Origin of the sequence: Mixta sp. Marseille-Q2659 (assembly GCF_940807255.1) — a bacterium.
Taxonomy (GTDB): Bacteria; Pseudomonadota; Gammaproteobacteria; order Enterobacterales; family Enterobacteriaceae; genus Mixta.
The window spans coordinates 1-85517 of the sequence record NZ_CALNWY010000016.1; the positions used below are offsets into that span (position 1 = coordinate 1).

At 55.2% G+C, this 85517-nt stretch carries 81 protein-coding genes, 1 other RNA gene and 2 pseudogenes; 37 read left to right on the forward strand and 47 right to left on the reverse strand.

The window, feature by feature from the left end; translation table 11 throughout:
• Window positions 1-375 (reverse strand): annotated as a pseudogene (locus P3C52_RS12575) (transposase); the annotation flags it as partial.
• A gap of 75 nt (window positions 376-450) precedes the next feature.
• Here P3C52_RS12575 and P3C52_RS12580 point away from each other — a divergent pair.
• Both P3C52_RS12580 and P3C52_RS12585 read left to right on the forward strand, forming a co-directional pair.
• Window positions 451-522, forward strand: a pseudogene (locus P3C52_RS12580) (helix-turn-helix domain-containing protein); the annotation flags it as partial.
• Between the two features lie 45 nt (window positions 523-567).
• Window positions 568-885, forward strand: a complete 318-nt coding sequence (locus P3C52_RS12585; protein ID WP_275555409.1) for a Repressor protein CI — start codon at window positions 568-570, stop codon at window positions 883-885.
• A gap of 216 nt (window positions 886-1101) precedes the next feature.
• Here the strand turns inward: P3C52_RS12585 and P3C52_RS12590 are convergent, their stop codons facing one another.
• A complete protein-coding gene (locus P3C52_RS12590; RefSeq protein ID WP_275555334.1) occupies window positions 1102-2010 on the reverse strand; it encodes a LysR family transcriptional regulator in 909 nt (302 codons plus the stop codon).
• 96 nt (window positions 2011-2106) lie between these two features.
• Between P3C52_RS12590 and P3C52_RS12595 the strand changes: the two genes are divergently transcribed.
• The 3 genes from P3C52_RS12595 to P3C52_RS12605 all read left to right on the forward strand — a co-directional run bounded on the left by P3C52_RS12595 (window position 2107) and on the right by P3C52_RS12605 (window position 4859).
• Complete coding sequence (locus P3C52_RS12595; protein WP_275555335.1) at window positions 2107-3048, forward strand: 2-hydroxyacid dehydrogenase; 942 nt, start codon at window positions 2107-2109, stop codon at window positions 3046-3048.
• 45 nt (window positions 3049-3093) lie between these two features.
• Window positions 3094-4449 (forward strand): MFS transporter, encoded by a 1356-nt coding sequence (locus P3C52_RS12600; RefSeq protein ID WP_275555336.1) that lies wholly within the window; start codon window positions 3094-3096, stop codon window positions 4447-4449.
• 197 nt (window positions 4450-4646) lie between these two features.
• Window positions 4647-4859 (forward strand): hypothetical protein, encoded by a 213-nt coding sequence (locus P3C52_RS12605; RefSeq protein ID WP_275555337.1) that lies wholly within the window; start codon window positions 4647-4649, stop codon window positions 4857-4859.
• Between the two features lie 75 nt (window positions 4860-4934).
• On the opposite strand, the gene P3C52_RS12610 is transcribed toward P3C52_RS12605, so the two are convergent.
• From P3C52_RS12610 to P3C52_RS12620, 3 genes are all read right to left on the reverse strand, one after another.
• Window positions 4935-6368, reverse strand: a complete 1434-nt coding sequence (locus P3C52_RS12610) for a sensor domain-containing diguanylate cyclase (RefSeq protein WP_275555338.1) — start codon at window positions 6366-6368, stop codon at window positions 4935-4937.
• Window positions 6369-6576: 208 nt separating this feature from the next.
• Window positions 6577-8052, reverse strand: coding sequence for a SulP family inorganic anion transporter (locus P3C52_RS12615; RefSeq protein WP_275555339.1), 1476 nt, complete (start codon window positions 8050-8052; stop codon window positions 6577-6579).
• Window positions 8049-8678 carry a carbonic anhydrase gene (locus tag P3C52_RS12620; protein WP_275555340.1) on the reverse strand — a complete coding sequence of 210 codons (630 nt, stop codon included), beginning with the start codon at window positions 8676-8678 and terminating at the stop codon, window positions 8049-8051. Before P3C52_RS12620 ends, P3C52_RS12615 begins: the two co-directional genes overlap by 4 nt.
• Before the next feature lie 737 nt (window positions 8679-9415).
• On the opposite strand from P3C52_RS12620, the gene P3C52_RS12625 reads away from it, so the two are divergent.
• Entirely contained in the window at window positions 9416-10132 is a 717-nt protein-coding gene (locus tag P3C52_RS12625; RefSeq protein WP_275555341.1) for a polyphenol oxidase family protein, read from the forward strand.
• 85 nt (window positions 10133-10217) lie between these two features.
• Here P3C52_RS12625 and P3C52_RS12630 read toward each other — a convergent pair whose 3' ends face one another.
• Entirely contained in the window at window positions 10218-10919 is a 702-nt protein-coding gene (locus P3C52_RS12630; protein ID WP_275555343.1) for a response regulator transcription factor, read from the reverse strand.
• A gap of 512 nt (window positions 10920-11431) precedes the next feature.
• Between P3C52_RS12630 and P3C52_RS12635 the strand changes: the two genes are divergently transcribed.
• Complete coding sequence (locus P3C52_RS12635; RefSeq protein WP_275555344.1) at window positions 11432-14986, forward strand: transporter substrate-binding domain-containing protein; 3555 nt, start codon at window positions 11432-11434, stop codon at window positions 14984-14986.
• 180 nt (window positions 14987-15166) lie between these two features.
• Complete coding sequence (locus P3C52_RS12640; protein ID WP_275555345.1) at window positions 15167-17182, forward strand: NADPH-dependent 2,4-dienoyl-CoA reductase; 2016 nt, start codon at window positions 15167-15169, stop codon at window positions 17180-17182.
• On the opposite strand, the gene rlmG is transcribed toward P3C52_RS12640, so the two are convergent.
• A complete protein-coding gene (gene rlmG, locus P3C52_RS12645; RefSeq protein WP_275555346.1) occupies window positions 17183-18301 on the reverse strand; it encodes a 23S rRNA (guanine(1835)-N(2))-methyltransferase RlmG in 1119 nt (372 codons plus the stop codon). It abuts the gene before it with no gap.
• Window positions 18302-18385: 84 nt separating this feature from the next.
• On the opposite strand from rlmG, the gene P3C52_RS12650 reads away from it, so the two are divergent.
• Complete coding sequence (locus P3C52_RS12650) at window positions 18386-18889, forward strand: M48 family metallopeptidase (protein WP_275555347.1); 504 nt, start codon at window positions 18386-18388, stop codon at window positions 18887-18889.
• On the opposite strand, the gene P3C52_RS12655 is transcribed toward P3C52_RS12650, so the two are convergent.
• Window positions 18886-20574 (reverse strand): chloride channel protein, encoded by a 1689-nt coding sequence (locus tag P3C52_RS12655; RefSeq protein WP_275555348.1) that lies wholly within the window; start codon window positions 20572-20574, stop codon window positions 18886-18888. The genes P3C52_RS12650 and P3C52_RS12655 overlap by 4 nt on opposite strands.
• A gap of 151 nt (window positions 20575-20725) precedes the next feature.
• Between P3C52_RS12655 and P3C52_RS12660 the strand changes: the two genes are divergently transcribed.
• From P3C52_RS12660 to sstT, 4 genes are all read left to right on the forward strand, one after another.
• Window positions 20726-21709, forward strand: coding sequence for a Gfo/Idh/MocA family oxidoreductase (locus P3C52_RS12660; RefSeq protein ID WP_275555349.1), 984 nt, complete (start codon window positions 20726-20728; stop codon window positions 21707-21709).
• Between the two features lie 155 nt (window positions 21710-21864).
• Entirely contained in the window at window positions 21865-22146 is a 282-nt protein-coding gene (locus tag P3C52_RS12665; protein WP_275555350.1) for a hypothetical protein, read from the forward strand.
• Between the two features lie 13 nt (window positions 22147-22159).
• Complete coding sequence (locus P3C52_RS12670) at window positions 22160-23137, forward strand: TerC family protein (protein WP_275555351.1); 978 nt, start codon at window positions 22160-22162, stop codon at window positions 23135-23137.
• A 242-nt stretch (window positions 23138-23379) separates the two neighbouring features.
• Window positions 23380-24618, forward strand: coding sequence for a serine/threonine transporter SstT (gene sstT / locus P3C52_RS12675; protein ID WP_275555410.1), 1239 nt, complete (start codon window positions 23380-23382; stop codon window positions 24616-24618).
• Window positions 24619-24820: 202 nt separating this feature from the next.
• Here sstT and P3C52_RS12680 read toward each other — a convergent pair whose 3' ends face one another.
• The 6 genes from P3C52_RS12680 to uxaC all read right to left on the reverse strand — a co-directional run bounded on the left by P3C52_RS12680 (window position 24821) and on the right by uxaC (window position 30914).
• The gene (locus tag P3C52_RS12680; protein WP_275555352.1) at window positions 24821-25288 is read right to left on the reverse strand and encodes a hypothetical protein; all 468 of its coding nucleotides are present in this window, start codon (window positions 25286-25288) and stop codon (window positions 24821-24823) included.
• A complete protein-coding gene (locus P3C52_RS12685; RefSeq protein WP_275555354.1) occupies window positions 25285-25647 on the reverse strand; it encodes a tlde1 domain-containing protein in 363 nt (120 codons plus the stop codon). The genes P3C52_RS12680 and P3C52_RS12685 overlap by 4 nt, the downstream gene beginning before the upstream one ends.
• Window positions 25648-25659: 12 nt before the next feature.
• Window positions 25660-26151 carry a type VI secretion system tube protein TssD gene (gene tssD, locus P3C52_RS12690; RefSeq protein WP_275555355.1) on the reverse strand — a complete coding sequence of 164 codons (492 nt, stop codon included), beginning with the start codon at window positions 26149-26151 and terminating at the stop codon, window positions 25660-25662.
• A gap of 390 nt (window positions 26152-26541) precedes the next feature.
• On the reverse strand, window positions 26542-28032 hold the full coding sequence (locus P3C52_RS12695; RefSeq protein WP_275555356.1) for an altronate dehydratase family protein: 1491 nt from the start codon (window positions 28030-28032) through the stop codon (window positions 26542-26544).
• A 12-nt stretch (window positions 28033-28044) separates the two neighbouring features.
• On the reverse strand, window positions 28045-29490 hold the full coding sequence (locus P3C52_RS12700; RefSeq protein ID WP_275555357.1) for a tagaturonate reductase: 1446 nt from the start codon (window positions 29488-29490) through the stop codon (window positions 28045-28047).
• Between the two features lie 14 nt (window positions 29491-29504).
• Window positions 29505-30914: a glucuronate isomerase gene (uxaC, locus tag P3C52_RS12705; protein ID WP_275555358.1), complete on the reverse strand. Its 1410-nt coding sequence runs from the start codon at window positions 30912-30914 to the stop codon at window positions 29505-29507.
• A 422-nt stretch (window positions 30915-31336) separates the two neighbouring features.
• On the opposite strand from uxaC, the gene P3C52_RS12710 reads away from it, so the two are divergent.
• From P3C52_RS12710 to P3C52_RS12755, 10 genes are all read left to right on the forward strand, one after another.
• Window positions 31337-32638, forward strand: a complete 1302-nt coding sequence (locus P3C52_RS12710; protein ID WP_275555359.1) for an MFS transporter — start codon at window positions 31337-31339, stop codon at window positions 32636-32638.
• 138 nt (window positions 32639-32776) lie between these two features.
• Complete coding sequence (gene exuR / locus P3C52_RS12715; protein WP_275555360.1) at window positions 32777-33547, forward strand: transcriptional regulator ExuR; 771 nt, start codon at window positions 32777-32779, stop codon at window positions 33545-33547.
• Between the two features lie 330 nt (window positions 33548-33877).
• Window positions 33878-34555 carry a DedA family protein gene (locus tag P3C52_RS12720; protein WP_275555361.1) on the forward strand — a complete coding sequence of 226 codons (678 nt, stop codon included), beginning with the start codon at window positions 33878-33880 and terminating at the stop codon, window positions 34553-34555.
• On the forward strand, window positions 34555-34932 hold the full coding sequence (mzrA, locus tag P3C52_RS12725) for an EnvZ/OmpR regulon moderator MzrA (RefSeq protein WP_275555411.1): 378 nt from the start codon (window positions 34555-34557) through the stop codon (window positions 34930-34932). Before P3C52_RS12720 ends, mzrA begins: the two co-directional genes overlap by 1 nt.
• A gap of 186 nt (window positions 34933-35118) precedes the next feature.
• A complete protein-coding gene (locus tag P3C52_RS12730) occupies window positions 35119-35490 on the forward strand; it encodes a DUF1090 domain-containing protein (protein WP_275555362.1) in 372 nt (123 codons plus the stop codon).
• A gap of 42 nt (window positions 35491-35532) precedes the next feature.
• The gene (locus P3C52_RS12735; protein WP_275555363.1) at window positions 35533-35838 is read left to right on the forward strand and encodes a YqjD family protein; all 306 of its coding nucleotides are present in this window, start codon (window positions 35533-35535) and stop codon (window positions 35836-35838) included.
• Between the two features lie 2 nt (window positions 35839-35840).
• Entirely contained in the window at window positions 35841-36239 is a 399-nt protein-coding gene (locus P3C52_RS12740; protein ID WP_275555364.1) for a phage holin family protein, read from the forward strand.
• Window positions 36236-36523: a YqjK-like family protein gene (locus P3C52_RS12745; RefSeq protein WP_275555365.1), complete on the forward strand. Its 288-nt coding sequence runs from the start codon at window positions 36236-36238 to the stop codon at window positions 36521-36523. The genes P3C52_RS12740 and P3C52_RS12745 overlap by 4 nt, the downstream gene beginning before the upstream one ends.
• Window positions 36524-36728: 205 nt before the next feature.
• A complete protein-coding gene (locus tag P3C52_RS12750) occupies window positions 36729-37121 on the forward strand; it encodes a DoxX family protein (RefSeq protein ID WP_275555366.1) in 393 nt (130 codons plus the stop codon).
• Window positions 37122-37191: 70 nt separating this feature from the next.
• On the forward strand, window positions 37192-38187 hold the full coding sequence (locus P3C52_RS12755; RefSeq protein WP_275555367.1) for a glutathione S-transferase family protein: 996 nt from the start codon (window positions 37192-37194) through the stop codon (window positions 38185-38187).
• A gap of 162 nt (window positions 38188-38349) precedes the next feature.
• Here P3C52_RS12755 and P3C52_RS12760 read toward each other — a convergent pair whose 3' ends face one another.
• The gene (locus P3C52_RS12760) at window positions 38350-39249 is read right to left on the reverse strand and encodes a LysR family transcriptional regulator (protein WP_275555368.1); all 900 of its coding nucleotides are present in this window, start codon (window positions 39247-39249) and stop codon (window positions 38350-38352) included.
• Between the two features lie 134 nt (window positions 39250-39383).
• Between P3C52_RS12760 and P3C52_RS12765 the strand changes: the two genes are divergently transcribed.
• Window positions 39384-40088 (forward strand): pirin family protein, encoded by a 705-nt coding sequence (locus P3C52_RS12765; RefSeq protein ID WP_275555369.1) that lies wholly within the window; start codon window positions 39384-39386, stop codon window positions 40086-40088.
• A gap of 124 nt (window positions 40089-40212) precedes the next feature.
• On the opposite strand, the gene dolP is transcribed toward P3C52_RS12765, so the two are convergent.
• Genes dolP through P3C52_RS12785 form a run of 4 tightly spaced genes read right to left on the reverse strand, consistent with a single transcriptional unit; the run spans window position 40213 to window position 43823 of the window.
• Window positions 40213-40785, reverse strand: a complete 573-nt coding sequence (gene dolP / locus P3C52_RS12770) for a division/outer membrane stress-associated lipid-binding lipoprotein (protein ID WP_275555370.1) — start codon at window positions 40783-40785, stop codon at window positions 40213-40215.
• A 13-nt stretch (window positions 40786-40798) separates the two neighbouring features.
• Window positions 40799-41386, reverse strand: a complete 588-nt coding sequence (gene diaA / locus P3C52_RS12775) for a DnaA initiator-associating protein DiaA (protein WP_275555371.1) — start codon at window positions 41384-41386, stop codon at window positions 40799-40801.
• 14 nt (window positions 41387-41400) lie between these two features.
• Window positions 41401-41796, reverse strand: a complete 396-nt coding sequence (locus P3C52_RS12780) for a YraN family protein (protein WP_275555372.1) — start codon at window positions 41794-41796, stop codon at window positions 41401-41403.
• Window positions 41754-43823, reverse strand: coding sequence for a penicillin-binding protein activator (locus P3C52_RS12785; protein WP_275555373.1), 2070 nt, complete (start codon window positions 43821-43823; stop codon window positions 41754-41756). Before P3C52_RS12785 ends, P3C52_RS12780 begins: the two co-directional genes overlap by 43 nt.
• Before the next feature lie 61 nt (window positions 43824-43884).
• Between P3C52_RS12785 and rsmI the strand changes: the two genes are divergently transcribed.
• The gene (gene rsmI, locus P3C52_RS12790; RefSeq protein ID WP_275555374.1) at window positions 43885-44748 is read left to right on the forward strand and encodes a 16S rRNA (cytidine(1402)-2'-O)-methyltransferase; all 864 of its coding nucleotides are present in this window, start codon (window positions 43885-43887) and stop codon (window positions 44746-44748) included.
• 32 nt (window positions 44749-44780) lie between these two features.
• An RNA gene (gene rnpB, locus P3C52_RS12795) (RNase P RNA component class A) lies at window positions 44781-45158 on the forward strand.
• A 98-nt stretch (window positions 45159-45256) separates the two neighbouring features.
• Here rnpB and P3C52_RS12800 read toward each other — a convergent pair.
• From P3C52_RS12800 to P3C52_RS12845, 10 genes are all read right to left on the reverse strand, one after another.
• Window positions 45257-47167, reverse strand: coding sequence for a PRD domain-containing protein (locus P3C52_RS12800; protein WP_275555376.1), 1911 nt, complete (start codon window positions 47165-47167; stop codon window positions 45257-45259).
• Between the two features lie 58 nt (window positions 47168-47225).
• Complete coding sequence (locus P3C52_RS12805; protein WP_275555412.1) at window positions 47226-48335, reverse strand: lactonase family protein; 1110 nt, start codon at window positions 48333-48335, stop codon at window positions 47226-47228.
• Between the two features lie 68 nt (window positions 48336-48403).
• Window positions 48404-49144, reverse strand: a complete 741-nt coding sequence (locus P3C52_RS12810; protein ID WP_275555377.1) for a KDGP aldolase family protein — start codon at window positions 49142-49144, stop codon at window positions 48404-48406.
• Window positions 49141-50262, reverse strand: coding sequence for a DgaE family pyridoxal phosphate-dependent ammonia lyase (locus tag P3C52_RS12815; RefSeq protein ID WP_275555378.1), 1122 nt, complete (start codon window positions 50260-50262; stop codon window positions 49141-49143). The genes P3C52_RS12810 and P3C52_RS12815 overlap by 4 nt, the downstream gene beginning before the upstream one ends.
• Entirely contained in the window at window positions 50246-51379 is a 1134-nt protein-coding gene (locus tag P3C52_RS12820) for an amidohydrolase/deacetylase family metallohydrolase (RefSeq protein WP_275555380.1), read from the reverse strand. The genes P3C52_RS12815 and P3C52_RS12820 overlap by 17 nt, the downstream gene beginning before the upstream one ends.
• A gap of 47 nt (window positions 51380-51426) precedes the next feature.
• On the reverse strand, window positions 51427-52071 hold the full coding sequence (locus P3C52_RS12825; protein WP_275555381.1) for a DUF4310 family protein: 645 nt from the start codon (window positions 52069-52071) through the stop codon (window positions 51427-51429).
• Window positions 52072-52085: 14 nt separating this feature from the next.
• On the reverse strand, window positions 52086-52862 hold the full coding sequence (locus tag P3C52_RS12830) for a DUF4311 domain-containing protein (RefSeq protein WP_275555382.1): 777 nt from the start codon (window positions 52860-52862) through the stop codon (window positions 52086-52088).
• A gap of 33 nt (window positions 52863-52895) precedes the next feature.
• Window positions 52896-53195, reverse strand: coding sequence for a DUF4312 family protein (locus P3C52_RS12835; RefSeq protein ID WP_275555383.1), 300 nt, complete (start codon window positions 53193-53195; stop codon window positions 52896-52898).
• 2 nt (window positions 53196-53197) lie between these two features.
• Window positions 53198-53554, reverse strand: a complete 357-nt coding sequence (locus tag P3C52_RS12840; protein WP_275555384.1) for an SFCGS family glycine-rich protein — start codon at window positions 53552-53554, stop codon at window positions 53198-53200.
• Between the two features lie 55 nt (window positions 53555-53609).
• Window positions 53610-53939: a glycine dehydrogenase gene (locus P3C52_RS12845; protein ID WP_275555385.1), complete on the reverse strand. Its 330-nt coding sequence runs from the start codon at window positions 53937-53939 to the stop codon at window positions 53610-53612.
• A gap of 61 nt (window positions 53940-54000) precedes the next feature.
• On the opposite strand from P3C52_RS12845, the gene P3C52_RS12850 reads away from it, so the two are divergent.
• Window positions 54001-54698 (forward strand): IS1 family transposase gene (locus P3C52_RS12850; RefSeq protein ID WP_275553408.1). Its coding sequence is split into 2 segments (ribosomal slippage): window positions 54001-54250 and window positions 54250-54698, totalling 699 coding nucleotides; the frame shifts between segments, so codons are not numbered across the junction.
• A gap of 449 nt (window positions 54699-55147) precedes the next feature.
• On the opposite strand, the gene pmbA is transcribed toward P3C52_RS12850, so the two are convergent.
• Window positions 55148-56488, reverse strand: a complete 1341-nt coding sequence (gene pmbA, locus P3C52_RS12855; protein ID WP_275555386.1) for a metalloprotease PmbA — start codon at window positions 56486-56488, stop codon at window positions 55148-55150.
• 177 nt (window positions 56489-56665) lie between these two features.
• Between pmbA and yjgA the strand changes: the two genes are divergently transcribed.
• Window positions 56666-57211: a ribosome biogenesis factor YjgA gene (gene yjgA / locus P3C52_RS12860; protein WP_275555387.1), complete on the forward strand. Its 546-nt coding sequence runs from the start codon at window positions 56666-56668 to the stop codon at window positions 57209-57211.
• A gap of 96 nt (window positions 57212-57307) precedes the next feature.
• On the opposite strand, the gene mpl is transcribed toward yjgA, so the two are convergent.
• Window positions 57308-58663 (reverse strand): UDP-N-acetylmuramate:L-alanyl-gamma-D-glutamyl-meso-diaminopimelate ligase, encoded by a 1356-nt coding sequence (mpl, locus tag P3C52_RS12865; RefSeq protein WP_275555388.1) that lies wholly within the window; start codon window positions 58661-58663, stop codon window positions 57308-57310.
• A gap of 168 nt (window positions 58664-58831) precedes the next feature.
• Between mpl and fbp the strand changes: the two genes are divergently transcribed.
• From fbp to ppa, 3 genes are all read left to right on the forward strand, one after another.
• Window positions 58832-59839, forward strand: a complete 1008-nt coding sequence (gene fbp / locus P3C52_RS12870) for a class 1 fructose-bisphosphatase (RefSeq protein ID WP_275555389.1) — start codon at window positions 58832-58834, stop codon at window positions 59837-59839.
• A gap of 309 nt (window positions 59840-60148) precedes the next feature.
• Complete coding sequence (locus P3C52_RS12875; RefSeq protein WP_275555390.1) at window positions 60149-60598, forward strand: DUF441 domain-containing protein; 450 nt, start codon at window positions 60149-60151, stop codon at window positions 60596-60598.
• Window positions 60599-60700: 102 nt separating this feature from the next.
• A complete protein-coding gene (gene ppa / locus P3C52_RS12880) occupies window positions 60701-61231 on the forward strand; it encodes an inorganic diphosphatase (protein WP_103059194.1) in 531 nt (176 codons plus the stop codon).
• A 56-nt stretch (window positions 61232-61287) separates the two neighbouring features.
• On the opposite strand, the gene P3C52_RS12885 is transcribed toward ppa, so the two are convergent.
• From P3C52_RS12885 to P3C52_RS12895, 3 genes are read right to left on the reverse strand one after another with little or no spacing between them, the layout of a single operon-like run.
• Complete coding sequence (locus tag P3C52_RS12885; RefSeq protein WP_275555391.1) at window positions 61288-61644, reverse strand: gamma-glutamylcyclotransferase; 357 nt, start codon at window positions 61642-61644, stop codon at window positions 61288-61290.
• Window position 61645: 1 nt separating this feature from the next.
• Window positions 61646-65416 carry a translocation/assembly module TamB domain-containing protein gene (locus P3C52_RS12890; protein WP_275555392.1) on the reverse strand — a complete coding sequence of 1257 codons (3771 nt, stop codon included), beginning with the start codon at window positions 65414-65416 and terminating at the stop codon, window positions 61646-61648.
• Window positions 65413-67152, reverse strand: a complete 1740-nt coding sequence (locus tag P3C52_RS12895) for an autotransporter assembly complex family protein (RefSeq protein WP_275555393.1) — start codon at window positions 67150-67152, stop codon at window positions 65413-65415. The genes P3C52_RS12890 and P3C52_RS12895 overlap by 4 nt, the downstream gene beginning before the upstream one ends.
• Before the next feature lie 507 nt (window positions 67153-67659).
• Here P3C52_RS12895 and P3C52_RS12900 point away from each other — a divergent pair.
• Window positions 67660-68982 (forward strand): hemolysin family protein, encoded by a 1323-nt coding sequence (locus tag P3C52_RS12900; protein ID WP_275555394.1) that lies wholly within the window; start codon window positions 67660-67662, stop codon window positions 68980-68982.
• A gap of 78 nt (window positions 68983-69060) precedes the next feature.
• Here P3C52_RS12900 and P3C52_RS12905 read toward each other — a convergent pair whose 3' ends face one another.
• The gene (locus tag P3C52_RS12905; RefSeq protein ID WP_085069893.1) at window positions 69061-69267 is read right to left on the reverse strand and encodes a DUF1107 domain-containing protein; all 207 of its coding nucleotides are present in this window, start codon (window positions 69265-69267) and stop codon (window positions 69061-69063) included.
• A 318-nt stretch (window positions 69268-69585) separates the two neighbouring features.
• On the opposite strand from P3C52_RS12905, the gene P3C52_RS12910 reads away from it, so the two are divergent.
• On the forward strand, window positions 69586-70140 hold the full coding sequence (locus tag P3C52_RS12910) for a YtfJ family protein (RefSeq protein WP_275555395.1): 555 nt from the start codon (window positions 69586-69588) through the stop codon (window positions 70138-70140).
• Window positions 70141-70142: 2 nt separating this feature from the next.
• Here P3C52_RS12910 and cysQ read toward each other — a convergent pair whose 3' ends face one another.
• Window positions 70143-70886 (reverse strand): 3'(2'),5'-bisphosphate nucleotidase CysQ, encoded by a 744-nt coding sequence (gene cysQ / locus P3C52_RS12915; RefSeq protein ID WP_275555396.1) that lies wholly within the window; start codon window positions 70884-70886, stop codon window positions 70143-70145.
• Window positions 70887-71221: 335 nt separating this feature from the next.
• Here cysQ and P3C52_RS12920 point away from each other — a divergent pair, with 335 nt between their 5' ends.
• Window positions 71222-73162, forward strand: coding sequence for a bifunctional 2',3'-cyclic-nucleotide 2'-phosphodiesterase/3'-nucleotidase (locus P3C52_RS12920; protein WP_275555397.1), 1941 nt, complete (start codon window positions 71222-71224; stop codon window positions 73160-73162).
• A gap of 101 nt (window positions 73163-73263) precedes the next feature.
• Here the strand turns inward: P3C52_RS12920 and P3C52_RS12925 are convergent, their stop codons facing one another.
• Both P3C52_RS12925 and fklB read right to left on the reverse strand, forming a co-directional pair.
• The gene (locus P3C52_RS12925) at window positions 73264-73596 is read right to left on the reverse strand and encodes a hypothetical protein (RefSeq protein ID WP_275555398.1); all 333 of its coding nucleotides are present in this window, start codon (window positions 73594-73596) and stop codon (window positions 73264-73266) included.
• A 254-nt stretch (window positions 73597-73850) separates the two neighbouring features.
• Complete coding sequence (fklB, locus tag P3C52_RS12930; protein ID WP_275555399.1) at window positions 73851-74471, reverse strand: FKBP-type peptidyl-prolyl cis-trans isomerase; 621 nt, start codon at window positions 74469-74471, stop codon at window positions 73851-73853.
• A gap of 215 nt (window positions 74472-74686) precedes the next feature.
• Between fklB and P3C52_RS12935 the strand changes: the two genes are divergently transcribed.
• A complete protein-coding gene (locus tag P3C52_RS12935) occupies window positions 74687-75229 on the forward strand; it encodes a LysM-like peptidoglycan-binding domain-containing protein (RefSeq protein ID WP_275555400.1) in 543 nt (180 codons plus the stop codon).
• 81 nt (window positions 75230-75310) lie between these two features.
• Here P3C52_RS12935 and rplI read toward each other — a convergent pair whose 3' ends face one another.
• The 5 genes from rplI to yjfP all read right to left on the reverse strand — a co-directional run bounded on the left by rplI (window position 75311) and on the right by yjfP (window position 77734).
• Window positions 75311-75760, reverse strand: a complete 450-nt coding sequence (gene rplI / locus P3C52_RS12940; RefSeq protein ID WP_275555401.1) for a 50S ribosomal protein L9 — start codon at window positions 75758-75760, stop codon at window positions 75311-75313.
• 40 nt (window positions 75761-75800) lie between these two features.
• The gene (rpsR, locus tag P3C52_RS12945) at window positions 75801-76028 is read right to left on the reverse strand and encodes a 30S ribosomal protein S18 (protein WP_000135199.1); all 228 of its coding nucleotides are present in this window, start codon (window positions 76026-76028) and stop codon (window positions 75801-75803) included.
• Window positions 76029-76032: 4 nt separating this feature from the next.
• Complete coding sequence (gene priB / locus P3C52_RS12950; protein ID WP_275555402.1) at window positions 76033-76350, reverse strand: primosomal replication protein N; 318 nt, start codon at window positions 76348-76350, stop codon at window positions 76033-76035.
• Window positions 76351-76356: 6 nt separating this feature from the next.
• A complete protein-coding gene (gene rpsF, locus P3C52_RS12955) occupies window positions 76357-76752 on the reverse strand; it encodes a 30S ribosomal protein S6 (RefSeq protein WP_038623908.1) in 396 nt (131 codons plus the stop codon).
• A gap of 208 nt (window positions 76753-76960) precedes the next feature.
• On the reverse strand, window positions 76961-77734 hold the full coding sequence (gene yjfP / locus P3C52_RS12960) for an esterase (RefSeq protein ID WP_275555403.1): 774 nt from the start codon (window positions 77732-77734) through the stop codon (window positions 76961-76963).
• Between the two features lie 176 nt (window positions 77735-77910).
• Between yjfP and P3C52_RS12965 the strand changes: the two genes are divergently transcribed.
• Window positions 77911-79842, forward strand: coding sequence for a methyl-accepting chemotaxis protein (locus P3C52_RS12965; protein ID WP_275555404.1), 1932 nt, complete (start codon window positions 77911-77913; stop codon window positions 79840-79842).
• Window positions 79843-79896: 54 nt separating this feature from the next.
• Entirely contained in the window at window positions 79897-80220 is a 324-nt protein-coding gene (gene bsmA / locus P3C52_RS12970; protein WP_275555405.1) for a biofilm peroxide resistance protein BsmA, read from the forward strand.
• Window positions 80221-80241: 21 nt separating this feature from the next.
• Here bsmA and P3C52_RS12975 read toward each other — a convergent pair whose 3' ends face one another.
• From P3C52_RS12975 to P3C52_RS12990, 4 genes are all read right to left on the reverse strand, one after another.
• Entirely contained in the window at window positions 80242-81876 is a 1635-nt protein-coding gene (locus P3C52_RS12975) for an isovaleryl-CoA dehydrogenase (protein WP_275555413.1), read from the reverse strand.
• Between the two features lie 126 nt (window positions 81877-82002).
• A complete protein-coding gene (gene rlmB / locus P3C52_RS12980; RefSeq protein ID WP_275555406.1) occupies window positions 82003-82737 on the reverse strand; it encodes a 23S rRNA (guanosine(2251)-2'-O)-methyltransferase RlmB in 735 nt (244 codons plus the stop codon).
• Window positions 82738-82812: 75 nt separating this feature from the next.
• A complete protein-coding gene (rnr, locus tag P3C52_RS12985) occupies window positions 82813-85245 on the reverse strand; it encodes a ribonuclease R (protein WP_275555407.1) in 2433 nt (810 codons plus the stop codon).
• Window positions 85246-85273: 28 nt separating this feature from the next.
• The coding region (locus P3C52_RS12990; protein WP_275555408.1) for an Rrf2 family transcriptional regulator at window positions 85274-85517 on the reverse strand (244 nt) is incomplete at its 5' end.

Here is an 85517-nt window from a genome sequence, read left to right on the forward strand (position 1 = left end):
TGAAGCCAGGCGTAAAAGCCACTGGGATGAACATCCCGCACCCGACAGAGCAGGCGAACAGGCCAGCAACAGGTGTTGTCGCGGATAAAGGCGTACCTCAGTCGGACAGTTTTGCGAAGTACGCCGCAGATTTTTTAATATGTCCCGTTCGTCAGTAACCCACTTCAGCTCCTTCTGGAGTCGGCGGATCTCGGCATGAGCATCTGACTGTTCTTTATTAGTCGATGAGTCCGGACCGTACTTCTTTATCCAGGCGTAAAGGCTGTGGGTGGTAATATCAAGACGTGTTGCAACGCTGGCAACAGAATAACTGCGATCAACAACCTGTTTGACTGCTTCAGCTTTAAACTCTTCGGGGTAACGCTTACCGCTCATGGGCACCTCTCTTCAAGTCATCTTAAATGACTCTGAGGTGTCTGTTAAACCCGTGGCGATTCATACAGCCGCGACTCGATTTCTTATGACTTTATCGTGCATTGCGAGTTAGAAACCGGCGCCAGTATTGCCTGGCTGCTTACCGGCAATGGCTCACAGTTCGAGGCGAAAGGCGCCGACGATCGCCAGAAAATCGAGACATTCACATTAAGTGAAGAATCGCTGGTCAGTACGGACACGATCACCATCTCAGGTCATTTTTTCAGCAAACCTTTTACCAGGCCGATCGCCGTACAGGCTGAGGGCAAACTGCATTTTATTGAGCAGGATGCTTCACTGTCCGACGGCGTGTGGTTAGTGGATATCGAAGGCGCGATCAGCATTCGTGAGCTGACGAAACTGCCGGGCAAAAAACTGCATGTTGCCGGCGGTAAAGTGGTATTTGAGTGCGGGATCGACGACATTAAGCCGCTGGGACGCGTGACAGGCGTTTATAGCGAGCCAGGTTAAGGCAGTCCGTAAAATCGGGCTGCGGCTGGATTTACGCGCTGCCCAGACCGGCGTCAGTCAACGCATTAGAAGACGCCGCCAAAGGCGAAGCGCGGGTTTATACGACCGAGGTTATATAAGCCGTGACAGGACGGTCCGCGCGTACGCCGCCCCATCTGTGATGATGCCAGATTCGGCTTTATTGTCAGTGGCGGTTTGCTGTTTTGTCCGGGCCAGTCAGAGCGCGTCAGGCCCTTCGCCGCTTTCGGCATGTAATTTTGTAACCGCCTTCAAAAAATTACCTAAAACTGGATTAGGATTATCTTTGGCGTAAACCAGGAAGTTAAGCGCCTGAATATTCACCTCCTCAATCTGCATAAACGTTACGTTGGCAAAGCCCAGCGTTTTTGACGAGGCGGGCACAATGGCGCAGCCCAGGCCCGCGTTAACCATGCCCAAAATCGTATGCGTTTGCGCCAGCTGGTATTTATAGTCCGGCGTAATTTGATGAAAAATAAACAGATCGGTAATGCGATCGTAAAAATAGCGCGCTTCTTCTTTGGCGTATAAAAAGAAAGGTTCCTGATTAAACGCCGTCAATGGGATTTTACGTTTGCGGGCTAACGGATGGTCGCTGGGAAAGGCGGCAATCAGGTTTTCGGCGTTTAGCGGCAGCCAGGCAAGTCGCGGATCGGGCGGAACATGACGCACAAAGCCAATATCCAACTGGTTATGCTGGATAGCGGCAATCTGCTTATTTGATACCAACTCATGCAGGTTAAAGGTGACGCCAGGCAACCTCTGCGCCATCTCCTTCAGCAAATTAGGAATAAATGCCCAGGAGAAAACGGCGGTAAATCCCATCGATAAGGTGCCCGTCTCGCCTGCGGCGCTCTGCCGCAGCGATAACGCCAGCCGATCGCTGAGCTTCAAAATCAGCCGCGCCTCTTTTAACAGCTGCTCACCCATGGCAGTCAGCTGCACGCGCCGGTTATTACGGGCGAAAAGGATGACGCCGAGGCTTTTTTCCAGCAGCTGGATTTGTCGGCTGAGCGGTGGCTGGGTCATGTTCAGGCGCGCCGCGGCCCGGCTGAAATTCAACTCTTCCGCCACCGCCAGAAAACAGTTCAGCTGATGCAGTTCCATGATTCAATTCTTATATCAATAGATGCTGTATTTATATTAGACAGGTATTACTGCTCCGTCCATGCTTGCCCTATCTCCCACTACCTGGACACGCCTGTGAAAGACGCTTTAGTTCATCTCTTATTAACCCAGCCGCTGCCGGATGCTATCGATCAACAGCTGGAGGCGAATTACGTTGTGCATCGCCTTTATCAGCAAACCGATCCCAACCGCCTGTTTGATGAGTTCGGGCCGCTTATTCAGGGCGTCGTGACCGGCGGTGCGAAAGGACTGGATAACGCGACGATGGATCGCTTACCTGCGCTAAAAATTATCGCCATTAGCGGGATCGGTACAGACGCGGTGGATTTAGTCCATGCCGCCCGTCGCAACATCGCCGTCACCACCACGCCTGGCGTCCTGACGGATGATGTCGCGGATATGGCCTTTGGCCTGCTGATCGCGACGTTGCGACGCATGAGCGAAGCGGAAGCGGTGCTGCGCGCGGGCCGCTGGCCGCAAACGCAGCTGCCGCTGGCGCACAAGGTAACCGGCATCAAATTAGGGATTATCGGTATGGGCCAGGTGGGGACGGCGATTGCCCGGCGCGCCGAAGCCTTTCGTATGGAAATCTCATACCACAGCCGAACGCCGCGTCCGGCGCTGCCGTGGCGCTTCGTTGAAGATCTGCACGCGCTGGCGCGTGAGGTTGACGTGCTGATGCTGGCCGCCTCGGCGGACGACGGCAAGGCGATCGTAACCGCTTCGGTACTCGACGCGCTGGGCGCCGAAGGCTTCTTTATCAATATCGCCCGTGGAAAGCTGGTGGACGAAGCCGCCTTGCTTGATGCGCTGAAACATCAGCGCATCGCCGGTGCCGGGCTGGACGTTTTCGTTAATGAACCGCACGTGCCGGAAGCCTTCTTTACGCTGCCGCAGGTCACGCTGCAACCGCATCGCGCCAGCGCCACGCAGCAAACCCGGCTGGAGATGGGAGAGATTGTGCTGCGCAATCTGGCCGCCTGTTTTAGCGGAGAAACGCCGCCTGATAAAGTCTGATTCGCGATGTGCTTACCCTACATAAAATAAGAGAGCGAGGTATCTATGAGCAGCAAGCCGCTTGATGTACCTGCCGACCACGCGCTACGCGTAGGCCGCCACCGTTACTGGATCTTAGCGTTAATCTTCATTATTACGGTGATCAACTATGCCGACCGCGCCACCATGTCGATTGCGGGTACCTCGGTAGTAAAAGAGTTGGGCCTCGATCCGCTGATGCTCGGCATGATTTTCTCCGCCTTCGCCTGGGCCTATGCGCTGGGGCAAATCCCCGGCGGCTGGCTGCTCGATCGCTTTGGCGCCCGGCGCGTTTATGGCGGCAGCCTGCTACTATGGTCGATATTTACCGCGCTGCAAGGCACCGTAGGCTGGATTGGTCTGACCGGCTCGCTGGCGGCGATGACGCTGTTTCTGATGCGCTTTATGCTGGGGCTGGTGGAGTCACCGGCATTTCCCGCCAATTCACGCATCGTGTCCTGTTGGTTCCCGACTCGCGAGCGCGGCGTCGCCTCGGCGCTGTTTAATTCCGGGCAGTATATGGCGGTGGTGGTATTTACCCCCATCATGGCATGGCTGACCCACTCGCTCGGCTGGGAACATGTGTTTCTCTGGATGGGCGCGCTGGGAATTGCACTCTCATTTGTATGGTTCGCCTTTTATCGCGAGCCGCATAGCGATCCGCGCTTAACGAAAGAAGAAATGGCGCTGATGAAAGAGGGAGGCGCGCTGGTCGATCTGGAAGCGGATCGCAAAAAAAACGCGCGGCCAACATCGCTGCGCGAAATGAAGTGTTTGTTCAATAATCGTAATCTGTGGGCCATCTACCTGGGTCAGTATTGCATTACCGCCCTCACCTACTTTTTTATTACCTGGTTCCCGATCTACCTTATTCAGGGACGCGGAATGACCATTATGCAGGCGGGCTGGGTGGCGGCATTGCCGGCCATCTGCGGTTTTACCGGCGGCATTCTCGGCGGCTATCTGTCAGACGCCCTGATACGCCAGGGCATGCATCCTTCACGGGCACGTAAAACGCCTTTCGTCATTGGCATGAGCCTTTCAACGCTGCTGGTATTCGCCAACTTTGTCGACAGCAACAGCGCTGTGATCGCTCTGATGGCCATGGCGTTCTTCGGCAAAGGCTTTGCTGCTGTAGGCTGGGCTGTGCTTTCAGACGTGGCGCCGAAAAATATGATTGGGCTGTGTGGCGGCGTCTTTAACGGCATCGGCAATATTGCCGGGATCATTACGCCGCTGGTGATTGGTTATGTGGTGAGCGTGACGGGTTCCTTTGCGGATGCACTATGGTTCGTCGCTGCCCACGGCGTGCTGGCGGTCGTGGCTTATCTGATCATCGCCAACCGCTTTGAGCGCGTTCAGGCTACGCCTGTGCAGCCGTAAACCACCTTTCGCCCTTACCGCCTGCTGGCGGTAAGGGCGTTAAACACAGCGGCATTTATCCAGCAGGCCGTCGCCTGCTCATCAACGCTTCCCGCCGCGGCAAAATACCCTCGCTTATCACCTCTGTTTAGCCGATTGAAAAATCGCCAACCACGTATGATGTTTCTCAGCAAAGTTCTGTGTCCGCCGGAGTGAATATGTCTGAGAAAGATCCTGTTGTTGAACGTCTGTCGCTGGAACTGCTGGCGCTGCGTCAAATTGTTCAGATGCTGATTACGTTTGGCAACGTGCCCACCGGCGGCAAGCTGAATAAGTACCTGGAAAACCTGGCGAATGAGGTTGAGCATCGTGATGCCCGCGAAGCGAACAAAGCTATTGCCGATGTCATCCGCACCTATATTCGCTCTTAATACACGCAATTAGCTTTAATTCTGACCCCGCAGCAGTGCAGGTTAGCTGCTGCGGTTTTTTCTTTTCTGCTGCCGTTATGTCAGCGTGTCCGCCGTCGGCTTTACGTTTTCCGGCATCAACGTTGTTCGGTTACGCCCGCTGCGTTTTGAGATAAACAGCTGTTTATCCGCCGCAGAAACCAGCCGGTTAAAAGCATCATTAACGCTCACACCTGCCAGCTGTCCGCTCGCCACGCCGATGCTTACGGTGACGGCAACGGCATTGCCGCGCAGCATAAATTTTTGCTGCATAATGCATCGCCGGATCCCCTCCGCCTTTTCCAGCAGCTGGGTCTCATCAAGATCGAACAGCAGCACTAAAAACTCTTCGCCGCCGAACCGGCATACCAGCCCCGACTGATCCACCGTTTGCTGCATACGCTGCGCAACATCAACCAGCACCGCATCGCCCGCATCATGGCCGTAGTTGTCATTAATGGCTTTGAAATGGTCAATATCGATCAGCAGTACGCTCGCCCGACGACCACGCAGCGCCTGCGCGCGCTCCAGCTGATGCAGGCGATCGTACAGGCCGGAACGCGAAAACTGGCGGGTAAGGAAATCGTGGTTAGCACGCAGCGTCAGCTGATGATTAAGCTGCCGAATGGCATCCATGCTGACGGCGACAATCAGTGGGCTAATAGCGACCGTCGCCACGCCCAGCCGCGCCGAGGCCAGATGGCTAAGTGGCAACAGGCTGTCGTCGCCCTGGATATTCATAACGCCATGGACGACCAGAATGATTTCAGTAATGCCGGTTAATAATGTCAGCCCGCTGGTCAGCCAAAGCGGGTAACTAATCGCACACCAGATTAGCGCCGGAACCGGAAAAGAGAGGCTGCCGCCGCCGCCAATAATAACCGCGGCGCCAATTGACATCCCCAGCATTAAAACTGGCCAACAGCGCTGGCCGTGGCCCAGCGAGGAAAGCAGCGTCGAGCGGCGCGGCAGCGTCAGCAAAAAAGGCAGCAGCAGCACGCCGGTGGAAAACTGCTCGCTGAACCAGTCGCTCCATGCGGGCAGCAGTTGTTCATTAAAGCGTAATCCCTGCGCCAGCGCGCCCCAGCTGGCGCACATCACCGACGCCAGCAGACAGGCGGGAAAAATGCTTAGCGCGCTTTTTACTCTGCCGGAAGCGTTGATCAGTCCAGCCCGCGGGTTCAGCATCGAAACGGCGACCAGCATAAAGACAATATTGGCGCCGTTAATGGTAAACGCCGGGATCGCCCAGCCGGAAAATAGCGTGTCGTTGAACACCATGGCGCCGTAGCATACCAGGTAATAACGCGGACGGTGCAGCCAGGGGAAACGAACAAAAATAGCGGTTAACAAGGCGTTTATCGGCCAAAACAGCGATAGCTCAGCGGGCTGGCGCAAATGGCCGCCAATAAAACAGAAAAAGGCAGTAAAGAAAAACAGGATAAAGAAATTTCTGTGCGGTTTATCTTTATCAAGAAGCGCAAATTGCATAGCCGAACGTACCTGTTACGTTGCTCTTGCCGCCGTCTGTTCCTCAATTGGCAGCATGGTCGGCGGCATGTTTCGTCGTGCCAGCATTCATCTGGCGCAGCGCGACATCTTATCATGGCCTGCGAAGGCGTCAGGATGAATCTTCTTCATCGTATAAAGCAAAACAGGCACTCAATGAGCGCCTGTTTTTATTTAAGCCATTGGAGGTTTATTTTACCGCCACCGGCCACTGGTTCAGGCGGATACCGCGGCGCGGTGCCTTTTCGCCAAACTCTTTCAGCACCGCTTTAACATCGGGATCAAGATAATCAACGTTATCGTGATCGACGATGACTACGCTGTTTTCTGGAATCTCATCCAGCAAATTTTGTAATCGCGGGTTGTTCATAAAAGTCAGGTTCTGCTGCAGACGCAGCACGTAATGGTCTTCATAGCGTGTAAGCTGCAGCGCGTTACGGTGGCTTTTATAAATGCTGTAGAGAATCTGCGTAGCAATGCCCAGCCCGATACCGGCCAGCATCCCGAAAGCGATAATGCCGATGATGGTGGTGATAAAAGGCACAAACTGCTGCGCGCCCATGCGTATTTGCTCGATAAAAAGGCGCGGGGTCGCCAGCTTATAGCCGGTATAGAGCAGCACCGCCGCCAGGCTGGCCAGCGGAATGACATTCAGCAATTCGCTAAACCACAGGCCGCAGATTAACAACAGCACGCCGTGCAGCAGAATCGATAGCTTGCTCTGAGCGCCCACGCTGACGTTGACCGAGCTGCGCACGATTACCGCCGTGATCGGCAAAGCGCCAAGGAAACCGGCCAGCGTATTGCCGATCCCCTGAGCCAGCATCTCTTTGTTCGGCGACGGCGGCGGATTTTGCGGACGCAGCTTATTCAGCGCCTGCTGGCTGAGCAGCGTTTCGAGGCTGGCAACCAGCGCCAGGGTGACGGCCACCACATAGACGGAAGGATTACGCCACGCCTGCCAGTCAGGGCTCTCCAGCTCGGCGGTCAGCGCGCTGATGCTGTCGAATTTCGGCAGGGAAATGCGCGGCAGGTTGGCAATCATTTCAGGCTGCAGCCGATCGCCGAATACCGTCGCCAGACCGCCAACCAGTACGGCGATCAACGGCCCAGGTATCCAGCTCAGCGCTTTAACCTTTTTTATCACCGGCGTCGTCCAGAGCCATAAAATCAGCAGGCCCACCGCCGCTACCCCTATCGCCGACGCGGAAAAGCTGAATTCGCCGCTAAATAAGGCGCTCAGCTCGCTGTCGCCGCTGGCGCCCAGCGCCACCGGGATCTGCTGCATAATCAGTAGGATACCGATAGCCGCCAGCATCCCTTTAATCACGCTGCCGGGAACCAGCGAAATAAAGCGTCCGGCGCGCAGCATGCCTAAGCCAATCTGAATGATGCCCGCCAGCACCAGTGCGAGTAAAAAGGCGGAAAACGAACCTAACGAAGCAATAGATGCGATTACAATCGTCACCAGACCCGCCGCCGGGCCACTAACGGCGAAGCGCGACGGGCTACAGGAGGTGACAACCAGCCCGCCAATCACGCCGGTTAGCAAACCGACGAACGGCGGCAAGCCGCTGGCCTGCGCAATGCCCAAACAGAGCGGCAGAGCCACCAGAAACACGACAAGGCCGGCAGGAAGATCCTGCCGAAGCGTCTTTAGATTCATGGTGATGTTTCCTCTCCAGATTGCTGAATTAACTCGGTTAAATGTCCTGACTGGAGGTCATAAACGCAGCCGAACAGATCCAGTTCTTTACCGTTACGCCAGGCCTGCAGCACCGGCGCGCTGGCGACCAGACAGCTAAACTGCGCCAGCACATTCGCTTCAATCAGCCGGTTTAAACGCGTCTCGTCCGCCTCGCCCGCGGCATGAAACGTTGCAAGCCCGTCCGTGAGCGCAGCGCGCAGCGCCGCAATACGCCGTGAGAGCGCGGAATCTTCCTGTGCCAGCGGGCTTTCAGGCAGCGCGACGGCGGCCTGTACGCCGCCGCAGCCGTAGTGTCCGCACAGCACAATGCGTTTGACTTCAAGGTATTCCAGCGCGTATTGCAGCACGCTCATAAAATTATCGTCATCGGTCAGCACCATATTGGCGATATTACGATGTACAAAGAGTTCGCCCGGATCGGCGCCGGTCAGCACTTCCGCCGGAACCCGGCTGTCAGAACAGCCAATCCATAGCGAATGGGGCTTTTGCTGATGCAAATAGCGTTCAAAATAGCGCGGATTGCGCTGCGTTTTTTGTAAAGCCCAACTACGGTTTTTGGCTAACAGGGGTTTTAAGGTCGTCAACGTCGTCGTCTCCATTCGGATAAATACAGGCAAGCCTGGGCGACAGTGAAATCATCAGGAAATATCGGAAGGCTTTAATTAAAGCGCCGATAAAATAAGTAGTGCCACTTTTGATAATAAGTAAGTGACCTTTAAAAAACAATTAAGCAACATTATTGCCAACTGTAATCTTATCTAAATCCTGTGTATAGATTAGGTAAATAGGATTGTTAACCATTGCAATTTCAATAATTTATACCTGCAATTAAAAACATTTAAAATCAAACAGTTAACTATTTTAATTAACAACTTTATTATGAATAACCTGCCTGTAAAAAGGGGAATTAAATAGACGCAAATCTCATAAATAGCCTGGCATCTCAATTTTACTTTTCGCCAAACTGGCTTTTTCAGGTCATAAGAAAAAACAATGAAAACACAATAAACGCCGGTCCTGATTGAATATGCCGATGTAATTAGTCACGCACGAAATTAATTAAAGGCTTTATTTGTTTGGCTGGCGTGAAAAATATTGCCGATCTCGCCATTTCCTGTTTCAGCAGTAAACTCTTTGCGTTTATTTACCTAACGCCAGGCAACAGGCTGTCATAAAAGCGATTAAAACCGACGTTCAGTGCATCCCTGCTTTCTGACCTTTTCTGGCCCGACGGCGGCCTGTATATTCAGATATCCCCGTTTCGTCCTGCCTGATGGCGGGCGTAGCCTGGCTTTTACTACATTCTTTGCAGGGGTGAATGATGCAAAAGGGTTCTCCGGTTCGAACGTCCGATCTGCTCGCCTCGCTTGGCTGGCTGAAACACGCCTTTTTACCGGCTGGCGTGCTGCCGCCAGAGGAGACCGCCTGCGGTCATCAACGACACAGCGCAACGGTGGTGATGTCTGAAGCCGCCTTTCCGCGTAAGCAGTGCGAGGCGGACGGCGTTATAGCGATCGATTCGCGTCCGGTTGCAGTTTATACCGCGGATTGTCTGCCGGTGCTGATTGCGGATACGCGTCGGCACCATGTCGCCGCCGTTCATGCCGGCCTGAAAGGCACGCTGGCGGGCGTATTGCAGCAGGCGGTAGCTAAACTGCTCGATTTCGGCGCCACGCCGCAAAGCCTGGTTGTCGCGATTGGTCCAGCGATCGCACCCTGCTGCTATGAGCTGGGTGAAGATATGTTGGGTAAGATAGCGGGTAATCCGCTGGTCAGCGCGCCGCGCTGGTTTTCTGCACAGCCGCATAATGAACGTGCCGTTCGGCCACAGGCGCAGGCGACGCAGCACGGGATCTGGTTTGATCTGCCGGATCTGGCCCGGCAGATGTTGCTGGCTATGGGTATTCCGGCAGCGCAGATTGATGTCCTGCCGGTTTGCACCTATTGCAGCGCCGAACCGCAGTCGAGCTATCGGCGCAATTCGCACGTTTCTGACGGCTACGCCTTACGTTATTCATGGATTCAGCGGCGGGAGTAACATTCTCGCCTGCGCGGCCCGGCTTACCGGTTGACCCTGTGTCCGGTAAGCCAGCGAGTAAGACGCCATCAGGAAGAACGCGCCTTCAGGCGCGGGGAAGCAGATCGTTACTGTATTTGAAGAGTTCATTATCGGAACGCAGACCCAGTTTTCTTAACGCCGACTGTTTTTGGCCGCTGACGGTTTTACGGCTACGTTTAAATTTGATGGCAATTTGCGACACGCTCATGCCATTAAGGAAGCAGCGGATCACTTCGACTTCACGCGGACTCAGCAATTTCACCTTTTCGTACAGGCTGCCCTTCTGGCTGTTACCCGCCAGCGGACTGCGCGCCTCCTCATCAATAACGTATAAACCTTCAATTTCATACGCCATATCGCGTGAAAGCCAGTTACGTCCTTGTCCTACCTGACGAATCGCCAGGATCATTTCGCTCATATCCTGACTTTTGCCAATAAAGCCTTTTACCCCCGCATTCAACACCATTTTTACCACTGCCGGACTTTCCATTGCGGAGGAAATAAGAATGTTCAGCCCGGGGTAATGGTTACGTAGCTGTTTGATTAATGCCAGGCCATCCAGTTCGCGCTCACCTAATAAAAAATCGAGAACCAGAACATCAAGATGTAAATCGGGCAGCTCGCCAAAGAGCTGCTGGCTGGAGCCAAAAGCTTTCACTAACTTCATGTCTGATTCGGCATTAATACAGATTTCAAACGCCGTCCGAATCATGGGATGATCGTCCAGTAGCGCTACCCGTAAAGGCCGGGCGATGGTTTTTGTCATCTCTTCACTCCTTGAATCATATCGATGAGTAGGCGCACTAATTAATATGCTGAAGCACCGCCTCTTGCGATGCCTAATAGGTTTTGCCAGTTTTTTATTAAAATTTAATAGTAATTTATTGTGTGTTAATCGCGTTGATTTATATACATCTATAACACTACTTAGTTAACCGCTGAATGTTACCGGTTCCCGTTAGTTGGTTTGTCGGCTAAACAGCCTGTTAACGCCAGGCGCAATGTAAAACTTGAGACAATTCCCGTTACTTTTAGCATAAAAAGAAACGTACCGATAGCCCGTTTCGACTCAGAAATGGTTGAGAAAAAAAGCGTAAATCCTGCTGCTCAACACAAGAAACGTCTCAAAATAATTTTGGCATCGCCGAGGTTCTATGTTTTACTAAGGAAAAATTCTATTATTCTCAGTAAAATCGTAAAATAAAAAGCATCCCTCATAAGAAGTTACTTCCCGCCAAATTTTAAGTATTTGTAAAGCTCAATTTCAGGACGATGTTGATGACCAAAAGGAACTTATATATTTACCTTTCTTTATTTATTCTGCACTTTTCCGTTTTGGCTCAGCCACAGGAATTAACGCTTCACGTTAATACAGATATTGTTGTTCCCCAAGAAGCTGAAATTAAAGAATTAGAGAATTTTACTTATCCCAGGCTGCTGCGTATTGGCGTGCCCGGCTCGTCACGTCCCCCCATTTATAACAAGCTGGAAGCGGGCAAATTTGAAGGCGTTTCTGCTGATTATCTGGGCGCATTAAAAAGAATGCTGGATGCTGAAGTACAAATCAAAATTTACGCTACGCCAGATGAAGCTCTTCACGCTCTGAAAAACCACCAAATCGATATGTTGGCTTTCTATAACCCGCATCTGCATGGCGCTGATGGCGTTATCGCCACAACGCCGTGGCTGCTGGATTATCCGGTGATCGCCCAGCGCGAGCGCGCCCCGGTTAAATTTAACCATGCGGTTCAGCCGGTGCTGGCCTGGGCCGACGCGCCCGGTTTTCGCCAGCAGCTACAGCGCTATTTTCCTCATGCGCGTCTGCAGCATTATCAGAATACCGAAATGGCGCTGGCCGCCACCGCCTTTGGCCAGGCGGACGCCATGTGGGGCAGCGCCGCCAGCATCGAGTTTATACGGCGCTACGGCTACAGCAATCAGGTTAGCCTGTCGGCAAATCATGCCCTGCCCGATATGAACCTTTCGTTTGGTGTAGATGCGTCGCAGCCGGAGCTGGCAAAAGCGATCGATATCGCGCTGCAAAATATTCCTCTGGCTGGACGTATGCGCATTGCCGTACGTTGGGGGCTCGATTCGGCCTTTGTGCTGAAAGCGCATCCTTTGATGCTCAATGCAGATGATGAGATATGGCTACGCCAGAATCCGGTTATTCCGGTGGTCACAGGCTGGAATATCGCGCCACTGGTGGTTGAAAATCATGATAACCAGCCGGAAGGCATTGAAGCGGAACTGCTGCAGCTGATCAGCGAGCGCACCGGCTTTAAATTTGTTTATCCTGAGCCTTTCGCAGTACAGGACAATAACATCGTCGCGCTTAATCTTGCTGAACTGCTGCCGGAGCAGCCCGATCCCAACCTGCTCTACTCCCGGCCTTATATTGTGACGCCCTGGGTAATGGTGCAGGAAAATAATGATAAGCCGGCGTTTTCCCTTTCCCAGCTGCACGATAAAAAATTAGCGATAGAAAAAAGCAGCCCGGTACGCTGGTGGTTAAAGCAGCACTATCCCAATTACCGGCTTCATCTGGTCGAAAATTCGCAGCAGGCCTTTGAGCTGCTCGTTAAAGGGGAAGTCGATGCGATTATTCAGCCCAAGCTGATCGCCGATTACCAGCTAAATAATCACTATTCCGGCTACCTGAAAATTACCCGTACCGTTGGCGATAAGCCTGCCCGCTTTGTAATGACCACGCAGCGTGAAAATGTTGAGCTGATGAACATCATCAACAAAGCGCTGCTCAGTATTTCGCGTAATACGCAGGAAAAAATCGTGCTGCGCTGGCAGAACGCCCGTTACGCAGACGGTGAAAGCTACTGGAAGCATTACCGCAGTACCTTAATTAAGGCAGCGTTGGTTATCGGCCTGCTGACGCTGCTGGTGCTGCTGTGGAATCGTCATCTGCAACGCATAATTCGCGAGCGTACCCGCGCCGAGCAGACCTTAAAAAATCAGTTAACTTTTACCAACACTTTATTCGATGAGTCGCCGGTCGTCATGTATGTTCGCGATCGGAAAATGCATCTGCTGCACTGCAACAAAGCTTACGTCGATTTTCTGCATATCCCGCGCGAGCGGCTGCTGGGTTCGCCCCTTGCAGAGCTGCCTGCGGGATTCGCACCGGAGCAGAGTTTGCAGGATATTTACGAGCGGACATTTCGCGAAGGGAAACCGCTGGTACAGGATCTCAAGCTGCACTATCGGGGACGCGATTACTATACGCTGCACTGGACGCTGCCCTACCGCAATCATGAGGATAATATTGTCGGCATTATCGGCGGCTGGCTCGATATTACCGAGCGCTATGAATTGCTTACCGCGCTGGAGAAAGCCAAGGAAGAAGCCGATCGCGCCAACGAATTTAAAAGCCGCTTTTTGGCCAATACCAGCCATGATATTCGCACGCAGCTACATGCCATTATCGGCCTGCTGGAGCTGGAGATGCGCCGCTCGCGCAGGCCGCTGGGGCCCAATATTACCGCCGCCTATGAATCCGCTACCGCTCTGCAAAGCCTGATAGGCAACGTGCTGGATCTCTCCAAGATCGAATCGGGTATTTTCAAGCCTGAGCCCGCGCCAACCAATCTGGTCACCATTGTTGAGCAGCTGTTTACGCTGTTTCACAGTAAGGCTAAAGCGCTCGGCCTGGCCTTCAGTAAGGTTATCGAGGTTGAGCAACCCTGCGTGCTGATTGACGCCACCATGTTTAATCAAATCGCCGCCAACCTGCTGAGCAATGCGCTGAAATTCACTCAACAAGGCAGCGTGGAAATTGCGCTATTGCAGCAAAACAGCGCTGCGGACAATCGCGGCGACTACATTTTGCGCATTAGCGATACCGGCTGCGGCATCGGCCCTCACGAACTGCATAAAATTTTTGAGCCGTTTGTGCAGGCGGGCGACAGGCAGAGCCAACAGGCGGGCACCGGCCTTGGCCTGAGCATTTGTCGTCATCTGGCGCATCTGCTGGAAGGGGAAATCAGCGTCGAAAGCGAAGCCGAGGCGGGCTCGGTGTTTTCGTTCTGCTTCACTGCCCCGCTCTGCGAAGAAGCGACCTCCGCTGCCGCCGACATCAAACAGCCCGATCCTCACAGCGCCAGACATATTTTGATTCTGGAGGATCATGCCCCTAACCGCCTGCTGCTGGCGCAACAGCTAAAATACCTGGGGCACCGTGTCACCGAAACGGAACGGGCGTCGCAGGCGCTGGCCTGTTGGGAACAGCAGAAAAATGCGATCGATCTGATCATTACCGACTGCAATATCCCGGATATGGACGGCTTTACCTTCACCCGCAAACTGCGTCAGCGCGAAGTGGAGCTGCAGCTGAAACCGGTAGTGATTATTGGCCTGACCGCATCGGCGGAAAAAACTATCCAGCAAAACTGTCTTGATGCCGGTATGAATCACTGTCTGTTTAAACCGGCCAATATCGAAACGCTGAGCAGCTTTATCTCCACTTCCGTGCCTGCTGACGCCTTACCGCTGGCGGGCAATGGCCTGCTGGAGCAGCTAAGCCAGACCGATCCCGCCGCCTGCGGCAAACTGATTAAAAGCGCTATCGACAGCCACCGCCAGCTGGCGGATCAGCTTCAGCAGTGTCAGCAGCACCAAGAAATGACGACGCTGGCGCACACGCTAAAAGGTGGCGCGCGCCTGCTTAACGCTTCACGGCTGGAAAGCCTGTGTCAGCAACTGGAAAACAGCGAAAGCGATGATGACGACCTTGATATGCTGCAGGAGGAGATCCTGAATGAGGTGCAGGTGTTGGAAGCGGCGTTGCTGACCCGTCTGCAATCGCTCAATCTTTTTTAACCGCCTGCGCGATCTGCCTTTACGGGCCGTCCGGCTTTTTAACAGCGGGCGGCCCTTCTGCCACAGATTTTTGATATATCTCACAGCCTGACCCGCTGCCGCTTTTCTTTCCTGCCGCTGGCGCTACAGTCAACTCATCCGACCACACAACAATATTTTAACATTCAGGTGCGCAGCGCTATGTCGATCTCCCCTTCTCTTTTCGATCCGCTCGATCTGGGCTTTACCCAACTTAAAAATCGCGTACTGATGGGATCGATGCATACCGGGCTGGAAGAGCGGCCTGACGGCGCCGAGCGGCTGGCCGCCTTCTATGCCGAACGCGCGGCGGGTGGCGTGGCGCTGATCGTCACCGGCGGCATTGCGCCTTCGCCGGAAGGCGTAGTGGTGGCGGGCGGCTCGGTGCTGAATGCGGAAACGGAGCTGGCGCATCACCGGCAGATTACCGAGGCGGTGCATCGTCACGATGGTAAAATCGCCATGCAGATCCTGCACGCCGGGCGCTACAGCTATCAGCCGTCGCTGGTGGCGCCCTCGCCGATCCAGGCACCGATCAACCCTTTCACCCCACAGGCGTTAACCCATCAGGCGATTCTGCAGCTGATTGCGGATTTTGCCCGCTGCGCGGCGCTGGCTCAGCAGGCTGGCTATGACGGCGTCGAAATTATGGGTTCGGAAGGGTATCTGATAAACCAGTTCCTGACCGCGCGCACCAATCAGCGCAACGATGAATGGGGCGGCGACTTTCCGCGCCGGATGCGTTTTGCGCTGCGCGTTCTGCAGGCGGTACGCCAGGCCGTCGGGCCGGAGTTTATTATTATTTACCGGCTGTCGATGCTCGATCTGGTGCCGGACGGCAACACGCTGGAGGAGACGATTCAGCTGGCGCAGGCGATCGAAGCGGCGGGCGCGACGCTGATTAATACCGGCATCGGCTGGCACGAAGCACGTATTCCCACCATCGCCACCTCGGTTCCCCGCGCCGCCTTTGGCTGGGTAACGCGCACGCTGCGTCAGCATCTGACGCTGCCGCTGATCGCCACCAACCGCATCAATCAACCGGAAGTGGCGCAGCAGCTGTTGGATGAAGGCTGTGCGGATATGATCTCAATGGCGCGCCCTTTTCTGGCCGATGCCGCTTTTGTCAGCAAAGCCCAGGCCAACCGCGCCGCCGAGATCAATACCTGTATCGCCTGCAATCAGGCCTGCCTCGACCAGATTTTTGCCGGTAAGGTGACCTCCTGTCTGGTCAACCCGCGCGCCTGTCACGAAACGCTGCTGCCGGTTACGCCAGCCGCTCAGCGGAAAAAGCTGGCGGTGGTAGGCGCAGGCCCGGCGGGAATGGCGTTTGCGGTGAATGCCGCCATGCGCGGCCATCAGGTTACGCTGTTCGACGCTGCTGGCGAGATCGGCGGACAGTTTAATGTGGCGCGCCAAATTCCCGGCAAAGCGGAATTTAATGAAACGCTGCGTTATTACCGCACTCAGCTGGCGCGTTATGAGGTTGATCTGCGGTTAAACTGCCGCGTTGCAGCGGATATGCTGGGCGATTTTGATGAGATCGTGCTGGCGACCGGCATCGTACCGCGCACGCCGGATATTGCGGGCATTACACATCGCAAAGTGCTTAGCTACCTTGACGTACTGCGCGACAAAAAACCGGTCGGTCAGCGCGTAGCGATTATCGGCGCGGGCGGCATTGGATTTGATACCGCCAGCTATCTGAGCCATAGCAATCGTGACGACAGCTTGGATATTGCCGCTTTTTGCCAGCAGTGGGGCATTGATCAGAGCCTGCAACGGCGCGGCGGCTTAGCCCAGCCACAGTCGCCGACCAGCCCGCGTCAAATCTGGCTGCTCCAGCGTAAAGCCGGCAAGCCGGGCGCCGGACTGGGGAAAACTACCGGCTGGATCCACCGCAGCAGCCTGCAGGCGCGCGGCGTGGAGATGTGGGGCAATGTGCAATATCTGCGCGTCGATGATGACGGTCTGCATATTCTGCGCGACGGCAGCCCGATAACGCTGCCGGTGGATAATGTGATTATCTGCGCGGGGCAAGAGCCAAACCGGGCATTGGCCGCGGCGCTCGCGCCGCTGGGCACGCCGCTGCATATTATCGGCGGCGCTGACGTGGCGCTGGAGCTGGATGCGCGGCGCGCTATTACGCAAGGTACAGCGCTGGCGCTGACCTTGTAATCAGCGCAGCTTGACTGAACGCAGCACCACAAACTTGTTGTTCGACGCCACGGTGGTGCAGTTGCCGAACAGCTTTTTCATTTTGCGGTAGTAGTCGAGATGACGATTGCCGACGATGCGCAGTTCGCCGCCATATTGCAGGCAACGGCGCGCATCGCGAAACATCTGCCAGGCGATATGATCGGTGATGGCGCTCTGCTGATGGAACGGCGGATTGCACAGCACCGCGTGCAGGCGATCCGCCGGAAAACCGCTCAGCGCGTTATTCACCTGAAAGTGGCTGCGCGCCATATCCTGCGGGCGGTTAACCTCTACGTTCATCCGGCTGGACGCCACCGCCATCCACGACTCATCCATAAAATGCACCTCCGCCTCTGGGTTCATCTCCAGCGCCAGCAGGCCGATGACGCCGTTGCCACAGCCGAGATCGACAATTTCGCCCGCGATATTATCGGGCAGATGCTGCATAAAAAGGCGCGCGCCAATATCCAGTCCGCTGCGTGAAAAAACGTTGGCGTGGTTATGGATCTGATACGCGGTGCCATCCAGCGGCCAGCTTAGCGTTTCCGCCTGCGGCTTCAGCGCGGGGGCCGAATATGTGCTGTAAACCAGACGCGCTTTTTTCCAGGCCAGCGACGTTTTCGTCGGGCCAAGGATGCGTTCAAAAAGCTGTAGCGTAGAGGTATGAATATCTTTGGCGCGTGCGCCGGCGATAATTACCGTTTCCGGCGTGACGACATCACGCAGTTGACGCAGCTGATGCTCCAGCAGCGCCAGCGTACGAGGGATTTTGATCAGCACACAGGCGGGCGCTGCAGGCAACGGTGCCAGGCTGTCGAGAAAAGTCACGCGATCTTCATCCAGCTGGTTATCACGCAGGTTTTGCCGCGCCGCCTGCTGGCTGATCCATGAGTCGCTGATGCTGTACAGCGGACGATCGAGCGCACAGGCAAGCGCGCCAAAGCTGTCGTTAAACACCAGCAGCGGCCCCTGCTCCGGCAGCGTTTGCTGCAGCAGATATTCATCGGCGGCATCCCACGCCTGTAGCGGGTTTTCCTCCTGCATACGCGGGAAGCGGTGTAAGGTCAGCGTGCGTTGGCTCAGTTCTAATTGGCTCATGGATCCCTCGGCGTGGTACTATTGCGCATCTTTTCGCCCCGAAAGCGGGGGCGCAGTATACTGCCTTTTTATTCGAGCCGCGTCATGTCGTCGTTAATTTATCTGCAGGGCTATCCCGAAACGCTGCTGCGCCAGGTACAAACCCTTATCGATCAGCAGCGCCTCGGCGAAGTGCTGCAAAAGCGCTATCCCGCCACGCACAATATTACCAGCGATAAAGCGCTGTACGACTACACGCTGGCGCTGAAAAACCGCTATTTACGCAACGCCGCGCCGCTGAACAAAGTGATTTACGACAGCAAGATCCGCGTAATCAAACATGCGCTCGGCCTGCATACGGCGGTGTCGCAGGTACAGGGCGGCAAGCTGAAAGCCCGCGCCGAGATCCGCGTCGCCACGCTGTTTCGCCAGGCGCCGGAAGCTTTTCTGCGCATGATCGTGGTACATGAACTGGCGCATATCAAAGAAAAAGATCACAACAAAGCCTTTTATCAGCTCTGCTGCCATATGGAGCCGGACTATCATCAGCTGGAGTTTGATACCCGGCTGTGGCTGACGCATCAGGCGCTGCAGGGCAACGCCGATTAAATAAAATCTTTCGCTTTCTGGATCAGGCTGGTTTTGGTTAACACGCCGAGATATTTTCGATCCTGCGGATTATTCAATACCGGCAGACGCTCCAGCGTCACCTGGGCAAAGGCTTCCCAGCCTTCGCGGATCGTCTGATTGCGGAATACGCAGGGAAACTGCGCGTCCATCACCAGAATCACCGGCGAATCGAGCGTAATTTCGCGATCGAGAATTTTGCGCGAAATATCATGAATCGAAACCACGCCGAGGAAATGCCCCAGATCATTAATTACATAGACATAGCGCTCTTTTTTCAATGAGCTAACCGCCAGCGCGCGCCCCACCGATTCATGCGGCTGCAGCGCCGCGCCGGGCACAATAAACTGCTCGATAATGCCGTTATCGAAGTCCAGCTTGGCGTCCGCACGATTAAAGTGCTGGGTGACCACCGGATAGGTGCTAACCGCCTGTAAACGCCAGGCAAACATCGCCGCCAGCACGCTGGCAATCATCACCGGAAACAGCAGGCTGCTGTTGAGCGTCATCTCCAGTGCCATCAGCATTGCCATCAGCGGCGCCTGACTTACCGCCGCCAGCACCGCCCCCATGCCTATCACGGCAAACAGCAGCGCATTGCCGACCGGCAGTCCCGCCTGGACGGCCAGCGTGGCGATAATCACACCCAGCAGCGCGCCCACCAGCAGCGACGGCGTAAATAATCCGCCGACCGCGTTCGAGCCGACCGACAGTGCGGTGGCGCTCATTTTTAATATCAGCAGTAGTACCAGCGCAGGCAGCAGATAGTGCCCGGCCATGATTTTCACAATCACTTCGTAACCGTTGCCAAGCACATCGGTAGAAATCAGCGCCAGCACGCCCACCAGCACGCCGCCCAGCCCCAGCCGCAGCGGCAACGATTTCACGCGGGAAAATAGCCGCTTGCTGCGCCCAATCATCTCGATCATAACCCAACCCAGCAGACCGGCCAGCAGGCCCACCAACACCGTCAGCAGCAGCGTGGTGGGATTGAGCTGAAACTGCACCTCGGCAAAGGGATACAAGGCGTTACGAAGGCCCAGCGACCACATGGTCATCACCGCCGTCGCAGCCGCGATAATCAGCGGGATCAGCCGCTGCAGCGCGGTGATGCCGAAAGCGATCTCCGCAACAAAAATCGCCGACGCCAGCGGGGCGTGATAAACCGAAGCCAGCCCGGCAGCGGCGGCCATCGCGACAATTTCGCTGTTGCTAATAGCGCTTTTTTGAAAACAAAAGCGCCCCATCAGGCTGCCGCATAGCGCCGAAAGCTGCACCATCGGCCCCTCTTTACCAATGGAAGCGCCGCTGCCGATACTGGCGATGGATGAAAGCGCGCGAAACAGCGAGGTTCTGGTGGGCACCGCGTCCAGCCGGGCGTTGATCACTTCCAGATAGTCGGTTTTGCTGGTTTGTTGCCGCTCCAGGCTGGTGGCGTAACGCAGGAAAAAGCCGGCAATCACCCCGCCCAGACCGACAATGAGTGGCCAGCAATACCAGGGCCAGACCGTCATTGCCACCGTGATATCCCGATCGGTATGGAACAGCAATTGATTGATCAGCTCAATCAGGCGGCGAAAGCCCAGCGTAACCAGCGATGCCGCGCAGCCGACCGGAATAGCGATCAGAATTCGGGTCCAGTTGAGTACATGTTTACCGCTGCTCACATCGCATCCTTCTGTTACGGTTCCTGAAGCGGAAAGAGAAACCATCATATTGGAAGGCGGATCGCAGGATCAAATCAACAACGGCGCTTTGCCGTTGCGCAGCTCTCTTCGCGTGCTACCCTGCTTTTCTCAAACCAGCTCAGGAATTTATATGATTCGCTTCGCTATTGTAGGCACTAACTGGATTACGCGGCAGTTTGTCGAGGCCGCCCATCAAACCGGCGCCATGACGCTGACCGCCGTTTACTCGCGTACAAAGGAACAGGCGGAAACATTTGCTCGCGACTATTCGGTTAACCAGCTGTTTGATTCGCTGGAGCAGATGGTCGCCTGTGATGAGATCGATGCGGTTTATATTGCCAGCCCGAACGCCCTGCACTGCGAGCAGGCGCTGCTGTGTATGCGCCATCAGAAACATGTGATTTGTGAAAAGCCGCTGGCCTCTAACCTGGCAGAGCTGGAACAGATGATCGCCTGTGCGATAGAAAACCAGGTCGTCCTGTTCGAAGCCTTTAAAACCGCCAGCCTGCCTGGTTTCCTGGCGCTTAAACAGGCGCTGCCGCAGGTAGGCAGGCTGCGCAAGGTGCTGTTTAACTACTGCCAGTATTCCTCGCGCTATCCGCGTTATCTGAACGGCGAACGGCCAAATACCTTTGAACCGCGCTGGTCCAACGGTTCCGTAATGGATATTGGTTATTACTGTCTGGCGAGCGCGCTGGCATTGTGGGGCGAGCCGCAGCGGGTTCAGGCGCAGGCGACGCTGCTGGAGAGCGGCGTGGACGCGCATGGCTCGGTGATCATGCAGTACGGTGATTTCGACGTCACGCTGTTGCATTCCAAAGTGAGCGATTCCGCTATTCCCAGCGAGATTCAGGGCGAAGCCGGCGCGCTGGTAATTGAAAAGCTTGCGGAAGTGCAACGCCTTACCTTTATCCCACGCGGCGGCACGGCGCAAGATCTGACGCAGCCGCAGCACAGCAATACGATGCGCTACGAAGCGGAGCATTTTGTGCGGCTGGTAACTGAACGACAGATTATGCATGACGGGCTGGCGCTGGCACGTAGCACCGCGCGGTTGCTGACGGAGATTCGCCGTCAAACCGGCGTGATTTTTCCAGCGGATGACCATCGTTAAACCAACAACGCTTTCGGCTATTGCGCATCGTTAAACAACCACGCTTTTCGGCTGACAGAGACAGCACTCTTCAGCCGTTAGCTTAATGCGCGATGTGTCATGTGTCATGTGTCATGTGTCATGTGTCATGTGTCATGTGTCATGTGTCATGTGTCATGCTGACTCATCTGATAGCAAAAATAGATCCATCCAATGTAAATATTTCTAAATATTTCACCCATTACATTGCTTATTACGGAGTCCCCCTCTATCTTTTGCCTCAGCAAAGGGGAGTAACTTGTAAGCCGATCGATCGTCATTACGATGCGTTACGCATCCGGTCATTGGGCAACGGGATCATGTTCTGCGTTGTAAGTGAGACCTTGCCGGAAGGCGGGGCTTTGCTTGCGATAAACAGCGGCTGGCGTCTTCCGACGTTAGCCGTTTTTGTTTACTGACAGGATATAATTTATGCAAACCGTAGGCACACCATTACTCTGGGGCAGTTTTGCCGTTGTCGTGCTGATTATGTTGGCGATCGATCTCTTTTTACAGGGACGGCGCGGCGCCCAAACCATGACGCTAAAACAGGCGGCCGTCTGGTCGCTGGTGTGGGTTTCCGTTTCGCTGCTGTTTGCCGCCGCGTTCTGGTGGTATCTCGAAGGCAGCGCCGGACGCGAAGTCGCCACCACGCAAACCATGGCGTTTTTAACCGGTTATGTACTGGAAAAAGCGCTGGCGGTGGATAACGTTTTCGTCTGGCTGATGCTGTTCGGCTATTTCGCCGTGCCGCCTGCCTATCAGCGCCGCGTGTTGATCTACGGCGTGTTGGGTGCCATCGTACTGCGTACCATCATGATTTTCGCCGGTAGCTGGCTGGTTACCCAGTTTAGCTGGATCCTCTATCTGTTCGGCGCCTTCCTGCTGCTTACCGGCATTAAAATGGCCTTCAGCAAAGAGGACGATGAAAAGTCGGTGGGCGATAAGCCGGTGGTGCGCTGGTTACGCAGCCATCTGCGCATGACCGATACGCTGGAAGGCGAGAAATTTTTTATCCGTCGCAACGGCCTGCTGTACGCAACGCCGCTGCTGCTGGTGTTGATTATGGTTGAGCTGAGCGATGTAATTTTCGCCGTCGACAGTATTCCGGCTATTTTCGCCGTCACCACCGATCCCTTTATTGTGCTGACCTCAAACCTGTTCGCTATTCTCGGCCTGCGCGCGATGTATTTCCTGCTGTCAGGCGTGGCGGAACGCTTCTCTATGCTGAAGTATGGCCTGGCTATCGTGCTGATCTTTATCGGTATTAAGATGCTGATTGTCGATATCTGGCATATTCCGGTCGCGGTTTCCTTAGGCGTAGTGGGTACGATTCTCGGCCTGACCTTGCTGATTAACGCCTGGGTTAATCACAAAAACGATCGCAAGAAAGTAGCTGAAACGAAATGACAACGTAATCTTCTGCGGGGCGCGTAGCGCCCCGTTGATTATTTTGCTCAGACAAGATCAAGCAAATGGAATCACTGTCACAGTTCAATTCATTAGAAATAATGAAAATTGATCTCCAGCCAAAAGAGAGAATTTCTGCTTTTCCTGCCATCGCATTTCCTTATACTCCCCCCGGCAAACACTCACGCTGTTTTTAGCTGCGGCAGCAGCAACGGCCACAATAACAATGACTGGTTCTGATGATGGGAAAAAGCTCTTCCACACTGATTGCACGCCTGTTCGGCGGCAGTCTGGTAAAACAAATCATGGTTGGCCTGGCGGCCGGTATCGCGCTCGCCTGGTTTTCCAAAGAGACCGCGCTGGCGGTAGGCCTGTTTGGGACGCTGTTTGTCAGTGCGCTCAAAGCGGTCGCGCCGCTGTTGGTTCTGGTGCTGGTGATTGCCTCCATTGCTAATCACAAGCAGGGACATAAATCCAATATCCGCCCGATTATTCTGCTTTATCTGTTAAGCACCTTCTTTGCGGCAGTGGTTGCGGTGGTATGCAGCCATCTCTATCCGCAGGAACTGACGCTGAGCGCCGCGCAAACCGAAATTACGCCGCCTTCCGGCATTGTTGAGGTATTAAACGGCCTGCTGATGAGCATGGTGGCGAATCCTTTCGATGCGTTAATGCACGCTAACTATATCGGCATTTTGGTGTGGGCGATTGGTCTGGGCATTGCGTTCCGTCACAGCAGCGATACCACCAAACAGCTGCTTAATGATGCGTCTAATGCCGTGACTTGGGTGGTACGCATCGTGATCCGCTGCGCGCCGCTGGGCATCTTTGGCCTGGTAGCTTCGATTCTGGCGTCAACCGGCTTTTCGGCGCTGTGGGATTATGCCCATCTGCTGACGCTGCTGATTGGCTGTATGCTGCTGATGGCGCTGGTGTTTAACCCGATGCTGGTCTGGTGGAAGATCCGCCGCAACCCTTATCCGCTGGTGTTTACCTGCCTGCGTGAAAGTGGCGTTACGGCCTTCTTTACCCGCAGCTCGGCGGCCAACATACCGGTAAATATGGCGCTGGCGAAAAAGCTGAACCTGGATGAGGATACCTATTCGGTTTCCATTCCGCTGGGCGCGACCATCAGTATGGCTGGCGCCTCCATTACCATTACCGTGCTGACGCTGGCAGCGGTAAACACGTTGGGCATTCACGTTGACGTGCCGACGGCGGTACTGCTCAGCCTGGTCGCCTCGCTGTGCGCCTGCGGCGCATCCGGCGTCGCGGGCGGCTCGCTGCTGCTGATTCCGGTGGCCTGTAATATGTTCGGCATCCCTAACGATGTGGCGATGCAGGTAGTCGCGGTCGGCTTTATTATTGGCGTCCTGCAGGATTCGGCGGAAACCGCGCTGAACTCCTCTACCGATATTCTGTTTACCGCCGCCGTTTGTCAGGCCGACGAACAGCGCGAAGCGTCAAAAAGCATTGGCTAAAAGCCAAACTTTCTTTGTAACCAGAGTGAGTTTGGTGATGTAAAAACAGAAGACGCCAGGCCTGTTTCCTGAACAAGCTACGGCCTGTAATCCCGCCCTGTACGGCGTTCGGCTGCTATTTCAGGCTAATGAGATAACCTGTGTTCTGACGTTTTCCATAAATCTTAAGAAAACCCGGCATCAGCCGGGCTTTTTCTGGGGGTTACTTCATGGTTTTTTGTGCTATCTCTTGCCTGATTTCGACCATGACATCCCGCATTGTTTCAAGGCATTCCGCAGCCGCTGGGCCAGCCATTTTTAGCGCCGGTTCAGCCTTCGCAAAATAATCTTCAATTTGCACCTGTGTAAAACGGTTCATACCAGGAATGCTGCATATTAGCGAAGTACCGAAACGCTGCTTCAGGCGGTCTGTACTCTTGTCCAGCGGCCTGGTTGCGTTAATCACCGATACCGGGTCTTTAATTAGCGCCATGCTAATAGCGGTCGTCAATTCCTCCGCGCGTTCACCATCAAGGCTATCACCAATAGCGTCCATCTTTTCCGGCAGCGCCTGGATCGTTTGGCGGTCTGCCTGTTCTACCTGCCGAATATAAGCGCGCCATCCGCTCGACGATGCCATACACGCTGTCAACAGAATAGAAGCGACCAGAACAACGGCACGTCCAGTCATCTGACCACCTCCAGCGTATTATCCGTTGACTGAATAATTTTATAGCGAATACCTGGCCCCAGGATAATGCAGCCCTCAGAAGCGAAACCGGGTACCGCTGGCGGCTTCCTCTCACCGTGAATACGAAACAGCGAGCGCCCAAAGCTTTCGCCAGAGGTCTGATTAAGGATGATGGTCATTGGCCCTTTTGAATTCGAATGCCCGCTAATACGCCACGTTCCGCGAGGAATTGGCCCCATGCTTTTAACGTGCTGCCGATCCGGATTATTTTTGTTGGTCAGATTACCTGAATAACCTTTGCCCACTAATTTCCCTTTGTGCCATAGCTCGCCGGAACTTTGATAGTATATCCATGCCATAAATTGTTCTCCTTATGCTACGCAGCGTTCCTTCCAGCTATCAGAATGAATAATATTTCCATCCAGATATTTCCAGGTTATTTTTTCATAGTTCATTTCAATTACCTCCATGTGTTCGTGACGCTCATAGTGAGGATCTTTAACATCTTCCATAATTGGCACAACGCAGGTAATGCGGACGTTCTCAAGGAATACGTTGAAATATTCCTCTTCCTGTCCGGCGTAATTAATTCGATAGAATTTAAGCTCTGCTGATTTTAAAAGCTTCCCAGCGCTAACGAATTGATAAAGGTATGGGCTGGAAGCGTCTAACGCTTTGGTAAGGACAAAAGGCGCATGTTCACGTGTTGCCGTTATTTTGCCGGACAGCGCATCGGTAGGGAGCGATACTGCGTGAGCCAACGCGGTTATCTCTATGCTTCCCTCACGTTGATGTACCTCTACAGAGCCTTTGACGGGGTTTCCACCATCGTCCATTAACCATAAATAAACAGGTATAGCCATTCAACGAACTCCTTTTCGTAACAAGGGAGATAATTATTATATTTTTTTCTGTTACGGTTAAAAAGCCATCTGAAATTTTATTGATATAAATTAAAAAAATTTATCGATTTTGATTTTTCGTTTTAACCGGAAGGGATATATGGCAAGGGTGAGCGGAACATTAAATGTTAGGGACTAAAGTTCAACAAGTAATAGCCGTCGTATTTTTTCCCGTCAGGCTGGGAGCCTGTTAATCTAATCTGCGATGAGATTTGAAAAAGCAACCGTACCGTTACGCTCTCCAGAAAAATCGGCGACGAGTTGATATAGATGATGCCGCTATCAATAGGTCGCCGAAGTCCTGTCGGTTTTAATATCAACGTTAATATTGTCGATATAATTATTGTTGGCTTACAGCGTCACGCCGCTTTTGAAAATGGCCAGCTCGCGGAAATCATTGCGCTCATTGTTGGTCAGTTTGCCGTTGGCGACCTCCACAATGTAATCCACAAAGCTATCCAGCAAACTCTCCATGGCCATGCCCTGCACCAGCGGCCCGGCGTTAAAATCGATCCAGTGCGGTTTGCGCTCTGCCAGCTCGCTGTTGGTGGCGATTTTCACCGTCGGAACAAAGCCGCCGTAAGGCGTGCCGCGTCCGGTGGTGAACAGCACCATATGGCAGCCTGCGCCCGCCAGCGCGCTGGTGGCGACCGCATCGTTGCCCGGCGCGCTTAGCAGATTCAGCCCCGGCTGACGCAGGCGCTCGCCATACTTCAGCACGTCCACTACCTTGCTCTGCCCCGCTTTTTGCGTACAACCCAGCGATTTTTCCTCCAGCGTGGTGATGCCGCCCGCTTTATTACCCGGCGACGGATTTTCATAAATCGGCTGCTGGTGGGCGATAAAGTAGCGCTTGAAGTCATTGATCATCGCCACGGTTTTTTCAAAGGTCGCTTCGTCCCGACAGCGGCTCATCAAAATACGCTCCGCACCGAACATTTCCGGTACTTCGGTCAGCACGGTGGTGCCGCCGTTGGCGATCATCCGATCGGAGAAGCGTCCCAGCAGCGGGTTGGCGGTGATGCCGGAGAAACCATCGGAACCGCCGCACTCCAGGCCAAACCTCAGCTCGCTCAGCCGTCCAGCCTCGCGCCGATCGTGACGCATCACCTGATAGAGCTGATGCAAACGTGCTAATCCCGCTTCAACTTCATCTTCCTGCTGCTGACAGATCATAAAGCTGACGCGATCGCTGTCGTAGCCGCCCAGCGTCTCGCGAAATATGTCTACCTGATTGTTTTCGCAGCCGAGGCCGATCACCAGCACGGCGCCGGCATTGGGATGGCGCACCATATTTTGCAGCATGGTGCGGGTGTTCTCATGATCCTGGCCGAGCTGCGAGCAGCCAAACGGATGGCTGAACAGATGCACGCCGTCGATGTCGGCGGCATCGTCGCTTTCACGCAGAAAGCGCTGCAGGATTTGACGCGCAATGCCGTTAACGCAGCCCACCGTCGGCAGGATCCACAGCTCGTTGCGGATTCCAACCTCGCCATTGGCGCGGCGGTAAACCTGAATCTCCCGATCGGCCGCCTGCGGCGGCAGCGTAATAAAATCGGGCTGGTACTGATACTCATCCAGATCGCTGAGATTGGTGCGCGCATTTTGCGCATGAACATGCTCGCCTGCGGCAATCGGCTGTGTTGCATGACCAATCGGCAAACCGTATTTGATCACATGCTCATCGACGGCAATCGATCGCAGCGCAAATTTATGTCCGCGAGCAACCGGCTGACGCAACGTGACGGTAACGTCATCCAGCGTCAGCACGCTACCCTCATCAAGATCGCTGAGCGCGACGGCGACATTGTCGCGCGGCGCTATTTTAATCGCTTGCTGCATAGCCGGTATTCCTCACTGTGGTAATGCCGCTCGCATGCCGTGAGCGGTAATATTTTGCAGGTGTTGCGTGACGGCCTCGACGAGGCCCGGCTGTTGACTGAGATCGCACTGCCAGTGTTGCTCATCGCTCAGCACCGCGCTGACCAACTGCTGGAGCGAAATTGCGCCCTGCGCCTGCTGTGACCAGAGCGTGGCAAAGCGATCCAGCCACTGGGCGTCATCCTGAAGCGGATAACGTTCGCCGTTGCGCTCGCCGCGGTAGTAAGCGATCAGCGCCGCCAGCGCAAAGGTAATGCGCGTCGGCCACTGGCCGCGTTGCTGATGCGCGGTCAGCAGCTGCGGCAGCAGACGCGTGCGGAATTTGGTCATGCTGTTCAGGGCAATGGCGGAGAGCTGATGGCGAATAAAGGGATTGCGGAAACGTCCCAGTACCGCGTCCGCAAAGCGATGCAGATCGTCTGCCGGCAGATCGAGCCCCGGAATCACTTCCTCGCGCAGCAGATTGTCGATAAAGGTGGCGATTTGCGCATCGTCCATCGCTTCGCCCACGGTATTCAGTCCGGCAAGCCAGGCGATCGGCACCATCGCCGTATGGGCGCCGTTCAGGATTGCCACCTTCTGCTCTTTCCACGGCTTGATATCGTCCACCAGGCGGATATTGAGCGGCAGCGCGTCGAGTTTTAATTCATCGGCGACCTGTTGCGGCCCCTGGATAACGAACAGGTAAAATACCTCGCCCGCCACCATCAGCGGATCGCGATAGCCAAGCGTGCTGAACAGCGTTTCGGCCTCTTCCGCCGGATAGCCGGGCACGATGCGATCCACCAGCGTGTTGCAGAAAATATTGTGCTGCGCTACCCAGGCGCGGAACTCGGCAGGCAACTGCCAGATTTGCGCATAGCGCAGCACCAGTTCACGCAGCGCGTCGCCGTTATTATCGATCAACTCGCAGGGCAGAATGATCCAGCCTTTATCCGCCGCGCCAGAAAAGTGCTGCCAGCGCGCCCAGAGCAGCTGGGTGACCTTGCCGGGAAAAGATCGCGCCGGACGGTCATCCAGCCGATCTTCGGCGTTAAAGGCAATCCCCGCTTCGGTGGTATTGGAGAACATAAAGCGAATACGCGCGTCCTGCGCCAGTTCGATAAACTGCTCAAACTGACGATACGGCTGAATCTCCTGATTGACCGAGCGAATCAGCCGCGGCTCGCTAACCACTTCTCCCTGCGCATTCAGCCCACGAATCAGCGCGGTATAGAGCCCGTCCTGATGGTTAAGCGTGTAATCGACCTGACGATCGATGGGCCGGATAACCGTGACGCCCGCATCCAGATCGCTGTTCGCATTCAGCAGATCGATCTGCCAGTCGATAAAGGCGCGTAAAAAGTTACCCTCGCCAAACTGGATAATGCGGGTCGGATATTGCGGTCCGGGAAAATTTTTGCGATTAAGGGTTTGCATGGTTTTTCCTCGGATTACAGCTCAATGCCGAAATAGTCGCGGGCGTTGTTGAAACAGATGTTTTTCACCATATTGCCCAGCAGATCGATGTCGGCAGGCGCTTCGCCGTTTTCCACCCAGCGGCCGATCATCTGGCACAGCAAGCGACGGAAATATTCATGGCGCGTATAGGAGAGGAAGCTGCGGCTGTCGGTTAACATACCGACAAAGCGGCTGAGCAGGCCCATTTGGGCCAGCTGCATCATCTGACGCTGCATGCCGTCCAGCTGATCGTTAAACCACCAGGCGGAACCAAACTGCATTTTGCCCGGCTCGCCTTCACCCTGGAAATTGCCAGCCATGGTTGCCAGCACTTCGTTATCGCGTGGGTTCAGGCAATAAAGGATGGTTTTCGGCAGCGCGTTATTGCGGTTTTGCGCATCCAGCAGGCGCGCCAGCGGCTCAGCCATCGGACGATCGTTAATCGAATCGAAGCCGACATCTGGCCCCAGCAGCTGCAGCTGACGACGGTTGTTATTGCGTAACGCACCGATGTGATATTGCTGCACCCAGCCGCGACGGGCGTATTCCGCGCCCAGCCAGACCAGCACTGCGGTTTTAAACTGCGCCACTTCCTGTTCGGACGGCGCGCTGCCCTGCAGACGACGCGCCAGAATCGCATCCAACTCGCTCTCATCCGCTTCAGCAAACAGCACTACATCCAACGCATGGTCGGACACTTTGCAGCCGTGCGCGGCAAAGTGGTCCAGACGCTTGCTTAAGGCACGGCGCAAATCATCAAAGCGGCCAATGTCGATATCCGCAACGACGCCCAGCTTCTGCATATAGTCGTTAAAGCCTTCGGCTTCGATATTGAAGGCTTTGTCAGGACGCCAGCTCGGCAGTACTTTGATACCGAAACTTGCATCCTGCGCCAGGCGCTGATGATGTTGTAAGTCGTCAATCGGATCGTCGGTAGTGCCCACCATGCGTACGTTCATCTGCTGCATGATGCCGCGCGCGGTAAAGTCATCCTGCTCCAGCAGAGCGTTACATTCATCCCAAATACGATCGGCGGTTTTTTCCGAGAGCAGGACGTTAGTAATGCCGAACGGACGACGCAATTCAAGATGCGTCCAGTGATAGAGCGGGTTGCCGATAGTGTGCGGCACGGTGCGCGCCCAGGCATTGAATTTTTCACGATCGCTGGCATCGCCGGTGCAAAGCGCTTCCGGTACACCATTTGCGCGCATCGCACGCCATTTATAGTGATCGCCCTTCAGCCAGATGTCATACAGATTGTTAAAACGGTAGTTGTCCGCAATCTGCTGCGGCGGCAGATGACAGTGGTAATCAAAGATAGGCTGATCGGCCGCGTAGTCATGATACAGACGGCGGGAAAATTCACTATCGAGTAAAAAATCTTCGGTCATAAAACGGGACATTCCGGTCTCCTCTTACATGAACGTAGCGGATGCGTTCAGCTGATGGCAGAAAAGCTATCATACCAATTGCGCGAGCCGCAGAGATTAATTTGAGATCTGACTCACATATCAGACAACTTTACGCGACCGGTTTAGCGAAAAATTCCCTTCCAGCCCAGTAATCATCTGACGTTTCTTAGATTTAAGTATCCCACATTGCAAAAATGGTTTTTGTGATGGCATTCAACTTTTAAATCGGTATGACAAGTTATCGTCAACCCGTCAGTTTTAATGAAAAGAAATCGCTTTAAAAGGTAAAGAATGGAAAAGAGCAAAAGCAGGGATTTGCTCAACAACGCTTTCTGTCCGCAGTGGTCAGCGGGAAGACCCGCATCAGATAACAACAGCGGCACCGCCGCAAACCGAACTGGAAGAGGTATGACATGCGTAAAATAAAAGGGCTACGCTGGTATATGATCGGTCTGGTGACCATCGGTACCGTGCTGGGTTACCTGACGCGTAACGCCATTGCCGTAGCTGCGCCTACGCTCGAAGAACAGCTTCATATCACCACCCAACAGTACTCCTACATTGTGGCGGCTTACTCCGCCTGTTACACCATCATGCAACCGGTCGCCGGCTATATTCTGGATATTCTCGGCACCAAAATCGGTTATGCGGTGTTTGCCATTATGTGGGCAATCTTTTGCGCCGCGACCGCGCTGGCAGGCAGCTGGGGAGGTCTGGCTATCGCACGCGGCGCCGTCGGTGCGGCTGAGGCGGCAATGATTCCGGCAGGCCTGAAGGCGAGCAGCGAATGGTTCCCTGCCAAAGAGCGTTCTATCGCGGTGGGCTATTTTAATGTGGGTTCTTCTATCGGCGCGATGGTGGCGCCGCCGCTGGTGGTCTGGGCGATTGTCGCTCACAGCTGGCAAATGGCCTTTATCATTACCGGTGCGCTGAGCCTGACCTGGGCGCTCTGCTGGCTGATCTTCTATAAACATCCAAAACAGCAGAAAAAGCTGAGCGATGAAGAACGTGACTACATTCTTTCTGGTCAGGAAGCGCACCATCAAGTCAATAACAGCAAAAAAATGAGCGCCGGTCAGATCCTGCGTAACCGCCAGTTCTGGGGCATCGCGCTGCCGCGCTTTCTGGCGGAACCGGCCTGGGGCACGTTTAACGCCGATCCGCTGTTTATGTTCAAAGTTTACGGTTTTAACCTGAAAGAGATCGCCATGTTCGCCTGGATGCCGATGCTGTTCGCCGATCTCGGCTGCATTCTTGGCGGATACCTGCCTCCGCTGTTTCAACGCTGGTTCGGCGTCAACCTGATTGTTTCGCGCAAACTGGTGGTGACCATGGGCGCGGTGCTGATGATCGCACCGGGCACTATCGGCCTGTTTACCAGTCCGTATGTGGCGATTGGCCTGCTGTGTGTCGGCGGCTTTGCTCATCAGGCGCTTTCCGGCGCGCTGATTACGCTCTCTTCCGACGTTTTTGGCCGTAACGAAGTAGCGACGGCGAACGGCCTGACCGGCATGGCAGCCTGGACCGCCAGTACCATGTTCGCGCTGGTCGTCGGCGCGCTGGCTGATACGCTGGGCTTCAGCCCGCTGTTTGCCGCGCTGGCCGTGTTTGATCTGTTAGGCGCCGTGGTTATCTGGACCGTACTGAAGAACAAACCGGTTTCCGAACTGGAACAGGAACAGGCAACACCGGTCGGCGAGCCGGTTCGTAACTAACCCCCTGCAGACGTGCGTCCCGTGACGCACGTCTGCGCGTTTCCTCGCAATTCCTCTCCGCTGTTCATTTCAGACATTGGCCTGCACGCCGGTAAGTGGTATAACAACTTACAGCACTCACCTGTTATGGATAGATATATGGATACCAGCGAACCACGCCGACTTTATCAACAGCTGGCCACCGAGCTAAAAACCCGCATCGAAGCCGGACAATATCGGGTTGGCGATAAGCTGCCCGCCGAGCGTCTGATTGCTGAGGAGATGCAGGTTAGCCGCACCGTGGTGCGTGAAGCGATTATTATGCTGGAGGTGGAAGGCTACGTTGAAGTACGCAAAGGCTCCGGCATTCATGTGATTTCCATCCAGCAAAATCAGCGCGTCGTTACCCACAGCCAGCTGGAATTTGCTAATTTTGGCCCCTTTGAACTGCTGCAGGCGCGCCAGCTTATCGAAAGCAATGTGGCGGAGTTTGCCGCTACGCGCGTGACGCGCCAGGATATTGTCCAGTTGATGGCGATTCAGGAAGAAGCGCGTAAAGAAGACCGCTTTCGCGATTCCGAATGGGACATGCGTTTTCATGTGCAGATCGCGATGGCGACGCAAAACAGCGCGCTGGCGGCCATCGTGGAAAAGATGTGGCTGCATCGCACCCATAACCCGTACTGGCTGAAGCTGCATGAACATATCGACGAACGCTCTATCGGCAGTTGGTGCAACGATCACGATATGATTCTTAAAGCGCTGATGCGTAAAGATCCCGCCGCCGCCAAGCTGGCAATGTGGCAACATCTGGAAAATACGCGTCAAATGCTGTTCGACGCCACCACCGATGATTTTGAATTTAACATTGACCGCTACATGTTCGCCGAAAATCCGGTGATTTTGCCCGATACTTCCTCTTCACGCTAAAAACAGACGCTTTGGACAACAAAGCGTCTAAAGTCAGAAAACTTCCTTTAGTGTCAGCCTGTGTAAAGCTCCTTTCTGCTAATGATTTTCGACGGTAAAACTCTCATGCTGAGGTAACTTTCCCTGTCTCGTACCAGTGGATTTTGTTACTGTTAGCCACCTTTTCTTACGCTTTCACTGCGGGAAAGGATTATGCGACGTTTTTTTACGTCATCCAGGCAGCAGGCGATTACCCGGCCTGCGGTAACGGCGACTACAATTAACAAAAATCAGCCGGCCCGGCCTCGTTATTGATGAGCCAGTGTTAACAATGAAGTTCAGGAACAATGAATGGATATTTTAAAAGCGCTGTTACAAGCACTGTGGCAACAAGATTTTGAAACCCTCTCCGATCCGACGCTGGTTTGGGCCATTTATGGCGTACTTTTTATGATCCTGTTTCTGGAGAATGGCCTGCTTCCTGCCGCCTTTCTCCCCGGCGATAGCCTGCTGATTCTGGTCGGCGTGCTGATCGCCAAAGGCACCATGAATTTCCCGCTTACGCTGTTTGTCCTTACAACCGCAGCCAGTCTCGGCTGCTGGGTCAGCTATATTCAGGGGCGATGGCTGGGCAATACGCCCACGGTACAAAAGTGGCTGGCCCATTTGCCTGCGCAATATCATCAACGCGCGCATCAGATGTTCCATCGCCACGGCCTTTCCGCGCTGCTCATCGGCCGCTTTATCGCCTTTGTCCGCACGCTGCTGCCAACCATTGCCGGGCTGTCCGGCCTGAGCAACGCCCGTTTTCAATTCTTTAACTGGATGAGCGGCTTCCTGTGGGTGCTGATTCTGACGGTGATGGGCTTTGCGCTGGGCAAAACGCCCATTTTCCGCCGTTATGAAGATGAACTGATGTTCTGCCTGATGCTGTTGCCGCTGGTATTGCTGGTATTTGGCCTGGTGGGATCGCTGGTGGTGCTGTGGCGCAAACGGAACGGCAACGCCAATGAAAAAGGTCAGCCATGATGCGCTGGTTACAGCCGCTACTACGCCAGCCGCTGCGCTGGCTATTGGCTGGTTTGCTGGCGATCATCGCCTTTGCCCTGCTGCCTGCCCTGTTTCGCCATGAAAACGCGCTGCAGATCCGTGCCGCTCATCAGGGCGTAACGCTGCCGGATGGGTTTTATGTCTGGCAGCGGCTTAATGCGCAGGGAATCCAGGTAAAAAGCATTACGCCCGCCCAGGATTCGCTGATATTGCGTTTTGAGTCTGAGGAGCAGAGCCTGGCGGCCCAGCGTGCGCTGCTTAAGATCCTGCCGCACGGCTTTGATATTGCCCAACTGGATAACAGCGGCGGCGGCTGGTTAAATAAAATCTCGCTGCGTCAGCAATCTGTCGGTTAATCCTGCGGCGCGTCGCGTCGCTTCTTCTTCAGAACATTCTTTCTTCACCAACACTTTTGAGCTTTCGGCAAAGAGTGTCTATTCTTACAAAAGGTTATGAGTCGGCATGGCTGCCATTTTTATAACCGCTGCATCTTTACCGTTCACAGGGAACGGCTGAATTTAACAATGGAAGGTCATGATCGAATGAAATTTCGTACCTCGCTTTTTCTGGCTCTGTGTTCCCTTTCCGGCTTTTCACAGGCTGCAGGCGTACTCTGTTTGCAAAAGGAAAAAAACATTGAGCATGAAATTGCCGTTGCCAAACAACATGACAATCAACGGCGAGTGAACGGACTGGAACGCGCGCTGACTGAGGTTCGCGCCAGCTGCACGGACGAAAAGCTCAAAGCGGCTCATCAGGAAAACATTGATGCTAAAAAGCGTGAAGTGTCGGAGCGCGAGCAGGATTTAAAAGATGCCCAGGAAGATGGCGATAAGGAAAAAATCGCTAAACGCCAACGCAAATTACAGGAAGAGCGCGAAGAACTGAAAGCCCTTCAGGCCGCTCCCTGGTAACCCATTTACAGCGTACATTGCCTGAGAATAAAGGAGTGTTTCATGTCAAAAGATACTACGTCAGAACACCTGCGCGCCGAGCTGAAAAACCTGGCGGATACGCTGGAAGAAGTGCTGAGCCATTCTACCGATAAATCTAAATCAGAAATGGACAAGCTGCGCAGCAAAGCGCGCGCCGCGCTGGATGAATCTCGTCTGCGCCTTGGCGAAACCGGCGAACGTTTGTCGGAAACCACCCGCGAAGCGGTTGGCCGCGCCGATGATTACGTGCGTGAAAATCCGTGGCACGGCGTGGGTATCGGCGCCGTTGTCGGGCTGGCGATCGGCATGCTGATTTCGCGTCGTTAATTATGGCCGATTCTCAGCAGAGCCACGGCCCAGGCAAAGGGGTCATAAACATCGGACAGCGTCTCGTCACTACGCTGGTTGGCATGGTAGAAACCCGTGTGCGCCTGGCAGTGGTCGAGCTGGAAGAGGAAAAGGCCAATCTGATACAGATGCTGTTGATGACTGGCCTGACCATGCTGTTCACCGCATTCGGACTGATGAGCCTGATGGTGCTGATTATCTGGGCAGTGGACGCGCAGTATCGGCTTATGGCTATCGCGATTACCACCGGCGTGCTGTTTTTGCTGGCACTGTTTTTTGGCCTGTGGACGCTGCGTAAATCGCGTAAATCGACGCTGCTTCACCACACGCGCAAAGAACTCGCCTCGGATCGCCAGATGCTGGAGGATCGCCATCCATGAACCGTGCTGACCGTGAACAACGCAAAGCGGATTTACTGATCGCCATTCACCAGCAGCGCCTCGATCTGAGTGCGGCGCGGCGTGAATGGCTGCTGGAAACCGCCCGTTACGATCGCGGTTGGATGACGTTGCTCAGCCTGCGTAGCTATCTGGCGATTGGTAGCAGCGCGCTGGCTATCTGGTCAGTGCGCAATCCCAATTTCTTTATGCGTTGGGCGAAGCGCGGCTTTGGCGCCTGGAGTACCTGGCGGCTGATAAAAGCGAATCTACCGCGTAAGCAGTAAAACATGCCCGATGGCCTGCCTTACACCGCAGGCCATCAATTTCAATTTTATTGAACCCCTTTAACTAATTATCTCGCTTACAAATCTTTCACGCCCCACTTATTATCCTCCTCAGTTACCGAGAGCAGCCGTTAAAGGCCTGCAATCACACTATTTAATTGCGATGGCGCATTTCGCCTGCGGAAAAACGACACTGGGGAACACCATGAAAAAATTCGAAAATATTGGCCTGCTGGTTGCACGCATTTTACTGCCGATTCTGTTTATCGTCTCCGGCTGGGGCAAAATCACCGGCTACGATGGTACCGCGCAATATATGCAAGCGATGGGTGTTCCGGCCTTTATTCTGCCGCTGGTGATCCTGCTGGAACTGGGCGGTGGCCTGGCGATTCTGTTCGGCTTCCTGACGCGCTTTACCGCGCTGTTCACCGCCGTCTTTACGTTGCTGACCGCTTTTCTGTTTCACAGCAACTTCGCTGAAGGCGTCAACTCGATTATGTTTATGAAAAATCTCTCTATCGCTGGCGGTTTCCTGCTGTTGGGGATTTCCGGCCCAGGCGCTTACAGCATTGACCGTCTGCTCGGCAAAAACTGGTAAGCGATAGCTATACTTAATTATCAATGGGCGAGAATGAATCTGTTCTCGCCTCTTTCATTTTGGAGGCTTTATGGGACAACTGGTTGATGGCGTCTGGCAGGACACCTGGTATGACACCAAATCGAACGGCGGCCGCTTTAAGCGCTCCGAATCAGCATTTCGCAACTGGGTTACAGCTGACGGCAGCGCTGGCCCAACGGGGAAAGCCGGTTTTAAAGCTGAGCGCGATCGCTATCATCTTTATGTTTCGCTGGCCTGTCCCTGGGCGCATCGCACGCTGCTGATGCGTCAGCTGAAGGGACTGGAGCAGATGATTTCCGTATCGGTGGTTCATCCGCTGATGCTGGAAAATGGCTGGACCTTTGCCGATGATTTCCCGGCAGCGACCGGCGACACGCTTTATCAGCACGATTTTCTTTATCAGCTCTATCTGCAGGCCGATCCGCACTACAGCGGGCGGGTTACCGTGCCGGTGCTGTGGGATAAGCAGCAGCAGACCATCGTCAGCAATGAGTCCGCCGATATTATTCGTATGTTGAATTCCGCCTTTGATGCGGTGGGCGCGCGCGCCGGAGATTATTATCCCGTCGCCCTGCGCGAGAAGATTGATGAGCTGAACGGCTGGATCTATGACACTGTGAATAACGGCGTTTACAAAGCGGGTTTTGCTACCTCGCAAACCGCTTACGATGAGGCGGTCACCGCGCTGTTTCATTCGCTGGATCGTCTGGAGCAGATCCTTGGGCAGCATCGCTGGCTCACCGGCAATCAGCTTACCGAGGCGGATTTACGGCTGTGGACAACGCTGGTGCGTTTCGATCCGGTCTACGTGACGCATTTTAAATGCGATCGTCATCGTATCGGCGACTATCTCAATCTGAACGGGTTTTTACGCGATATCTGGCAGATGCCAGGCATTGCAGAGACGGTCGATCTGAAGCATATCCGCCATCATTACTATTGCAGCCATAAAACCATTAACCCCAGCGGCGTAATTTCTGTCGGGCCCGCTTTTGACTGGGATGAACCGCACGGTCGGGATGAACGCTTTGCCGCAGACGCGTAACCCGTAAGGCGCGAACAGTCAGACAGCTCGCAAATAAGCGCAGACTAAAGCGGAAACGCCCCATGTCATTAATGACATGGGGCGTTGTTTTATATGACTTTCCGCGCTATCCACACGCTTTCAGACTATCGCACTGGCGTTGTCCCTGCTCGAAAAGAGAGGCTATCCTTTTTTTGCCAGCAGACGCGGGATTTCACGCAGGCACCAGGCTTTGGCTTCGCCCATGCTGTCGCGGCGCCAGGCCATAATAATATCGATTTCCTGCGTGGTTTCCGGGCTCACCACGCGCAGGCGGCCTTCGGCAATATCTTTTTCTACCAGCGGATAAGGCATACTCGCCACGCCCAGTCCCGCCAGCAGCGCACGGCGCTTGTCATCCATACTGCTGAGCGTCAGGCGCTGCTGTTTATCCAGCAGCTGCACCGTCAACACCGGCCTTTCGCGTGCGGTATCCGCCACCGCAATGCCACGATATTTTACCCGCGTGGCCTCGGAAAGCGGCTCCGGCTCCTGATGAATGGGATGATCCGGGCTGGCGACAATGACGCTCATGATGCTGTACAACTTGCGGGTATTAATTTCCGTGGAGGCGCGAAAATGGAGATCCGGCGCTACCACAATATCCGCTCTGCCCTGCTCCAGCCGTTCCCAAGCGCCCGCCAGCACTTCCGTTACCAGGGCAATCTGGGTATTGGCTTTCTCCGCCAGCTTCTCCACCAACGGAAATAGCGTTTCGGTCGGCACCAGCGCCTCGGTAACGATCGTCAGATGCGTTTCCCAGCCGCGCGCCAGCGCTTCCGCGTCAGTGGTCAGCTTATCGGCGGCTTCCAACAGCACGCGGCCGCGTTCCAGCAGCATACGTCCGACGTTAGTAAATTTAGTGCGATGGCCGGAACGATCAAACAGCACCACATCCAGCTCCTCCTCCAGCTTCTGCATGGTATAGCTGAGAGCGGAGGGCACGCGGCCCAGTTCACCGGCGGCGGCCGCAAAACTGCCGCGCCGATCGATGGCATCCATCACGCGTAATGCTTCCAAAGTCAGGGCCCGATCTTTTCCCATAGCGAGTCTCTGTCAGTAATTTTGAATATGCCTGGCAGATTAACTGGCTAACAATCCGCTGTCCAGATATTTACCATGGAAAGTGACTGGCGCTCGTGCTGCATAAAAAGGCGCTGACAGGAGGTAATCTAATTATGATGACGTCACGCACCGCGCAACAGTGCGGCCAAGCCGATTACGGTTGGCTGCAGGCGCGTTATACATTTTCGTTTGGCCACTATTTTGATCCGAAACTTCTGGGTTACGCGTCGCTGCGCGTTCTTAATCAGGAAGTGCTGGCGCCCGGCGCCGCGTTCCAGCCGCGCACCTATCCACAGGTGGATATTCTTAACCTGATCCTGCGCGGCGAGGCGGAATACCGCGACAGCGAAGGCAATTATCATCGCGCTGGCGATAACGACATGCTGCTGATCTCAACGCAGCCCGGCGTAACCTACAGCGAACTTAACGTTAACAACGATGCGCCGCTGACGCGTATTCAGCTCTGGCTGGATGCCTGTCCACAGCGCGAAAATCCGCTGGTGCAGCAGCTGTCGCTGGATCTTGTCCAGCCTCACCAGCTAATCGCCTCGCCGGACGGTGAAAAAGGCAGCTTACAGGTGCGCCAGCAGGTATGGATCCATCATTTGAATCTGGAACCGGGCGCGGAGTGGCAGCAGCCGCTACAGGGCTCGCGCGCCTGGCTGCAATCCATTCACGGTTCGTTTCAGGCACTGACGGCGAACGGCGAACGTGAAACTCTGGGCTGCGGCGATGGCGCCTTTATTCGCGATGAGACCAGTATTAAGGTGCAGGCGCAAACGCCGCTGCGCGCGCTGGTGATCGATTTGATGAGCTAAAAAGCGGGGATTGGCGGCGAGTAAAGTTTGCCGAGCCAAAACGTTGAGTAACCGTCTTATCTTACGCAATGATTACAGGTTACGCGCAACGCTATCAGGGGCGACAGCGTCGCCCCTGATGGGCTTATTTCAGAATGGTAAAAGCGGTGGTGACGTGTTTGACGCCGCTGACCCGGCTGGCAATATCCGCCGCCGCGCTGGCTTCCTGTTGAGTCACCAGGCCCAGCAGGAACACTTCGCCATTTTCCGTGGTTACCTTCACATTGGATGATTTCACCTGATCGCTGCCCAGCAGTTGGGAACGCACTTTGGTGGTAATCCAGGTATCGGACGATGCGGTACCTAACGTGACTTTTGGCCCCTGACGGATCTCGTTATACACTTCCGTTGCGCCATCTACGCCGACGGCAATCTGCTTCGCGCGCTCCGCCACTTCCGTACTTGGCGCCTGGCCGGTCAGCAGCACTTTGCCCTGATAGGCGGTCGCCACAATATGCGCATCATTTTTTATTTGCTGATCTTTCGCCAGCGCGTTGCTGACGCGCAGCTCCAGCGTGCCGTCATCAACCTGCGTGCCTACGGTACGCGGATCGGTCGCCGTCTTGGTCGCGACCGCCGCGCTGCCGACAACAACGGCGGCGCAGCCCTGTAATAACAGGGCAGCAAAGATCACTGCCAGTACAGATAATGGCTTCATTACATCTCCTTGTTTATTCCTGATGAGGAAACAGGGTGTTATCAATCAAATCACACAGACAGTTCACGGTAAGCATGTGCATTTCATGAATTCTGGCGCTTCTGTGTGATGGAATGCGAATCTCCACATCCTGCGGGCCCAGCAATCCAGCCAGCTCGCCGCCATCGTAGCCGGTCAGGGCGATAATCGTCATATCGCGCGTCACGGCCGCTTCAACCGCCTTCACAATATCGCGGCTGTTGCCGCGCGTTGAGATAGCCAGCAGTACATCGCCTGCCTGGCCCAGCGCCCTTACCTGTTTTGCATAGACTTCAATATGCAGCCGATCGTCGCCGATAGCGGTCAGCAAAATATTATCTGCGCTGAGCGCCAGCGCAGGCAGGCTGGGACGTTCCGCTTCGTAACGGTTAATCATGCTGGCGGCAAAATGTTGCGCATTCGCCGCCGAGGTGCCGTTGCCGCAGCACAGGATCTTATTGCCGTTCAGCAACGATTGCACCATGGTCATCGCCGCTCGCGAAATGGCGTCGGGTAACGCCTCCGCCGCGGCTATCTGCGTCTGTATACTTTCCGTAAAACAGGCTTTAATTCTATCCAGCACACTACCACCTGGTTTTAAATGTGGGCTTGAAACGCATCGGGTAGCCATGTGAGCTGCTGCCCGGTTATGGCGACCACGTCGAAACGACAGTCAACCGTATCAAAACTGGCGTTGCGCGCGGCCAGCCACAGGGCCGCGCTGCGCAACAGCTTCTGCTGTTTGTGCCAGGTTATGCTCATCGCCGCGCCGCCGAAACGTGCGTCGCGCCGATAGCGTACCTCGACAAACACCCACTGTCGCCCGTCACGCATGATTAAATCAAGCTCGCCAACGCGGTAACGCACGTTGGCGGCGACAAAGATCAGCCCCGCCTGTTCCAGATGACGCCGCGCCATCTGTTCATAGCGCGCGCCTTTTTGCTGACGGCTTAGCTGGCCGGGACCACCTGTCCATGACGATACTGGCTCCATGTCAACTTCCTGTTGATAACGCAATCCTCGGTAGCGCTCAGCTGACCGGTATTGCCGTCAATACGGAAGCCGGGCATCTGGCGCATCTCGCTAAAGTGGTTAGCCAGCGTCCAGGCGTCAATGCCCATCGCATAGAGGCGAACCAGCGAATAATCATTATTAAAGCTGCGCGCCGCCTGCTGCATCAGCGCCGGGTTAGCGCCCGACAACAGCGGAATATCGCTGAATTGCAGACCGTCCATCTCCAGACGGAAATCCGGGCCAGCGCCCGCCTGGAAGCTGCGCGAACTGGCATAGAGCGCGACGTTGCTGCGGCTGCTGACGCGCATGGCGATCATCGGCTTAATCAGCTGAAGTTCGCTCTGGGTCGCCACAATATAAACCGCATCCACGTTGCCGCCGCTAACCGCTGGCTCCGCTGGCGCGCTGCTCTGCGGTGCCGGAATCGTCAGGCCGGCGATGGTGACGCTCTGCGGCTCGCTAACCGCTGGCGTAACCGGCGTACCGCTCAGATTGATCCCCGCGCCGCTGTTAATGCCCTGCTTCAGCTCGGCGGTAGAACCAAACGGCTGCTGAAGAACGGTGCTGCCGCCCAGGGTTTGCCACTCTTGCGCGAAAGCTTTGCTGACGCGATCGCCCAGCGAACTGCGCGGCACCAGCAGCAACGGCATACGTTTACCCTGCTGCCAGATATGATGCGCGGCGTCACGCGCTTCGTCTTCAGGAGAAAGCGCAAAGTAGCAAAGATTCGGATGGTTCTGGATCTTTTCCGGCTCGTTCAACGCCAGCACATTCAGCGGCGTTGAGGTGTCGGCCAGCTGCTGCACATTGTTTTTTAACAGCGGGCCGACCACCAGCGTCGCGCCATCCTGCTGCGCCTGCGCGATAACCTGCTGAATCGGCTGAGAGCTGGTGTCGTACACTTTGATCTCGGCATTGCTGGCCGGCGCTGTCGTAACGCGAGACGGCTGTTGCGCGACGGCTGGCGCCTGCGCCGGTTCGCTTGCGCTTTCTGTGTTATCAACGGGCGCGGCAGAAGGACTGACGACCGCGTCCGCCTGCGGCTGCGCATTGTCAGTCGGGGCTTCGCCCTCCTGAGCGTTCGCGTCCGCCAGAGACACCGGATTCTGCGCGCTGCCGACGGCTGGCGCTGGCGCCTGGTTCAGAACGCCGTTTTTAGCATCAACAAAGCCTTTTTGAATTGCGCTGGCGAAAACCTGCGCCTGGCCGCTTAACGGCAGCAGCAGCGCAATCTTGCCAGTTGAGGCGGGCTGCATATTCTGCATCTGGCTAAGCGCCGTCGGCAGCGTTTTGGCCGCCGGATTCTGCGGATAGCGCGTTTGCCAGTCGCTGATGCCCGCTTTCAACATATCGGGATCGGTACTGTTCGCCTTGTAGACGTTCAGCAGATCGAGCCAGCCCTGCAGCGTATTTTCATCTGCATTAATCACCAGGCTGCTCATCTGCTCCGGCGGCAGCTGTGTTAATGCTTGCCAGGTCGCATCGATATTGTCCTGATGCGCCTTATCCGTCAGCAGCGGTTCCTGCGCAATCAGCGCACGCACCAGATCCAGCGATGGGCGGTTCTGACTGGCTGCGATCTGTAAACTGTAGTAGCGCAGCTGCTGATCTTTAGAGAGAGAAGAAGGATCCAGTTTCGCGAGAATTGCCTGCGCATTGGTAACATCCTGACTGCCGAGGCGCAGCTGGGCGGTGAGCAGTTGCAGCTCCTGACGCTGAGCATCGCTCAGCTGCTGCGGAAGCTGGGTCATCTGCTGATTCGCCTGGGGATACTTCCCTTCATTCAGCAATGCACGTATAGCAAGTAATTGCCAGTCAGCCTTGTTATCATCTGGGCTTTGCTGCACCTGTTGCAGATAATAGTCGGATGTGCCCGTCGCCGGCCCCTGAATATTGACCGAGGGAGTCTGCGGCGTCTGGCCGGTACAGGCTGCTAAGATCAGCCCCGCCAGGAGAACAGGCACGAAGCGTCCTGCTTTTTTTCGAACGACTTTTGAAGGAAGCATACTGTATCCAGTAAGTTTTTTTCAGGATGCTCAATATTAAATCGGCAATTCGGATGAAACAATGAAACAACACGATCGGGCAGAGATTTCTGCCAGCACGCTCTATATCGTTCCCACTCCGATAGGCAACCTGGGCGACATTACCCAGCGGGCGCTGACGGTGCTTGAGAGCGTCGATCTGGTGGCTGCGGAAGATACACGTCATACCGGACTGTTGCTACAACATTTCGCCATCAATGCGCGACTGTTCGCATTACACGATCATAATGAACAACAAAAGGCGGAAGTGCTGCTGGCAAAGCTGCAGGAAGGCCAAAGCATTGCGCTGGTTTCCGACGCCGGTACGCCGCTGATTAACGATCCCGGCTATCATCTGGTGCGCCGCTGCCGCGAAGCGGGTATTCGCGTGGTGCCGCTGCCGGGCGCCTGCGCCGCCATTGCCGCGCTCAGCGCCGCCGGTTTGCCCTCTGACCGTTTTTGCTATGAAGGTTTCCTGCCGGCAAAAAGCAAAGCGCGCTGCGATACGCTACGCGCCCTGGCCCAGGAGCCGCGCACGCTGATTTTTTATGAGTCCACGCATCGCCTGCTCGACAGCCTGCGCGATATGATCAGCGAGCTGGGCGCGGATCGCTACGTGGTGCTGGCGCGTGAGATCACCAAAACCTGGGAATCGATTCACGGCGCGCCGGTCGCCGAGCTGCTGACGTGGATTGAAGAGGATGAAAATCGCCGCAAAGGCGAAATGGTGCTGATTGTCGAAGGCCATCAGGCCGATCAGGAAGCGTTGCCGCTCGAGGCGTTGCGCACGCTGGCACTGCTGCAAAAAGAGCTGCCGCTCAAGAAAGCCGCCGCGCTAACGGCGGAAATCCACGGCGTAAAGAAAAACGCGCTCTATAAATATGCGCTGGAGCAGCAAGAAGGATGACAAAGCGCTCAGAATAACCTATCATCCGCGCCGAAGCTGACCAGACAGTCGCCGCTTTGTCGTCGTCCCCTCTCGGGGGAGACGGGCAGAGGGGAGGAAAGTCCGGGCTCCATAGGGCAGGGTGCCAGGTAACGCCTGGGGGGCGCAAGCCTACGACCAGTGCAACAGAGAGCAAACCGCCGATGGCTCACTCGTGAGTACAGGTAAGGGTGAAAGGGTGCGGTAAGAGCGCACCGCGCGGCTGGCAACAGTTCGTGGCACGGTAAACTCCACCCGGAGCAAGGCCAAATAGGGGTTCACAAGGTACGGCCCGTACTGAACCCGGGTAGGCTGCTTGAGCCAGTGAGCGATTGCTGGCCTAGATGAATGACTGTCCAAGACAGAACCCGGCTTACCGGTCAGCTTCACTCTTTAAAAAAACCCCGCTTCGGCGGGGTTTTTGCTTTGTGCGGCAAGCCAACTCGCTATGCAGAAACTGCGATTACTGGCCAGATGCCGCCCTTTCCTGCTACAGCCGACTCAGGCAATCCAGCGCGACGCTCTTAAAACTGTCGAAATCAATGCTGTCGCGCAGGCGCGTCATGGCGCGCTCACGCATAAAGGTGACGAACAGATCGTAAATCGCCATCGCTTCTTCATAATCATCTTTGCTGATAGCCAGCAGGAAAATGACGTAAGCCGTCTCTTCGCCCCAGGCGATGCCCTGCGGCGCCAGTACGGTATACACCACGCTTTTTTTCGCCAGCAGACCCAGCGAGTGCGGCAGCGCAATCCCCTCACCCAGCATGGTGCTGAGGATCGCTTCGCGCTCCTCAACTGACGGATAAAAGGCTTCATCGACAAAGCCTTCCTGTTCCAGCTGCTGACAAAGCTGGCGGAACAGCTGCGTCTGATCCATCGGCTGGTCGATAATGCAGAAATGGTGCGCATCGAAAAACTTTTCCAGCATATAGGGCTTGGTGCGATCCACCAGCACCTGCTTGCCCAGCTGCTCCAGCTGATAATCAGTAGGAAACGGCGACATCACTACCACCGGTTTGCCCTTCTCGCTCAGGCGAACGGTAGAGATAACAAAATCTTCGTCGAGGCTTTCCAGCATCTCATACTCACGCAGCGAGATAATTCGCGTCACCACCAGCTGCGGATATTTGCGCAGCAGCATCGCCTGCACCATGCGCACGGTGGAATTGCCGGTATCGCACACCAGCATGACCTGCGGATGTCGCTGATAGCCGACGTTATAGTGGCGCTCCAGCCCGACGCCGATATGCAGCACCAAAAAACCGATCTCATTTTCGCTGATGACGTAGGGCGTATATTTGCTCCAGCTGGAAACCGCCGCCAGCGTCATATCATAGGCCATCGGATAGTGCTGTTTGATATTGGTCAGCAGCGGATTGGGAATAGTGATCTGATAGCGCACGCGGGTAATCATGGTCTTAATGTGCGTCAGCAGGTCGGCGCGCAGCTGTTCGTCGCTTTGCAGGTTGTAGTTGTAGTGCGTATTGATATAGCTAAGGATGTAGTTCACCAGCGAATCGCCGTCGTCCGCGCTGATCGCGCTGGGAGCGATCTCTTCTACCCGCCGGGCGGCGATATTCAGGCGCAGCCAGGCCTCTTCCGCAGGCGCAATCACTTTACCGGTAATCGGACGCATCAGATTGATAATATGACGCGCTGCCGCCTGCACATCGCTGTCTACCTCGTCGGCACTAAAGTCGGAAAGCGGATAGCCTTCGCTGATGCGCCGCACCGCAACCGCGCAGTACAGGCGCAGATAAAGCTCGCCTTCATCGGTCATACGAATATTAAAGCGCGCAAAGCACTGCAGCAGCAGCGGCTGCAACGTCAGCAGCATACCGCTGTTGAGCGCTTCCATTTGCAGCAGCGGGCTTTCGCTGTTTTCCTGGGCGATCTGATACAGCAGATCGGTCAGGCAGGTGCGGATCGCCATTTCACTGCCGAACAGCTTCATGCCGTAACGCGGACGCGCTTCAATCGTCAGCTGATAGCGACTAAGCCATTCGCGCACTTCCGCCATATCGCTTTGCAGCGTGGCGCGGCTGACAAACCACTCCTCTGCCAGATCCTCCAGCTTGATAGCCCAGGCGGAAGTGAGGAAGCGCGTCAGCAGGTAGTGAATGCGCTCCGTAGAGGTGCGGGGAACACGCAAATGGGAAGGCGTTTGCTGGCGCAGCCGCTGATAGCGCGCCGGATCGAGAATACGCAGCTGATAGCCTTCGCCGCGACTCAGAACAAACAGCGCACCGTGATCGGCCAGCATCTCATTAAGCATATTGATATCGGTGCGCACGGTGCGCGTGGAAACCGCAAAACGCCGCGCCAGCTCATCCTGCGGCAGCGTCTCGTTTTGCAACGTATCAAATAACTGAGCCAGTCGCTGGTTTGGAAATCTCACGGCAGCTATCCTCTGTTAGCAGCGCCTCAGCGCTGCGATGTTACTCATCGGCCTCTGCTCATGGCACGATCACCATCTGTGATGGCGCCCCAATCGCGGTGTAATCATTGCTAAAACGCAGCTTCCCACTGGCGCTGTCCACAGAGAAGCGGGTGATGTTGTCGCTGCGCTGGTTCAGGACGTACAGCGTTTTGCCATCCGGCGAAAGCGTTAACGTGCGTGGATAATCGCCGCGCGTCCAGACATCCTCAATAAACGTCAGCGCGCCGTCTGGCGCAACCTGAAAGTGTCCAATGCTGTTATGTAAGCGATTCAGCACATAAAGATGCTCGCCGCGCTTATCGATCGCCAGACCGGCGGCAAAGCTGGTGCCTTTATAACCCGGCGGTAGCGACGATACCGTCGCCCCTTCCGTCAGCGTTCCTTTTTGCGGGTTCAGCAGATAGCGCGTGAGGGTTGATGCCTCTTCGTTAATTAAATAAAGCGATTTGCCATCCGGCGCGAAAACAAAGTGCCTTGGCCCCGCGCCGGCTGAAGAAGCGGCCAGCCACGGCGGCGTATTTGGCGTCAGCTTGCCCTGCTCGCTCAGACGATACTGGTAAATTCGATCCAGGCCTAAATCGGTGCTGAACAGGTAACGACCCTGCGGATCGCTGGCGATCATATGCGCATGGGGCCCATCATGATCGCTGCTGGCAAAGCTGCCTTCTACCGCTGCCTGCGGCTGCGCAGCGCCCGGCGGGCCCTGATGCTGTTTGCTGTCGCTGGCTTTTTCCAGGCCGCCATCGGCCCGCACCGGCAATACGGCGATGGTTCCGCTGACATAATTAGCGACCAGCAGCTGTTTGCCGTTGGGCGTGAGCGACAGGTAAACCGGGCCGCGTCCTTCAGAGCTGACCCGATTGATCTCCGTCAGGCTACCGTCCTTAGCCAGACGATACGCGACAATAATACCCGGATCGCTTTCGCTGCCGACATACAGCACGTCGCCCTGCGCATTCGCCGTTAGCTGCGCGGCATTCGGCAGCTGGCTGACCTGGGTTTTATCGCTTAGCGCGCCGTCAGGCGCGATGTTAAAACGGTAAACGCCCTCGCCGTGCGGCTGATAGGTGCCGACAAACGCATAAGGCGCCGCTGTCGCCAGCGGCGCAACGCCAAACAATGCCAGATAAATCGCTGATTTGCTTATTATTCTCCCCTGTGGTTGTATTGCCGTTGCGCCGCAATGGGCAGAACTTAGCCTACCAGCTTTTTGGTCATTGCCAGCAGCGTTCTGACATCTTCAGGCCGCGTATCGCCAGAGGCTTTATCGATAATCGAACTGTAGATATGCGGAATGATTTTGCTGACGCCCGCATCCAGCGCAATCTGCAAAATCGCCTCATAGTTATCGAGATCGATGCCGCCGGTCGGCTCCAGCCAGAAATCGTGATCGGCGCAGGCCTGCGCTACCGCTTTAAATTCATCAACCGCCTTCAGGCCGCCCATCGGGAAATATTTAATCGAGCTGCCGCCCATATCCTTCAGCATAGCGATCGCAGTTTCGACCGGCACAATCCCGTCCGGAGCCTGCGCGCTGAGCGGGCCGGTGGAGATTTTGACTTTACCCGGCGTGCCGGTTGGCGAAACCAGACCGTTAACTACCGTTTGCTGCTGTCCCAGCAGCGCGCGGCTAGTCGCCACGCCGGTAAAGACCTGATTGACATGCTGCGGCTGCACCTGCGCGGAAATTTCGCTGACCATCGCCGACTGACGCGGATCGCCCGCGCCGAGGCCAACGGAGAGCGCGTTATCGATCAGCGCTGCATACTCACGCATATCCTCAACGGCGCTCTCCACGCTGGCGTAGTTTTTCGATAACACGCCGACCAGCACGTGACCTTCAGCGGCCTGCCAGATGGCCTGGGCGTTAGCTTTCGAGCCTGCCAGTACGTTCAGGCACACACGGTTTTGATAAAAATCAGGCGTCAGCGTCATGCTTGTTTCTCTCCTGTCAGTAGGGCCTTGATGCTAAGAAAAATGATATTGAGCTGTTCCGGCGTCACACTGCGCACGTCAGCTTCAACAATGCCTTCATTGGCTTTGTAGCCACGGAAATAGATGGCGATCGCGCCATTTTTCAGCGCCTGGACCAGTTCGCCGGTGGTTTGGCCAATGGCCGCTTCGTCAAAATGAATCTCCGCACGGGCAATATCGCGGCCAGCGGCATCCCACACGACGCGCGCGCTGACGCCGTTAAGGCCATTCAGGCTGTCGATAAAGGGCGTCATTTTTTCCACCATCTGCGCGCCGCTCTCTTTTTCACGCGTCAGATAGTTTTCAATCGCCTGCGTCAGGCCGAGAATGCCCTCTTTGCCGACTTTCATCGCCCGGCCAATACCTGAGGACTGGCGTTTAACCCACTCAACGTATTGCTGTTTGCCAACTACCAGCCCGCTGGTCGGCCCTTCAATCGCTTTCGCGCCGCTGTAGATCACCAGATCGGCCCCGCTCTGGTAGTAGCGCTGTAAATCCTCTTCCGCCGCGGCATCGACAATCAGTGGCACATTATGCTGGCGTGCCACCACGGCGGCCTGCTCAACGCTAAGGTGGCTTTTTTGTACGCAGTGGTGCGATTTGATATATAAAATCGCAGCGGTTTGCGGCGTGATCGCAGCAGAAAGCTGATCCGCCGAGCATTCGTTGGCGTAGCCCGCTTCAACCAGGCGGCCGCCGCCCAACGCGACCATGGTGCCGACCGGCGCGCCGAAATTGACGTTGTGGCCCTTCGGCAGCACGATGTCGTGCGGCACGGTCAGCGGCGCAGCATGTAAGTTGTCCAGCAGCCAGGCGTTATCTTTCACAATGACCGCTGCCACCGACTGGGCGATGCCCGCCGAGGCACAGGAAACCACCACGGCATTTTCCGCGCCGAGCAGTTTGGCAATGTAGGCACCGGTCTTATCCACCAGGTCTTTCATTTCAAAATAGTGATTCAGGCCATATTTTACCGTGTCCACGACATCCGCCGTCGGCGTAGAGACGCCAAGGATCGTCATGCGGCCAGATGCATTAATGACCTGCTTCAGGTAATATTTTTCATAAATCGAAGACATGTTTTGCTTTCCCTTCATCGGTAACATTCCACTGTCCGGCGACAACCGCCGCCAGCGGGACAAAATGCTGCTGGCCCTGTACGGTTTCCCCTTCTGAATCCAACAGAGGACGCGGCTCGTCGCTTAACGTAAACAGGGTAAAATCGGCATCAAAGCCCGGCTCCAGCCGCCCTTTTTGCGTCAGGCGCAGGCCGTCGGCGGCTTTCCAGGTGACGCAGTCAATAATTTGCGGCAACGTCATGCCGACGCTGAAGAATTTCGACATCACGTTCGCCAGGCTTTTTACCGGGCCCTCGATGCGGTTACGGCAGTAAATATCGGAGCTGATGGTGTCGGGCAGAATGCCCAGCGCGATGGCGCGCCGCGCCACCTCAAAACTAAAGCTGGCGCTACCGTGGCCGACATCGAGCCGCACGCCGCGCTGCAGCGCTTTTTTCACCGCAAAACGCAGCTCGCCCTGCGGGTTCAAAATACGGTTGGGTTTGCCGTTATAGCAGTGGGTAATAATGTCGCCAGAGGTGAGCAGATCGGCGATTTCATCCAGATTCGGCGGGTTGTTGCCGATATGCACCATCAGCGGCAGACCGCCGTTCTCCTGCTGGATCTCTTTTGCCAGCCGCAGCGGTTTGATACCGTTTTCGCCCACCACGCTGCTGCTGATGCGCGCTTTAATGCCCAGAATAAAGCCCGGCAGACGGCGCAGCGCAGCGCTTACAGCGGGCTTATCAATCTGGCTGAGATCGGCCAACTCGTTTTGCGTGAGGATCCCGGTGCGCGCGATATTAAGCAGCGCATAAACCTGCGTTTGCGCAGCGCGCGTCAGCTGATAAAAGTCATCAATCGCCTCTGCGCCAGTGCTGCCCGCGTCCACCACTGTGGTGACGCCGGTAGCGACGCCGATACAGTCCGCCTCATCGTGATAAATCGGTGATTTTGGATAGCAGTGAACGTGAGAATCAATCCAGCCAGCGCTGAGATAGATTTCGCCATCCAGCACCCGCTCCTGTTTCGCCTCACCGCTTACTTCGCCAATCGCGGCGATCTTTCCTGCTTTAACCGCAATATCAACTAGTCGCTCATCAACCAGCCGGGCGCGGCGAATAATCAGATCGAACATGACAACTCCTTCTGGCGGGCCTGCCCTGGCCGACAGACCCGCGTGGTTTACAGCGCAACCGGGTAGATAGCGCCCAGCACCATCGCGCCAAGGATCGCGCCGCCGGTGATCGGTTTATTCCACAGATAGAACAGCAGCGCGCCTGCCAGCGAGCCAAGACCGATCGGAATGGACGCGCCCATCGCAGACAGAATGATAAGCGGCCCCAGAAAGCGACCAGAGGCATTACCGGCACCCATCATGACGTCCGCGCCATAGGTGGAGTCGCTCTGGTTGATGGTGAATTTACGCGCCAGAATAATGACGTAGCCAATCGCCAGACCGATAATCAGGCCGGTAATCAGCGAGGCGGCGAAGTTAGCAACCGGGAAGACGATGCCCGCGCCCAGCAGCAGCGCCGGAACGCCCAGCCCGACGCCGGTCTGAATCGCGCCGCCAATATCCAGAATCCCCACCAGCGACCCTTCAATAATGCGAGCAAACAGGAAGCTGGCGCCAAAGGCCGCTACCGCGCCGTAGGCGCCGGTTTCAATGCCAGCGCGCAGCATTGATACAAAAGCGACTTCGTTAAAGGCGCCGATGCCGTACAGGTAATACATATGCGTACCGGCAAATACGCCGGAGGAAAGCAGACCAACAAAGATCGGGAATGACCAGTCGGCGTACCAAAATCCACTTTTAGTCTCGTTCATCTCATTGCCCCCGATTATTTTCCGCTCAGGCTGTTATGGATCATTTCAAGCCAGTTCGGCACGCCCGCGTTGAAGGATTCCAGCAGCTTCATATCAAAGCCACGGAAGAAGCCACTCAGCACAAACAGCAGAACAATGGAGAACATCATGACTTTGGTCACTTTGTTCCAGCCGCTCTCTTCCACGCCTTTACCGATCAGAATGCCCAGCACCAGGCCCGGAACGGCGTTGCCCATGATCAACTGCGCCAGACCACCGAAAATCGTTGCCCAGAAGCCCGATTTTTTGCCAGCGTCGATCGCTGCCAGCCAGAAGATCACCGGCATCACGGTGTTAACCAGCAGGTTGGCGGCGGGAACCAGCACTTTTACCGCTGTCACCTGCAGCGCTTCCGGTACCGCCGAAGCGGTTGAGTTCAGGAAGGCCACCACCACCATGCCGATGAAGCCGCACACAATCGCCATCTTTTTCGGATCGTGCAGCGTTTCGGCGACGTTACGGTTTTTGATCATCAGCGCCGCGGCGCCCCAGTTGGGGATAATGCGGTGGTCAACGTCCTGCGTGAAAGAACCGGCCGCGACGGAAGAAGCCCATGCGTTAAAGAAGAAGCCGAGGCCGAAGGAGAAGTGAGAAGCGGGATCGCCTTCACAGGAGTTGAGTTCGCCCAGTGTTCGAAATGCGCCCATGCCTTGAGAGGTTGGCGCATGGAACATACGCGCGGCACCCGCGCCGACGCCTACGCCGACCAGTCCCCCAATCACCAGCGACTTAAGCAAGATAATTAAAAACATCAGTTTTTCCTTATGTCTTATCGCCTAACGTTTTTATGGCGTGACCGTAAACTCCACCTTGTCGGTATCAATCACGGTCACGTTGACGGTAATCTCCAGCTCCACGCTGTAGTTCCGTCGCTCTCGCGGCAGAAAGAAAAACAGAAACCTTTCCTTTCTGACGCTCTGCTGCGCTCGAATAACCTTGACGTCCTGTGGCTCGATACGCAGCAATACTTTCTGAGTGGATTGCAGCACCTTGTGCTGCACGCGGCTCAGCGCGTCGGCAAAGGCTTTACTCTGCGTATCGCCTTTACCGCTGACCTGAACCGTCGTGGTGAATTGCTGTTTCATGCTTAGCTGCCGTATTTTTTATTCCAGGCCTGCACCAGCTTCTCGCCCAGTTCCTCTTTATCCATAAAGCCAAAGCCCAGTACGTTCGCGCCTTCGTTAATTGCCGTGACGCCTTCATCAATAGAGCGCATGCCGTGTTTGGCTTTATAGCCATGCTTGTTTTGCGCGGTGATGGCGCCAGCGCCGCCGCTGCCGCAGAAAGAGATGCCGAAATCGGCGTTTTCTGCTTTCATCACGTCACCCAGCTTCATATCCGCCGCGACGCCCGGTACCACGACGGCGCGTCCGCCCGCTTTTTCGATGCCGGCCGCCACTTTTTGCCCTTTACCTAAACGATCGCCAATGACTACGGTTACCATGTTGCGTTCCTTCTGTTAGATTTGTTGACTGCTGGCTGGCCTGCGCCGCCGTTAATTAATTTGTTTTCGCGACTTCAAAATGAACCGAAAGCAGCCATGCTTCTTCACGCGGCAAATTGCCGAACAGATCGACGACCTGCTGCGCCAGCCGCATCGATTCAGGGGAAATATCCTCAAACAGTTCGGCTTCAACTTCCGGCAGCGGCTCGCCGGTTAATGAACGCAGCGCCATTGCGCGTACGTGGGAAGCCAGCATTTGCTGCTGTACCGCGTTGGGATAAATCGCTTCAGCGCTAAAAAGTTCATCGATTTGTTTCATCACCCGCTCGGCCAGCGCTTCAATTTCCGCATCGCTTACCGGCTTTTGCACCGCACTGTTATTCACCTTGCCGGTAATGCTGCCAACTTACTGATTTAGTGTATGATGGTGATTTTAAGGTGCTTGCGTGGCTTCCATTTCCATCAGATGTCCTTCCTGCTCCGCTACTGAAGGCGTGGTGCGTAACGGCAAAAGCACTGCCGGACATCAGCGCTATCTCTGCTCTCATTGCCGTAAAACATGGCAACTACAGTTCACTTACACCGCCTCTCAGCCCGGTACGCACCAGAAAATCATTGATATGGCCATGAATGGCGTCGGATGTCGCGCCAGTGCACGCATTATGGGCGTTGGCCTCAACACGGTTTTACGTCACTTAAAAAACTCAGGCCGCAGTCGGTAACCTCGCGCATACAACCGGGCAGTGATGTGATTGTCTGCGCTGAAATGGACGAACAGTGGGGCTACGTCGGTGCTAAATCACGTCAGCGCTGGCTGTTTTACGCGTATGACAGGATACGGAGGACGGTTGTGGCGCACGTCTTCGGTGAACGCACTCTGGCCACACTGGAGCGTCTTCTGAGCCTGCTGTCGGCCTTTGAGGTCGTGGTATGGATGACGGATGGCTGGCCGCTGTACGAATCACACCTGAAGGGAAAGCTGCACGTTATCAGCAAGCGTTACACTCAGCGCATTGAGCGACATAACCTGAATCTGAGACAACATCTGGCAAGGCTGGGACGGAAGTCACTGTCGTTCTCAAAATCGGTGGAGCTGCATGACAAGGTCATCGGGCATTATCTGAACATAAAACACTATCAGTAAGTTGGAGTCATTACCCACCTTGCCTACTCCTGATTACCTGAAATTCCATTTGTTTCGCGTTGAAAACAAAGTAGCGCTATCGCCTAATCCTTTGTAGCCCGACTTTTTCCGCCACAAAGTGGAAATAGCGGCACGTGAAGTGAGCGAGGTCGCAAAAAAATCAGGTTGTGCGTAATAAAGGGGATAAAAATAGATTTCGCGCAATAAAGCACGCTGAAATACACGGATTAAGAATAATTGACGTCGGTCAGAAAAAAGAGCGAAAGGGAAAAATAGGCAGCAATAAGAAAAGGTTATTAATAAAACGGAAAGGAGAGCATATTGAAGCAAGTAATAAGGAGCATTTATTTAGCCCGTTAACAATTTCCAGCTAAATAATTAAAAGTTTCAACGCGTATTACCAATAAAAAACCGGGCACGCCAGGCTGCCCGGTTTTTATGAACAGGATTTACTGTCCGGCAATGCTCATTTCAGGCAGCAACACCGAGCCGCACTGAATATTACTGCGCGTCTCAATATCATTACCGACGGTGACAATATTACGCCACATATCTTTCAGGTTGCCGGCAATGGTAATCTCGCTGACCGGATACTGGATCTCTCCATTTTCCACCCAGAATCCCGCCGCGCCGCGCGAATAGTCGCCGGTGATACCGCTCACGCCCTGTCCCATCAGCTCAGTTACCACCAGGCCTTTACCCATTTGCTTAAGCAAATCGTCAAAGCTGCTGCCCTGACCGGCGATGCGCCAGTTATGAATGCCGCCCGCGTGACCGGTGCTTTTCAGGCCCAGCTTGCGCGCGGCGTAGCTGGTCAGCAACCAGGTTTGCAGCACGCCATCTTTGATAATTTCCCGATCCTGCGTGCGCACGCCTTCGCTGTCAAACGGCGTGGAGGCCAGTCCTTTCAGCAGATGCGGTTTTTCTTCAATGGTCAGCCATTCCGGCAGGATTTGCGTACCCAGCGCATCAAGCAGGAAGGTCGATTTACGGTAAACGCTGCTGCCGCTGATGGCGCCGACCAGGTGTCCGAACAGGCCGGTAGCCACTTCCGGCGCGAACAGCACCGGCGCTTTCATGGTCGGCAGCTTGCGCGGTGCCAGACGCGACAGGGTACGACGCGCGCACTCCTGACCCACCCATTCCGGCGACTGGAGGTCTTCCAGCGCGCGACCAATGGTATAAGCATAATCGCGCTCCATATCGCCTTCAGCTTCAGCGATAACACAGCTGGAGAGCGAATGGCGGCTGGAACAATAGCTTTGCAGCATGCCGTGGCTGTTGCCGAAAACTTTAATGCCGACGTGGCTGTTAAAGCTGCCGCCTTCGGTATTGGTAATGCGTTTATCCGCCTGCAGCGAAGCCTGTTCGGCGCGCGCCGCCAATTCGATCGCTTTATCAGGATCGATCTCCCATGGATGGAACAGATCGAGATCCGGCGCGTCAAACGCCAACAGCTCGCGATCGGCCATGCCGGCAAAAGGATCGGGCGAGGTGTAACGGGCGATATCGACCGCCGCCTGTACGGTGCGCTGAATGGCGTCCGGGCTGAGATCGGTAGAAGAGGCGCTGCCTTTACGATTCTGGTAATAGACGGTAATACCCAGCGCGCCATCGCTGTTGAATTCAACGTTTTCGACTTCACCATAGCGGGTGCTGACGCCAATACCCGTGGTTTTACTGACCGCCACCTCAGCGCCGTCAGTGCCTGCTTTCGCCAATTCCAGCGCCTGGGCAACCGCCTGCTCCAGCACTTTTCGTTGTTCTGCAACCTGAGAGAGTATTTTCATTGACCTACCATAATATGATGAGTACGGTCTGCCTGCGTCGGCTAAGCCTTTGACTGAGCCGATCTTGCACGGCAACGCGCGAGTTGTATCCTTATCTGGAGTCTAACAGAGTCAGAGAACAATTTCGCAGTAGCCGCGTAACCTGATAGCATTAGCCTCTTTTTCAGGAGCCTGATAATGACGAAACACCCCGAAGAGTGGCTCGACGACGTACCGGATAATCAAGAAGAAGAAGATGAAGAGATTATCTGGGTCAGTAAGAGTGAGATTAAACGTGATGCCGAGGAGCTGAAGCGACTTGGTGCGGAGATGGTGGATTTGGGGAAAAACTCCCTCGATCGCCTGCCGCTGGATGAAGAGTTGCGCGACGCCATTGAACTGGCGCAGCGTATTAAAAAAGAGGGCCGTCGTCGCCAGCTCCAGCTGATCGGCAAGCTGCTGCGCGCACGCGATCCCGATCCGATCTACCAGGCGCTGGATAAGCTTAAGAACCGCCATAACCAGCAGGTTGCGCTGTTCCATAAGCTGGAAGCCTTGCGCGATCGTTTGGTGGAACAGGGCGACGATGCGATGGCCGAGGTGCTGAACCTCTATCCGCAGGCCGACCGTCAGCAGCTGCGCAGCATGATCCGCAACGCGCAGAAAGAGAAAGCGGCGAACAAACCGCCAAAATCTTATCGCCAGATTTTCCAGTATTTGCGCGAGCTGGCCGAAGCCTCTTAATAAAGCATTGGCCTGAGCCGTTTACGGGCGCCCTGCTACAGGCCCCGTAAAGCATTTCCGCGCCGTTACCGGCGCGGTTTATCTTTTGTCGCCCCGCTATTTCCCCAGGCGATCCAGCAGTTTCTGATGGATGCCACCGAAGCCGCCGTTGCTCATCACCAGAATGTAATCGCCCGGATGCGCATGTTTGGCAATCGTCTCTACCAGCACGTCAATATCAGCGCTCCAGAAAGCCGGCTGAATACAGGCGTCCGCCACTTCCGATACCTGCCAGGGAATATGATGCGGCTGGAACAGAAATACCTCGTCGGCCCGGCCCAGTGCAGGCGCCAGATCGTCTTTGCTGACGCCCAGCTTCATGGTATTGGAGCGCGGCTCCAGCACGGCGAGAATGCGCGCGGTGCCGCCGACTTTGCTGCGCAGCGCGGCCAGCGTTGCCAGAATCGCGGTGGGATGATGAGCAAAATCGTCATACACTTTGATGCCGTTCGCTTCGCCACGCAGCTCCAGGCGACGGCGCGCATTGATAAAGTCATCCAGCGCCCGTCCGGCATCTTCCGGCTTCACGCCGACGTGCCGCGCCGCGGCAATCGCCATCAGGCCGTTATGCATATTGTGTTCGCCCACCAGCGACCAGTTCACCTCTGCCACACGTTCGCCGTCGAGCCAGGCTTCCCAGCGCGAAGCATCCGGCGTCAGCTTTTTCGCCTGCCAGCGGCCGTTTTCACCCACGCTTTCCTGTTCACTCCAACAGCCCATCGCCATTACCTGCTTCAGGTTGGCATCATGTTCCGGCAGCAGGATTTTGCCCTGGCCTGGCACAATACGAATCAAATGATGGAACTGTTTCTGAATGGCACGCAGATCGTCAAAAATATCGGCGTGATCGAATTCGAGGTTATTCAAAATTAAAGTACGCGGGCAATAATGAACAAACTTGGAGCGCTTATCGAAAAAGGCGCAGTCGTACTCATCGGCTTCAATAACGAAGAATGGGCTTTTTCCTAAAGTTGCCGATACCGAGAAATTTCCCGGCACGCCGCCGATCACAAAGCCCGGTTCCAGCCCGCAGGCCTGTAAAATCCACGCTGTCATGCCAGCGGTGGTGGTTTTTCCATGGGTTCCCGCCACGGCAATCACCCAGCGGTCGCGCAGCACAAAATCATGCAGCCATTGCGGCCCGGACATGTAGGGAATATTGCGTTCCAGCACCGCTTCTACGCAGGCGTTGCCGCGCGTCATCGCGTTGCCGATGATCACCAGATCCGGCGCCGGATCGAGCTGGCTGGCATCGTAACCCTGAATCAAATCAATGCCTTGATTCTCCAGCAGCACGCTCATTGGTGGGTAAACATTAGCATCGGAGCCGGTAACTTCATGGCCCATCGCTCGTGCCAGCATCGCTAACCCGCCCATAAAGGTGCCACAGATACCAAGGATATGAATACGCATAAAAGGTCCGTTCTCGAAAAAGTTCGAGGCACAGTGTAGCGCTGAGCGACGCGGGAAGAAACGGATTTGACCTATGGTCTTTATGCCTCATTCCGTTAAACTGCCTGAGCATTCGTTGCAGCTTTGTACCCTATGCTGCCACTCCATCGTAGATTCAGGGATTGTGTTATGAAAACATTAGGCGAATTTATCGTCGAGAAGCAACACGACTTTCCGCATGCCACAGGTGAACTGACGGCGCTGATCTCCGCTATTAAGCTTGGCGCTAAAATTATTCATCGCGACATTAACAAAGCCGGTCTGGTTGATATTCTGGGCGCCAGCGGCGTGGAAAACGTTCAGGGCGAGCAGCAGATGAAGCTCGATCTGTTCGCTAATGAAAAGCTGAAGGCGGCGCTGAAGGCGCGCGGTATCGTCGCCGGTATCGCGTCCGAAGAAGAAGATGAAATCGTTATCTTCGAAGGCGTGGAAAACGGCAAGTATGTCGTGTTAATGGACCCGCTGGATGGCTCTTCAAATATTGATGTTAACGTTTCCGTCGGCACGATTTTCTCAATCTATCGCCGCGTTACGCCACCCGGCACGCCGGTGACCGAAGCGGACTTCATGCAGCCGGGTAATAAGCAGGTCGCCGCCGGTTACGTGGTTTACGGCTCGTCCACCATGCTGGTTTATACCACCGGCTGCGGCGTTCACGCCTTTACCTACGATCCGTCGCTGGGCGTATTTTGCCTGAGCCAGGAGCGCATGACGTTTCCAGAGGTGGGTTACACCTACTCGATTAACGAAGGCAACTATATCCGCTTCCCGCAGGGCGTGAAGAAATACCTGAAGTTCTGCCAGGAAGAAGATAAGGCGACGCATCGTCCTTATACCTCGCGCTATATCGGCTCGCTGGTAGCAGATTTTCACCGCAACCTGCTGAAAGGCGGCATTTATCTCTATCCCAGCACCGCCAGCCATCCCAGCGGTAAGCTGCGCCTGCTGTATGAATGCAACCCGATGGCGTTCCTGGCGGAACAGGCAGGCGGCAAAGCCAGCGACGGTAAAAATCGCATCCTCGATCTGCAGCCGGAAGCGTTGCATCAGCGTTGTCCGTTCTTCGTCGGCAACGAGGCGATGGTTGATGATGTCGAGCGCTTTATGCGCGAATATCCTGACGAGCATCAGGCGTAAGACATAACAGAGGCCGCCGGATAAAACTGGCGGCCTCTGACATTCTGGACGGTTTTAACGCGCCTTACGGATACGGAACGGCAACTCACCCGCTGACCGACGGCGTTTCCAGCAACCACATAATCGCCGTCTGGATGATTCACGCCGCATTTCACTGCACCATCTCGCGCCTTGCTTTTACCCGCACCTGAGACTCCCCCCTCAGCGCAATCTTCTTTACCGCGTTCGCCCTGCATGCTTGTTGCTCGCCACCGGCGTTAACCATTGTTATAGTGAATTTTTCCTTTCCGTCCTGCCAGGGAGCGTTAGATGACGGCTTTTACTTCCATATTGATCTTGCTTGTACTCGGTGGCCTGAGTCTTTTTGTTCACAATACCGCCGTAACCATCTCTGTCGCCGCGCTGCTGATCATTAAATTAACGCCGTTATCGCACTTTTTCCCCTACATAGAAAAACAGGGCCTGACGCTTGGCATTATTATTCTGACTATTGGCGTGATGTCGCCGCTGGTCAGCGGCTCCTTGCCTACCAGCACCTTGCTAAAATCCTTTCTCGACTGGAAATCGCTGTTGGCGATTGTGGTAGGGATCGTGGTTTCCTGGCTTGGCGGACGCGGCGTAACGCTGATGAGCAGCCAGCCGACCATTGTTGGCGGTCTGCTGATCGGCACCATTATCGGCGTTTCACTGTTTCGCGGTGTGCCGGTGGGACCACTGATTGCCGCCGGTCTGGTTTCGCTGTTTATTTTCAATAAATAACCGCAGCTGGAGCATTCCGAAAGCGGAAAAAGGGGGCATACTTTCAGTGTCAGTTGGCTATAATAGCCGTCACTCAACGTATGACGAATGAAGGAAAGCGAGATGAGTTTGAACCTGGTTCCTGCCGGTAAAGACCTGCCAGAAGACATCTATGTCATCATCGAGATCCCGGCCAATGCCGATCCGATTAAATATGAAGTGGATAAAGAATCTGGCGCGCTGTTTGTTGACCGTTTTATGTCAACCGCCATGTTCTATCCGTGCAACTACGGTTACATCAACCACACCCTGTCTCTGGATGGCGACCCGGTAGACGTACTGGTGCCGACGCCGTATCCGTTACAGCCGGGTTCAGTGATTCGCTGCCGTCCGGTTGGCGTGCTGAAGATGACCGACGAATCTGGCGAAGACGCGAAGCTGGTTGCCGTACCGCACACCAAGCTTTCTAAAGAATACGATCACATTAAAGATGTGAACGACCTGCCGGAACTGCTGCGTGCCCAGATCACCCATTTCTTTGAACACTACAAAGATCTGGAAAAAGGCAAGTGGGTTAAAGTTGACGGCTGGGATAACGCTGAAGCCGCTAAAGAAGAGATTCGCACCTCTTTCGAACGCGCTGCGAAGAAGTAATCACCGTCGGATAACGATGCTGATAAAAAAACACCGCCCCCTGGGGCGGTGTTTTTTTATTCACCGGTAGAGACTTCATCCCGCCGCAGCCAGTCGCCGCTTGGGATATGTGTTAAACCTGCGACCGAACGCTGGTAAACATAGAGCCAGGCGCTGCCGTACGGCGTCTGGATCAGCTGGCGCTTATATTCGCCGCCGCTGGTCCGAAGCGCGTCCAGTTCCCCTAACGTTGTCGCATCGATGCGGTAAACTTCACCATATACGGTGCCTTCTCCCGGCACGACGCCGGGATAAAGACCGATATTGTAAAGATCGTAGCCCTCGATCTGATGATCGCCGAGCCACTGCGCGTTAGTCATCCAGTGACTGTTTCCCTGTTTGCGCCGTAAACTGCCATAGACAATTATTCGCATGCTAAAACTCAAACTGATAGAGCAAATCGAGTGCCTGGTCGACGCCGGACACCGCTTCCAAATAGAGTTTAGGCATCAGGCGGTAACGCAAGGTTAGCGTCGCCAGTGAATCAAAGATGCCCACTCCATATTTTACTTGTAGACCCGGCAACACATAGCCGCTGACCTGAACCTGTTGGCTGTCGCCAACGCCAGCGGTGTCGAGCGCAAGATTGCTGACGCCGAAGGTCTCGCCGATTTTACCCACAACCTGCCCACTTTGTGCAACCCCTAAACCAACAAGGGCGGAAGTGAGTGCGTTGCTGTCGCCGTCGGTATCCAGTCCCTGACCGCGTAACAGATAGGATAGCGCTTCCTGCTGGGACATCGCCGGGTCGGAGAAAATTTCCGCTTTCGGCTCGTCCGCCAGCCCGGTTACGCGTAATCCGGCGGTGACATCATCTTCAGTAGCTTCAGGATTGCGGATTGCTTCCAGATTGATATAAGGCTGATCCGGCGGACCGGCGAACTGCAGCTCCCCTTTACGCACCAGCAGGTCCTGGCCGTAGGCGTGGAAGCGGCCGGACGGGATATTGATTTGTCCGTTCAGCCCCAGCCCGCGCTTATCCTGTACCAGCTTCAGATCGCCGTTCAGTTTTGCCTTCAGGCCAAAGGCGCTGAGCCGCACATCGTCGCCCACGTGAATAATCAAATTACTGTTAATGGGAACGGCCGCCGTCTGCGGCGCTACCGGCTGCAGATTTTCATCAAGCAAGACTTCATCCGAGGAGACGCCGGTAGCGCTTTCCGGCACTTCCTGCACCACGATGCGCGCCCAGGGTACATCCACTTTGCCATCCAGCGTAAAGGCGATGGGCGAAGCATCGAAAGTCAGATCGGGCGACACGTCCATGCGCACCATCGGCGGAACGGTTACCCTCACGCGGTCGCCGCGCGCCGCAATATGGGCGCGCCAGTTGTCCAGCTGACTCCAGTCGGCATTACCGTTGAGATTAATCTGGCCATGCGCCGTCTGAATCAGGCCGTCCAGCGTAGAACTCATGCCGTTAAACGCCATCGACAAATTGGCGCTGGTCAAATCGACCGGCATAAAGCTGCCTTCCACATCCACATTGCGCAGCCCCAGCTGGCCATAAACCAGCGGTTTCTGAAGATCGCCGCCCAGACGCAGACTGCTGTTCAACATGCCTGCGATCTGCTCGCCACGCATCAGCGCCGGATTAAGCAGCGCCAGCGAAATGTTGGTAATGTTGATATTGCCTGACAGGTTACGGCGATTTTGCGGATCGCTGATCTGCACCTTGCCGTCAAACTGACCGTTATTGGCGATGCGCAGCAGCCAGTCCAGCTGTGCTTTGCCGTCACGCATCGCGGCGTTAAGGTTCAGCGTATCAAAGGCGATCGGCAGCGCATTGCCTTCCACATCCTGCGTGACCTTAACGCCGTTGCCTTTCAGCGCCACGCGCCCGGTCGGCAGCGAGCCGTCGCTGTGCCAGCTGACATCCGCATCGCCGCTGAACACGCCTGCCAGCTGCGTTTCTTCTGGCAGGAAGGGTTTCAGCATTGCCAGGTCGAAACGGTTTAACTCGACGCGCGCATGGCCGTCCGGCCCGGCCTCTATCGGCTGCGGCACGCAGAGCTGGGCATTCGGGTTGCGCCAGCAGTGCGCACCGATAGTGGCGGTCTGCCGTGCATTCAGATAATCGATAGACATGGCCCGTGTTAGTCGCCACTCGCCAACCGGCGTATCGAAGAAGGTGTTATTCAGCGAGCCTTGCCAGCGCTGCTGCTGCCGATCGAAGCTGCCGTCCAGCGTCAGCTGCCCGGAAACCGGATCCCCGTTAACATTAAGCTTCAACTGATGCTTATGCTCATTGCCGTCCGCATTCAGCGTTAGCTGATTGATAGCCAGCGACGCCTGCTTCAGCCGATCGACGCGCAGCTGAAGCTTGCCTGCGACCTGATCGCTTGATTTAACATCGCCTTCCAGCCGCACGCGGGCGATAGTCAGCTCCTGCCAGCGCAGCGCGGTCGCAGTCAGGTCAGCTAACAGCTGCGGCGCCTGAAGCGTGCCGCGCGCTTTAATGGTGCCTTTCGCCACGCCACCCAGGCCCGGCAGCGCATTATCCAGGTGCGGCGCATCAATATTGGCGTCCAGATTGAGCGCGTCGCCCAGCTCGCCTTTAACATCAAGGTTGTTGCGTCCCAGCACCAGCTTAATGCCCGGAATATTCCACTGGTTGTAGCTGTTGCCGTACAGAGTGCCGTCCGCCGAAACCGCATTCTGTTTCACCTTGCCGCGCAGCTGTAGCTCCGGCACGCGCATCTGCCAGCTACCGCCGTACAGGCTGCCGCGCGTGGTGATTTTGCCATCCAGCGTGGCGGGCCAGTCAGGATATTGCTGGGCCGTGTTGATTCCGGCCAGCGTCAGCTCGCTACGCCAGCTGATCGCCTTGCTCCAGTCCACCAGCCCGCTGAGATCGGCATGGCCTTTCAGCGCTGACAGACGCAGCTTATCCAGGCTGAACTGCTCGACGTTGCCTTTGCCATCCAGCGCCAGATCGGCAGGCGGAATAGACTCACCCTTCAGCGCGGCGCGCAATGACATCACGTAGTCGGTCGCCTTGCCGTTGAAGCTGAAATCAAGGTTGTCCGCCTGATACTGCACCGCGCCGCTCAGCGGCCAACGCAGCTGCGGGCTGGTCAGCTTCAGCTGAAGCGGCAGGCCGACGGTCGCCAGCTCGGTTTGTCCGTTCAGCTGGGCATTTAGCGGGCCGGAGAGATTTAACGCCAGCTGCAGCTGCTCTCGCATCGCGCCGCCGAGCGTCATTTTGATCCTCTCCCCTTTCAGCGGCTCGACGTTCAGCGCGCCGTTCAGGTTGAAATCGACCGGCCAGCTATCGGCAAGCGTCGCCTGACCGCTGGCCTTAATCTGGCCCTGCGGTGAATCAATATCCAGCGTTTGCAGTTGAAGCAGACGATCCTGGGTTTTCGCCTTCAGCAGCAGCTGATTAACCGCCAGCTCGGTATCGCCAGTCAGCCGCAGCTGTTCGCCGACAATCTCCTGAATGTCAATATCCAGCGGCAGACGGAAATCAGGCATCGCCGGCAGCAGCGGCTGATCGAACATCGCCTTCAGCGTCTCGCCCAGCGGCTTCTCCTGCGGCTGCGGCTGCTGAATTTTCGGCTGCACCACCTGCTCATCGGCAACCTGCGCCGCCTTCGGCAGCGCGATAAGCAGCCCCTGAATGCGCGTCGGCGTCAGCGTCAGCGCACGCTCTTGCCAGTGCAGACCGGTGGTGAAATCCATCAGTGAAATGGCGGTGTTATCCATTTTCACATTGATATTGTGCAGGCTGAGATGGCGCAGCGTTACCGGATACGGCGTGCTGAGATCGCCTGACGCGCTCTCCTCTTCCGGCGGCGGCTCACTGGCGGGCGTCATTTTGCTGCTGTCCACCACCACGTTCAGATCTTTCAGCCCAAGATCGTTGACACAGAAGGCGGAGTTTTTCAAACAGCCCAGCTGCACCGCCAGATGAAACTCACCGGCGTTAACCGTTACGCCAGGCATTTCGTACTGCACGTTTTTCAACGTCAGATTACGCCAGCCGCCGTCAACCTGCTGAATAGAGAGACCCGGCACCCAGCGCGTGGCGCCTTTTAACAACAGATGCAGGCCGGGCGTGGTGCCGACCAGAAATAAGACGCTGCCGAGCAGCACCGCTAAAAAAATCAGAATCCCGATCAGGACCTTTTTCCACAGTTTCATAGTTCAGGCCCCAGTCCGATGTAAAACTGCAATCCGTGTTCCTCTTTATCGCCAATGGGCCGCGCCAGATCGAACTTAATCGGCCCCACCGGTGATTGCCAGCGCACGCCGATACCGGCACCGGTTTTGAAATTGCTCTGTTTGATGTCGTTGACCGCTTCGCCGGAATCGACGAACACCGCGCCCCACCATTTGCCGCTAACGTTGTACTGATATTCCAGCGAGCCGGTCGCCAGCTTTGAGGCGCCGGTCAGCTTGCCGTCGTCGTCGCGCGGCGAGATGCCTTTATATTTGTAACCGCGGATGCTGCGGTCGCCGCCAGCAAAGAAACGCAGGTCAGGCGGCACTTTTTCGAAATCGTTGGTTTCGATCCAGCCCAGATTGCCGCGCACGACGAAACGATGCTTATCCGCCAGCGTGCGGATCCAGACGTTTTGCGCCTGCAGCACAAGGAAATCGACATCCGAACCCCAGGTAGTATCGGAAATATCCACAGAGTAGCGTTGAGAGTCGCCCCAGGTCGGCATCAATCCGCCGCGCGAACGGGTGCGGTTAACGCTTACGCCAGGATAGATAAGCATGGTGGTATTGGTGACGTTGGCCTGGGTAAAGTGATCCAGGCTCCAGCGCAGGTTGATGGCTTTTTGCCAGCCGGAACTGTTATCCCAGTAGCGCGACAGCGCCAGCGTGGTGGAATCGGCTTTGGTGTCGTTGAGATCGGTGCGCTTCAGGCCGCCCTGAACCAGGTAGTATTGCTCCAGCGGGCTTTTCAGCAGCGGCACTTTATAGCTGAAGTCGAGCTGCTGCTCCGGCGCGGAGATATTAGCGCTGGTGGTCAGGCTGTGCCCGCGCGAGTTAACCCACGGCTTACGCCAGGTGGTCTTCAGACGCGGCCCGACATCGGTCGAGTAGCCAATACCGGTTTCAATGGTATTTTCCGTGCGCGGCGAGACCACGCCGCTGAGCGGTAATACTTTATCTGCCGTGGTTTTATCGAATTCTGGCGCGACCACCACTGAATTAAACCAGCCGGTGGCCGACAGTCGGCGGTTCAGCTCCGCCAGATCGCGCGAGCTGTAGTAGTCGCCTTTTTTAAACGGCACCAGGTTTTGCAGATACTCTTCACGGATCTGCGAGCCTTCAAACGACACGTCGCCAAAGCGATAGCGTTTGCCGCTGTCATAATCGATATCCCAGAAGGCTTCGCGTCGCGCTACCGAGACGCCCAGCTGGCTCTTTTTGAAATCACTGTCAAAGTAGCCGTTGCGCAGCGCCAGATTGGTGAAACCTTTTTTAAAGCTGTCATAGTCGCCGTGGTTAAGGATGGTGCCGTTTTTCGGCCGCCCCTCTTTAACCCACTGCTGGTATTCCGCATCATCGCGCGCATCGCCGCGCAGAATAATGGTGCTGCCGGCGATTTTAACCGGCTCGCCGGGCGTGACTCGCGCAATCAGTACCGGTCGGCCACCGTTCGCCGGCGCCGGGCGGCTTTCAAAATTAATATCAGGTTCGTAGTAACCCAGCGCGTGCAATCCCTCTTCGATGGCTTTTTTTACGCGCGCGCGAAAACGTCCGTCGGCAGTGACTTCATCGGTAGAAATGGTCGACAGGCTCGCCCTGACGTTTTTCTGTAAATCCCCGTTTAACCCTTCCAGCTGTAGGCGGATATTCGCAGCCTGAGCGCCAGGCGCGGCAATCAGCAAACAGGCCAGGCAATAGACATAATATCGAGGCACGCTGACTCCTGTTAATGTTGCCGAATCCCCCTTTGTTCCTGGGGGCAAATAACATCGCGAACCAACAGGCGCTAATGTCGACGTCGAGTTTGGTTAACAGCATAGCTTTCATCCTGTGGTTCCGGCTACGCTTCCCGCAGGCAAAAAAGCGCCGTTAAGGCAAATTTTGCTGGTATTCTCCAAAAACCCGCGCTGCGTTACAACCAACAATGCTTTTCTGCCACCGCAACGCAGCGGGAAACGCTGTTTTAATCCTTCTCAGGCACCCGCTTATTTATTAAACAATCTGCCGCAGTAACAGCGCTGGCGAGCTGAGCTACGCTACTGCTATAATCCTCAGCAGCCGCTTTGCGGCGTTTGTCATCCCTTTCTGCCCCGACCTGCGTGTCGAACCGGCGCAGACATTTTTGGCACGGATAGCTCAGCATAACCGGAAGGTTACAGTGATGCCGCATCGCGCGCTGCCCAGGCCAAAAATGACAAGTACCCAAAACCAACGGAATCTTTATGTTAGATAGCTTGCTTGTCATACTCGTGTTGATTGCGGTCAGCGCCTTCTTTTCGTTGTCAGAAATATCACTGGCGGCCGCGCGTAAAATTAAACTCAAACTGCTGGCCGACGACGGCAATGTCAACGCGCAGCGCGTGCTGAAAATGCAGGAAACGCCGGGAATGTTCTTTACCGTGGTGCAGATCGGCCTGAACGCGGTCGCCATTCTTGGCGGTATCGTTGGCGACTCTGCCTTCTCTCCCTCTTTTCAGGTGCTGTTCGAAAAAGTGGTTTCGCCGGAACTGGCGGAACAGCTGAGCTTTATCTGTTCCTTCACGCTGGTCACCAGCCTGTTTATTCTGTTTGCCGACCTGACGCCAAAGCGCATTGGCATGATTTCACCGGAAGCTATTGCGCTGCGCATTATTAATCCGATGCGTTTCTGTCTGCTGCTGTTCCGCCCGATGGTGTGGTTCTTTAACGGCATGGCGAATATGATTTTCCGCCTGTTTAAAATACCGATGGTGCGCAAGGACGACATTACCTCCGACGATATTTATGCGGTGGTGGAAGCGGGCGCATTGGCGGGCGTGCTGCGTAAACAGGAACATGAGCTGATTGAAAACGTGTTTGAGCTGGAATCGCGGACGGTGCCCTCCTCCATGACCTCGCGCGAAAATATTATCTGGTTCGATCTGCATGAAGACGAAAGCAGCCTGAAAGAGAAAATCGCGCTGCACCCGCACTCGAAATTCCTGGTTTGTAACGGCGATATCGACCATATCGTCGGCTATGTTGACTCTAAAGAGCTGCTGTTGCGCGTGTTGGGCAACCAGAGCATGGCGCTGAACAGCGGCCTGCAAATTCGCTCGGCGCTGATTGTGCCGGATACCCTGACGCTTTCTGAAGCATTAGAAAGCTTCAAAACCGCCGGAGAAGATTTCGCGGTCATCATGAACGAATATGCACTGGTCGTCGGCATTATCACGCTGAATGATGTGATGACCACGCTGATGGGTGACTTGGTCGGTCAGGGCCTGGAGGAGCAGATTGTCGCCCGTGACGAGAACTCGTGGCTGGTGGAAGGCGGCACGCCGATTGATGACGTTATGCGCGTGCTGGATATTAATGAGTTTCCGCAGTCCGGCAACTATGAAACCATCGGCGGCTTTATGATGTATATGCTGCGCAAAATCCCTAAACGTACCGATTTCGTTAAGTTCGCCGGCTATAAGTTTGAAGTGGTGGATATTGACAGCTATCGCATCGATCAGCTGCTGGTCACGCGTATTGATGAGCGGCCGGCGGTACTGACCATTAATAAAGAAGCGGAAGAATAAAAGAAGAGAACATCCAGAAAGGCGGCTGATTCGGTGCCGCCTGACAGCACAAGGGCGCGTTCATCGCGCCCTGTTTTTTTACTGGTACTCAGCCTGTAGTCGCAGCACCTGGCGGTTTACTTCTGACATCACGCTAAAATGCTGCTTGTCCTTAACGCGCGGAACGAGGATTTTGCCTTTATCAAACTCGAACGCGCCTACATCCTTGATGTAAATCCTTCCTTTAAACAATGTTTTAACATATTTGGCGATCTGGAAGGGATTATAACGTTGGAAAATCTTCATGTTGCTTTCAACTCCTGAAAAATGAATACGCTTCGCCGTTGCCAAAATCGGTACGAGCCCTTGAAGCGCAAAGTGCCGATAAACTATAGAACAACATCCTTTTCCTGTGTTCCTAAAATTAACTTTTTTTACTGATTTGACACATCATTACAGGACACTCTGTTAGTACCGCCACCAGAGACAGTATAAACCTACAGTCTAAGGGAATTTGTGCAGTCTGCCGCAAAGCTGGCAGGTCGATGAGACAGCAGCATAATCGCTGCTTATTATTTCAAAAACATGACCAAGTGGTCCGATCACCTGCAAAAGGAAAAAATAATGACTCGCGCCCCGCTCACCCTTCTGTTTAGCCTGTTGCTGCCTTTAGCCGCCAGCGCCCATGATTTTGTCAACGGACAGCGCGTGGCGCCGGTAGGCATCAGTGATAAAGGAGAACTTATCTATCAACAGGATGATTTCAGCTATCGCTCCTGGAACAGCGCGCAGCTGGCCGGGAAAGTGCGCGTCGTGCAGCACATTGCCGGTCGCTCATCCGCTAAAGAGAAAAATGCCGCGCTGGTCGAGGCGATAAAGCAGGCGCATCTGCCGCAGGACCGTTATCAAACCACCACCATCATCAATACAGACGACGCGATTCTTGGCACCGGCATGTTTGTGCGTAGCAGCATTGAAAGTAATAAAAAGCAGTATCCGTGGTCGCAGTTTATCGTTGACAGTAACGGCGCCGCGAAGAAGGCCTGGCAGCTGGAGGACGGCGGCTCCGCCGTGGCGGTGCTGGATAAAACGGGGCGGGTACGCTTTGCAAAAGATGGCGCGCTCACGCAGGAAGAAGTGCAGCAGGTAATCGCCCTGCTGCACCAGCTGCTTAAATAGCCTCAGAAAATAGAAACGCGGAAGCCGGGATTAAGGAAAGATTCGCGCGGCGCATAGTCCAGCGAGCGCCCTTTCCAGTCGTGAACATGGGCGCCAGCCGCGATAGCCACCGCATGTCCGGCAGCGGTGTCCCAAATATTGGTCGGCCCAAAACGGGGATAGAGCTGCGCTTTCCCTTCCGCAACCAGGCAAAATTTTAGCGAGGAGCCGATGGCAACCGTTTGATGCTCGCCCAGCTGTTTCAGGTATTCTGACAGCTCATCGCCATCCCGATGGGAACGGCTGACCACCACCAGCGGCGGACGCGCATCACGGATTTTAATCTGCGCTTTTTGTCCCGCCTCCTCTTTCCATGCTTTGCCTTCCGCCGCGGAGTACATCACGTCCAGCACCGGCGCATAAACCACGCCCAGCACCGGTTTGCCCTGATCGATTAGCGCAATGTTGACGGTAAATTCGCCATTACGTTTAATAAATTCTTTGGTGCCGTCCAGCGGATCGACCAGCCAGTATTGCTGCCAGTGCTGACGCACTTCCCATGCAGGCGGATCCTCTTCTGAGATAATCGGCAGAGTGGGCGTTAGCTGCTCCAGGCCCTTAACAATGACCTGGTGCGCCGCCAGATCTGCAGCAGTAACGGGCGAGTCGTCAGATTTGTGAGAAACGTCGAGCGGCGCCTCGCCATCGTAAACTTTCATAATGGCGTCGCCCGCTTCGCGCGCCAGCTGGCAAATTTGCTCTAACATTTTTCACCTCTTTATCGATGACCGGAGTAAGCCTGGCGATTACGCCGCAGCCTACGATGATTGATCATGCTGTTTAAGCATAGCAGCTGGCATGCAGGCGTTTTTTCGCCTTTATGCGCCGCCTGTTTATACAGATCGTTTAGTTATCAATAGCATAATTAACACATCGCTGTCATTACCGTTACCGGCACTTCACTTTTAACTCACCGTTCTCTCTTCGTTATTTGCTGTTTGCAGCATTATTTATCTGCTCGCTGTCACAAATTCATGCATTGAAACGTAACGTTTACAGTTTAATTTGAGAAGTTTGCAGGGATTATTTTCAGGAGGAAAAGATGATTAAGGGTACAGCGTTACTGGCTTTTACCACGGTTTCATTACCGCTTTGCGCCGCAACGGTCGATTTTCGCATTATGGAAACTACCGATTTGCACAGCAACATGATGGATTTTGATTACTACAAAGATAAACCCACCGATAAATTCGGCCTGGTGCGCACCGCCACGCTGATCGCCGCTGCGCGAGCGGAAGCAAAAAACAGCGTACTGGTGGATAACGGCGACGTGATTCAGGGCAGCCCGCTTGGCGATTATATGGCGGCAAAAGGGCTGAACAAGGGCGAAACGCATCCGGTTTATCAGGCAATGAATACGCTGAATTACAGCGTCGGCAATTTAGGCAATCATGAGTTCAATTACGGCCTGGATTATCTGGATAAAACGCTGGCGGGCGCGCATTTTCCCTACATCAACGCCAACATTATTGATGTCGCAACCGGTAAGCCGCGCTTTACGCCCTGGCTGATAAAGCCGGAAAAAGTGGTGGGACGGGATGGCAAAACCTACACGCTGAATGTCGGTTATATCGGCTTTGTTCCGCCGCAGATTATGGTTTGGGACAAAGCTAACCTGCAGGGCAAAGTAACGGTTGAGGATATTACCGCAACCGCCCGGCGTTGGGTGCCGGTTATGCGTCAGCAGGGAGCGGATATAGTCGTTGCAGTCGCCCACTCCGGTTTATCCAGCGAGCCTTATCAGGCGCTGGCGGAAAACTCCGTCTGGTATCTCAGCCAGGTGCCAGGTATTGATGCCATTATGTTTGGTCATGCTCATGCGGTGTTCCCCAGCGCCGATTTTGCCGCTATTCCCGGCGCAGATATTGAACGGGGAACCCTGAATGGTATTCCGGCCGTAATGCCAGGTATGTGGGGCGATCATCTCGGCGTGGTGGATTTAACGCTGGATAATGACAGCGGCAAATGGAAAGTCACCCAGGCGCGCGCCGAGGCGCGACCGATTTATGATAAAGCCGCCAAAAAATCGCTGGCACAGGAAGATGCAGCGCTGGTAGCGGTGCTGGCCGATGTGCATCGCGCAACGCGTGATTTTGTGGCAAAACCGATCGGCAAATCTGCGGATGTGATGTACAGCTATTTATCGCTGGTGCAGGACGATCCCACGGTGCAAATTGTGAATAATGCCCAGCGCGCCTGGGTTGAGCATTTTATTCAGGGCGATCCCGATCTCGCCAACCTGCCGGTGCTGTCTGCGGCGGCGCCTTTTAAGGCGGGCGGACGTAAAAACGATCCGGCCAGCTATGTGGAAGTGGAAAAAGGTGACTTAACGTTCCGTAACGCTGCCGATCTTTACCTTTATCCCAATACGTTGGTGGTGATGAAGGTAAATGGCGCGCAGGTTAAGGAGTGGCTGGAGTGTTCCGCCGGTCAGTTTAATCAGATCGATCCGCAGCTGCGGCAACCGCAATCGCTGATTAACTGGAATTACCGCACCTATAATTTCGATGTGATTGATGGCGTAAATTATCAGATCGATGTCACCCAGCCAGCTCGCTACGATGACGAATGCCAGTTAATCCATCCGCAGGCTTCACGCATTAAAAACCTGACCTGGCAGGGTAAACCCGTCGATGCCGATGCGACCTTTCTGATAGCAACCAATAATTACCGCGCCTGGGGCGGCAAATTTGCCGGAACGGGAGAAAAATATATCGCGTTCGCCTCGCCGGATGAGAATCGCGCCATCGTTTCAGCCTGGATTAGCGCCCAAACGCAGGCACAGGGCGAAGTTCATCCGCAGGCGGATAATAACTGGCAGTTGGCGCCCATTAAGAGCAATGTTCAGCTGGATATTCGTTTCGAAACGTCGCCATCGGAAAAAGCAAAAGCCTTTATCGCCGATTACGCACGTTATCCGATGCGCTACATTAATCAGGACGAAACCGGCTTCGCTATTTATCAACTTGACCTGCAAAAATAAGCAACCAAAAGAGCCAGCGGCGGCTGGCTCTTTATTTAACCCTTTTATTAACGCAGCGGATTTTAAAGCAAAGCAATAGAGATAATGTCAGATAATCAGATTTAATTAACTTTCAGACTTAACGGTTTTAAAAAATTCTGCTCAGGTATTTTTTTATTTGTCACTTGCTGCAGCGCACCAAGGCCAAACTGTACGATACCAACGATGCCGTTACCGATATCTTTAATCGCACCGCCAATATCCAGGCCAAGCAGCTTACCGATACCGGTGCCTAACGGCGAACCGACCTCAGTGGCATTGGTTTGAAGACCAAACAGCGCGGTTCCTTTATCAACGAAACCGCCAATCGAACTTCCGATATTAGCGCCGATATTGTTAAAAAAACTAAAACCACCGCCAGCCTGAGCTATTTTCTTTCCGTTTAATTCTCGCATAACAATCCCTCTTTGTACAGGTTGGTTACTTCAACAGGGCCTTAATAATAAGACGAGGCGATTATAGTCAAAATTAATTTAACAAATTAACAGCGATACTGTTAAATTATTGAAAGGTGTAAGTGAGCAAATAAAAATAAGAAAATATTGATATAAATAACCTTTAAACAGAAGATGTTAAGGGCATTTAATAAAAAAGAGCAAACAGATAATAATGTTTGCCCTGTATAATTTATTTAATTATCGAAGCGTAATTAAAGAATTTCTAATAATTCCACTTCAAATACCAGCGTACTGAATGGCGGAATTGACGCACCTGCGCCGCGCTCGCCGTAAGCCAGGTTGTGAGGGATGGTCAGTTCCCATTTAGAACCGACCGGCATCAGCGTCAGCGCTTCAATCCAGCCGGCGATAACGCCGCTTACCGGAAACTCTGCCGGCTCACCGCGCGCCACGGAGCTATCGAAAACGGTGCCGTCAATCAGCTTACCGGTATAGTGAACGCGAACATGATCCTGACGGGACGGGATCGGACCGGTGCCCTGATTGATCACGCGGAACTGAAGCCCAGATTCGGTGCTGTTAACCCCTTCACGCTGGCCATTTTCCTGCAGATAAGTCTGGCCTTCTGCCGCCATCGCCTGCTGGCGCTCACGACGAACGGCATCGGCACGCTCGTGTATTTCGCGCAGCGCGCGATGCACCACGTCAACCGGCACGGCTGGCGCATTCCCTTCCAGCGCATCACGCAGGCCTGCAAGCATTGCTTCCGGCAACAAGCCCTGTAAACCCGATTCCAGTAGCTGCTGCCCTACCTGCAAACCAATACCGTAACTCGCCTGCGCTTCAAGACTGTCAAAAGAAGGGGTGGTCATATTTTATCCTTTCATCATTCGCTCAAAAGAGGACGCAGCATATCAGCCTGCGTTGCAAGGGTAAAATCTGCATTCTCCCGATGACTTTTTGTAATGAAAAGGAAACAATAGCGCTATCGCAATTTTTGTAATCCAGACAGGCACTTTGCGTCTTTTTTGTCCATAATTCATCGTTGGAACAACGGCGACGCGCCCGAAGTGCTGGAGATAATGTTATGCAGAAGGAATCCCGTTCTGGCATCCGATCGTGGCTGACAGGCCTCTGGCACCTGCCAGATCACATCAGCTGGATGAATCCGCTGCCACCAGCTCACCGCCGCGGTATTATTCTGGCGCTCATCGTTATGCTGCTGGCTTTTCTCTGGCCCGTTTCCACCCCGCAGGACAATACGCCTCGTCCCGTGAATCAGGGCGACGGCAAAGAGGTGCCGCTGCAGGCGGAAATTTATGATAACCCGCCCGCGACGCAGCCTACCCAGCCGCAGCCACAGGACAATGCGCAGTGGCGTAGCTATCAGATCGCTTCAGGCCAGACGCTGGCCCAGCTTTTTCGTGATAACAATTTGCCGGTCAATGATGTTTTCGCCATGGCGGACGTCGAGGGCGATGATAAGCCGCTCAGCAGCCTGCATAGCGGTCAGCAGGTAAAAATTCGACAGGATGCGAATGGCGTGGTGACAGGTCTGACGGTGGAAGGCAATAGCGGCCCGGTGCTTTTTACCCGGCAGCAGGATGGATCCTTTCTGCGCGTTCGCTAGCCGATGCATGGCACCAGACCGCTAAACAGCACAAACAAAAACGCCGACCTCAGGTCGGCGTTTTCATATTACTGAAATAACTTATTCAGCAACAACGTTCACGTTCAGCTTAGCAAACACTTCGCTGTGAACCTGGAAGCTCACTTCATGCTCACCAGTGGTACGCAGAACGCCGTTCGGCAGGCGAACTTCGCTCTTCGCCACTTCAACGCCAGCTGCAGTTACAGCGTCAGCGATGTCGCGGGTACCGATAGAACCGAACAGTTTGCCTTCGTCACCCGCTTTAGAAGCGATGGTTACGGTGCCCAGCGCGTTGATTGCTTCAGCGCGAGCGTTGGCTGCTGCCAGAACGTCAGCCAGTTTGGCTTCCAGTTCTGCACGGCGAGTTTCGAAGAACTCAACGTTTTTCTTGGTTGCCGGGACAGCTTTGCCCTGCGGTACCAGGAAGTTACGAGCATAGCCCGCTTTAACGTTAACCTGATCGCCCAGGCCGCCCAGGTTTGCTACTTTATCAAGCAGAATAACTTGCATTACCTTATCCTCTCAAAGTCGATAATTGGACAGTGGCCGATTACTGATGACGATCAGTGTACGGCAGCAAAGACAGGTAGCGCGCGCGCTTGATAGCACGAGCCAGCTGACGCTGGTATTTAGCGCGAGTACCGGTGATACGGCTCGGTACAATCTTACCGCTTTCAGTGATGTAGTTTTTCAGCGTAGCGATATCTTTGTAGTCGATCTCTTGAACGCCTTCCGCGGTGAAACGGCAGAACTTGCGACGACGGAAATAACGTGCCATTTGGCTAGTCTCCAGAATCTATCAATTCAATCTGCTCGGCATGCAGCACTATTTTGCTCAGTCCATTGCGCCCTTGGTGGCTACAAATGAAACCTTCAACGCTAAGCTGCGTGCCGACCGTTATATGTTGAGTAACCGCCTGATGCGCTTTGCCGCTAATAATGACGGGCATACGACACCAGGCTTGCCGGAAGAATCCGGCCTCTTCCTGCTGCGAGCGATGCTCAAGCACCAGCTGGCAGTGCGGAATCCCTGACGGACTTACTTTTTGCAGCGGCATCCGACACACAGTGCCCGATAAGCGCAGCCGGTTCGCCGTCACGGTCGATTACTCTTCAGAATCCCCGGCATCTGCATCGTCAGAGGTTTCGTTAGCGAAATCTTCACGACGCTCACGGCGCTCGTCTTTCGCTTTAACCATCGGAGATGCTTCGGTTACAGCGTTTTTAGTACGCATAACCATGCTGCGGATAACGGCGTCGTTGAAGCGGAAGTTAGTTTCCAGCTCATCGATCACTTCCTGCGGTGCTTCAACGTTCATCAGAACGTAATGCGCTTTGTGCAGTTTGTTGATCGGGTAAGCCAGCTGACGGCGACCCCAGTCTTCCAGACGGTGGATCTTACCTTCTGCACCAGTGATGGCACCAGTGTAGCGTTCGATCATGCCCGGAACCTGTTCGCTCTGGTCAGGATGAACCATAAAGACGATTTCGTAATGACGCATCGAATTTGCTCCTTACGGATTATTCAGCCTCCTGTCAGGGTCAGCCGTGGCCCATGGAAGCAAGGAACGTTTTAGTGTACGGCTGAAAAATTGACGCGTAATCATACTGGCGCACGAGGGGAAACTCAAGCGGGAATCACGGAAAAAGCGCGAAAGTCTGGGGCGTAAACCGGTAGACACCTCAGCCTTGCGCGCATAGTTTGAACGATCAAAGAGATACGAAAAAATCCGTCAGCGCACGGAGCGCCTGCGGCGTGATTTTATGGCTGACGTCGGGCTCGGTCAGCCAGGTGAGTTGCCGATCAAGCTGCGCATCGCTCAGCGCCTGGACCAGCCGCCGGGTTTCCGCTACGGGAACCACCTCGTCCGCCTCGCCGTGCCAGAGCAGCAGCGGACGATCCGCCAGGCGGCTGAGCTGACGGCTGGGATCGTATTCCGCCAGCGGCGCCAGGCTGCGGGCCAGCGCCTGTTGTTCAGCGGGCGTCTGCGCCTGGAAGGGAGGAAACAGCGTATGGCTCAGCGACATAAAATAGCCCGATCCCATCAGACAGCCGACGCGAGCAAGCTGTGGATAGCGCGCCATCGCGCCTAAAGCAGTCATGCCGCCCATGGATGCGCCCGCCGCGCCGAAACGCTCGCCGTCGATCAGTCCACGCGCCCGCAGCGCCGTTTCCAGCTGTGGCAGCTCATCAATATTGCGGCGCAAGATATCCCAGAAATGGGCCAGCCGGTAGGCGCTGTCGCCGCGATAGCGCGAGCCGTGTTCATCGGCATCCGGCATAATGACGCGCAGGCCCGCCTGCGCCAGCCCAACGGCCGCCCAGGCGTAAACTTCTTTAGAGGAAAGATAGCCATGCCAGAACAGGACGGTGGGCAGGGCCGCCTCCTGATGCCCCGCTGGCGCGGCATGCAGGCATTCGATACCACCAAACAATTCCGTATTAATTTCAATGCTTGTCGCCGTTCTCTTTTCCTGAGCCATCGCCCTTGTTTCCTGTTCGCGCTGTTGAAAAAATAGCCTTTTATTATAGGGCATTGCTGAACCGCTCTCCCAACCAGGAAAAAAACTTCCTTTTCCTTACAGAATCTGGGGTAAAAATTCACCATTTTTGGCCGTTTAACGAGATCCCATAATACGACTAAAAGGTAAAAGGACTCATGAAGCGTCTCTCATTCAGCCGCGCGAGTTTAGGGGTCAAGCTCTCGGTTATGACCTCATTGAGCGTGGCCGTGCTGTTTTTCGCCCTCACGCTCGCACTCAGCAATAATGCAGCAAAACAGCTGGAAGCATTAACGCTGGAAAATATGCAGAATCAGGTGGCTGGCATTGGTGATATGGCCGGCATGTTTAATGCCACCCTTAGCGAAGAAGTCACTAACTATACCAGGCTGTTTGAAAGCTTCCTGCCGAAGAACTTTAGCCGTGATGAAAGCGCACGTATTACGGTGGGCAATTTTTCTACGCCAACGTTACGCGCCGGATTAAAAACGCTGAACCTCGACGAAACGGTCGTTGACGATTTTCTGGAACGTACCGGCGCCATTTCGACCATCTTCGTGCGCGACGGCGACAATTTTATTCGGGTCTCCACCTCGCTGCGTAAAGAAGACGGCGCACGCGCGATGGGCACCCAGCTCGATCGTCAAAGCGCCGCTTTTGCACAGGTCAGTAAAGGTGAAGCTTATCGCGGCCTGGCCGCGCTGTTTGGCAAACGCTATATCACGCAGTATCAGCCGGTAAAAGATGCCAGCGGTACGGTGATCGGTATTCTGTTCGTCGGCGTGGAAATCGGGAAACAGGTCACCTTGATGCGTGACAAAGTGCTGAATAAATCTTTCAGCGATACCGGTCATTTTATGGTGATGAGCGGCGCGGCGGATAAAACGCGCGGCAGCTGGCTTTTCCATCGGCAGGAAGAAGGTAAAATGGCGCGCTGGTCCTCTGAGGTTATGCAACAGCTGACATCGCAGGAGAGCGGCACGCTGGAAACCATTCAGGATGGCGAGCCGCATATTCTTGCCTGGCAGCGTCTGCCCGGCTGGAACTGGATTATTCTTGGCAATGTTGATAAAGACAGCCTGCTGGCGCCGATTACTTCGGCACGCAACACTTTCCTGCTGCTCGGCCTGGGACTGGTGATCCTGTTTGCGCTGGGCTTTGTGGTGATTACCCGCCGTTGGGTCAGCGTTCCGCTGAAGCAGGTTATTCATCTGGCAGAACAGTATGCGGACGGCAACCTGCAGGCAACGCTACAAACCACGCGTAAAGATGAGGTGGGCCAGTTGATTACGGCGATCAACGGGATCGGCGATGGGCTGGCGCGCATTGTTTCTCAGGTTCGCGCCGCCGCGCAGGATATTAGTCAGGGTACCGACGCCATCGCCGTAAGCAGCGAAAATATCAGCGAGCAGATCACCCGCCAGGCCAGCAGCGTGGAAGAGACTTCCGCCAGTATGGAGCAGCTCGGCGCGACGGTGGAGCAGAATGCGGAAAACGTGGCGCAGGCTCTGCAACTGGTTGCGGAAGCCGCCAGCGCCGTTCAGCACGGCGGCGAAACGGTCGCGCATTCGGTCAGCACCATGTCAGCGATTAAAGTCTCCTCGCAAAGCATTGCCGATATTACCCATGTTATTGAATCTATTGCCTTCCAGACCAATATTCTGGCGCTTAACGCCGCAGTAGAAGCCGCACGCGCCGGTGAACATGGTAAAGGGTTTGCAGTGGTGGCAGCGGAAGTTCGCGCCCTGGCGCAGCGCAGCGCGCAGGCGGCCAAGGAGATTGACTCCCTGATTGCGAACTCCATCAGCAGCGTCAATAAGGGCCATACGCTTTCCGAGCAAACGCGCAGCGCCATGGAAAATATCGTTTCGCGTATTGAACAGGTGAAAGCGCTGATGGGCGAAATTAACGTGGCCTCGCAAGAGCAATCCGCCGGGATTGGCCAGGTGAATATCGCCATGACGCAGATCGGTCAGGCGACGCACCAAAATACCGATCTGGTCGCACAATCGGAAGAGACCGCGCACGAGCTGAGTAAGAAAGGGCACCACCTGACTGAACTGGTCAGTGTTTTTACGCTGAAAGGCTAACGGAATAGCTGGGATCGCATACACTTTAGCGATCCCAGCTATGAGGAGTTTACTATGCGTTATCTGCCGTTGCTGCTGTTAACCCTGACGTTAAGCGCTTGCAGTACGCTGCGTCAGACGCCCGAAGCGCCGCCGCCTCCTACTCAACAGGCGCAGGAAATTAGCCGCGGGCAAACCACAAACCTGACGCGCCTGGGCAGTATTACCAGCACCACGCGCGGTTCACCGGATGATGCGCAGCGTGAGATTGCGAAAAAGGCTAATCAGTCAGGCGCAACTTACTATCACATTGTCGCGCTCAGTGAGACGGTGATGCCGGGAATGTGGTACGCCTCAGCGGTACTGTATGGGCCAGCCACGGGCAATACGCAGCAGTAAGTCTTTGCCAACGGCGTCCGGCTATCCGCCGCTGGCGCGCAGCAGCAATCGTTCGGTGACCGTATCGCTGAGCAGCGAAGCGCCGCGCGTATCCAGATGCTGACGGCACCAGGCGTCAGCCAGCGGCGGTTCCAGCGAGGTTAAGAGTTGCTGGCCGGTCGCCAGTAGCATTAGCTGACGAGTTAACTCACGCGCCTGCGCTTCCTGCGGCCTGCGCAGACGCAGCTTCAGCTGACGCCAGCGGCTATCGAAATGGCGGTTCAACCCCTTTACCGCCTCAAACTGGGCAGCCAGCATCTCGACGACCGCTGGCTGCTTTCTTAATACCCGCAGGACATCCAGACACATTACGTTGCCTGCCCCCTCCCAGATGCTGTTGACCGGTGCCTCCCGATAGAGACGCGGCAGTTCGCTCTCCTCGCAGTAGCCTATGCCGCCCAGGATCTCCATTGACTGAGCGATAAACGCCGGCGCGTCTTTACAGACGGCGAATTTGGCGGCGGGCGTAAACAGCCGGGCATAAGCGCGCTGCACTTCATCCTCAGGCAGCGACCAGGCGTGCGCGATACGCATCAGCAGCGCCGTTTGCCCTTCCAGCTGGAGCGCCTGCTGGCATAGCACCTGTCGCATTAGCGGCTGTTCCACCAGCGTCTTGCCCATCACCTGACGCTGATGAGCATGATAAAGCGCGACTGAAAAAGCGCGACGCATCAGGCTGTGGCTGCCCAGCGTGCAGTCAAAACGGGTGTAGCCGCCCATTTTTAAAATTTGCCGTACACCTTCACCCTCCTCGCCCAACAGCCAGCCAATCGCACCGTCAAACTCCACTTCGCTGCTGGCATTGGAACGATTGCCCAGCTTCTCCTTCAGTCGTTCAATGCGCACGGCGTTACGCGTACCGTCCGGCAACAAACGCGGCAGGAAAAAACAGCTGATGCCGCCGGGTGCCTGAGCCAGCACCAGATGCGCATCGCTCTGCGGCACCGAGAAGAACCATTTGTGTCCGGTGAGCCGATAAGCTTCCCCGCTGCCGCGGGCCGCCAGCGGCTCGGCGCGCGTGGTATTGCTGAGAACATCAGTGCCGCCCTGTTTTTCCGTCATGCCCATGCCGATCAGCAGGCCGCGCTTTTGCGGCGCGGGCTGTAAATGCGCATCGTAGCGATCGGCAAGCAGCGGCGGCAGCCAGTCGGCAAACAGCGACGGCAGGCTCGCCTGCAACAGCGGCGTGGCGCCAAACGTCATGGTAATCGGACAGAGCGTGCCGGACTCGACCTGTCCGTGCAGCATAAAACGCGCGGCGCGGGCGACGAATGCGCCAGAACGCGCATCAGGCTGCCAGGGCAGATTATGTACGCGATTGGCGCACAGTCCCTGCATCAGCAGATGCCAGGCGGGATGGAAACGGAGGTCGTCCAGCCGTTCGCCGCGCGCGTCATAGCGCAGCAGCTCCGGCGGGAAAGCGTTCGCCAGCCTGCCCAGCTCCAGTGATTCGCTGCTACCAAGCTGCTGGCCAACCGATGCCAACAGTTCCAGATCCCATTCCGCGCCAAAGCGCACCACGGCTTCACGCAGCGGCGTATCGGAGAGGAACAGATTGCTGTTGTTGAGAGGACGGGGCTGATTAAAACGGTATGAGTGAAAGGCATAACCGTGGATCTCCGCACGGAAGCCGCTTCGCTGCCTGACGGGCTTCTGAATCATTGATGATTTTATTATGCAGAAAGCCGCAAAAGATGCCTGTAACGGAGGGAGTTTTCGGGGCGCGGGTCACGCCCCGAACGGTTAACCGCGACGCTGACGCACCGCTTCGAACAAACAAATGCCGGTAGCAACAGATACGTTCAGCGACGAGACGCTGCCCGCCATCGGCAGTTTAATCAGATCATCGCAATGCTCGCGCGTCAGGCGACGCATCCCTTCGCCTTCGGCCCCCATCACCAGCGCCAGTGGACCGGTCAGCTTGCTTTCCCAGATTTCATGGGTCGCTTCGCCTGCGGTGCCGACAATCCAGACGTGGTATTCCTGCAGCAGACGCATGGTACGCGCCAGGTTGGTGACGCGAATCAACGGCACGCTTTCCGCCGCGCCACAGGCAACTTTCTTCGCCGTCGCGTTCAGCTGCGCCGAGCGATCTTTCGGCACGATAACTGCGTGAACGCCAGCGGCGTCCGCGCTGCGCAGGCAGGCGCCGAGGTTATGGGGATCGGTAACGCCATCGAGAATCAGCAGCAGCGGCGATTCAATAGACGCCAGCAGGTCAGGCAGATCGCCTTCCTGATAATGACGTCCCGGTTTTACCTGCGCCACGATGCCCTGATGCACTGCGCCTTCAACTTTGCTGTCGAGCCACTGGCGCGTAGCGACTTGAATCACCACGCCCTGCGCTTCCAGCGCAGTAATCAACGGCTGCAAACGACGATCGTCGCGGCCTTTCAGGATCCAGACCTGCTGGAAACGTTGCGGATCGCGCTCTAACAGCGCCTGTACGGCGTGAATGCCGAAAATTACTTCACTCATGTTTTATCCGATGCTGGTTACGGGCGGCCCAGCCGCCCTCTGGCCTGCGGAGCGGCAGGGTTCGCCTGCTACCGCCTATGCCTCTTTTTTCTTCGACGCGCGCTTCGCTTTGGTTGCGGCGGCGATTTTACGCGTTTTTTCCGACGGTTTTTTCGCTTTTTTCTCGCCTTTCGGCGCAGCGTCTTTTTTCTTGCCGCGGAAGGCTGAATCCGGCTCAAAGTTCACGTTTTTACGCATTTCACGGCGGCGCTTGTTGTGGCTGCCGGCTGCGCCTTTTTTCGCTTTCTCGCGGGCGGTTTTTCCTTCACCACGCGGGCTGCGCTGGCTGGAAATCAGCGCGAAATCGATCTTGCGCTCATCCATATGTACCGCTTCTACGCGCACCTCGACGGTATCGCCGAGACGATAGGTGCGTCCGCCAGATTCGCCGATCAGGCGCTGGCCAACCGCATCGAAACGGTAATAGTCATTATCCAGCGAGGAGACATGCACCAGTCCGTCGATAAACAGATCGTTCAGACGGACAAAGAAGCCAAAGCCGGTCACGCTGGCAATCACGCCGGTAAAGGTATTGCCGACCTGATCCTGCATAAAGTCACATTTCAGCCAGTCGGCAACGTCGCGCGTCGCTTCATCGGCACGGCGCTCGGTCAGGGAACAGTGCAGGCCCAACTGCAGCATCTGCTGCATTTCATAGTGATAGCCACCAGTCGGCGTGCTGTTGCCTACCAGCGTGCCCTGCTGTTGCGCCAGCAGATATTTAATCGCCCGGTGCAGCAGCAGATCGGGATAACGGCGAATCGGCGAAGTGAAGTGCGCGTAGGACGCCAGCGCCAGGCCAAAGTGGCCACGGTTTTCCGGGTCGTAAACCGCCTGCTTCATCGAGCGCAGCAGCATGGTTTGCAGCATTTCGTGATCGGGACGATCGGCGATGGTTTCCAGCAACTCGGCATAGTCCAGCGGCTGCGGCTTGCTGCCGCCCGGCAGCGACAGCCCCAACTCCGCCAGTACGGAGCGGAAGCTCTTAATGCTCTCATCGCTGGGACGATCGTGATCGCGGAACAGCGCCGGTTCCTGGTATTTCTCCACAAAACGCGCTGAGGCGATGTTCGCAAGAATCATGCACTCTTCAATCAGCTTGTGCGCATCGTTACGTACGGTGCGCTCCACGCGCTCAATGCGACGCTCGGCGTTGAAGATAAACTTCGCTTCTTCCGTCTCGAAAGAGATACCGCCGCGCTGCTCGCGCGCTTTTTCCAGCACCTGGTACATCCGGTGCAGTTCTTCGAGATCGTTCACCAGCGGCGCATACTGTTCGCGTAGCTCCGGGTTGCCCTGCAAAATTGACCAGACCTTGGTGTAGGTCAGACGCGCATGGGAATTCATGACCGCTTCGTAGTGCTTATAGCCGGTCAGCTTACCGGTAGCGGAGATGGTCATTTCACAAACCATACACAGGCGATCGACCTGCGGGTTCAGCGAGCAGAGGCCGTTAGACAGCACTTCCGGCAGCATCGGCACGACCTGCGACGGGAAATAGACCGAGGTGCCACGGTTATGCGCTTCATTGTCCAGCGGCGTGCCGGGACGCACGTAATAACTGACATCGGCAATGGCTACCCACAGGCGCCAGCCACCGCCGCGTTTTTTCTGACAGTAAACGGCATCGTCAAAGTCGCGCGCATCTTCGCCGTCGATGGTGACCAGCGGCAGCTGACGTAAATCAACGCGGCCCTGTTTCGCCTCTTCCGGCACTTCTTCACGCAGTTTGGCAACCTGCTCTTCCACTTCGGCAGGCCATACGTGTGGGATTTCATGGGTGCGCAGCGCCATATCTACCGCCATGCCGGTGCCCATATTGTCGCCCAGCACTTCGATAATCTTACCGATTGCTTTGGTGCGGCGCGTCGGACGCTGTACCAGCTCCACGACCACTACAAATCCCATGCGCGCGTTCATAATATCTTCAGGCGGGATCAGAATGTCGAAGCTCAGACGGCTATCGTCCGGCACTACAAAGCCAACGCCAGCTTCGGTGAAATAGCGGCCGACAATCTGGCTGTTGCGCGGCTCCAGCACGCGCACCACGCGCCCTTCGCGGCGACCTTTGCGATCGGCGCCCAGCGGCTGTGCAAGGATGACATCGCCGTGCATGCAGAACTTCATCTGTTCGGCGGAGAGATAGAGGTCATCTTTCTGGCCTTCCACGCGCAGGAAGCCATAGCCGTCGCGGTGACCAATCACTTTACCGCGCAGCAGATCGAGACGTTCCGGCAGGACATAGCATTGACGGCGGGTAAATACCAGCTGGCCGTCGCGCTCCATGGCGCGCAGACGACGACGCAGCGCTTCCAGCTGCTCTTCACCGCTAATATTCATTTCAGCAGCCAGCTCTTCACGGCTGGCCGGTTTTTCGCGTTTTTCTAAATGGGCGAGAATAAACTCACGACTGGGAATAGGGTTTTCGTATTTTTCAGCTTCTCTTTCCTGAAAAGGGTCTTTTGACATAGCGGTTCCTCCGTTTGTCAGCCGCCGGTCAGCAGGGGACAGGTAGTCCAGGCTCAGGCAGCAAAATTTTATAAAGCGGATGGTTATCTTTCACCAGATCGGCCAACGTATAGTTGTCCAGTTCACGCAAAAATTGTTCAGTCGCGGCATTCAATGCCTGACGTAAGCGGCAGGCAGGCGTAATTGCGCAAACATCGCAATTCACCAGCTGTAGCGGTTCCATTTGACGCACCACATGCCCAACAATAATTTCTGAGGCAGGCTTTCCAAGG

Excerpts from the sequence above, each read along its gene's own strand:
- P3C52_RS12590 (WP_275555334.1), bottom strand. The coding sequence starts at position 2,010 with ATGGAACTGCATCAGCTGAACTGTTTTCTGGCGGTGGCGGAAGAGTTG.
- P3C52_RS12600 (WP_275555336.1), top strand. The coding sequence starts at position 3,094 with ATGAGCAGCAAGCCGCTTGATGTACCTGCCGACCACGCGCTACGCGTA.
- P3C52_RS12605 (WP_275555337.1), top strand. The coding sequence starts at position 4,647 with ATGTCTGAGAAAGATCCTGTTGTTGAACGTCTGTCGCTGGAACTGCTG.
- P3C52_RS12610 (WP_275555338.1), bottom strand. The coding sequence starts at position 6,368 with ATGCAATTTGCGCTTCTTGATAAAGATAAACCGCACAGAAATTTCTTT.
- P3C52_RS12615 (WP_275555339.1), bottom strand. The coding sequence starts at position 8,052 with ATGAATCTAAAGACGCTTCGGCAGGATCTTCCTGCCGGCCTTGTCGTG.
- P3C52_RS12625 (WP_275555341.1), top strand. The coding sequence starts at position 9,416 with ATGCAAAAGGGTTCTCCGGTTCGAACGTCCGATCTGCTCGCCTCGCTT.
- P3C52_RS12630 (WP_275555343.1), bottom strand. The coding sequence starts at position 10,919 with ATGACAAAAACCATCGCCCGGCCTTTACGGGTAGCGCTACTGGACGAT.
- P3C52_RS12635 (WP_275555344.1), top strand. The coding sequence starts at position 11,432 with ATGACCAAAAGGAACTTATATATTTACCTTTCTTTATTTATTCTGCAC.
- P3C52_RS12640 (WP_275555345.1), top strand. The coding sequence starts at position 15,167 with ATGTCGATCTCCCCTTCTCTTTTCGATCCGCTCGATCTGGGCTTTACC.
- rlmG (WP_275555346.1), bottom strand. The coding sequence starts at position 18,301 with ATGAGCCAATTAGAACTGAGCCAACGCACGCTGACCTTACACCGCTTC.
- P3C52_RS12650 (WP_275555347.1), top strand. The coding sequence starts at position 18,386 with ATGTCGTCGTTAATTTATCTGCAGGGCTATCCCGAAACGCTGCTGCGC.
- P3C52_RS12660 (WP_275555349.1), top strand. The coding sequence starts at position 20,726 with ATGATTCGCTTCGCTATTGTAGGCACTAACTGGATTACGCGGCAGTTT.
- P3C52_RS12665 (WP_275555350.1), top strand. The coding sequence starts at position 21,865 with ATGCTGACTCATCTGATAGCAAAAATAGATCCATCCAATGTAAATATT.
- P3C52_RS12670 (WP_275555351.1), top strand. The coding sequence starts at position 22,160 with ATGCAAACCGTAGGCACACCATTACTCTGGGGCAGTTTTGCCGTTGTC.
- sstT (WP_275555410.1), top strand. The coding sequence starts at position 23,380 with ATGGGAAAAAGCTCTTCCACACTGATTGCACGCCTGTTCGGCGGCAGT.
- P3C52_RS12680 (WP_275555352.1), bottom strand. The coding sequence starts at position 25,288 with ATGACTGGACGTGCCGTTGTTCTGGTCGCTTCTATTCTGTTGACAGCG.
- P3C52_RS12685 (WP_275555354.1), bottom strand. The coding sequence starts at position 25,647 with ATGGCATGGATATACTATCAAAGTTCCGGCGAGCTATGGCACAAAGGG.
- tssD (WP_275555355.1), bottom strand. The coding sequence starts at position 26,151 with ATGGCTATACCTGTTTATTTATGGTTAATGGACGATGGTGGAAACCCC.
- P3C52_RS12695 (WP_275555356.1), bottom strand. The coding sequence starts at position 28,032 with ATGCAGCAAGCGATTAAAATAGCGCCGCGCGACAATGTCGCCGTCGCG.
- P3C52_RS12700 (WP_275555357.1), bottom strand. The coding sequence starts at position 29,490 with ATGCAAACCCTTAATCGCAAAAATTTTCCCGGACCGCAATATCCGACC.
- uxaC (WP_275555358.1), bottom strand. The coding sequence starts at position 30,914 with ATGTCCCGTTTTATGACCGAAGATTTTTTACTCGATAGTGAATTTTCC.
- P3C52_RS12710 (WP_275555359.1), top strand. The coding sequence starts at position 31,337 with ATGCGTAAAATAAAAGGGCTACGCTGGTATATGATCGGTCTGGTGACC.
- exuR (WP_275555360.1), top strand. The coding sequence starts at position 32,777 with ATGGATACCAGCGAACCACGCCGACTTTATCAACAGCTGGCCACCGAG.
- P3C52_RS12720 (WP_275555361.1), top strand. The coding sequence starts at position 33,878 with ATGGATATTTTAAAAGCGCTGTTACAAGCACTGTGGCAACAAGATTTT.
- mzrA (WP_275555411.1), top strand. The coding sequence starts at position 34,555 with ATGCGCTGGTTACAGCCGCTACTACGCCAGCCGCTGCGCTGGCTATTG.
- P3C52_RS12730 (WP_275555362.1), top strand. The coding sequence starts at position 35,119 with ATGAAATTTCGTACCTCGCTTTTTCTGGCTCTGTGTTCCCTTTCCGGC.
- P3C52_RS12735 (WP_275555363.1), top strand. The coding sequence starts at position 35,533 with ATGTCAAAAGATACTACGTCAGAACACCTGCGCGCCGAGCTGAAAAAC.
- P3C52_RS12740 (WP_275555364.1), top strand. The coding sequence starts at position 35,841 with ATGGCCGATTCTCAGCAGAGCCACGGCCCAGGCAAAGGGGTCATAAAC.
- P3C52_RS12745 (WP_275555365.1), top strand. The coding sequence starts at position 36,236 with ATGAACCGTGCTGACCGTGAACAACGCAAAGCGGATTTACTGATCGCC.
- P3C52_RS12750 (WP_275555366.1), top strand. The coding sequence starts at position 36,729 with ATGAAAAAATTCGAAAATATTGGCCTGCTGGTTGCACGCATTTTACTG.
- P3C52_RS12755 (WP_275555367.1), top strand. The coding sequence starts at position 37,192 with ATGGGACAACTGGTTGATGGCGTCTGGCAGGACACCTGGTATGACACC.
- P3C52_RS12760 (WP_275555368.1), bottom strand. The coding sequence starts at position 39,249 with ATGGGAAAAGATCGGGCCCTGACTTTGGAAGCATTACGCGTGATGGAT.
- P3C52_RS12765 (WP_275555369.1), top strand. The coding sequence starts at position 39,384 with ATGATGACGTCACGCACCGCGCAACAGTGCGGCCAAGCCGATTACGGT.
- dolP (WP_275555370.1), bottom strand. The coding sequence starts at position 40,785 with ATGAAGCCATTATCTGTACTGGCAGTGATCTTTGCTGCCCTGTTATTA.
- P3C52_RS12780 (WP_275555372.1), bottom strand. The coding sequence starts at position 41,796 with ATGGAGCCAGTATCGTCATGGACAGGTGGTCCCGGCCAGCTAAGCCGT.
- P3C52_RS12785 (WP_275555373.1), bottom strand. The coding sequence starts at position 43,823 with ATGCTTCCTTCAAAAGTCGTTCGAAAAAAAGCAGGACGCTTCGTGCCT.
- rsmI (WP_275555374.1), top strand. The coding sequence starts at position 43,885 with ATGAAACAACACGATCGGGCAGAGATTTCTGCCAGCACGCTCTATATC.
- P3C52_RS12810 (WP_275555377.1), bottom strand. The coding sequence starts at position 49,144 with ATGACGCTGACGCCTGATTTTTATCAAAACCGTGTGTGCCTGAACGTA.
- P3C52_RS12815 (WP_275555378.1), bottom strand. The coding sequence starts at position 50,262 with ATGTCTTCGATTTATGAAAAATATTACCTGAAGCAGGTCATTAATGCA.
- P3C52_RS12820 (WP_275555380.1), bottom strand. The coding sequence starts at position 51,379 with ATGTTCGATCTGATTATTCGCCGCGCCCGGCTGGTTGATGAGCGACTA.
- P3C52_RS12825 (WP_275555381.1), bottom strand. The coding sequence starts at position 52,071 with ATGAACGAGACTAAAAGTGGATTTTGGTACGCCGACTGGTCATTCCCG.
- P3C52_RS12830 (WP_275555382.1), bottom strand. The coding sequence starts at position 52,862 with ATGTTTTTAATTATCTTGCTTAAGTCGCTGGTGATTGGGGGACTGGTC.
- P3C52_RS12835 (WP_275555383.1), bottom strand. The coding sequence starts at position 53,195 with ATGAAACAGCAATTCACCACGACGGTTCAGGTCAGCGGTAAAGGCGAT.
- P3C52_RS12840 (WP_275555384.1), bottom strand. The coding sequence starts at position 53,554 with ATGGTAACCGTAGTCATTGGCGATCGTTTAGGTAAAGGGCAAAAAGTG.
- pmbA (WP_275555386.1), bottom strand. The coding sequence starts at position 56,488 with ATGAAAATACTCTCTCAGGTTGCAGAACAACGAAAAGTGCTGGAGCAG.
- yjgA (WP_275555387.1), top strand. The coding sequence starts at position 56,666 with ATGACGAAACACCCCGAAGAGTGGCTCGACGACGTACCGGATAATCAA.
- mpl (WP_275555388.1), bottom strand. The coding sequence starts at position 58,663 with ATGCGTATTCATATCCTTGGTATCTGTGGCACCTTTATGGGCGGGTTA.
- fbp (WP_275555389.1), top strand. The coding sequence starts at position 58,832 with ATGAAAACATTAGGCGAATTTATCGTCGAGAAGCAACACGACTTTCCG.
- P3C52_RS12875 (WP_275555390.1), top strand. The coding sequence starts at position 60,149 with ATGACGGCTTTTACTTCCATATTGATCTTGCTTGTACTCGGTGGCCTG.
- ppa (WP_103059194.1), top strand. The coding sequence starts at position 60,701 with ATGAGTTTGAACCTGGTTCCTGCCGGTAAAGACCTGCCAGAAGACATC.
- P3C52_RS12885 (WP_275555391.1), bottom strand. The coding sequence starts at position 61,644 with ATGCGAATAATTGTCTATGGCAGTTTACGGCGCAAACAGGGAAACAGT.
- P3C52_RS12890 (WP_275555392.1), bottom strand. The coding sequence starts at position 65,416 with ATGAAACTGTGGAAAAAGGTCCTGATCGGGATTCTGATTTTTTTAGCG.
- P3C52_RS12900 (WP_275555394.1), top strand. The coding sequence starts at position 67,660 with ATGTTAGATAGCTTGCTTGTCATACTCGTGTTGATTGCGGTCAGCGCC.
- P3C52_RS12905 (WP_085069893.1), bottom strand. The coding sequence starts at position 69,267 with ATGAAGATTTTCCAACGTTATAATCCCTTCCAGATCGCCAAATATGTT.
- P3C52_RS12910 (WP_275555395.1), top strand. The coding sequence starts at position 69,586 with ATGACTCGCGCCCCGCTCACCCTTCTGTTTAGCCTGTTGCTGCCTTTA.
- cysQ (WP_275555396.1), bottom strand. The coding sequence starts at position 70,886 with ATGTTAGAGCAAATTTGCCAGCTGGCGCGCGAAGCGGGCGACGCCATT.
- P3C52_RS12920 (WP_275555397.1), top strand. The coding sequence starts at position 71,222 with ATGATTAAGGGTACAGCGTTACTGGCTTTTACCACGGTTTCATTACCG.
- P3C52_RS12925 (WP_275555398.1), bottom strand. The coding sequence starts at position 73,596 with ATGCGAGAATTAAACGGAAAGAAAATAGCTCAGGCTGGCGGTGGTTTT.
- fklB (WP_275555399.1), bottom strand. The coding sequence starts at position 74,471 with ATGACCACCCCTTCTTTTGACAGTCTTGAAGCGCAGGCGAGTTACGGT.
- P3C52_RS12935 (WP_275555400.1), top strand. The coding sequence starts at position 74,687 with ATGCAGAAGGAATCCCGTTCTGGCATCCGATCGTGGCTGACAGGCCTC.
- rplI (WP_275555401.1), bottom strand. The coding sequence starts at position 75,760 with ATGCAAGTTATTCTGCTTGATAAAGTAGCAAACCTGGGCGGCCTGGGC.
- rpsR (WP_000135199.1), bottom strand. The coding sequence starts at position 76,028 with ATGGCACGTTATTTCCGTCGTCGCAAGTTCTGCCGTTTCACCGCGGAA.
- rpsF (WP_038623908.1), bottom strand. The coding sequence starts at position 76,752 with ATGCGTCATTACGAAATCGTCTTTATGGTTCATCCTGACCAGAGCGAA.
- yjfP (WP_275555403.1), bottom strand. The coding sequence starts at position 77,734 with ATGGCTCAGGAAAAGAGAACGGCGACAAGCATTGAAATTAATACGGAA.
- P3C52_RS12965 (WP_275555404.1), top strand. The coding sequence starts at position 77,911 with ATGAAGCGTCTCTCATTCAGCCGCGCGAGTTTAGGGGTCAAGCTCTCG.
- bsmA (WP_275555405.1), top strand. The coding sequence starts at position 79,897 with ATGCGTTATCTGCCGTTGCTGCTGTTAACCCTGACGTTAAGCGCTTGC.
- rlmB (WP_275555406.1), bottom strand. The coding sequence starts at position 82,737 with ATGAGTGAAGTAATTTTCGGCATTCACGCCGTACAGGCGCTGTTAGAG.
- rnr (WP_275555407.1), bottom strand. The coding sequence starts at position 85,245 with ATGTCAAAAGACCCTTTTCAGGAAAGAGAAGCTGAAAAATACGAAAAC.